Origin of the sequence: Microbacterium sp. 11MF (assembly GCF_000383475.1) — a bacterium.
Taxonomy (GTDB): domain Bacteria; phylum Actinomycetota; class Actinomycetes; order Actinomycetales; family Microbacteriaceae; genus Microbacterium; species Microbacterium aquilitoris.
On the sequence record NZ_KB911459.1, the window covers coordinates 314,127 to 424,177 of the forward strand.

The window sequence follows — 110,051 nt, forward strand, 5'->3', positions numbered from 1 at the left end:
GGCGCCGCCACCCACCCCGACCTCACCCTGCGCGACCGCGCGACGACCGCCCTCCGCCCCTGACCTCGACCACGTCCCTCTGACGCCCTCCTCCCGTGTTCTCGCAGGTGCAGGAAGGGCGCGCCTCGTAGAATGCTGCGGATATGTCTCCCGTTCTCGACTGCCGTGACGCCGACCAGCTGCTGCCCGCTCTCCGCCAGGCACGGCAAGCGATCGGCCGCGGCGAACTCATCGTGATGCCGACCGACACCGTCTACGGTGTGGCCGCGGACGCTTTCAACGCGTCGGCGGTGGCTCGCCTTCTCGCCGCGAAGGGTCGCGGGCGGCAGTCGCCGCCCCCCGTCCTCGTCTCGGGACCCGACACGATGCGCGCCCTCGTGGCCGAGGTCCCCGAACCCGTCGAGCGTCTCGTCGAGCGTTTCTGGCCGGGCGGGCTCACGATCGTGCTCCCGGCTCAGCCGTCGCTCCGGTGGGACCTGGGCGAGACGCGCGGCACCGTCGCGGTGCGCATGCCGAACGACCGTTTCGCCCTCGAGCTCCTCGAGGAGACCGGCCCGCTCGCGGTGTCGAGCGCGAACCTGACGGGCAAGCCCGCCGCGCTCGGGATCGACTCGGCCGTGCAGATGCTCCGCGACAGCGTCTCGGTGTACCTCGACGGCGGCCTCGTCGAGACCGGCGTCGCCTCGACGATCATCGATGCGACCGGCCTCGTCGGTCGCGACCGACGCTCGGTGACGGTCCTCCGCGACGGCGCCGTCTCGCGCCAGGACCTCCGCGACGTCCTCGGCGACCTCCTCGAGCCCGATCCGATCGACCCCGAAGAATCCGACGCCGCGTGAGGGACTACCTGCTCGCGTTCGTCATCACCGGCGCCCTCACCTTCGTCTTCTCGTGGGTCGTGTGGCGCGTGGCGATGAGATTCGGGCTCCACCCGGCGATCCGCGAGCGGGACGTGCACAAGACCCCCACGCCGCGGCTGGGAGGCGTGGCGATGTTCATCGGGATGCTCGGCTTCTTCGTCCTGTCCTCGCAGCTCCCCGCCTTCGCGATCGTCTGGCAGGAGCCGTCGATGGTGTGGTCGCTCCTCGGGGCCGCCGCGCTCATGGTCGTGGTGGGTGTCGCCGACGACCTCTGGGACCTCGACTGGATGATCAAGCTCGGCGCCCAGTTCGTCGCCGCCTGGATCGTCGTGTTCCTCGGCGGCATCCAGATCTTCTATCTGCCCTTCGGCCAGCAGGTCGTCGTGTCGAGCTGGGTGAGCATCAGCCTGTCGATCCTCCTGATCGTGATCGTCATGAACGCGGTCAACTTCATCGACGGTCTCGACGGCCTCGTCGCCGGTGTCTGCCTCATCGCCAACGCGGTGTTCTTCGCCTACTCCGCCATGCTCGTGCGCGATTTCGACAACAGCGAGCAGAGCAACACGGGTGTGTTCATCGCCATCGTGCTGCTCGGCATGTGCGCGGGCTTCCTGCCGTTCAACTGGAATCCGGCGCGGATGTTCATGGGGGATGCCGGTGCGCTCCTGCTCGGGCTCATGATGGCGTCGTCCGCGATCGTCGTGACGGGCAATCTGCCGCCGAACCTGCTGAGCGACAACGACCTCTTCGGCCGCTCGCAGCTGCTCGGTGCTTTCATCCCCGTCATCCTCCCCGTGGTCATCGTGCTGCTCCCGCTCGTCGACTTCGGTCTCGCCGTCGTCCGCCGCATGGCGCAGGGCAAGTCCCCGTTCTCGCCCGACCGCAAGCACCTCCATCACCGGATGCTCGACATGGGGCACACCGACCGCAACGCCGTCTTCGTGTTCTACGCATGGACCGCGGTCGTCTCCCTCTCCGTCCTCCTGATGTACATCGGCACGACGAAGGGGTGGCCGGGGCGGTACTGGCCCGGTGTCGCGTTCCTGATCATCGGATGCGTCGCGTGCGTCCTCGTCACCCTTCCCCCCGCGCGCCCTGCCCGTCCGGTCGCGCCCGAGCGAAAGGCCCTCTCATGAGCGCCCTGTCCTCCACCCGCATGCTCCGCACCGCTCTGGTGTGGTCGGGCATCGTCACCCTGGTCCTCGCCGTCGTCGGGGGAGTCGTGGGTCTGCTCGTGGCCGGCGTCTCGGGACTGTCGAGCGCGCTCGTGGCGGTCCTCATGGCGGCCGTGTTCCTCGCCTTCACGATCGTCTCGATCCTCATCGCCAACCGCTTCTACGGCGACCCGCTGTTCGTCCCGATCTTCTTCGGGTCGGTCATGGGCGGATGGATCCTGAAGTTCGTCGTCTTCCTCGTGGTGCTCTTCGTCCTCCGCGACCAGCCCTGGCTCACGCCGATGGTGTTCCTCATCTCCCTGATCGTGAGCATCATCGCCTCGCTCGTCGTCGACGTCGTCGTCATGATGCGCATGCGGATGCCGGCAGTCAGTGACACGACGCTGCCCACCGCCGCAGAGGTCGAGGCCGCAGAGGTGGAGGCGGGGGAGCGTCGGCACGGGGACACCAGCACCCCAGAGGCCTGATAGGCTGTTTCCGAGCCCGCCTGAACCCCGACGGGAACGCCTGCGGAGTCAGCTCACCGACCATCGTCGCCCGATCGATAGATCGACGCCCCGAAGCTGGAGCCAGCGCTGTTTACTCAAGCTGCGACCCTGATCGCTACTGCCGCCGAAGACGCCCCTGACGAGTTCCATGGACCGTCGATCTCGGAGTTCTTCCCCGATGCGGTCTTCTCGATCGGCCCCCTCGTCGTCAACCGGATCCACCTCATCCAGATCCTCGCGACGATCGCCATCGTCCTGATCTTCTGGCTCGGCACCCGCCGCATGACGGTCGTCCCCGGCCGCTTCCAGAGCGTCGTCGAGATGGGCCTGGACTTCGTCCGGGTCAACATCGCCGAAGACCTGCTCGGCAAGAAGGACGGACGCCGGTTCCTGCCGATCCTCACCACGATCTTCTTCATGGTGCTGTTCATGAACATCACGGGTGTCATCCCGTTCCTGAACATCGCAGGCTCGTCGATCGTCGCAGTGCCCCTCCTCCTCGCGCTCGTCGCGTACGTGACCTTCATCTACGCCGGTATCAAGGCGAGCCCCGGGAACTTCTTCCGCAACTCGCTGATGCCTCCCGGGCTGCCCTGGTTCCTCTACATCCTGATCATCCCGCTCGAGTTCCTCTCGACGTTCATCATCCGGCCCGTCACGCTGACGCTCCGACTGCTGATGAACATGATCGTCGGGCACCTCATGCTCGTCCTGTTCTTCGCAGCGACGCAGTTCTTCCTCATCACCCTGGGCGGCTGGTTCTCGGCGCTCGCGGCCGGAACGCTCGCGTTCGGGTTCGCCTTCACGATCTTCGAGATCTTCGTCGCCTTCCTCCAGGCATACGTCTTCGCCATCCTCACCGCGGTCTACATCCAGCTCGCGGTGGCAGAAGAGCACTAAGCGGTCCGGCGCACGCCGAGCCATCCAACCGAAAGGAAACACCTCCGTGGACGCAACTACGGTTCTCGCCGCCCTCGAGGGCAACGTCGCGACGATGGGTTACGGCCTCGCCGCCATCGGCCCCGCCATCGGTGTGGGCATCGTCGTCGGCAAGACGATCGAGGGCGTGGCCCGTCAGCCCGAGCTGGCCGGTCGCCTGCAGGTCCTGATGTTCATCGGTATCGCCTTCACCGAGGCGCTCGCCTTCATCGGCATCGCGACCTACTTCATCTTCCAGTAAACCGCGACTCAGATCACTAAGGAGACAGGATGCTGAACGCTCTTGTCGCGTACGCAGCCGAAGAGGGCGGGTCTCACAACCCGCTGATCCCGGCTTGGTACGACATCATCTGGTCCGGGGTCTGCTTCGTCGTGATCCTGTTCGTCTTCTGGCGGGTCGCCCTCCCGAAGATGCAGGTCCTGCTCGACCAGCGCGCCGCTGCCATCGAGGGCAACATCGCGAAGGCCGACGAGGCTCAGCGCAAGGCGGAAGCCGCCCTCGAGGAGTACACGGCCCAGCTGGCCGAGGCTCGCAAGGAGGCCGGCGAGATCCGCGAGACCGCCCGCGAGGACGGTAAGAAGATCGTCGCCGAGGCCAAGGACAACGCGTCGGTCGAGGCCGCACGCCTGACCTCCGCCGCGCACCACCAGATCGAGGCCGAGCGCCAGACCGCGCTCGTCTCGCTGCGGAGCGAAGTGGGCACCCTCGCCCTCGACCTCGCCGGTGGTGTCATCGGCGAGACGCTGTCCGACGACGCCAAGGCCAAGGCCGTGGTCGACCGCTTCCTGGCCGACCTCGAATCCTCCGAGAAGGCAGCGAAGTAATGGGCAGCGCGACCACTCAAGCCCTCGCGGCGACGACGTCGGCCCTCACGGCCGCGCCGGGCGTCGACCTCGGTGTCGCCCGCGAGCTCTTCGCCGCGGTGCGCACCCTGGCCGGCTCGTCGCAGCTGAGCGGCGCGCTCTCGGATGCCTCGGTGCCCGCCGAAGCTCGACGTGCGCTCGTCTCGCGCGTCTTCGGCGGGTACTCGGCTGCGACCGGGTCGGTCCTCGACGCGGCCGTCGCCGAGCGCTGGTCGTCGTCGGCGGACCTGATCTCGGGGATCGAGGAGGCCGGCGTCCGCGCCGCCGCCATGGCCGAGCCGCAGGTCGACGTCGAGGCCGAGCTCTTCTCCGTGGCGCGTACGATCGCCGCCAACCCCGAGCTCGAGCTCGCGCTGGGCAGCCGGCTCGGTGACGCATCCGCCAAGGGCGCGCTCATCGAGACCCTGCTGAACGGCCGCGCCGCCGCATCGACGGTTGCGATCGTGTCGTCTCTCGTCCAGGTACCGCGGGAACGACGGGTCCGCTCGATGCTCAGCCGTGCGCTGCGTGTCGTCGCCGACCAGCGCGGACGCGCCGTCGCCACCGTCTTCGCGGCCGCGGAGCTCACCGACGAGCAGACGTCCCGCCTCCAGCGCACCCTCGCGGTGCGCTACGGCACCGAGGTCTCGCTGAACGTCGTCCTCGACCCCACGGTCGTCGGCGGTGTCCGCATCGAGATCGGCGACGACGTGATCGACTCCACCGTCTCGTCCCGACTGGGCGACCTCCGCCAGCGTCTGGCGGGCTGACTCTTCCCGCTCCACCGAGGAGCGGACCCGGCAGGCCAGGTGCCCGCCACAAGACCTCACTAAGAAGGAAGACCATGGCAGAACTGTCCATCAGCCCCGACGTCATCCGTGACGCGCTGAAAGACTTCGTCGCCGCCTACGAGCCCACCGGGGCAGCGGCGACCGAGGTCGGCACCGTCGTCGACGCCGCGGACGGCATCGCCCACGTCGAGGGCCTGCCCGGCGTGATGGCGAACGAGCTCGTGCGCTTCGAGAACGGCGTCGAGGGCCTCGCGCAGAACCTCGACGAGCACGAGATCGGTGTCGTCGTCCTCGGTGACTTCTCGGGCATCGAAGCCGGCCAGAAGGTCACCCGCTCCGGCGAGGTCCTCTCGGTCGGTGTCGGCGAGGGCTACCTCGGCCGCGTCGTCGACCCGCTCGGCAACCCGATCGACGGTCTCGGCGAGATCGCCACGACCGGCCGCCGCGCCCTCGAGCTGCAGGCGCCCGGCGTCATGCAGCGCAAGTCGGTCCACGAGCCGATGCAGACCGGCATCAAGGCCATCGACGCGATGATCCCCGTCGGCCGCGGTCAGCGCCAGCTGATCATCGGCGACCGCCAGACCGGCAAGACGGCCATCGCGATCGACACGATCATCAACCAGAAGGCCAACTGGGAGTCGGGCGACGTCACGAAGCAGGTCCGCTGCATCTACGTCGCGATCGGCCAGAAGGGCTCGACCATCGCTTCGGTGAAGGGCGCCCTCGAGGACGCCGGTGCCATGGAGTACACGACGATCGTCGCGGCCCCGGCATCCGACCCCGCCGGCTTCAAGTACCTCGCTCCCTACACCGGCTCGGCCATCGGTCAGCACTGGATGTACGAGGGCAAGCACGTCCTGATCATCTTCGACGACCTGTCGAAGCAGGCCGAGGCCTACCGCGCCGTGTCGCTGCTCCTGCGTCGTCCGCCGGGCCGTGAGGCGTACCCCGGTGACGTCTTCTACCTGCACTCGCGTCTGCTCGAGCGTTGCGCGAAGCTGTCCGACGAGCTCGGTGCCGGTTCGATGACGGGTCTGCCCATCATCGAGACCAAGGCCAACGACGTCTCGGCTTACATCCCGACCAACGTGATCTCGATCACCGACGGCCAGATCTTCCTGCAGTCCGACCTCTTCAACGCCAACCAGCGTCCCGCGGTCGACGTGGGTATCTCGGTCTCGCGTGTCGGTGGCGACGCCCAGGTGAAGTCGATCAAGAAGGTCTCGGGAACGCTCAAGCTCGAGCTCGCCCAGTACCGCTCGCTCGAGGCCTTCGCGATGTTCGCATCCGACCTCGACGCCGCGTCGCGTCGACAGCTGGCTCGTGGTGCACGTCTGACGGAGCTCCTGAAGCAGCCGCAGTACTCGCCGTACCCCGTCGAGGAGCAGGTCGTCTCGATCTGGGCCGGAACGAACGGCAAGCTCGACACGATCGAGGTGGAGGACGTCCTCCGTTTCGAGCGCGAACTGCTCGACCACCTGAAGCGGAACACGTCGATCCTCGACACCCTGCGCGACTCGAACGTCCTGGACGACAACACCGCCGGCGAGCTCGAGAAGGCCGTAGACGCCTTCGTCCTCGAGTTCCAGGGCGGCAAGGGTCAGGCACTCGGCACGCCGGGTCACGAAGAGGTCGCTGCTGCGGACGTCGATGACGTGAACCAGGAGAAGATCGTCAAGGGCCGCCGCGGCTGACGCCGACGGGAGACTCATAACCTATGGGCGCACAACTCAGGGTCTACAAGCAGAAGATCTCTTCTGCTCAGACGACCAAGAAGATCACGAAGGCGATGGAACTCATCGCGGCTTCGCGCATCCAGAAGGCGATGGCTCGCGTCCGCGCGTCCAACCCCTTCGCGCGGGCCGTCACGCGTGCCGTCTCCGCCGTGTCGACGCACTCCAACGTGCAGCACCCGCTGACCACCGAGCGGGAGCAGATCCGTCGTTCCGCCGTCGTCGTCTTCGGTTCCGACCGCGGCCTCGCCGGCGCGTTCAACTCGCAGGTCATCCGCGAGGCTCTGCAGCTCGGCGAGCTGCTGCGCAGCCAGAGTGTCGAGCCGGTCTACTTCCTGGTGGGCCGCAAGCCGGTCGGATTCTTCCAGTTCCGTCGCATCGCGACGGCGGGGGAGTGGATCGGTGACACCGACACCCCGGCGTTCTCGACGGCCGAGGAGATCGCGGCGGCACTGATCGCCGCGTACGAGCTCGGCGGCGGCGAGGGCGGCGTGGATGAGATCAACCTCGTCTACAACCGCTTCGTCAGCATGATGACGCAGACGCCGGAGACGGTCCGTCTGCTGCCCCTCGAGGTCGTCGAGGCGGAGGACACGGCATCGAGCCAGGTCTACCCGCTCTACGAGTTCGAACCGGATGCCGAGACGGTGCTCGACGCGCTGCTGCCGGTGTACGTGCAGAGCCGCGTGTTCAACGCGCTCCTGCAGTCGTCCGCCGCGAAGCAGGCCGCCACGCAGAAGGCGATGAAGTCCGCCAGCGACAACGCCGACAAGCTCATCACCGACTACACCCGCCTGCGCAACAACGCGCGTCAGGCGGAGATCACGCAGCAGATCGCCGAGATCGTCGGCGGCGCCGACGCGCTGGCGTCGGGCAAATAGACCACACGAAAGAAGAGAAGCCATGAGCCTCACCGCTGAGAAGACGGAGACCCCCGTCGTCGGCCGCGTCGCGCGCGTCACCGGCCCGGTCGTCGACATCGAGTTCCCGCACGACTCGATCCCCGAGATCTACAACGCTCTGAAGACCACGATCGTGATCGGCGACCAGTCGACCGAGATCACCCTCGAGGTCGCCCAGCACCTGGGCGACGACCTCGTCCGCGCCATCTCGCTGAAGCCGACCGACGGCATGGTCCGCGGCCAGGAGGTGCGCAACACCGGCGGTCCCATCACGGTCCCCGTCGGCGACGTCACCAAGGGCAAGGTCTTCAACGTCACGGGTGACGTCCTGAACGCCGCACCGGGCGAGACCATCGAGGTCACCGAGCGCTGGGGCATCCACCGCCAGGCGCCGAACTTCGACCAGCTCGAGTCCAAGACCGAGATGTTCGAGACCGGCATCAAGAGCATCGACCTGCTCACCCCGTACGTGCAGGGTGGAAAGATCGGTCTGTTCGGTGGCGCCGGTGTCGGCAAGACCGTCCTCATCCAGGAGATGATCCAGCGCGTCGCGCAGGACCACGGTGGTGTGTCGGTGTTCGCCGGTGTCGGTGAGCGCACCCGTGAGGGCAACGACCTCATCGCCGAGATGGAAGAGGCGGGTGTCTTCGACAAGACCGCCCTCGTCTTCGGCCAGATGGACGAGCCGCCGGGGACGCGCCTCCGTGTCGCCCTGTCGGCGCTGACGATGGCGGAGTACTTCCGCGATGTCCAGAAGCAGGACGTGCTCCTCTTCATCGACAACATCTTCCGCTTCACGCAGGCCGGTTCCGAGGTCTCCACGCTGCTGGGCCGCATGCCCTCCGCCGTGGGTTACCAGCCGAACCTCGCCGACGAGATGGGCGTGCTCCAGGAGCGCATCACCTCGACGCGTGGTCACTCGATCACCTCGCTGCAGGCGATCTACGTCCCCGCCGACGACTACACCGACCCGGCTCCGGCGACCACGTTCGCGCACCTCGACGCGACCACCGAGCTCTCGCGTGAGATCGCATCGAAGGGTCTGTACCCCGCGATCGACCCGCTGACCTCGACGAGCCGCATCCTCGACCCGCGCTACATCGGTGAGGATCACTACCGTGTGGCCACGTCGGTGAAGCAGATCCTTCAGAAGAACAAGGAACTGCAGGAGATCATCGCGATCCTCGGTGTCGACGAGCTCTCCGAAGAGGACAAGATCGTCGTGTCGCGCGCACGCCGCATCCAGCAGTTCCTCTCGCAGAACACCTACATGGCCAAGAAGTTCACCGGCGTCGAGGGCTCCACGGTCCCGATCAAGGAGACCATCGAGTCGTTCGACGCGATCGTCAAGGGTGACTTCGACCACGTGGCCGAGCAGGCCTTCTTCAACGTCGGTGGCATCGGCGACGTCGAAGAGAAGTGGGCTCAGATCCAGAAGGAGAACGGCTGACATGGCGCTGACCGTCACCCTCGTCTCCGCTGAGGCGGAGGTCTGGCACGGCGAGGCGAGCCTCGTCGTGGCCAAGACGGTCGAGGGCGAGATCGGCTTCATGGCCGGTCACGAGCCCGTGCTCGCGATCCTCGCCGAAGGACAGGTCCGCGTCACGCAGTCGAACGGCGAGAAGATCGTCGCGACGGCGGAGGACGGTTTCCTCTCGATGGAGAACGACGAGCTCACCATCGTGGCCGGGAACGCAGCCCTGCAGTCCTGACACCCCTTTCACGCAGCGCCGCCCGGTTCGCCGGGCGGCGCTGCGCTTTTCCCTGGAGGTCGCGTCGTGCTGATCCTGCTCCCGCCGTCCGAGACGAAGCGCCCCGGCGGCGACGGACCGCCGTGGCATGCGGACGCTCTCTCGTTCCCGGGCCTCCGCGCCGAACGCGATCGGGTGGTCGATGCGCTCGTCGCGCTGAGTGACGACGAGGACACCGCGGCCCGGGTGCTCAAGTTGTCCGCCCGGCAGCGGGGGGAGATCGCCGTGAACGCCGCGCTCCGGACCTCGCCCACGGTCCCCGCCGCGGACCGGTACACCGGCGTGCTGTTCGACGCCCTCGACGCGTCGACCCTGGATGATGCGGCCCGGGAGTGGCTGCGGAGCCGTGTCGCGATCCACTCGGCGCCCTTCGGCGTCGTGGGGGCACTCGACCCGCTTCCCGCTTACCGGCTGGGTGCCGGCATCCGCCTCCCCGGTCTGCCGTCGATGAGGTCGGTGTGGGCGGATGCCGTCGGTGCCGCGATCGCGGCTACGGCGCCGTCGTTCGTGCTCGACCTGCGGTCGGAGGCGTACGTGACGCTGGGGCCCGTGCCGGCGGAGATCCCGCAGGCCTATGTGCGGGTCGTCTCCGAGGGGCCCGACGGCGCTGTCCGCGCGCTCAACCATTTCAACAAGCACGCGAAGGGGGAGCTGGTCCGCCGCCTCGCCTCGACCCGGCCCCACACCACGGATCCGGCCGGGCTCATGCGATGGGCGCAGGACGAGGGGATCGTCCTGCGCCCATCGGGGGCCGGAGAGCTGGAGCTCGTCGTGCCTACCGTTACGAGATGAGGCGGAGCGTGACCGGGTAGCGGTAGTTTCCGCCGGCGTTGACGCGCACCCCGCCGAGGATCGAGAACACGATGTTCACGACCCACAGGGCGACGGGGAGAAGTCCGATCAGCAGGCCGATGACCGGGATCCAGCCGAGCACGAGCGTGAGGATCCAGGCCGCGACCATCGCGATCGTGAACGTGATCTGCCAGTTGAGCGCTTCTTTGCCTTCGGCGTTCGTCCGGGGTCCCCGGTCCTTGAAGATCAGCCAGATGACGAGGGCGGGAACGAATCCGATGACGCCGCCGAAGTGCGCGAAGGATGCCCACTGCTTGTCCTGGTCGGGCGGAAGCGGACCCGAGGGCGCCGGCTGGGCGTAGGGCTGCGACGGAGGTTGCTGCCCGTAGGGCTGCTGCGGTGGCGGTGAGTAGGGCTGCTGCGGCGGTGCCGGGTGGTCGTTGGGCGCCTGCCCGGGGGGCGGCGTCGGACCGCCAGCGGGAGGAGTGGGCCCGCCGTTCTGCGGGGGATTCGGATCTGACATCGCTGTGTCCTCCTGTCGGGGTCGCCGCGGGCGCGGCGTCCGGCGCGCGTGCGCCGGTTCAGCGAAACCGTAGTGCCCTCCACCAGTGCAGGGCAACGGCTTGTGCCGCGAGATGACGGGGGTGGTGTCCACTAGAGTGTGAAGACGCTGCACCGATCAGGAAAGAAGGCGGAGCGTGCCCGAAGTCGTCACCTCATCCCGCGTCGTCACCACCGGCACGGGTTCCGTCGAGGTGCGCTGGGCCGAGGTCACCCACCAGGGCCGGCGACGCGAGAACAACCAGGACGCCGTCCTCTCCGCGTTCCCCCTCTTCGTCGTCGCAGACGGCATGGGCGGTCACATCGGCGGCGAGATCGCGAGCTCTCGGACCGTCGAGCGACTGTCGGCCGCGGTCGATCGTGGAACCGTCTCTCCCGAAGTGATCGAGGACGCCCTCGAGCGCGCGGTCGATGACATCGCGTCGCATTCCGAGACGACGGACGACGGCACCGGCACGACCGTGACCGGCGTCTACCTCGACCTCACGGGTGACGAGCCGACCTGGGTGACTCTCAACATCGGCGACTCGCGCGTGTATCTCCTCCGCGACGGCGCCCTCGCTCAGGTGACGACCGACCACTCGGTGGTCCAGGAACTCATCGCCGCAGGTCGCCTCAGCCCCGAAGAGGCCGAGAACCACCCCTACGGGAACGTCATCACCCGCGCCGTGGGACCCAGCGACGGTGTCGTGCCCGACTACGTCCGTCTCGAGGTTGTCGACGGCGATCGCTTCGTCGTCTGCAGCGACGGGCTGACCAAAGAACTCACCGACTACGGCATCCTCCACTTCCTTCTGCAGCACCACGATCCGGCCGCCGCAGTCGACGCGATGCTCGAAGCCGCGCTCGAGAACGGCGGCCGCGACAACGTCTCGATCATCGTCGTGGGTGCGCGGTTCCTCTCGGCGGACGACGACACCGCGACCGTCGAGATCTCCTCCCCGGTCGCCTCCTGACGGATTCGTCCACAGGCCGTCGTCTCCCGCGTCTGCGGGTGGTGTCGTCTGACGAGAGTGGATGCGTGTCCACTCTCGCTCCCGATGACCCGCTGACCCTCCCGCGTCGACCCGCGCCGACACCGCGTCCGCCGCTTCCCCTGATGACCGCCGTCGTGCCGGTCATCGGCGCGGTCGTCCTCTGGGCGGTGACGGGATCGGCCTACGCCCTCCTGTTCGCAGCGCTCGGACCCCTGATCGCGGTGGCCTCGGTCGCGGACGCCGCGCGCACGTCGAGGCGGACCGCGAAGAAGGATGCCGCAGCCCTCAGGCGCGAGCTCGCGCAGGCCGAGGTCGAGGTGGCCCGCAGACACGAGGACGAACGCGAGCAGCGGTGGGCGACGCATCCGGACGTTCAACGGTTCCTCGCGAGGCCCGAATCGATCTGGCGCTCCGTGGCCGAACGCGAGGCCATGCTGGTCGTCGGGTCCGGTGATGACGCCAGCGCTCTCCGCGTCACGGGCGGCGACGGTGATGACGCGGCGACCGCGCTGCGTCGCAGCGCCGGCGTCCTCAGCGACGTCCCCGTGCCGATCCCCCTGACGACCGGGGTCGCCGTCATCGGACCGCCCCGACTGGCGGCGGCCGTGACGCGCGCCCTCGCCCTGCAGATCCTCCTGTGCCTGGCTCCCGGTCGGGTGCGGCTGGGCGACGGCGGGCCGGCGTGGACGGATGCCGCTCCCCACCGCGCCGCGGTGGTGGGACCCCTCCTCCAGATTCTGGAAGAGGGAGGTCTGGTGGGCGGCGATGTCGACGTCCCGCTCGTCGTCGTCCCCGAAGGCGCCCCGCCGCCCCCGCGGTGCGGGGCGGTCCTCAGGCTCACCGGTCCCACGACGGCACGCCTCGACCTCGACGGTCGATCCCGCGACGTGACCGTCGAGGTCGTGTCGGAGCACCAGGCGGCACGGGCGGCGGAGCTGCTGTCCGAGCGGGCGACCCGAGCACTGGGGAACACGGTCGACCTGCCGATCACGCTCCGCGACGCGATGCGCAGCGCCCCCGCGGCGGGGCCGGGGTCGCTTCCCGCAGCCTTCGCCGCGGCCGGCGGTGCCGTGTTCCCGATCGACCTGGTCCATGACGGTCCGCACGCCGTCGTCATCGGGATGACCGGAGCGGGCAAGAGCGAGCTCCTCACATCGTGGGTGGTGTCGTTGTGCGCCGCGCACACGGCTTCGCAGGTGGGGCTCCTCCTCGTCGACTTCAAGGGAGGGAGGACGTTCGACCATCTCGCGTCGCTGCCGCACGTGACGGGGGTCCTGACCGACCTCGACGAGCCGACGACCGTCCGCGCGATCGAGAGCCTCCGCGCCGAGGTGAGGTATCGGGAGCGGACCCTCGCCGCGCGAGGCGCCCGCGACATCGACGAAGCGGGCGCCTCGCTCGGCCGCCTCGTGATCGTCGTCGACGAATACGCGGCGCTCGTCGCTGCGCATCCCGTCCTCCACGATGTGTTCGGCGACCTCGCCGCGCGCGGCCGGGCGCTCGGCATCCATCTGATCCTCGCGGCGCAGCGGGCGAACGGTGTCTTCCGGGATGCGGTCCTCGCCAACGCGCCGCTCCGCATCGCGCTCCGGGTGGCTGACACATCCGACTCGCGCGCCGTGCTGGGCGTCGACGACGCCTGCCGACTCTCCGGGCGGCCCGAGGCGCGCGGCACCGCACTCGTCCGCCGCAGCCGCGACACGGCGCCGCAGGCGGTCCGGGTAGCCTTGTGCGACGGCGCAGTCATCGCCGAGACGGTCGAGAGCCGTCGTGGTGACCGTGCGCGGCGCCCGTGGCTTCCCGCGCTCCCCGAGCGGATTCCGCTGTCGCCGTCGCCGGGCCGGGACGGGGTGCTGCTCGGCGTCGCCGACGAGCCCGAGCAGCAGCGCCAGCGCGAGGTCATCTGGGAGGATCCCGCCCTGGTGGTCATCGGCGGCCCCGGCAGCGGCAGGACCGGCGTTCTGCGCGCCGTCGCCGCGCAGTCGACCGTGCGGGTGGTGCCGCCGGACCCCGAGGGAGCGTGGGACACCCTCACCGGTATCGAGGGGATGCCGGCCGGCACGACGCTCCTCGTCGACGATCTCGACGTGGTGCTGTCGGCCCTGCCGGGGGAGTACGGCGCCGTCGCGGCGGAGGCACTGGAGAGCGCGCTGCGCGCGGCCCGGGCCCGCGGCATCCGGATCGTGCTGACGACGCAGCGCGTCGGCGGCGGCGTGGGGCGGATCCTCGAGCTCGTGCCTCGGCGGCTCATCCTGGCAACGGCATCCCGCGCCGACCATGTCGCGGCGGGAGGGGAATCGGCCGACTTCGTCGTGGACCCGCCACCCGGACGCGGAAGGCTCGGTCGCACGCTCGTCCAGGTGGTGGATGCCGGTGAGCTGCCGTTGCACGGGCCCAGCGAGGGTCCGCCGGTGTGGCAGCCCGGCCGGCGTCCCGCAGCGGTGGTGGTGCCCGCGGGGCCACGATCGCGTCGGTTGACGGAGGCGTGGGAGCGGATGGGGATCCGGGTCGATTCGGTCGACGGCGAGGCTCGCCTGGCCCGCGGCGGTGTCGTGATCGGATCACCGGACGCCTGGCTCGCACAGTGGCGCCTGCTCGCGGCAGCGCGTGCCGACGGCGACCTCGTCATCGATGCCGCGTGCGCCGCCGAGTACCGGTCGCTCGTCGGTACGCGTGACCTGCCGCCGTTCGCCGTCCCGGGGGCGTCGCGGGCCTGGGTGCACTCTCCCGACCGGCCCGTGCGCCGAGTGCTGCTCGCCGGTGAGGGGGAGGGGGCCGGCTGACAGGGCTCAGACGGTGGGTCGGATGACCCCGACATCGCGGCCGCCGCCGGTCACCGTCAGCGGCAGATCGCCCAGGGTGCGGGCGACGTCGGCCGCCTGCAACGCCCCCGCCCGCACGAGCAAGGTGAGGGCGGTGACGACACCCGCCCGGTTGCTCCCGTCGAGGATCTTCAGGACGACCGTGGTGCCGTCGGGGGCGACCATCGCCATGACCCCTTCGGCACCGTGCTTGGCGAACACGCCGAGCCGCTCGGTCACGATCGAGTCCGGCAGCCCGGGACCCTGGATCACCCACGGGTGCTCGCGGACGGCGCGCACCAGCATGCCGGCGCTCCGGTGCAGGGCGAAGGGCGAGCGCTCCGAAGACGCCCCGATGCGATGGATCGCGCGCGCCAGTGCGGCGAGCGTCATCGCGTGCACCGGGGCGCCGCATCCGTCCACCGCCGTCGCCGTGATCTTCGTGCCGGTGAGGCGCTCGACCACCTCGCGCGTGTGGACCTGCAGCGGATGCTGCGGCTCGAGGTACGTGGCCATGTCCCACCCGTTCGCGTGGCAGGCCAACAGCATCGCCGCGTGCTTTCCCGAGCAGTTCATCCGTACGCGCTGCGGGCCGATGAGCTCTCGGGTCATCTCGTCGCGCGCTGCCGCATCCCCGGGCCAGGCCGGCGGGCACAGGAGCGCGTCCTCGCCGACGCCGGCGGCGTTCAGGATGTCCGTCACGAGCGCGACGTGACGGTCTGTCCCCGAGTGGCTGGCCGTGGCCACGGCGAGATGAGCGCCTTCGAGCGCGGCTCCGGCCGAGACGCTCGCCAACGCCTGCATCGGCTTGAGGGACGAGCGGGGGAGGATCGGCGCCTCCACCGCGCCCAGTGTCGACACGACGACGCCGTCCGGATCCAGCACGATCGCCGATCCCGCGTGACGGGATTCCACGAATCCGCTGCGTTCGACGACGGCGAGTTCGACGGCATCCGTCACAGCGAAGGTCTCAGGCACCCGCCCAGCCTACCCAGCGGGCTCGGGGCCACCGCCGTCCGAAGGTGCGAGACTGACGGTGTGCGCGACGAACACCACTACCGAGTGAGCACCCTGTGGACCGGGGACCGAGGCACCGGCACGAGCGGGTACCGCGACTACGACCGGGCCGTCACCCTCCGCGTCGAGGGGAAGCCCGACCTCCTGGGCTCGAGCGACAGGCCGTTCCGCGGGGACCCGACGCGCTGGAACCCCGAGGACCTCCTGCTCGCGGCGCTGTCGGAGTGCCACCTGCTCTCGTACCTGCACGCGTGCGTGACGGCGGGCGTCGTGGTCACGTCCTACGAGGACGACGCGTCCGGGACGATGGTGCTCGACGGGAAGGGCGGGGGAGCGTTCCGCGAGGTGACACTGCACCCGCGAGTCACGGTCGCCGAACCCGCCATGATCCCGGCGGCGGAGGCGGCGCACCGGCAGGCACGCGAATGGTGCTTCATCGCGAATTCCGTGAACTTCCCCGTGCATCACGAGGCGACGGTGACTGCTGCCGCACCTCACGAGTCCTGACCCGGCTGCGCCGAGGGGTCCCGCTCAGCGTCGCTCGTGCGGGAGCACCTGTTTGAGCCGCTCGACCGGGTTCTGCGCGGGGACCTCGTTGTACGCTCCGGCCAGCTCCTGACCGGAGAGCGCGTGGATCGCGGTCATGATGTCGTCCGTCGCCTGACGGCGGGCGCGACCGGAGGACGCCGCGCCGTGGTGCGAGAGGTCGATGGGTTCGCCGTACCGGATGGTGACCCGGGGGGACAGGCGCGGCCACTTGGCGCCGACGGGCATCGCCGCGTTCGTGCCGACGATGCCGACGGGCACGACGGGGGCGCCCGTCTCGAGAGCGAGGAAGGCGACGCCGGTGCGGCCCTTGTACAGACGCCCGTCCAGTGACCGCGTCCCCTCGGGGTAGAGCGCGATGGCCTTCCCGGACTGGAGGATGCGGCGCTGCTGATCGAGCGCATCGAGGGCGGCCTGGCCGGCACCGCGCTGAACGGGCGTCGCGCCGAGGGCGCGGAAGAACCGGTTGCTGAACCAGCCCTTCAGGCCGGTGCCGTCGAAGTAGCTCGACTTGGCGAGGAAGTACACGGGGCGCGGCGCGAACAACGGGAGCACGAAAGAGTCGATGAAGCTCAGGTGATTGCTGGCCAGGATGATGGGACCCGTGCGCGGGATGTTCCCGACACCCTCGATCCGCGGCCGGTAGATGAGTCGAGCCAGGGGACCGAAACCCCAGCGGACCAGGTAGTAGAGGGCCCCGGCGCGCGCGAGTTCATCGACAGATGACTCGGCAGAGGGCTCGGGGGGAGTCTGCGCTTCGGTCACCAGAAGAGGGTACTGCCAAACCCATACGCGTCCGGACATGACGGAGCAGCAGGTCGCGGCCGGATTCGGCGCCCGACTCACACCCCGGACAAAAGATCATGGGGGAGTATGGACGGACACCCCGTATCTCTGTGAGGTTCTTTCGTGCGTCTTCGTCCCATCGCCGCCCTTTCCGCCGCTGCCGTGGCCGTCCTCCTGCTGGCCGGGTGCGCATCCGGCCAGGGCACCGCGCAGCCCACCGGAACGGCAGCTGCCGATCTCTGCGCCGCGCAAGCCAAGCCGGGCAAGGCTTCCGATTCCGTCAAGGTCGACGGCGAGGTCGGCAAGCCGTCCAAGGCGACGTTCGAGAAGCCGCTCGAGCCCAAGGCGCTGCAGGTGAGCGTCCTGGACGAGGGCACGGGCGACGCCGTGAAGCCGGGCGACTTCGTCTCGTATGCGATGACGGCCTACAACGCCAAGACGGGCGAAGAGCTCGCGACGGTCGGCTACAAGCCGGGCGAGTTCCTGCCTTCGCAGCTGTCGGCCGCAACTGTCCTCGGACAGGTCTTCGGGTGCGGCAAGATCGGCGAGCGCGTCGTCGCCGCCTTCCCCGCGAGCGACACCGCCCAGTCCGAGGTCTACGTCCTCGACCTCCTCGGCACCGTGCCGACCGCAGCGTGGGGCGAGCCCCAGGCCGAACCCGCGGGACTCCCGAAGGTGAAGCTCGCCGACAACGGCGCCCCGACCATCACGATCCCCGAAGGCCAGGACCCGCCCACTGCGACGGAGGTCGCGACCCTGAAGAAGGGCGACGGCTACAAGGTCCAGCAGGGCGACTACACGCTCATCCAGTACACGGGCGTGCGCTGGTCGGACGGCAAGACGTTCGACTCCACCTGGGAGAAGAACACTCCGGCGACCCTCACCACGACCCAGGTCGTCAAGGGCTTCCAGAAGGCGCTCGAGGGTCAGACCGTCGGATCGCAGGTGCTCGTCGTCATCCCGCCCGCCGAGGGATACGGCGAGGGCAAGATCAACGAGGCCGACCTGAAGGGCGAGACGCTGGTCTTCGTCGTCGACATCCTCGGAGCGCAGTCGGCGACCGCCGGCGCCGCAACCGAATGACCCCGCGGCGGGCGCTTCGGCGCCCGCCGGTAGGGTGAAGGCCATGCGACGCATCCTGATCCTGGGCTCGACCGGTTCGATCGGGACGCAGGCGCTCGACGTCATCCGCGCGAACCGCGACCGGTTCGAAGTCGTCGGCCTCGCCGCGGGTCGTGACCGCGACGGGATGCAGGCGCAGGCCGACGAGTTCGGGGTCACCGAGACCGCGCTCGGCGCGGTCGACGCCGAACGCCTGGTACGCAGCGTCGAGGCCGACGTGGTCATCAACGGCATCACGGGTTCCGTCGGTCTCGGTCCGACCCTCGCGGCCCTCGAATCCGGAGCGTTCCTCGCCCTCGCCAACAAGGAGTCGCTCATCGTGGGCGGGCCGCTCGTGACGAAGCTCGCGGCACCGGGCCAGATCGTCCCCGTCGACTCCGAGCACTCCGCCATCGCGCAGTGCCTGCGGGCGGGGGATGCGGCCGAGGTGCGACGTCTCGTCCTCACCGCGTCGGGCGGCCCCTTCCGTGGTCGCTCCCGCGACCGGTTGCAGGACGTCACACCGCGCGAAGCGCTCGCTCACCCGACGTGGGACATGGGCCGCGTCGTCACGACGAACTCCGCGACCCTCGTAAACAAGGGACTCGAGGTCATCGAGGCGCACCTGCTCTTCGGCATCCCGTACGACCGGATCGACGTCACGGTCCACCCGCAGTCCATCGTCCACTCGATGGTCGAGTTCGTCGACGGGTCGACGATCGTCCAGGCGTCCCCGCCCGACATGCGTCTGCCGATCTCGCTGTCGCTCGACTGGCCGCACCGGGTCGCCGGGGTCGGGGAGCCGCTGGACTGGACGACCGCGTCGACCTGGACGTTCGAGCCGCTCGACGAGGATGCCTTCCCGAGCGTCGCGCTCGCCAAGCAGGTCGGTGTGGCCGGCGACACGTATCCGGCCGTGTTCAACGCCGCGAACGAGCAGGCCGTCGACGCCTTCCACGAGGGCGCCCTGCCGTTCCTCGGGATCGTGGAGACCGTCGCGCGGGTCGTCGACGCGCACGAGCGCCCGAGCGAACTGACTCGGGAGTCGCTCGCCGCCGCCGAGCGGTGGGCCCGCGACACGGCGGACCGGCTCATCGCCGCGCGCTGAGCCGCGTCAGTCGGGGACGGGCCAGCCGCCGCGACGCAGCGCGTCCTGCGCGGCTCCGACCGCGTCGAACGGGGTGCGGATGCCGGCGATCTCGCGATAGTGCTGGTGGCCGGGTCCTGCCCAGAGGATCGCGTCGCCGTCTCCCGCGAGCGAGATTGCGGCGGCGATCGCGTCCTCGGGCGGGGTGACCTCGTGGATGACCGCATCGGGCCGCGACGCGCGGGCACCGTCGATCAGTGCGCGACGGATCGTCGCCGGATCCTCGGAGCGGGGATGCTGGTCGGTGACGACGAGGATGTCGCTCCCGAGCGCCGCGGCCGCGCCCATGTCGGCGCGCTTGGTCGTGTCGCGATCGCCGTTCGCGCCGCACACCATGATCACGCGCCCGGGTGTGACGCGTCGCACAGCGTCGAGGGTCTTGGCGAACGCGTCGGGGGAGTGGCCGAAGTCGAGGTACAGCGCCGGCCCCCGGTCGCCCGACAGGCGCTGGATGCGGCCGGGCAGGTGGGCGTCGATGCGCTCCCCGTCGATGAGGTCGACGAGTGCGGACCACTGCCACCCCGCCTCGAGCAGCATCACGATCGCGAGTCCCGCGTTCGAGGCCATGTGCGGGCCGATGACGGGGACGGTCGTCGTGAGCCGGCCGGCAGGTCCCGCGAGCGTGAACGTCGTGCCCGTGGGGGTCTCCGACACGATCTCGACCCTCCAGTCGGCGGAGACCGACGGATCCTCCGCAATCGCCGGCGTGACGACCGTCGTCACCGGGATGTCCGCGGTCGCCGCGATCTCGACGCCCGATGGCTGATCGACGCAGATCACGGCCCGCCGCGCGCGTGCGGGCGTGAAGAGGGCGGCCTTGGCGGCGAGGTACTCGGCCATGTCGCGGTAGTCGTCGAGGTGATCGTGCGACAGGTTGGTGAATCCGGCCACATCGAAGTGCAGCCCGTCCACACGGTGACGGGTGAGGGCCTGGGCGCTCACCTCGACGAGGATCGCGTCGACGTTCCGCTCGCGCATGAGCCCGATGAGGGCGTGCATCTCGGATGCCTCGGGGGTCGTCAGCCGCGACGGGATCACCTCGCCGGCGATGTGCCGCTCGGCCGTCGAGGAGAGCCCCGTCACGACGCCGAGCCCCTGGAGCATGCCCTCCATGAGGTGGGTCACGCTGGTCTTGCCGTTGGTGCCGGTGACGGCAAGGAGCGGGGGGAGAGCGGCATCCGCTCCCGTCCCGTAGACGAGGGCGGACAGGTCGCCGAGGACCGCCCGCGGGTCGTCGACCACCAGGACGGGGACGTCCGCGCCGGCGAGCAGGGCGGCACCGTCGGCATCCGTCACGACGGCGACGGCGCCCTTCGCGATCGCGTCGGGCGCGAACTCGGCGCCGTGGCGGTGGACTCCGCGGACGGCGACGAACAGCTCGCCGGCGCGGAGGTCGGCCGTGGCGAGGGTCACTCCGCGGGCGAAGACACCGTCGAGGTCGTCCCGTGCCGCGATGCCCAGGTGGGCTGCGACGTCGACGAGGGGCACGGTCGGGGGATCCGACGGCCGGAGGACGGGTGGCAAAGCGGAGGGGTTCTGCATGGTCCCTCCATCATCGCACCCGGCCTCCGACCGGCTCGGGTCCGGACGCGCGTCAGGCCCGGCGGCGGTTGAGGATCGCCACGACGAGTGCGGCGGCGCCCAGGATGAGCGCACCACCGCCGAGCCACGTCGCGATCGGTTCGGTGGAGGTCTCGGCCGCCGCGGGAGCCGCGGCCGCGTGCTCGTCGTGGTCGCCGTCGTCGTCGTGGTCCGACGCGGTCGCCGCCGACGCGGGCGCGACCGCCACGACCGGGGCGGGCGACTCGAGCGTCTCGGGGTCCTCGCCGTCCTTCGCGATCTGGTTCCAGTCGGTCTGCCCGGTCACGCACTTCTGCGTCACGGGGAAGGCGATGTCGGTGCCGCCGACCTTCGACGAGAAGAGCGCGTCGAAGGACGCCGAGGCCGCGAAGCCGTCTTCGATCGGGGTGACCGCGGTGTAGGTCAGCTGGGTGGGCACGTTGTTCTGCCCGAGGACGCGGCTGACCTTCCACACGCCGTCGACGACGGGCGTGACGTTGTCGACGCCCTCGGGGATGTCGAAGACGAGCGCGGAGGTCGCCGCGCCGTCGCAGCCGTGGCTGAACGAGAACTCCAGCCGCGACGTCGCGCCGGCGGCGGCATCGTCGGAGTGGACGTGGACGTGAGCGGATGCCGCCAGCGGAGCGGCGAGCACGAGGGCGCCGCCAAGGGCGAGGCCGGTGAGGGTGAGCGCCGAACGGCGCGCGGGACGAAGGGTCATGAGCGAGGTCTCCCTGAAAGGTGCGGACTGGTGTCCGCGGGTGGATGGTGAGCGTCGTGCCGCTGCGGGAGCGGCCGGCTCAGCGGGGAGGGCCGCGGCGGGAGAGGTCGGCGAGGAGCAGTCGCGGGCGCAGGCGCTCCGGAAGGGCGGCGGCCACGGCTGATGCGACCGGGGCGAGCGGGAGAGGGGGCAGGACGGCGGGTCGCAGGAGGGAGCGGATGCCGCGGGCCACGGCGCGCAGCATCCGCTCGCCGTGACAGACCGCCAAGGCGGTGAGGATCGCCGCCGCGACGTGACCGGCGAGCATCGACCCGTCCGGGGTCATGGCGGAACCGGCGACCGGTCCGAGGGCGAGGAGGTCGTGGTGGTGGCCCGTGAGCGCGCCCGCGCTGGGGGCGGTGTCGCCGACGAGCGCGAACGCGCCGTGGAGGAGCGCCTGCGCGGCGGCGACAGCGAGACCGGTGCGGAGGGCGGACGGGCGCGAGCCGACGATCACGAGGGCGACGGGCCAGGCGAGCAGCGTGACGGTGAGCACGAGCCACGCGGCCGGTGGGGTCCCCCCGCCGAGGGTGTGGGCGGTGGCCGCCGAGAGCGTCGCGACCGCCGAAGCCCCGCCTGCGCGGACGACCCGCACGCGGCGCGAGTCGAGGAGGCGGGGGATCACCCTCCCAGCCTAGATCGGCCGGGTGACGGCGGCGGCGAGCCAGGTCATCGCCCGTTCATAGCGTGCACGGGTAGCGTGTGGGCTCGTGACCGTTCTCGCATTCATCATCGGCGTCGTCGTGCTGGTGGTCGGGCTCGCCGTATCCATCGCCCTGCACGAGGTCGGCCACCTCGCCCCCGCCAAGGCGTTCGGCGTCCGCGTCGGCCAGTACATGATCGGCTTCGGTCCGACCGTCTTCTCGCGCCGGGTCGGCGAGACCGAGTACGGCTTCAAGCTCCTGCCGCTCGGCGGCTACATCTCGATGGCGGGCATGTACCCGCCCTCGGAGGCCGCCGAGAAGGCCGCGGCGGAGGGGCGTCCGCCGCGCCGTCGTCGGCTGTTCGAGACGATGATCCAGGACGCCCGCAGTGTCAACGACGAGACGCTGCAGGGCGACGGCGCCGAGCGCGCCTTCTACCGCCTGCCGGTCTACAAGCGGGTCATCATCATGCTCGGCGGCCCGGCGATGAACCTCATCCTGGCGATCATCCTGTTCGCCATCATGTTCTCCGGGATCGGGGTGCAGACCGCCACGACCACGATCGCCTCCGTCAACGAGTGCGTCCTCCCTGCCGGCACGTCCCAGACGTCGTGCACCGCGGGTGATCCCGCCTCGCCGGCGGCCGCTGCCGGCATCCGCCCGGGAGACGTCATCGTGTCGGTCGACGGGACTGCCGTCGACACCTTCGCCGAGGCATCCGTCATCATCCAGAAGACGCCGGATGCCACCATCCCGATCGTCGTGGAACGGGGCGGCGCGCGGGAGACGCTGCAGGTCACGCCCGTCCTCGCGACGCGCGAGGTCGCGGCAGCCGACGGGACCACGAAGACCGCCGAGGTCGGATTCGTCGGGATGTCGGCCACGGTCGGCTTCGTGCCGCAGCCGATCTGGGAGGGCCCGCAGGCCGCCCTCGAGCAGACCGCACGCGTCGTCGGGATCATCTGGCAGCTGCCCGCGCGGGTTTACCAGACCGCGGTCGACACGTTCACGGGCGCGGGCCGTGACCCGAACGGCCCGCTGTCGGTTGTCGGTGCGGGCCGTCTCGCGGGAGAGGTCGCGGCCACCGAGGCGCCGATCCTCAACCGTGTCTCGGGCATGCTCGCCCTGCTGGGCTCGCTGAACATCGCCCTGTTCGTCTTCAACCTGGTGCCGCTCCTGCCGCTCGACGGCGGACACATCGTGGTCGCCCTGTGGGACGGCCTCAAGCGCGTCTGGTCGCGGCTGACGGGTCGGCGTGCCCCGCGACCGGTCGACGCGACCAAGCTGGTGCCGGTCACCTACATCGTGGTGATCGCGCTGGTCCTCATGGGCGGGACGCTGATCCTGGCCGACATCGTCAACCCGGTGCAGCTCTTCGGCTGAGCCGGGCGGTCACGCCGCCGTCGTGCCGAGCGCGTGGGCGACGAGACGCTCGAGCGTGATGAGCCCGTCGCGGGACAGGATCGATTCGAGGTGCCCCTGCACCGACGCGTACGCCGGCCCGCGCAGCGCGTACACGTCGCCCGTGACGGGATCGGCGGCGATCTCGGTCGCGCCCACGTGGTCGATGCCGGGGGCGACGCGCGCGGTGAAGGTGTTGTAGAAGCCGATGGATGCCGCGGCTCCGAACACGTCGACCGTCTTCTGCAGTCCCTGGTGAGGGCTGGCCAGCGGAGCCAGGTCGAGCCCCAGACGGTCGGCGAGCACCTGATGGCTGAGGCACACGGCGAGGAGCGGCGCTCCGGCGTCGAGGCGCGCGGCGACGTCCTCGCGGATGCGGGCGATCCGCTCGCTGTCGATGTCGCGGGGGTCTCCGGGCCCGGGCCCGGAGACGACGAGGTCCGCGGCGGCGACGGCGTCACGGGATGCCTCGGACCAGTGCGCGATCGTCACGTCGACACCGAGGTGGCGCAGCTGGTGGGCGAGCATCGTGGTGAAGCGGTCCTCGGCATCCACCACCAGGGCCCGCGTCCCCGCGAACGGCCCGCGTGCGGGCTCGCCCTGCGGGTTGAGCCAGAAAGCAGCCAGGCGCGCGTTGCGCGAGGAGAGGAGCTCGGCGATCACCGGATCGTCGCCGAGCGGGCGCGATGCGGCGGGGGCGTCCTCATCGGCGGGGGCCGCGACGACGTCGCGCGGGATCGCACCGATCGCACCGAGGACGCCGGCGGCCTTTCCGTGCGTCTCGCCGACCTCGCCGTGCGGGTCGGAGTGCCGCACGAGCGTCGCGCCGACAGGGACGCGCAGGCGGCCGTCGACGACGTAGGCGGTGCGGATCAGGATGGGGGCGTCGAGGTCGTGCCCTCCGTCGGCGCGCGGCGTGAAGAGTGCCGCGACACCGGAGTAGTACCCGCGCGGGCTCTGCTCGTGCCGGGCGATGACGGTGCACGCGTTCTGCATGGGGGAGCCGGTGACCGTGGGGGCGAACATCGTCTCGCGGAGGATGTCGCGCGGGTCCATCGTGCTCGTACCGCGCAGCATGTACTCGGTGTGCGTGAGACGCGACATCTCCTTGAGGTGCGGCCCCGTGATGCGGCCGCCGTCGCTGCAGACGGCCGACATCATCTTCAGTTCCTCGTCGACCACCATGAACAGCTCCTCCGTCTCCTTCGTGGAGGAGAGGAACTCGGTGAGGGTCTCGGCCGTGGCCCCGCCCGCCGGGTGGCGGAAGGTCCCCGAGATCGGGTTCATCGTGACGACGCCGTCCTGGGCGCTGACGTGGGCTTCGGGGCTCGCGCCCACGGCGAGGTGGCCGGGCGTCGAGACGAGGAAGGTCCAGTAGGCGCCGCGCTCGTGCTCCAGGAGCGCACGGAACCAGGTCAGCCCGGCCGTGAGCGGGTCGCCGCCGACGCCGGCGACGTAGTCGCGGCGGATGACGAAGTTGGCGCCTTCGCCGCGACCGATCTCGTCGGCGATGACGCGGCGGACGATGTCGGCGTAGGCCTCGTCGTCGATGTCGAACCCGGCATCCTCGAGGGGGATGCGATCCGTCGGCAGCTGCGCGAGAGCATCGGCCAGCGGAAGCGCGTGACGCTCGCCGACGACGAGGCACCGCAACGGTGCGGCATCGTCGTGGCAGGCGAAGCCGCGCTCGACGACCTGGCGGAAGGGGACGAGCGCGAGGACCTCGCGCGCCGCACCGGTCGCATCGGTGAGGGGGATGTCGGCGAGGAGGGCGACGTCGACCACGTCGCCCGTGAGGACCTCGACGGTCTCGCCGTCGCGGGCGAGAAGGGCGAAGGGGATGCCGCGGGCGGCCAGGTCGGCGAGGAGGATCGGGGCGTTACCGGACATGGGGTTCTTCCGTTCGGGGCGGTCGCCGGTGAAACGAGAAACGACCGCCGGGCTCTCAGCTCAGGCGGTCGTCGGGATGCTCGCAGCGTCCGCCTCAGGCGGAGCGCCACCACGTGCGGTTCACGAACATGGGGTGAACCTACCACAGGCGGCTTTGGCGGCATCCTGGGGGTCTCCTTCCGTGCCGAGCGGTCTCCGGCGGCTTAGGCTGGAGACGTGCCAGCTGTCAACATCGGGATGCCCCGCGTGCCGGAGGTCCTCGCGCCTCGTCGCAAGAGCCGTCAGATCAGGGTCGGCAAGGTCCTCGTCGGTGGCGACGCGCCCGTCAGCGTCCAGTCCATGACGACGACGCCCACGACCAACATCAACGCGACCCTCCAGCAGATCGCCGAGCTCACGGCGTCCGGTTGCGAGATCGTCCGCGTCGCCGTGCCGCACCAGGCCGACGCCGACGCGCTGAAGATCATCGCGATGAAGAGCCAGATCCCCGTGATCGCCGACATCCACTTCCAGCCGCGCTACATCTACACCGCCATCGACGCCGGTTGCGGCGCCGTGCGCGTGAACCCCGGCAACATCCGCGAGTTCGACGGCAACGTCGGCCAGATCGCCGCCGCGGCCAAGGCCGCCGGCGTCTCGCTCCGGATCGGCGTCAACGCCGGGTCGCTCGACAAGCGGATCCTCGACAAGTACGGCAAGGCGACGGCGGAAGCCCTCGTCGAGAGCGCCGTGTGGGAGGCATCCCTCTTCGAGGAGCACGACTTCCACGACTTCAAGATCTCGGTCAAGCACAACGACCCCGTCGTCATGGTGAAGGCCTACCGGATGCTCGCGGAGCGGGGCGACTGGCCCCTGCACCTCGGCGTCACCGAGGCCGGCCCCGCCTTCCAGGGAACGATCAAGAGCGCGACGGCGTTCGGCATCCTGCTCGGCGAGGGCATCGGCGACACGATCCGCGTCTCGCTGTCGGCGCCGCCCGCCGAAGAGGTCAAGGTCGGCCACCAGATCCTGCAGTCGCTGAACCTCCGCGAGCGCAAGCTCGAGATCGTCTCGTGCCCGTCCTGCGGACGCGCCCAGGTCGACGTCTACACGCTCGCCGACAACGTCACCGAGGGTCTCAAGGACATGACGGTGCCATTGCGCGTGGCGGTCATGGGCTGCGTCGTCAACGGTCCCGGTGAGGCGCGCGACGCCGACCTCGGCGTTGCCTCGGGCAACGGCAAGGGCCAGATCTTCGTCAAGGGCGAAGTCGTCAAGACCGTCCCCGAGGAGGACATCGTCGCGACCCTCATCGCCGAGGCCAACCGTCTCGCCGACGAGATGGGTCCGGACGCGCCGCTCGGGACCGCGCAGGTCGTCACCTCCTGACACGACACGGATGCCGAGGGCCGGGCCCCCGGCATCCGCTTCTCGTCAGCTCCAGAGGGAGTGGTACGCGTTGATCGCGGGTTGCCCGCCGAGGTGCGCGTACAGGACCGTCGAGTCCTTCGGGATGTCGCCGCTCTGGACGAGGTCGATGAGTCCGGCGAGCGACTTGCCCTCGTAGACCGGGTCGGTGATCATCGCTTCGAGCTGCGCGCCGAGCGCCATCGCCGACATCGTGGAGTCGACCGGGATGCCGTACAGGTCGCCCGCCCAGCCCTCCAGCACCTGGATCTCGTCGTCGCGCAGGTCGCGGCCGAGCTCGATCAGCTCCGCCGTGTTCCGGGCGATGCGCGCAACCTGATCGAGCGTCTTCTGCAGCGTGGCGGACGCATCGATCCCGATGACGCGCCGCTTCACGCCGGTCAGCTCTTCGAGCGCGGCGAAGCCGGCGATCATGCCCGCGTGGGTGGACCCCGTCACGGTGCAGACGACGATCGTGTCGAAGAAGACGCCGAACTGCTTCTCCTGCTCGGCGACCTCGAACGCCCAGTTCGCGAACCCGAGACCGCCCAGACGGTGCTCGGACGCACCGGCGGGGATCGGGTAGGGGGTGCCACCGGCATCCTCCACCTCCTGCAGGGCCTGCTTCCACGAATCGCGGATGCCGATGTCGAAGCCGGCGTCGTCGAGGCGGGAGTCCGCGCCCATCATGCGGGAGAGCAGGATGTTGCCGACCTTGTCGTTCACCGGCTCGTCCCACGGGACCCACTTCTCCTGCACGAGCCGTGCCTTGAGGCCGAGGTGGGCGGCCACGGCCGCGACCTGGCGGGTGTGGTTCGACTGGTAGCCGCCGATCGACACGATCGTGTCGGCACCGCTCGCGACCACGTCCGGGACGATGTACTCGAGCTTGCGCGTCTTGTTCCCGCCGAAGGCCAGCCCGCTCGAGACGTCTTCGCGTTTGGCCCAGACCTGCGCGCCGCCGAGGTGCTGGGTCAACCGCTTCAGCGGGTGGATGGGGCTCGGCCCGAAGGTGAGCGGATGCCGGGGGAACTGGTCGAGGATCATGCGGGCTCCTGGGGGGTGGTGTCGGTCAGCAGGTCGAGCCAGAGGCCTTCGGCGACGGATGCCGCGGCCTGGGCGTCACGGGCGGCGCAGTGCCGGATGAGCTCGGCGTGGCGCGCCGCCGAGGCATCCGCGTCATCCGACGAGAAGCGCAGACGCTCGGCGCGCTCGAGCACCGGACCGTAGAGGGCCAGCACGGTGCGGACGGCCTCGTTGCCGGCCCGATCGACGGCGACCGCGTGGAAGTCGTGATCGGCGCGCAGGGCTGCGGCGGTGTCCCCGGCGGCGTGGGCGGCCACGAACGCCTCGTTGGCCCGCCGCATCCGGTCGATGTCGTCGTCGGTGAGGAGCGGTGTCGACTCGACGACAGCGATGCGGTGCATCGAGGCGACGACCGAGGCGGCATCGCGTTCGGCGCGCCCGTCGATCGGCGCGACGATCGTGGAGCGACCGGGCTGAGCGAGGACGAGACCCGAGCGGGCGAGGTCGAGGAGCGCCTCGCGGACCGGGGTGCGTGAGACCCCGAGCCACGCGGACAGTTCCGCATCGCGCAGCTGCTCGCCGGGGGCGAGCGTGCCGTCGACGATCGCGTCACGCAGCTTGGCGCGGACGTCATCGCGGAGGAGACCGCGGGGAGGGAGGGAGGTGGCGGGGACCGGCATGCAATATATTGCACACGAGGAGCCCGGCTCGTGCAAATCGACGCGCCGCGGTCAGACGGCGACGAACTCGCTCTTCCCCCGGGCGACGTCCGTGGCGACGAGGCGGACGCGGACCACGTCGCCGGGCTGTGCGTCCACGTCGGCGACGACGGTCTCGAGCGGCGGCAGGGTGAGCGCCACGCGCGCCCCGCCTTCCCGCTGCCGCAGGACGACGGCGTCGAACTCCTCGCCCTCGCGACCCGTGAGGACTGCTGCGGCGACGCGCTCGATGGCCGCAGCATCCACCTGGGATGCGATGCGCGCGGACCCCTCCATCGTCTCGGGGAGGTCGGTCAACGAGGATCGCACGTCATCCGGAACGGGCCGACCGTTGGCGAGGGCATCGCAGACGAGGAGCGCCCAGCGGTCGACGAGCCGTCGCAGCGGCGCGGTGACGTGCGCGTACGGCGCGGCGATCGCGGCCTGCGTCGTCAGCTCGGGGAGGTCACCGTCGAAGGCCGCGTATCCGGCGCCGCGGAACAGAGCGGCGGCGTGCTCTCGGACCGCACGCCCCACGGGCGTCCGAGGCAGGTCGCGGAGGTAGTCGCCGTACGGCACGGCCTCCCGCCACGGCAGGCCGAAGCCGATCGTCTGCGCCCGGAAGGCCGCGACGTCGTCGTCGGATGCCGGGGGCATCGTGCGGATGATGCCCACCCCGCCGCTGATCATGATCTCAGCGGCGGCCATGCCGGTCAGGAGTGACACCTGCGCGTTGGCGTCTTCGAGGGGCACGCCCTCGTCGGCCTCGAGTGCGTATCCCTGCGGCGTCGTCACGACGCGGATCTCGGGGAGGCTGAGGCTCGCTCCGCCCCGCTCGATCTCCCGGCGGGCGCGTTCCTCGCCGAACCAGACGAGGTGTCGGATCGAATCGGGCGCGTCGCCCTTCTCGAGCGCGGCCTGCGCATCGATGTAGGACCATTGGGCGCGGGAGCGGACGACCGCGCGGGTCAGCGACGTCGAGGTGGGGCGGGCTCCGGCATCCAGCTCGAAGCGCCACACGTAGGAGCGGCGGTCGCGGTCCGGCAGGAGTGAGGCGGCATCCTCACTGAGGACGGCGGGGTGCAGCGGGATCCTCCCGTCGGGTGCGTAGATCGTCTGGCCGCGACGGCGGGCCTCCGCGTCGACCGCCCCGCCCAGGGTCACGAAGGCGGGGACGTCGGCGATGGCGTAGTGCAGGATGCCGCCGCCGTCGGCGGTCCGCTCGAGGTGCAGCGCCTGGTCGAGGTCGGTCGAACCCTCCGGATCGATCGTGAGGAACGGGATGCCGCGGAGGTCCGCCAGCCCTGCGGCCGCAGGATCGACGGGGACGGTGCGGGCGGCGTGTTCGGCCTCGGCTTGCACGTCTGCGGGGAAGTCCGCGGGGAGGTCGAACTCGACGCGGAGGGCCGCGAGCGCGTCGCGGAGGTCCGACTGGGCGGGGGAGACGAGACGCGCGCGACGGATGGGCACGCCGTCAGTGTAGGACGGCCGGTCAGCGGACTCGTCGGTCCTGTCCAGGCGCTCCATAACGCGGGCGCATACCGTCGGCGGCATGAGCAAGCTCTCCCGACTGATCGGCATGGCCACGAAAGCGCTCGACGCGAAACCCGGTGGCACCGGGCCGTCGGGCTCGCCGAGTTCTTCCCGCACGGGCGACTGGCGCGGGATCGTCCGCTCGGCCGCCGATGCGTTGACGGGCGACGGGCGGGCTCCTGCACCCGCCACCCCCGCTGCCGGCGCACCGGCAGCGACGCCGGGCCCTTCGTCGGCGTCGCTCACGCCTCCGCCCGCATCCCGCGGGCAGGCATCCGCCCACCCGGCTACGGACGCCGATCGTCGGGCGATCGCTCGCTACGACTACCTCATGCAGACCGCCGATCCCGCGCAGATCGAGCAGATCCACCAGGAGGCCTTCGCGAGGCTGACTCCCGATCAGCGCGCGCAGGTCCAGGCGCGGATGGTGGCGGAACTGCCGACCCACGAACGACCCCGCTCCGCGGCTCCGGCCGATCTCGCCCGCGCGGCGGCGCGCGGAGAGGCCTCACGGCCGGGGCTGATGACCGGGTTGCTGTCGCGGGCGAGCCGCGGCGGGGGCGCATCCCGCGTCGCCGGCGGCGCCGCCCTGGGTGCCGGTGTCGGGATCCTCGGCGCGGTCGCCGGCGGAGCCATCGTGACGTCCGTCGCCGGCCCGCTTCTGGCCCAGGCTGCGGGCATGGGCGTGGACTTCGACGCGCTCGCCCAGGGCCTCGACGTCGATGCGCTCGCCGAGGGCGCCGTCAGCGGTGTCGGCGAGCAGATCGCGGGCGTCGGCGATCAGGTCGCGGGGTTCGGGGAGAACCTCGGCGGGTTCGATCTGCCGGGCCTCGGTGACCTGTTCGGCCGCTGAGGTCGCCCTCTCACGACGGATCGACCTGTCGCGACAGATCGACCTGTTACGACAGATCGCCGCCGGCGATGCTGAGATCCGCGTCGGCGTCGAGGCAGACGCGGACGGCGATCTCGACGGCGTCCACGATCTGCTCGAACGGCAGGGCTGACGCGCCGACGGGACCCGTACCGGCGGCCCACGGAACGTGGACGAACCCGGCGCGCGTCGGCGTCCCGGCGGTCGCATGCAGCGCGGCGTACATCGTCGCGTTGCAGACGAACGTGCCCGCCGAGTGCGACACGGTGGACGGGATGCCGGCGGCACCGAGGGCCGCACTGATCGCCTTCACCGGGAGCGTGGCGAAGTAGGCGGCCGGCCCGCCCTCCACCACCGCGGCGTCCTGCGGTCGATGTCCGGCGTTGTCGGGGATGCGGGCGTCGGCGAGGTTCACCGCGATCCGCTCCGGGGTGACGGCGGTGCGGCCGCCGGCGAGACCCGTGGCGACGACGATGTCGGGTCGGTGCTCGTCGAGGAGCACCGCGAGCCGCGCGATCGCACCGTCGAACGTGACGGGCAGCACCTCGGTGACGAGGCGCGAAGGCCCGGTCCACCGCTCGCCGACGGCGCGGACGGCGTCGCCCGAGGGATTGGTGCCGTCACCCGCGAAGGGCTCGAATCCGGTCAGCAGCACAGGAGGCATCCCTCCAGGCTAAGCCGCTTGCCGCCACGCGCGACGGCTCCGCGCACCTAGACTTGACGCTCGTGGTCACTCGTCTCTCGACATACTTCCTCCGCACGCTCCGCGAAGACCCGGCCGACGCCGAGGTCACCAGCCACCGCCTGCTGGTGCGCGCCGGCTACATCCGCCGCGCCGCACCCGGCATCTTCACGTGGCTGCCGCTGGGTCTGCGCGTGAAGGCGAAGCTCGAGCAGATCATCCGCGAGGAGATGGGGAACGCGGGAGCGTTCGAGGTGCACTTCCCGGCGCTCCTGCCGCGCGACCCCTACGAGGAGTCCGGGCGCTGGACCTCCTACGGCGACGGCATCTTCCGTCTGCAGGACCGCAAGGGCGCCGACTACCTGCTCGCGCCGACGCACGAGGAGATGTTCACCCTCCTCGTGAAGGACCTGTATTCGTCGTACAAGGACCTGCCGCTGACGATCTACCAGATCCAGGACAAGTACCGGGATGAGGCGCGCCCCCGCGCGGGCCTGCTGCGCGGTCGCGAGTTCACGATGAAGGACGCCTACTCGTTCGACTACACCGACGCGGGCCAGGACGTCTCGTACCAGTCGCAGCGCGACGCGTACGAGCGCATCTTCACGCGTCTGAACATGGAGTACGTCATCGTCGCGGCCGACAACGGCCTCATGGGCGGTGCGCGCAGCGAGGAGTTCCTCCACCCGATCGCCGTCGGCGAGGACACCTTCGTCCGCTCGGCCGGCGGGTACGCCGCGAACGTCGAGGCGTTCACGACCGTCGTCCCCGAGAACCTGCCGATCCCGGGCGGTGCCCCCGTCGTCTTCGACTCGCCCGGCACGCCGACGATCGAGACCCTCGTCACCCACAGCAACGCGCACCTCGACGCGCCCGCGCCCGGCATCGCCGGCCCCGCGACCGAGGGTGCGACGCAGTGGACCGCTGCGCACACGCTCAAGAACGTCGTGCTCGCCCTGACGCACCTCGACGGCACCCGCGAACTCGTCGTCGTCGGGCTCCCCGGCGACCGCGACATCGACGACAAGCGCGCCGAGGTCGCCTTCGCGCCCGCAGACGTCGAGGCCGCCACCGAGGCGGACTTCGCGAAGCACCCCGGTCTCGTGAAGGGCTACATCGGACCGTGGTCGCCGAACGGTGCGGTCCTCGGTGAGGAATCGGCCACCGGCATCCGCTACCTCGTCGACCCCCGCGTCGTCGAGGGCACCGCGTGGGTGACGGGAGCCAACGAGCACGAGAAGCACGCGCACTCGGTCGTTTACGGCCGCGACTTCACCGCCGACGGCGTCGTCGACGTCTCGGACGTCCGCGCCGGCGACCCCGCCCCCGACGGCTCCGGCCCGGTCGAGCTCGCCCGCGGCATGGAGATCGGTCACGTCTTCCAGCTGGGCCGCTTCTTCGCCGACAAGCTCGGGCTGAAGGTCCTCGACGAGAACGGCAAGCTCGTCACCGTCACGATGGGCTCGTACGGCATCGGCGTGACGCGCATCCTCGCGATCCTCGCCGAGCTCAACAACGACGACCGCGGGCTCATGTGGCCCGAGTCGATCGCGCCGTTCGACGTTCACGTCGTCGCCACGGGGCGGGATGCCGCAGCCTTCGACCTCGCCGAGAAGCTCGCCGCCGGCCTCGAGTCGGCGGGGCGCGACGTCCTCCTCGACGACCGGCCCAAGGTCTCGCCCGGCGTCAAGTTCGGCGACGCCGAACTCGTGGGCGTCCCGTGGATCCTCATCGTCGGCCGCGGCGCAGCCGAGGGGCAGGTCGAGCTCTGGGACCGCCGCTCGGGCGAGCGCACCACTCTCGCCGCCGCGGAGGCCGTCGCCGCACTCACCGCCTGAGCGGCGGCATCCGTCACCGGCGGAAACCCCGCCGTTCACCCGTCGGATGCCGGATCGTGACAGCCTGGAGGCATGTCGCCGAGTTCCACCACCTCCCTCGACGGTGACGTCACCGACGCCATCCGTACGCTCCTGTCCGATGCGGGTGTCGAGGAGGATGCCGACCTCGTCGCGCGGATCCTCGTCACGGGCGTGGGGCTCGGCGTCGACGGCACGGACCGGCTCGATCTGAAGATCGCGTCGGCCGCGTTGTCGGAGATGCGCTCGGCGTTCTCGCTCTTCGCGCCGTACCGCACGTCGCCGAAGGTGACCATCTTCGGATCGGCGCGGACCCGGCCGAACGATCCGCTCTACCGCGCGGCCGCCGACATCGCACGCGCGCTGGCCGACCGCGGCTGGATGGTCGTGACGGGGGCGGGACCGGGCATCATGCAGGCCGCCGCCGAGGGGGCGGGGCCCGATCACTCCCTCGGCGTCTCGATCCGGCTGCCGTTCGAGGAGAAGCCGAACGCGGTCATCGCCGAAGCCGACCGCGTCGTCGCCATGAAGTACTTCTTCACCCGCAAGCTCATGCTGGTCAAGGAATCCCGCGGGTTCGTCTGCGTCCCGGGCGGGTTCGGCACGCTCGACGAACTCTTCGAGCTGCTGACGCTGCAGCAGACCGGCAAGGCCGAGCCCACCCCGATCGTCCTCCTCGACGCTCCGGGCGGCTCGTTCTGGCAAGGGCTCGAGCGCTTCGCCGAAGACCACCTCATCCCGTCCGGCGTCATCTCACCCGACGACCTGGACCGCGTCCTGGTGACGGACTCGGTGGCGGCGGCGGAGGCCGAGATCACTGGTTTCTGGCGGAACTACGACTCGCTCCGCTGGATCGGGTCGCGACTCGTGCTGCGCCTGTGCGCCGAGCCGACGGATGCCGAGGTGGCAGACCTGTCCGCACATTTCGCGCACCTGCTCACCGGTGGCCGCATCGAGCGCACGGCGCCCCTTCGGCGTGAGCGGCAAGACGCCGATCGCCTCGACCTCCCGCGATTGCTCATGGACTTCGATCGGCACCGCGTCGGCGAGCTCCACCACCTCATCCGCGCCGTCAACGCGCTCGAATCCGCGCCGCCGGCCACCCCGCCGATCGAACCGCACGCCGTATCGTGAGCGCATGAGCCGGACGCCGGGGCCCCACCGCCGGGCACGGCTGTCTGCGCTCTCGACGCTCGTCGCCGCGCTGATCGCCTTCGGGGGTGCGGCGTCGGGCTGTTCCGCTCCGTCACCCGGGCCGCCACCAGGGCCGGCGCCGAGCTCGTCAGACCCGGGCATCCAGGTCTGGATCCACCAGCAGCGCGGCGACGAGCAGCGCCGCCGGGCGTCCGTGCGCGTCGAGAACGATTCGCCGCAGGCGCTCGAGATCTCCGGCATCCGCCTCATCGACGATCGGCTGAGCGGAGTCGTTGTCGTGGAGGGCGGACGGGTCGCCGCGGGGGAGTCGTTCGATTTCCCCCTCACCCTGCCCGCATCGACCTGCGACGGAGGCGCGCCGGAGCGTCGCTGGGAGCTCGACCTCGCCGACGGTGCCGACCGAACCGGCATCCTGACCGACGCCCTCGGATTCCTCGACGGCCTGAACGATCGGGACTGCCTCGAGAAGGCGCTGGCGGGGTCGCTGCGCGTGTCGTGGGGCGACGCGGTGCTCCCGGCATCCGGTCTCGGCATTCTCCCTCTGGAGATCACGCCGACGGGCACCGGGGGCGACGCGCGCGTGGTCGCGGTGCAGTCCACGCCCCTTCTGCAGTTCGGAAGCCGGCTGACACGATTCGCCGTCCCCGACGGCTCGGCGCTCGTCGAGGTCCCGATCGAGCCGCAGCGCTGCGACCCCCACGTCGTCCAAGAGGACAAACGCGGCACGGTCTTCGCCCTCGACGTCGAGGTCGACGGCAGGAGCGGTGTCGTCGACCTGCCCGTCTCCGACGAGGAGCGGGGGCGGATTCTCAGCTGGGTCGCCGAACGGTGCGACTTCGGCGGGTGAGTCAGAGCTTCGCGTAGCGGGCGCGGAGGAAGCTGAAGGCGGCGTAGACCACAAGGCCGAACCCGATGAGGAAGACGAGGAACGGGCCGAGCATCTGCTCGAGGAGTGCCTCGATGGCGGCGTCGAACCCGCCCGCCGCGGCCGCCTCCTGCTTCACGGCCGCGACGATCAGCAGCACGCCGACGATCGCGACGGACAGGCCCTTGCCGAGGTAGCCGACGACGCCGGTGGCGGTGACGGCGATCCCCATGCGACCCCGCGGGATGCGGACCTGCTTGTCGAACGAGCGCCTCACCCCGATCGAGGCGAACACGAGGCCGCCGATGCCGAGCCCGAGGCCCGCCGCCGCCACGACGAACACCCCACCGGGGGTCTCGAGCAGCCAGTGCGCGACTTGCTGTGCACTCCGGTCGCCGTCGAGGCGGGCGCCGAGGGCGACCGTGACGGCGATGGTCGCGAGCGCGAGATAGACCACGGCCTGCCCGGCCGCCGACGATCGCCGTCCCCAGGCGGCCGCATCCGTCCCCTTCGCGAGGAAGGCGCCCAGCACCTGGAACAGGCCCAGCGCGGCGAGCAGCAGGGCGAGCAGCCAGACGAGCGCCAGGCCGAGCGGGGCGTCGAGGATGGCGCGGAACACACCCGCCTGATCGGACTCGCCGCGCCCGCCGAAGGAGATGACGACGACGATCACGCCGAAGAGCAGGTGGACGACGCCGTTGGCCGCGTAGCCGCCTCGCGCCAGTCCCCGTGCGATGGGGGAGCGGCGCACGCTCTGCGCAGCGTCCTCCACGGCATCGGTCATCCCTCGATCTTCTCAGGTCGCCCCACTGCGGATCGGGTAACGTTGACGGGATGCCGCGAAGCACCGGAACACCGGGTGCGAGCGGCGCCGTGTTGAGCAACTGAAAAAGGGAGGCACCTATGGACATCGACCTGGGGCTGCTGCGGACCGTCGAACGCGAGCGGGAGATTCCGTTCGAGGAACTGATCCGGATCATCGAGCAGGCCATCCTGACCGCTTACGCGAAGCACACGTCTCCCGACGGTGAACTCCCCGACGGCGCCCGCGCCCACCTCGACCGCAAGAGCGGACACGTCGCCGTGTACATCCCGCTGCGCGATGAGGACGACGTCATCATCGGCGAAGAGGAGTCGACGCCCGACGACTTCGGCCGCATCGCCGCCTTCGCCGCGAAGCAGGTCATCAGCCAGCGCCTCCGCGACATCGCCGACGACGCCGTGCTCGGCGAGTTCAAGGGCAAGGAAGGCGACATCGTCGCCGGCGTCGTCCAGCAGGGGCCGAACCCCCGCATGGTGCACGTCGACCTCGGCACGATCGAGGCGATCCTGCCCCCCGAGGAGCAGGTGCCGGGCGAGAGCTACGCGCACGGCTCGCGCCTGCGCGTCTACGTGACGTCGGTCTCGAAGGGCATGAAGGGTCCCCAGATCACCGTCTCCCGCACGCATCCGGGGCTCGTGCGCAAGCTCTTCGCCCTCGAGGTACCCGAGATCGCCTCGGGCGTCGTCGAGATCATCTCGCTCGCCCGCGAAGCCGGCCACCGCACCAAGATCGCGGTCAAGGCCAACGACCCGGCCGTCAACGCGAAGGGCGCCTGCATCGGCGAACTCGGCCGCCGCGTGCGCGCCGTCACCGAGGAGCTCGGCGGCGAGAAGATCGACATCGTCGACTACGACGAGACCCTGCCGAAGTTCGTCGCGAACGCGCTGTCGCCCGCGAAGGTGACCTCGAGCTTCGTGCTCGACCAGGCCACCAAGGCCGTGCGCGCGCTCGTCCCCGACTACCAGCTCTCCCTCGCGATCGGCAAGGAAGGTCAGAACGCCCGGCTCGCGGCGAAATTGACCGGCGCGAAGATCGACATCCAGCCCGACAGCATTCTCGACGAGTCCTGACGCGGTAGGATGGAAGCTGTTCGAACGTGCGTGGGATGCCGCGCGCGTGCCCCCCGGTCCTCGTTGCTCCGCATCGTGGCCAGGGACGGTGCCCTCGTCATCGACGAGAAGGCCGTCCTCCCGGGTCGGGGCGCGTGGGTGCATGACACGGACAGATGCGTGAGCACCGCACTCAAGCGGCGCGCATTCGGACGCGCACTACGGGCATCCACTCCGCTGGACACAGCGGAGCTGGATGCGCGGACCACCAGAGAATCCCTCCAGCGAAACGGCTGAACGGCTATGGACACAAAGTGAACGGCTCGAAATGAGACCCGTCCGCGAATGACGGTCCGCCCTGTCCGGGGCGGGCCCCAGACAGGAGAATTGTGGCAAAACCACGCGTGCACGAGATCGCTTCCGAGCTCGGCGTCGACAGTAAAGTCGCCCTCGCGAAGCTGAAGGAGCTCGGCGAATTCGTCAAGAGCCCTTCGTCCACCATCGAGCCCCCCGTGGCTCGCAAGCTCCGCGCCGCCCTCGAGGCGGAAGGCGTGAAGGCACCCGCCACCGCGCCCGCGAAGCCCGCCGCCAAGGCACCGGCATCCGGCGCAACGCCCGGACCGCGCCCGTCGGCACCCAAGCCCGCTCCGGCTCCGGAGCCGGCAGCACCCGCAGCTCCCGCCGAGCCGGCGGCTGAGAAGCCCGCTCCGGCCGCGGCCGAGTCCGGCGCTCCGACACCGGGCGCCGCTACTCCCGCAGCAACCCCCGGCAAGCCGGGCGCACAGCCGCCCCGTCCGGGTGGTGCGCCGCGCCCCGGCAACAACCCCTTCGCCAGCTCGCAGGGCATGGGCCAGCGTCCCGCCGGCCCGCGTCCGGGTAACAACCCGTTCGCATCCGCTCAGGGCATGGGTCAGCGACCCAACCCGGGCAACATCCCGCGTCCCCAGGCTCCGCGTCCCGGTGCCCCTCGCCCCGGCGCCCCGCGTCCCGGCGGTGCGGGTCGTCCCGGTGGCGGCGGTCGACCCGGCGCACCCTTCCAGCAGCGTCCCGGCGGCCCCGGTCGTCCCGGCGGCGCCGGTGGCTTCGGCGCCGCGCGTCCGGGTGCTCCCGCCGGCGGTTTCGCCGGTCGTCCCGGCGGCGGTGGCGGTCGTGGCCGTGGTCCCGGCGGCGGTACCGCAGGTGCCTTCGGTAAGGGTGGTGGCAAGTCCAAGCAGCGTAAGTCGCGTCGGGCGAAGCGGCAGGAATTCGAGATGCGGTCGGCGCCGGTCGTCGGCGGCGTCAACGTCTCCAAGGGCAACGGCGAGATCATCCGCCTGCGTCGCGGTGCGTCGATCTCGGACTTCGCCGACAAGCTCGAGGCCCTGCGCGGGTACAACGTCCAGCCCGGCACCCTGGTGACGATCCTCTTCAACCTCGGCGAGATGGCCACGGCCACCGAGTCGCTGGATGAGGCGACGTTCGAGATCCTCGGTGAGGAGCTCGGCTACAAGATCCAGATGGTGTCTCCCGAGGACGAGGACAAAGAGCTTCTCGAGGGCTTCGGTCTCGACCTCGAGGCCGAGCTGGAGGCGGAGAGCGAGGATGACCTCGAGATCCGTCCTCCCGTGGTCACCGTCATGGGCCACGTCGACCACGGTAAGACGCGACTGCTCGACGCGATCCGTCAGACCAACGTCGTCGCCGGTGAGGCGGGTGGCATCACCCAGCACATCGGTGCCTACCAGGTCTGGACCGAGCACGAGGGCATCGAGCGTGCGATCACCTTCATCGACACCCCGGGTCACGAGGCGTTCACCGCCATGCGTGCCCGTGGTGCGCAGGTGACCGACCTCGCGATCCTCGTGGTCGCGGCCGACGACGGCATCATGCCGCAGACGGTCGAGGCGCTGAACCACGCTCAGGCGGCGAACGTCCCGATCGTGGTCGCGGTCAACAAGGTCGACAAGCCCGACGCGAACCCCGCGAAGGTCCGACAGCAGCTCACCGAGTACGGCCTGGTCGCCGAGGAGTACGGCGGCGACGTCATGTTCGTCGACGTCTCGGCTCGTCAGGGCACCAACATCCAGGCACTGCTGGATGCCGTCCTCCTCACCGCCGACGCGGGTCTGGACCTCACGGCCAACCCGAACAAGGCGGCGCGCGGTGTCGCGATCGAAGCGAAGCTCGACAAGGGTCGCGGTTCGGTCGCCACGGTGCTGATCCAGTCCGGAACGCTCCACGTCGGCGACGCGATCGTCGCAGGCACGGCCTACGGCCGTGTCCGCGCCATGATCGACGAGAACGGCGATGCGGTGGACGAGGCCTACCCATCGCGTCCCGTGCAGGTGCAGGGTCTGAACTCCGTGCCCCGCGCCGGTGACGTGTTCATCGTCACCGAAGAGGACCGCATGGCCCGCCAGATCGCTGAGAAGCGTGAAGCGGTCGAGCGCAACGCCCAGCTGGCCAAGGCCCGCAAGCGCATCTCGCTCGAGGACTTCACCCGTGCTCTCGAAGAGGGCAAGGTCGAGTCGCTCAACCTCATCATCAAGGGTGACGTCTCGGGTGCCGTGGAGGCCCTCGAGGAGTCGCTCCTCAAGATCGAGGTCGACGACAGCGTCCAGCTGCGCATCATCCACCGCGGTGTGGGTGCCGTCACCGAGTCGGACATCAACCTGGCGACGATCGACAACGCGATCGTCATCGGCTTCAACGTCCGCCCCGACACGAAGGCCCGCGAGCGTGCCGCCCGCGAGGGTGTGGACGTCCGGTTCTACTCGGTCATCTACAACGCGATCGACGACGTCGAGCAGTCCCTCCAGGGCATGCTCAAGCCGGAGTTCGAAGAGGTCCAGTCGGGTGTCGCCGAGATCCGCGAGGTGTTCCGCTCCTCGAAGTTCGGCAACATCGCCGGTGTCATCGTCCGCTCGGGAACGATCACGCGAAACGCCAAGGCGCGGGTCATCCGCGACGGCGTCGTGCTCGCCGACGGTCTGGCCATCGAGTCGCTGCGCCGCTTCAAGGACGACGTCACCGAGGTCCGTACGGACTTCGAGGCCGGTATCGGTCTCGGCAAGTACAACGACATCCAGATCGGTGACGAGATCGAGACGACCGAAATGGTGGAGAAGCCGCGCGGCTGATCCTCAGGTTGCTACGGACTCGGATGTCCGTCCTCGGCAAGAGCGGGGCCCCTGCCCCGATTGCCTCGGACGGACATCCGAGTCCTCCGCAGTTTCCGGCCCGCCGTATCGCGGGCCGGGTAGAGAAGGAGAAGGACATGGCCGGAGAACGGCAGGCACGGCTGGCGGACCGCATCCGCGTGCTCATCGCGGAGCGCCTCGAGAAGGGGCTGCGCGACCCGCGGCTCGGATTCGTCACGATCACCGACGTCCGTGTGACGGGTGACCTGCAGCACGCGTCCGTCTTCTACACGGTCTACGGCGACGACGACGCGCGCACCGACTCGGCCGCTGCCCTCAAGGCGGCGACGGGGATGCTGCGCAGCGAGGTCGGGCGTCAGCTCGGCACGCGTCTGACCCCGACCCTCGAGTTCATCCTCGATGCGCTCCCCGAGAATGCGGGTCACATCGAGGAGCTCCTGCGCGAGGCGCGTGAGCGCGACGCACAGGTGGCGGGGATCGCGGCATCCGGCTCGTACGCCGGTGACGAGGACCCGTACGTGAAGCCCCGCGAAGAGGGCGACGAGGACTGAGACGTCCTCTCTTGCCGCGCGCTAGCGCGGCAGGTGCAGCATCCCGTCGACGGCCTCGACCAGGCCGTCGACGATGAGTGAGTCGATGGCCCGGTCCCGCTGCTGCGGGTCGGGCCATTCGGCGATCACGGCGGCGGCGGGCGCGACGTGGCCGTCGGCATCCCGGAGCACCGTCAGGACCGCTCCGCGAGCCTGACGGTCGCTGCCCTCGTAGCGCGCCTGCTTGCGACGATCGTCGCCCGTGTCGGGGTATCCGGCGGCGCGCCAGGCGCAGAGGTCGGCGAGGGGGCACGCCTCGCATCGCGGTGTGCGTGCCGTGCAGACGACGGCGCCGAGCTCCATCGCGGCCGCGTTGACGACCGCGGCGTCGCCGTCGTCCTCGGGCAGGATCGCGGCCATCGCGGCAAGGTCCGCCTTCGCGGGAGGTCTCGGCTGCGAGCGTCCCTCGACGGCGCGCGCGAGGACGCGACGGGTGTTCGTGTCGACGACGGGATGCCGGTCCCCGAACGCGAACACTGCCACCGCCCGGGCGGTGTAGTCGCCGATCCCGGTGAGCGCGAGCAGGGCATCGACGTCCCGGGGGACCATCCCGTCGTGCCGGTCGCGGATCTCCGTCGCCGCGCGGTGCAGCCAGAGGGCGCGGCGGGGGTAGCCGAGGTTCGCCCAGAGGCGGACGGCGTCGGCCGGGGGAGCGGCGGCGAGGTCGGCCGGTGTCGGCCAGCGCGAGAGCCACTCCTCGAGGCGGGGGATGACCCGGGCGACGGGCGTCTGCTGGAGCATGAACTCGCTCACGAGCGTGCCCCAGGCACCGAACCCCTCGCGTCGCCACGGCAGGTCCCGGGCGTTGTCGCGGTACCACGCGATCAGCGGCGGGGCGAGGTCGGGCACCGCTCCAGCCTAGGCTGGAAGCCATGCACCAGAGTCAGGGGAGCGGCGGGATCCTCCTCGTCGACAAGCCCGGCGGCGTCACCAGCCACGACATCGTGGCGCGCGCCCGCCGCGCGCTGAACACGCGCAAGATCGGCCACGCCGGCACCCTCGACCCCATGGCCACGGGCCTGCTCGTCCTCGGGATCGGTCACTCCACGCGCCTTCTGACCTACGTCGTCGGGCTCGACAAGACCTACGAAGCCACCATCCGCCTCGGCGTCACGACGGACTCCGATGACGCCGACGGCGTCGAGACCTCGACGACGGATGCCGGTGGCGTCACCGATGAGGCGATCCACCGCGGCATCCGCTCACTGACGGGACCCATGGCGCAGGTGCCGAGCACGGTGTCGGCGATCAAGGTCGGCGGGCGCCGCGCCTACGACCTGGCGCGCGCGGGGGAGCAGGTCGAGCTGAAGGCCCGCGACGTCGTGGTCAGCCGGTTCGAGGTGCGGGAGATCCGCCGCGGTGACGGCGTCATCGACGTCGACGTCGTCGTCGACTGCTCGAGCGGCACCTACATCCGCGCGCTCGCGCGGGACCTCGGCGCGGACCTCGGCGTCGGCGGCCACCTGACCGCGCTCCGCCGCACGCGCGTCGGCCCGTTCGACGTCGCCGAAGCCGTCGTGGAGCTGACTCCCGAGGTGCCGCTGGAGGATGCCGCCGAGGTCGCGGCATCCCTTCTCGGCGCCTTCCCGGTCACGGCCGACGAGGCGCGCGACCTGCGCCACGGCAAGCGCCTGCTGGGCGCTGCGGACCGCCTGACGGGCGAGAATCCGGCGGCGATCGATCCCGACGGTGTGCTCGTCGGGATCGTCGGACGGCGCGGGGTCGATGTGAAGAGCCTCATGAACATGCCCGAGGAGCAGCCGTGATCGCGTGGTTCACCGTCGTCCTCATCGCCGTCGCCTGCATCGCCGGCCTCCTGTGCACGGTGCTGGGGCTCGCAGGCCGACGCCCGAGCGATCTGTCGGTCGGCACGCAGGCGCTCATCCTCGTCCTCCTGGTCGTCCAGGTCGTGATCTCGATCATCGCGCCGTTCGTGGGCAACCCGCCGTCGGGCGATCTGCTGGAGTTCTGGGTGTACCTCGTCTCGGCGGTCCTGATCCCGCCGGCCGCGGTGATCTGGGCCCTCATCGAGCGCAGCCGCTGGAGCACCGTCATCATGGGTGTCGCCGCCTTCGCGATCGCGATCATGGTGTGGCGGATGAACGTCATCTGGACGATCCAGGTCGCCTGAGCCCCGCCGCCTCCGACGGCGAGGCAGGCTTGCCGCGGCCGTAGGATTGACATGCCATGCCTGAGACCGCGCCGACCCCGCCCGCTCCGTCGGCCGCATCCTCATCCCCGCGTCGGATGACCGGTGTCGGCCGTGTCCTCGTCGTCGTCTACGCGATCATGGCCTTGGGCGCGACGGGACGCTCGTTCGTCCAGATCGTCCGGGAGTTCGATGACGCCCCCGTCGCGTACTCGCTCTCGGCGCTGTCGGCCCTCGTCTACATCCTGGCGACCCTCGCCCTCATCTTCAGCGCATCGGAGCGGTGGTACCGCGTCGCCTGGGCGGCCATCGTGTTCGAGCTCGTCGGCGTCCTCGTCGTCGGCACGCTGTCGCTGACCCACCCCGAGCTCTTCAACCACCCGACGGTCTGGTCCGGCTACGGCGTCGGGTACGTGCTGATCCCGCTCGTGCTGCCGTTCCTGGGCCTCTGGTGGCTCATCGCGCACCGCCGCGGACGGACGACGGGCGGCGCGGCGTGATCGTCTTCCGCGACCCCGCCGAGATCCCCGCGGGGTTCGGCCCGAGCGTCGTCGCGATCGGCAAGTTCGACGGCGTGCACTCCGGCCACCGCGCGGTGATCGACCGTGCCCGGGTGACGGCGACGGATGCCGGGGCCCGCGTCGTCGCGGTGACCTTCGACCGCAACCCCCTGAGCCTGCTACGCCCGGAGCTCTGCCCCGAGGCCCTCGTGAGCGTCGACCAGAAGATCGCCCTGCTCCGCGACGCGGGGGTCGACGCGGTGCTCGTCCTCCGCTTCGATGAGGCGCTCGCGGCCCTCGCGCCCGAGACGTTCGCCGAGCGGATCCTCGTCGATGCGCTCGGTGCCGTCTGCGTCATGGTGGGCGCGGACTTCCGCTTCGGTCGCGGGGGAGCCGGTACGCCGGAGTTCCTCGTCGACTTCGGCCGCGGGCACGGCTTCACCGTGGACATCGTCGGCGACGTGCAGGGTGGTGGACGTCGCGTCTCGTCGACGTGGGTGCGCGAGCTGCTCGCCGCGGGCCAGGTCGAGGACGCCGCGCGGCTGCTCGGCCGCCCGCACGCGGTCCGGGCCGAGGTCGTGCACGGGCTGAAGCGCGGCCGCGAGCTCGGCTACCCGACAGCGAACCTCGCGACCGACGCCGAGGGCTTCATCCCCGCCGACGGCGTGTACGCCGGCTGGCTCGTCGACGAGGGGACGGATGCCGGCGGTTACGCCCCCGCGACCCGTTACGCCGCGGCCATCTCGATCGGCACGAACCCCACGTTCGATGACGTCCCCGTCCGCCAGGTCGAGGCGTACGTCCTCGACGAGACCGGCCTCGACCTCTACGGGCACATCGTCCAGGTGCAGTTCGTCGCCCGTGTGCGCGGCATGGTGGCCTTCGAGGGCATCGACAAGTTGATCGCTCAGATGGATGCCGACGTCACCGACGTCCGTGACGCGCTGCGGTCCGGCGGGTGACGAACCGACGCTGACGGACCGACTCAGTACGAGGAGTCGTCGACGGCGCCGGTGGCTGCGGCCCCGGCATCCACTCGACGTGCTTCACCGAGGATGACGGCGCTGCCGCTGGTGCCCAGGCGCGAGGCGCCGGCGTCGATCATGGCGAGCGCGTCGGCGTAGCTGCGGACACCGCCGGATGCCTTCACCTCGACGCCCGCGCCGACGGTGCGCCGCATGAGTTCGACGTGGGGGACCGTCGCGCCGCCGCCGGCGAAGCCCGTGGAGGTCTTGACGAAGTGCGCGCCTCCCGCTTCGGTGAGGCGGCTGCCGCGCTCGATCTGCTCGTCGTCGAGCAGTGCCGTCTCGAGGATGACCTTGGTGACGCGACCGCCGGCCGCCTCGACGACCGCGCGGATGTCGCTGACGACGACGTCGTCGAACCCGGAGCGGAGGGCGGCGATGTTGACGACCATGTCGACCTCGGCGGCGCCGTCGGCGATGGCCTGACGGGTCTCGGCGACCTTCGCGACCGTCGACGTCGTGCCGTGCGGGAAGCCGATGACCGTGCCGACCGCGACACCGGTGCCGGCGAGGCGCTCGACGGCGTGGGGGATGTCGCTTGGGCGCACGCAGACGCTGAAGACGCCCCACTCGGCCGCGATGTCGAGCTCCGCGTCGACGTCGGCCCGGGTCAGCTCGGGCTTCAGGATCGCGTGGTCGATGGTGGCGGCGAGTTCACGTTCGGTGGGCATGGTTCCCAGCGTACGCGCCCAGCCGCGAGGCGACGTTTGGGGTCGCGAGGACACGCTAGACTGGGGGAGAAGGATCCTTCCGTCGCCGCAGCTCGCAGAAGCGAGTGCCCGCAGCCGGGGGATCCGGGGACCATATCGCACCGCGACTGCACCGTCGCGGTCCCGTAAGACCGTCGTCATCGACGGCCACCGCCGGCACCGCCGGTGTCACGCTCAGGAGGAGCATGCCGACCACGGCAGCCACCGCCCCCAAGACCGCCGCTCGGCGTCGCCGGGGATCGTCGTCGCGTCGAGACGACGAAGCACCCCTCATCCCGATCCTCGCCCGCAAGGTACGCGAGGTCGAAGCCAAGGCGCAGCGCGGAAAGCTGGGGCCGACCAATCGGGTCAAGTTCCAGGTGATCGCCTTCCTCGTCCGCGAGGAGCGCGCCCGCGTCAAGGCCGCGACCGACATCGCTGACGGCGCCCGCGCCGAGCTGCTCAAGCGGCTCGACGGCGTCGCGACGATCCTCGCCAAGACCGCGGCGCGCGACACCTCGCTCATCCAGCTGCTCGAGGTCGACCAGGCGACGTCGCCGGTCGCCCGTCGCATGCGTCGCGACTGGCTCATCGAGTCGGGCGCCGACCTGCCCGAGGACGAGCTGATCATCACCGATGCGAAGCCCGCGCAGACCCCCGTCGTGCCCGAGGGTGTCGCCGACCGTCAGGTCGTGCCGCCGCAGGTCGAGGCGCGCAAGGAGTCGAACCCGTTCCTGTCCCCGGACGCCGCGCTCCGCGCCGTCGCACCCACACCGCGTCGCCGACTCGACGGCTGGGAGCTCATGGGCCCGCTGTACAAGGCCTTCGAGACGGGTGCCGGCGGCGGCGCCGCGTCGATGGATCTGCCTCCGGTGCCCGAGTTCGACCGCCTCTCGCCCAAGGGCCTCGAGGTCATGCAGCACCAGTCGCGGTTCCTCGAAGCCGTGCGCTCCGGACACCGCAGCTTCCTGCTCGCCGACGAGCCGGGTCTCGGCAAGACGGCGCAGTCGGTGCTCGCGGCATCCGTCGCCGACGCCTACCCGCTCCTGGTCGTCGTCCCCAACGTCGTGAAGATGAACTGGGCACGCGAGGTCGAGCGGTGGACGCCGCAGCGACGCGCGACCGTCATCCAGGGCGACGGCGAGACGATGGACGCCTTCGCCGACGTCTTCATCGTCAACTACGAGATTCTCGACCGTCACCTCGCCTGGCTGAGCTCGATCGGGCTGCAGGGCATGGTCGTCGACGAGGCCCACTTCATCAAGAACCTGACCTCGCAGCGGTCCCGGAACGTGCTCGCCCTCGGGTCGCGGATCCGCGAGCAGGTGCGCGACCCGCTCCTGCTGGCGCTGACGGGTACGCCCCTCATCAACGACGTCGAGGACTTCGACGCCATCTGGCGTTTCCTCGGCTGGACGAACGGTGAGAAGCCGGGCCCCGAGCTCATGGCGCGCCTCGACGAGACCGGCCTGACCCCGGCCGACAAGGCGTTCTACCCCGAGGCGCGCTCCGCCGTGATCTCGATGGGGATCGTCCGACGCAAGAAGAAGGACGTCGCCGCCGACCTGCCCGACAAGCTCGTCGCCGACCTCCCCGTCGAGCTCGACGATGAATACGGCCGGTCGATCCGTGCCGCCGAGCGCGAGCTCGGCGATCGTCTGGCGGCGAAGTACCGCCGGATCATCGAGGCCCGCGGCGACCGCGTTCTCCGCGGCGAGGCCGACGAGGACATCGTGCGACTCGTCGCCCACGGTGAGCTCGAAGAGGCCAAGGCCGCCGGCAGCGGCTCCGAGAACGTCTTCACGATGGTCCGCCGCATCGGTCAGGCCAAGGCGCACCTCGCCGCGGACTACGCCGTGCAGCTGCAGCGCTCGGTCGGCAAGGTGGTCTTCTTCGCGAAGCACATCGACGTGATGGATGCCGCCGAGGCGCACTTCGCGTCGGCGGGGCTCCGCACCGTCTCGATCCGCGGCGACCAGACGACCCCCGTCCGCCAGCAGGCCATCGATGCCTTCAACGGCGAGCCGGACGTCGCGATCGCGGTGTGCTCGCTGACGGCCGCCGGTGTCGGCCTCAACCTGCAGGCCGCCTCGAACGTGGTCCTCGCCGAGCTCAGCTGGACCGCGGCCGAGCAGACGCAGGCGATCGACCGCGTGCATCGCATCGGCCAGGGCGAGCCGGTCACCGCGTGGCGCATCATTGCGGCGCACACGATCGACACGAAGATCGCCGAGCTCATCGACAGCAAACAGGGGCTCGCTCAGCGCGCCCTCGACGGCGACGCGGTCGACCCGACCTCGAGCGACTCCGTGCAGCTGTCGGCGCTGATGCACCTCCTGCGGCAGGCCCTCGGCGCGGCCTGAGGTCGCTCCGCTGGCAGGGGATGCCGCCGCGACGCTAGTGTCGTGGAGGCAGCGTCGCCCCCAGCACCAACCCGATATCACCCAAAGGACCACCCATGAAGATCGGTATCCTCACGAGCGGCGGCGACTGTCCCGGACTGAACGCCGTCATCCGGGGCATCGTGCTGAAGGGCACGACGACCTACGACATCGAGTTCGTGGGCATCCGCGACGGGTGGCGCGGCGTGGTCGACGGTGACTTCTTCCCCCTGACCCGTCACGAGGTGAAGGGGCTGTCGAAGGTCGGCGGCACGATCCTCGGGACGAGCCGCACCAACCCCTACGAGGGGCCGCGCGGCGGCGCCGAGAACATCTCCAAGACGATGTACGGGCACCGTCTCGACGGCATCGTCGCGATCGGCGGCGAGGGAACGCTCGCCGCGGCGGACCGCTTGCACAAGGACGGGATCAACGTCCTCGGCGTGCCGAAGACGATCGACAACGACCTGCACGCCACCGACTACTCCTTCGGTTTCGACACCGCCGTGAACATCGCCACCGAGGCAATGGACCGGCTGCGGACCACGGGCGACTCCCACCAGCGCTGCATGGTCGCCGAGGTCATGGGGCGCCACGTCGGCTGGATCGCCCTGCACTCGGGTATCGCGGCGGGCGCCCATGTCATCTGCATCCCCGAGCAGCCCATGTCGATCGACGACATCGCCGAGCAGGTGACCAAGGCCCACGACCGCGGCCGCGCGCCGCTGGTCGTCGTCTCGGAGGGCTTCAAGCTCACGGGCATGGACGAGGCCTTCAGTGACAAGGGTCTCGACGCGTTCAACCGCCCGCGTCTCGGCGGCATCAGCGAGATCCTCGCGCCCGAGATCGAACGGATCACGGGCATCGAGACCCGCTCGACCGTCCTCGGTCACATCCAGCGCGGCGGATCGCCGTCGGGCTTCGACCGCGTCCTCGCCACCAGACTGGGCCTGCACGCCGCCGACGCGATCGTCGACGGCGCATGGGGTCAGATGGTCGCGATGCAGGGCACCGAGATCGTGCGCGTCCCCTTCGCCGAGGCCCTCGGATCTCTCCACACGGTCCCGCCGCACCGCTACGAAGAAGCCGCCGCGCTGTTCGGCTGAGCCGATCGGCGTGACGACTGCGACTCCCTCAGCCCCGGCATCCGTCTCTCCCGCCCTTCTGGGGGCGGTGTCGGTCGGTGTGCTCACCGCCGTCCAGGCCCGCATCAACGGGCAGCTCGGGGTGCGCCTCGAGCACGCGATGGCCGCCGCCGTCGTCTCGTTCGCGAGCGGACTGCTCCTGATCGCGCTCATCAGCGTGCTGACGCCCGCGGGCAGGCGCGGCGCCGCCGCCCTGGCCCGCGGCATCCGGGATCACACGATCCCCTGGTGGATGCTGGTGGGCGGCGCGGCCGGTGCGTTCACTGTCGGGACGCAGAGCTTCGCGGTCGGCATCGTCGGCGTCTCGCTGTTCACCGTCGGCATCGTGGCCGGACAGACGGTGGGCGGCTTGGTCTTCGACCGGATCGGCTTCGGCCCGGGAGGCGTCGTGGCCGTCACAGTACCGCGCCTGGTCGGCGGGGTGCTCGCGCTCGGTGCGGTGGCCGTCATGCTGATCGCCGGGGACGGACTGGCCGGGGTACCGGTGTGGATGGTGATCCTGCCGGTCTTCGTGGGTGTCGGCCTCGCGTGGCAGCAGGCCACCAACGGCAGGCTGCGCGCCCGCGTGGGTACGCCCCTGACAGCGACGCTCGTCAACTTCGTCGTCGGCACCGTCATCCTCACGGTACTGGCGGTCATCGTTACCCTCGTAGGCGGACCACCCGCAACGCCCCCGGGTGAGCCGTGGCTCTACCTCGGGGGCGTCCTGGGTGTGACATACATCGTCATGTCGGCCGCGATCGTGGCGCGGACCGGTGTCCTGCTGTTCGGCCTGGCGGCCGTCTCGGGCCAGCTCGTCGCCTCGCTGGTCCTCGACGCCCTCTGGCCTGCGCCCGCCGGGCCCGGTCTCCTCGTCGAGGCGATCACGGTCGTGATCGGTCTCGCGTCGGTGTCGGTCGCAGCGTTCTGGCGCGTGCGGCGCTGAGCGCCGCGACGGATCAGGCCCCGTCGCCCTTCGGGGTGAACGACAGCGACAGCGAGTTCATGCAGTAGCGGTCACCGGTCGGCGTGCCGAAACCGTCGGGGAACACGTGCCCCAGGTGCGATCCGCAGTTGGCGCAGCGGACCTCGGTGCGCACCATGCCGTGGCTGTTGTCCTCGATGAGTTCGACCGCCTCGGGGCGCACGGACTCGTAGAAGCTCGGCCACCCGCAGTGCGAGTCGAACTTCGTGCCGCTCTGGAACAGCTCCGACCCGCACGCGGCACAGGTGTAGAACCCGGCCCGCTCCTCGTCGAGGAGTTCGCCGGTCCAGGCGCGCTCCGTGCCGGCCTGGCGCAGGACGGCGTACTGCTCGGGCGTCAGCTCCTCACGCCACTGCTCGTCGGTCTTCTCCACGCGATAGCTCATGTGTTCTTCCTTCCCTCGTCCTATTCAACCGGACGAACCGCCCGGATGTTCCGCAGTGTCGCCCGATGACGGTCGTACGGTGGGGGAGTGCCCCTCTCCGACCGCGACCGAGCCGTCCTCGACTTCGAGGCGCGGTGGCACCGGCATTCCGGCGCCAAGGAGGAAGCGCTCCGAGCGGAGCTCTCGTTGACGCCCGCGCGGTACTACCAGCTCCTCGGACGCATCCTCGAGTCCGCGGATGCCGTGGCCCACGATCCGGTCCTGGTGCACCGCCTCCGCCGTCTCCACGCCGACCAGGAGCGCGAGCGCCGCAGCCGCGCCAGGATCCTCCCTGCCTCCGCCCGATAGGATCCTCGGGTGCCGTCTCCGACATCCCCGCCTGAGCAAGAGCAGCCCGACCCGACGGCCCTCTCCGCCTCGACGGGTCGTCCCGCCGCCACCGACCGTTTCGACGACGTCTCCCCGAACGTGTCGCGAGTTGGCGCCCACCGCGCCGAGAACCCCCGACTCCGGATCGGGCTCATCGTCTTCTGGTCCGCCGTCGCGACCGTCGCGATCGTCGCCGCGGGTGTCTTCGGCACGCTGCTCTCGACGGGACGCCTCTCCTTCGGGCCGGCGGCCGGGCCGAGCGGCACCTCCCAGGTCGTCGCTCCCAAGGTCGACACCTCGTACCAGGTCCTCGTGCTGAATGCGACGGCCGAGACGGGGCTGGGTGCCCGGATCCGCGATCAGGTCATCGCGGCGGGCTGGGCCGACGCCGACGTCGAGGTGAGCAACGCGAGCTCCACCGACTTCCCGACGACCACCGTCTATTACGCGCGACCCGCGGACGAAGCGGCTGCCCGCGGACTGGCGGACGCGATCGGCGGCGCCGAGGTGTCGCTCGACGACACGTATCAGGTCGTCGCGCCGCCCGAGACGACGGCGGCGGACGGCGCGAGTCGGCCCCAGTTGGTCGTCGTGGTCGGCCTCGATTTCGGCAGCGAATGACGGAGCACACGTCGCCCTCCCGGCGGCGTGTTTCGACGCCGTAAACACTTCGGTTCGGGGGTGTCAACAAAGCCCCGAACGGCGTCTGCGAGCGCGGAGCCGTGGCTAGCATTTCGATGTCCCACAGCTTCAGGAGATTCGCATGACCCAGGGAACCGTCAAGTGGTTCAACGCCGAGAAGGGCTTCGGCTTCATCACCCTCGGTGACGGACAGGACGTCTTCGTCCACTACTCCAACATCGACATGTCGGGCTTCCGGGTCCTCGAGGAGGGGCAGGCCGTCGAGTTCACCGTCGGCACCGGGCAGAAGGGCCCGCAAGCCGAGTCCGTCCGCGTCGTCGCCTGACGCCTGTCAGGTCTCGTATCGGCTCAGGAAGCGTCCGCTCAGCTCGGGCGGATTCAGCTCTCGGGCGGAGCGGTTCTCGATGGCCTCCGTCTCGTCGCTGTCGGTGACGGAGACGAAGAGGGTGATCCCGGCAAGCGCTTCTGCGCGCTCGGCCCGCAGGTGCGCGAGGGCGGCGATCAGGGCATCGATGTGTTCCTCGAACCAGCCGTCGGTGTCGTCCGACGAGTCCTTGAGCAGCCGGGAGATCGGCGAGAAGTGCTCCCAGCCCGCCAGCTCGTCGCGCCACTCGGCGGTGTCCCACCGCAGGTAGGCGTCGTACCCGGGGGAGGCGAGGTCGCCGGCGGCATCCGCTTGCGACCTCTTCGACTCGTAGTGCTCGACGGTGGTGATGCAGAGCCCCGCGCTCATCGCGCCGTCGTCCGTGGTCAGGGCGACCGCGTACACCCGCTCGCCGGTGAGGGTCTCGATCGTCTCGTCGAAGGCGGCGACAGTGGCTTCCCGCAGCGCTCGACGCGCGTCGTCACGGTTCACGGAACGATCTCCTCTCGTAGGGCTGGACCCGTTCGACACCCCGGGCATCGGGCGCCGTCGCAGGCATCGGCGCGGCGCCGACCACGGTAGCGCGGGTCGCGGCCGCGCGGCTTGCACTCCCTATGGTCGAGTGCCAGAATGATTTAGCACTCACTCATCCTGAGTGCCAGAACGATCCCGCTCCCAGTCCCTGGGGGCACGGTACTGAACCTCACGTCCGGGAGGGACGACACACTTATGGCAAAGATCATCGCTTTCGACGAAGAGGCCCGCCGCGGCCTCGAGCGCGGCCTCAACACCCTGGCCGACGCCGTCAAGGTGACGCTCGGCCCCCGTGGCCGCAACGTCGTGCTCGAGAAGAAGTGGGGCGCCCCCACGATCACGAACGACGGCGTGTCGATCGCCAAGGAGATCGAGCTCGACGACCCGTACGAGAAGATCGGCGCGGAGCTCGTCAAGGAGGTCGCCAAGAAGACCGACGACGTCGCCGGTGACGGTACGACGACCGCTACGGTCCTCGCCCAGGCGCTCGTGCGTGAAGGTCTGCGCAACGTCGCAGCCGGCGCCGACCCCATCTCGCTCAAGAAGGGCATCGAGAAGGCCGTCAAGGCTCTCTCCGACGAGCTGCTCGCCGGGGCGAAGGAGATCGAGACCAAGGACCAGATCGCGGCGACGGCATCCATCTCGGCTGCCGACCCCGAGATCGGCGCCCTGATCGCCGAGGCCATCGACAAGGTGGGCAAGGAAGGCGTCGTCACCGTCGAGGAGTCCAACACCTTCGGCACCGAGCTCGAGCTCACCGAGGGCATGCGCTTCGACAAGGGCTACATCAACCCCTACTTCGTCACCGACGCCGACCGTCAGGAAGCCGTCTTCGAGGACCCCTACATCCTCATCGCGAACCAGAAGATCTCGAACATCAAGGACCTTCTGCCCGTCGTCGACAAGGTGATCCAGGACGGCAAGGAGCTCCTCATCATCGCCGAGGACGTCGAGGGCGAGGCTCTCGCGACGCTCGTGCTCAACAAGATCCGCGGCATCTTCAAGTCGGCTGCCGTCAAGGCTCCCGGCTTCGGCGACCGCCGCAAGGCCCAGCTGCAGGACATCGCGATCCTCACGGGTGGCCAGGTCATCACCGAGGAGGTCGGTCTCAAGCTCGAGAACGCCACCCTCGACCTGCTCGGCCGCGCGCGCAAGGTCATCATCACCAAGGACGAGACCACCATCGTCGAGGGTGCCGGTGACGCAGCGCAGATCGAGGGTCGCGTGACCCAGATCCGCCGCGAGATCGACAACACCGACAGCGACTACGACCGCGAGAAGCTCCAGGAGCGCCTCGCGAAGCTCGCCGGTGGCGTCGCCGTCATCAAGGCCGGAGCCGCGACCGAGGTCGAGCTCAAGGAGCGCAAGCACCGCATCGAGGACGCCGTCCGCAACGCGAAGGCAGCCGTCGAGGAGGGCATCGTCCCCGGTGGTGGCGTCGCGCTCATCCAGGCCGGCGAGAAGGCGTTCGCAAAGCTCGAGCTCGTCGGTGACGAGGCGACGGGTGCGAACATCGTCAAGGTCGCCATCCAGGCTCCGCTGAAGCAGATCGCCCTCAACGCCGGCCTCGAGCCGGGTGTCGTCTCGAACAAGGTCGCCGAGCTCCCCGCGGGCCAGGGCCTCAACGCGGCGACCGGCGAGTACGTCGACATGTTCGCCGCCGGCATCATCGACCCGGCCAAGGTCACCCGCTCGGCGCTGCAGAACGCGGCGTCCATCGCCGGCCTGTTCCTCACCACCGAGGTCGTCGTGGCCGACAAGCCCGAGAAGGCGGCGGCTCCGGCCGGCGACCCGACCGGCGGCATGGACTTCTGATCCAGCGCTGACAGCCAGCACGAAGGGCCCCTCCTCCGGGAGGGGCCCTTCGTCGTTCGCGGACGCGTCAGCGGAACATACCTGCGGCGGCCATCTCGGTCTGCGCGTACTGCTGGCCGACGGTGGCGAGCGCGGTGCTGATGTCGCCGAGGGCGGCATCCAGTTCCCGCTGTGCGGCGCGCCAGCGCTCGACCACGCCCTGGAAGGCGACCGACGCGCTGCCCGTCCACGAACCCTGCAGCTGGGTCAGATGACCGAGCATGGCGGCGGTCTCGGACTGCACACGGTCGCCCGTGGCGCGGATCGTGGTGGTGGCGGCGAGGACGGCGTCGCTGTCGACGGTGAAGGCGGTCATGACGGTTCCTTTCGAATGGGATGCCGCCACGCTAAAGACCCGCGCCGGGGCCTTCGCGCATCCTCGCCGCCTGGGGAGAGGGATCCGTCCCGTCGTGCGCTGGGGAGGAGGCTGTTCAGCTCTCGCTGCGCGGTGTCCGCGGGAGCGGCTGCGTCGCGACGTCGAGAGCCGCCCCGGCGGTCGCTCGATCCGTCGCGAGCGGGAGTGACACCGTGAACGTCGCGCCGCCGCCGGCGGTGTCGGTGACCTCGATCGTGCCCTGCAGCGTCGCGACGATGGAGGCGACGATCGACAGACCGAGGCCGGAACCGCCCGTCTCGCGCGTGCGCGAGGAGTCGGCGCGCCAGAAGCGCTGGAAGATCTTGCTGCGGATCTGCTCGGGGACGCCCTCGCCGTGGTCGGCGACAGAGATCCAGCCGCGTCCGGTCTCGAGGTCCGCCCCCACGGAGAGTTCGATCGGCGATCCTGCCGGGGTGTACCGGCGGGCGTTGCCGAGGAGGTTGGCGACGACCTGGCGGATGCGGTTCTCGTCACCGAGGACGATCGGCACGACCGGCTGCGGCAGGTGCAGCAGGATGGGCTCGGTCGCCTGATCGGGGGACGCGGCATCCGCTCGATTCCGACGGCGCAGGAGCCGGCCGGCTCCCGCGATGGCGCCGCCTCGCCGCTTGGGCGAGGGGTCCTGCGCGGGGAAGACCGCCATCGGGACCGGGGAGGTCGAGGTCTGGCCGAGGAACGAGACGTCGCGATCGGGGGATGCCGCGCGCGCGTCGAGTGCGGCATCGCGGGCGATCGGGCGCAGGTCGACAGGCACGACGGCGACGTCGCGCTGTTCGTCGAGCCGTGCGAGGGCGAGGAGGTCCTCGACGAGGGCGCCCATGCGGATCGCCTCCTTCTCGATGCGCTCCATCGCCTGCGCCGTCTGCTCCGGATCCTGGATGGCGCCCATCCGGTACAGCTCGGCGTAGCCGCGGACGGTCACGAGCGGTGTGCGGAGTTCGTGGCTCGCGTCGCCGATGAACCGCCGCATCCGATCGACCGTCGAGTCCCGTTCGCCCAGTGCCTCGTCGATCCGCTCGAGCATGACGTTGATCGCGGTCTTGAGGCGGCCGACCTCGGTGCCCGGCGCGATGTCGCTCATGCGCTGGCTGAAATCGCCCTGCGCGATGGTCATGGCGGTGGACTCGACCTGGCCGAGGCCGCGGAACGCCAGGGTCACCAGTCCGCGGGTCAGGATCGCGCTGCAGACGATCGTGAAGAGGGCGAGGGCCGTGTAGATGCCGATGTAGTTGGCGACCGTCCGGTTCACGTCGTTGAGCGGCAGGGCGACCAGCTGCGTGTAGTACTCCCGTGAGCCCGGGATCGGGAGGGTGTCGACACTGGCGCGGTAGCGCACGGTCCCGTCGGCCGACGGCAGATCGAAGGGCGCCGTTCCGTCGAGCACCGTCTGGTCGAGCGAGAACGTCTCGGGGAAGGCGGGCGGCGAGAGGGTGTCGTCACCGCCCGCCACGGCCAGACGCTCGCCTTTGCCCTTGCCGCTGTACACCGCGACCGAGAAGTCGGTCGGCGCCGCGGCGATCGGGGTGAAGGTGGCTTCGCCGTCGTCGAGCGTGACGTTCATGAGGTTGCTCGCGACGTCGGTCGTGACCGTCTGGGTCAGCGACTGATCGACGGCGCCGAGCTGGGCGTTCCGCAGGAAGATCATGGTGCCGACGCCGGCGGCGATCATTCCGAATGCCAGGATGCTCACCGTCACGCCGGTGACTTTCGTGCGCAGGCTGAGACCGCGCCACCAATGGGTGACGCGGTCCTGCGATGCCGTCGGGCCCAGGGGGCGCCTCCGTTCAGGCGGTGCGGTCGGCCTTCAGCATGTATCCGAAGCCGCGCTTGGTCTGGATGAGCGGCTCGGAGGAGTGCGGATCGATCTTGCGGCGGAGGTAGGAGATGTAACTCTCGACGATGCCGGCGTCGCCGTTGAAGTCGTACTCCCACACGTGGTCGAGGATCTGCGCCTTGCTGAGCACCCGGTTGGGGTTGAGCATCAGGTACCGCAGGAGCTTGAACTCGGTGGGCGAGAGGTCGATCGAGACATCGCCGACCTGGACGTCGTGGGTGTCCTGGTCCATCGTGATCTCGCCGGCCTTGATGATCGAGTCCTCGTCGGCCTGCATCGTCCGGCGGAGGATGGCCTGGATGCGAGCGACGATCTCGTCGAGGCTGAACGGCTTGGTGACGTAGTCGTCGCCGCCGACGTTGAGGCCCTCGATCTTGTCCTCGGTGGCATCCTTCGCCGTGAGGAAGAGGATGGGGGCCGTGTAGCCCGCACCGCGCAGCCGCTTGGTCACGCTGAACCCGTTCATGTCGGGCAGCATGACGTCGAGGATGATCAGGTCGGGTTCTTCTTCGAGGACGGCCGAGATGGTCTGGGCGCCGTTCGCGACGGCACGGACCTGGTATCCGGCGAACCGGAGACTGGTGACCAGCAGGTCCCGGATGTTCGGCTCGTCGTCCACGACGAGGATGCGCGCAGCGGTCATGAGCCCATACTGGCACCGGAATCCATCGGTTTGCTGGACATTCCGTTCCCGGGTCGCTCCGGAGTACGATCCCCGCGCGCGGTGAGACAGGATGGAACGGTGACCGTCCCGCATTCCGCCCCCGTTCCGCCCCGACCCGCGCCGACACTGCCGGCCGACGTCACCGGTCCGGGTGCCGCCTTCCATCGGCTGGTGTTCGCACGGCAGCGCCGCGGGTGGTGGACGCCGCTGGCGACCGGTGCCATGGGCGTCGTCCTCTACCTCGTCGTAAGCACCGTCATCGGTCTCGTCTTCGGCCTGGTCGTCCTCGCCACCGATCCCTCCGTCGACATCTTTGCGCTGACGGACCGGCTCCTCACGATCGACGTCAGCGACCCGATCGGACTCGCCATCATCCTGCTGTCGCTCGCGGTGATGTGGCCGATCTACCTGCTGTCGTCCTTCGTCGTGAACGGTCGACGGGTCGGCTACATCTCCTCGGTCGCCGGAAGGCTCCGATGGAAGTGGCTCCTTCTGTGCATGGGTGCCGCGGTGGTCGTCTACATCGTGATCTCGGCCCTGTCCTTCCTGCTCCCGGCAGAGGAGGGGGGCGGCAACGTCGTCGCGCCCGCGGACAACCCGGCGTTCGTGGCATCCCTTCTCGTCGTCCTCCTGCTGGTGCCCTTCCAGGCGGCCGCGGAGGAGTACATCTTCCGCGGGTACCTCATGCAGACGGTCGGGCGGTGGTTGAAGCACCCCGCATGGGCGATCCTGCTCCCCGTCCCGCTGTTCGTGCTGGGGCACATCTACGACTGGGCCGGGCAGGCGAGCGTGGCGGTGTTCGCGATCGCCGCCGGCTGGCTGACCTGGCGGACCGGTGGGCTCGAAGCGGCGATCGCCCTGCACATCGTGAACAACCTCGCCGCCTTCGGGTTCTCGGTCTTCGGGCTCAGCGATGCGGCGGCGACCGACACGAGCATCGTCAGCCTGGTGTCCTCCGCCGTGATGATCGCCGCATTCGTCGGTGTCGTCGAGTGGCTGTGGCGCCGCGGTGACGGGCGCCGCACCGTGCGCCTCACGCCGCCGCCGGAGCCGGTGCACGTTCCCGCCGCCTACGCATACCCGCCGGTGTACGGCCAGCCGCCGGTGTACGGTCAGCCGCCGGTGTACGGCCAGCCGCCGGTGTACGGCCAGCCGCCGGTGTACGGCCAGCCGCCGGTGTACGGGCAGGCTCCGGTCTACGGGCAGCCGCCCGTCGATCCGACACCGACGCCCGCGCCGTACGACGGTCCGCCTTTGCAGCCACATCAGGCGCCGCGGTGGGGCGAGTACGCGCCCGCTCCCGACACGACCCCGACGCCCGACTCCCCGTCACCGTCCGACGGTGGCTCCGGGTCGATGGGATCGGATGCCGGGGGCACCGGCGGATCGGACGGCGGCTCGTCCGGATCGTCCTCGTCCGACTGACGCTCGCTGACGCTCGTCAGGCGGCGAGCAGGTTATCCGCGTCGAGGATCGTGTAGCTGTAGCCCTGCTCGGCGAGGAACCGCTGGCGGTTCTGCGCGAAGTCCTGGTCGACGGTGTCGCGTGCGATGAGCGTGTAGAAGCTCGCCTTGTGCCCGTTGGACTTCGGGCGGAGCAGACGGCCGAGGCGCTGCGCCTCCTCCTGTCGCGACCCGAACGATCCCGAGACCTGGATCGCGACCGACGCGTCGGGCAGGTCGATCGAGAAGTTGGCGACCTTCGAGACGACGAGCACGGGGATGCGTGCGTGCCGGAACTCGTCGAACAGCACCTCGCGCTCATCGACGGGAGTGGACCCCGTGATCTTCGGTGCGCCGAGCTCTTCGGCGAGGATGTCGATCTGGTCGAGGTACTGGCCGATCACGAGGATCTGCTCGCCCTCGTGCTTGGCGACCAGGTCGCGGACGACGTCGATCTTCGCGTGCGCGGTCGCCGCGAGGCGGTAGCGCTCGTCGTCCGCCGACGCCGCGTACTCGAGCCGGTCGGATGCCGGCAGGTCGATGCGCACCTCGTAGCAGACGGCGGGGGAGATGAAGCCCTGCGCCTCGATCTCCTTCCACGGGGCGTCGAAACGCTTGGGGCCGATGAGGCTGAAGACATCGCCCTCACGGCCGTCCTCACGCACGAGGGTCGCCGTGAGGCCGAGGCGGCGCCGCGCCTGCAGGTCGGCGGTCAGCTTGAACACCGGTGCGGGCAGCAGATGCACCTCGTCGTACACGATGAGGCCCCAGTCGAGCGCGTCGAGGAGAGCGAGGTGCGCGTACTCGCCTTTCCGCTTCGCCGTGAGGATCTGGTAGGTCGCGATCGTGACCGGCTTGACCTCCTTGGACTGACCGGAGTATTCGCCGATCTCCTCGGGGGTGAGCGAGGTGCGCTTGAGCAGTTCGTCTCGCCACTGGCGCGCGCTGACGGTGTTCGTCACGAGGATGAGGGTCGTCGTCTTCGTGTCGGCCATGGCCGCCGCGCCGACGAGGGTCTTGCCCGCGCCGCAGGGGAGGACCACGACGCCGGAGCCGCCCTCGCTGAAGATGTCGACGGCCTTCCGCTGATACGGGCGGAGCGACCACCCGTCCTCGTGCAGCTCGATCTCGTGGGGGGTGCCCGGGGTGAAGCCGGCGTGGTCCTCGGCGGGCCAGCCGATCTTCAGCAGTTCCTGCTTGATCTGACCGCGCGCCCACGCGTCGATGACGTACGTATCGGGTGTCGGGTGGGCGATGAGCAGGGGCTGGATGCGGCGGTTCCGCGCGATCTCGGCGAGCACCGGCTTGTCGGTGGAGCGGAGGATCAGCGTCCCCTCGTCATCGCGCTCGATGATCAGTCGGCCGTAGCGGCCGACGGTCTCGCGGATGTCGATCGAGACCGACGGCGGGACGGGGAACTTCGCCCAGCGTTCGAGGGTGGCGAGCATGTCCTCCGCGTCGTGCCCGGCGGCGCGGGCGTTCCACAGCCCGAGCCGCGTCACGCGGTAGGTGTGGATGTGCTCGGGGGCGCGCTCCAGCTCGGCGAAGATCGCGAGTTCGTGTCGCGCGTTCTCCGCGTCGGGATGCGCCACTTCGAGCAGCACGGTTCGGTCGCTCTGGACGATGAGGGGGCCGTCAGCCATAACGGGCAAGTCTACCGGCCCCGCCGGTCACACCGGCCGGACGCTGACGATGCTCGACAGCGGCAGCGTCCGCTCGACGTCGGCGGCGCGGTCGCGACCGCGCAGGCGACCACCGCCGAGACCCGCGGCCTCCAGGGTGACGTCCCGGCTCGACCCGTCGGGCATGCGGACCGTGATCTCGATCGTCGCGCGGTTGCGGACGGCCTGGTCGAGCTCGCGTTCGAGCCAGGCGGCATCCGCGTCGTCGGAGAGGCTGGCGCGCAGGGTCTCGATCAGCGGGCGGTATCGATCGGATGCCGTCGGTTCCGGTGCCGCGCTCTCGGCGACCTCGTGGCGGCCCGGAGCCCGCGGGGCACCGTCGGCATCCACCGCCAGAACGGGGTAGCGCGCGTCGGAGAGCATCCAGAAGGTCGTGTCGGCGCTCGTGCGGGTGACGAGGTCGTCGCCGTCGGTCACGAGTCCGAGGGGGCGCAGCGCCTGATCGACGTTGATGGCGTCGAGCAGGTCGCGGTCGCCCGAGACCCGGGTGTATCCGAGACGGTCGACGCCGACCCGCAGGGTGCCGTGTCGGGCGGCCGCACGCTCGATCTCGTAGGCGAGCGGCTGGGGCACGCCGGTGAGCGACAGTTCGGTGAGGAACGCCGTGAGGGATGCCGAGGTCTCGCCGCCCGCGAAGGCCGCGCCGATCGTGTCGGCGGTGAAGCGGTAGGTCGCCGCCTGCGCGCGGGACTCGCGGCGGGCGGTAGTCCGCAGGCGCTGGTCGAGCTGGGGTTCGAGGGGGCCGGGGGCGATGGCCGTCAGGTCGTTCTGCAGGTAGACCTTGTCCACCTCGTGCGGCAGCAGGGAGCGGAGCGCGGCGATATCGGCGTCCTCCCCGGCCGCGAGGCCCGCGGCCCACTGCGGCGTCGTGCCCGCCGGGGTGAGCACGGCCCACTGCGTGAGCATCGCGGCGAGGCGGCGGACGCGATCGGGCCAGGCCGGATCGAACGGGTACGCACCGGGCCACTGCGACGGGTCGCGCCATCCGCCCGAGGCGTCCCGCAGCGCGGCGGGCAGCCGGTCGCGCAGGCGACGGGCGACCTCGATCCACCGCTCCACGGTGCGGATGCCGAGCCACGCCGTTCCCGACTCGGTGACGCTCCAGTTGCGTTCCGACCCCGCAAGCAGGCCGGACTCGGCGGCGATCGCGACGAGGGTGTCGGCTGCGTCGGAGGTCGCCGCCGCTCCCGCCTCGACCAGTCGTCGCCGGTCACCGGCTCCGAGGGCACCGGAGCCGATGCGGCCGAGCGGGGTGCGGGTGGCCACGTGGAGGATGTCGGCGAGCGAGGCCACGGCGTCGAAAGCGCGCTCTGCACTCGCGGCATCCGATTCGGGCCCGCCCTCGAAGATCACCGGCGACTCGACGGGTGAGGCTCCGCCGAGGGCCGCAGCCACGGCGGCGTAGGGCCGGCCCTCCTCGTCGGCGAGGGCGCGTGAGACCAGACCGGCGCGAAGACCGGGGGTCACGGCCGCATCGGCGTCGACGGCGTCACGGAGCGCGGCCGCCTCGAGGTCGGAGACGTCGGCGAGAGCCCGGCTCAGCTGCGCGGGGTCGAGCAGCGCGTCGGCCGCGTCGAAGAAGTCGGTCCACGACGTGTTCGGGGCGATGCGGCGGGCATCGAACACCGCGGCGAGGGCATCCGGATCGAGCGTCGCGAGGCGGGTCGCGAGGGCACGAGCATCGGAAGCTGTCACGTCAACGGCCCTTGTTGGCCCGTCCCCGTCGCACGAAGGTCATGATCAGCAACGCGAGCAGCAGTGCGAAGGCGACCGGCGGCGCGACGTAGACGATGAGGCTCACCACCGGCCAGATGCCCGAGGCGAAGTCGGCCTGCTCCAGTCCACCCGGACCCGACGCGATGATGATCGAGAAGAAGCAGACGACCGAGAGCACCAACAGACCCAGGGACATGAACGCCAGGATGCGGTCTATGCGACGGACGGGAAGGTCGCCGGCCGGGGGCGGAGTGCTCATCCGATCAGAGTAGCGGCTCGCCGCGGTGGCTTAGGGTGGTGGGTGGGGCTGAGACGGTCCCACTTTTCCATGCCCGCACGCGGGCTCGAGCAGCGAGGTTCGACACATGCCCACCGGCAAGGTCAGGTTCTACGACGAGGCGAAGGGATTCGGCTTCATCACCGGCGACGACGGTCAGGACGTCTTCCTGCACGCGACCGCGCTCCCCGCCGACACCACGACGATGAAGCCCGGCACCCGGCTCGAGTACGGCGTCGCCGACGGCCGCCGTGGTCTGCAGGCGCTCGCCGTTCGGGTGCTCGATGCCCCTCTCAGCCTCAGCAAGCGCAACCGCAAGCCCGCCGACGACATGGCTGTCATCATCGAGGACCTCGTGAAGCTCCTCGACGGCATCGGCGGCGATCTGCGCCATGGGCGGTACCCGAGCGGCGCGCACGGCAAGAAGGTCGCCGCTGTGCTCCGCAAGGTCGCTGATGACCTCGATGCCTGAATCGACCGAACCGGCAGAACCGGACACCGCGTCCGTCGAGTCGGCTGACACCCCTGTCGAGCAGACGGAGGCGTCCGCCCCCACCGACCCGCGCCTGTTCGAGGCGCACGACCTCGCGCGCGCGGCGCTTCTCGAGGTGACTCCCGAGGCGACCGTGGGTGATGCCGCGGGGTATCAGCTCGAAGACGGGGGTGTCGTCTCGCTCCGTTTCGCGAACCGGATGGCTGGTTACCCCGGCTGGTTCTGGACGGTGAGCGTCGCCGTCGTCGATGGATCCGACCCGACCGTCCTCGAGGTGGAGCTGATGCCCGGCGACGGCGCGCTGCTCGCTCCCGAGTGGTTGCCGTGGGCCGAGCGGCTCGCGGAGTACCAGGCGGCTCAGGCCGCGTCGGGCGAGGACACGTCCGACGAGGACGACGACGATGACGTGGACGACGACGACGAAGACGCCGACGAGGATGACGCCGACGGCGAGGACCTCGATGCCGGCGACTTCGAGAGCGACGGTTCTCCGATCCTTCACGCCGGCGACGTCGACGGCGTCGACATCGACGAGCTCGACGAGTCGGAAGACGACGACGAGTCCGACGAGGACGACGACGAGTCCGACGAGGACGAATCCGACGACGATGACGATGACGATGACGACGAGAACGATGACGACGAGAATGCGGAGGTGCTGCGCGAGTACTGACGCGCGGCATCCGCTCTCACATGAACGCGGCCCCGGGGATCACTCCTCGGGGCCGCGTTCGTCGTGCGGGGTCAGTCGGCGAGGTGCTCGACCGTGTAGTCGATGGCGCGGATGAGCTGACGGACGTCATCGGGCTCGATCGAGACGAACGTCGCGACGCGCAGTTGGTTGCGACCGAGCTTGCGGTACGGCTCGGTGTCGACGATGCCGTTCGCGCGGAGGCTCTTCGCGACGGCGGCCGCGTCGACCGAATCGTCGAAGTCGATCGTGACGACGACGGGGGAGCGGTCGGCCGGGTCGGCGACGAACGGGGTCGCGAAGGACGCGGCATCCGCCCACTCGTACAGGGCGCCCGAGGACTTCGCCGTCCGGGCGCCCGCCCAGGCGAGGCCGCCGTTGCCGTTGATCCACTGCAGCTGGCTGTCGAGCAGCTGCAGTGTCGCGATGGCGGGGGTGTTGAGCGTCTGCTGCAGGCGCGAGTTGTCGAGCGCGTTCTTCAGGCTCAGGAACTCGGGGATGTACCGACCGGATGCCGCGACACGCTCGATCCGCTCGATGGCGGCCGGCGACACCGCGGCGTACCAGAGGCCGCCGTCGGAGCCGAGGTTCTTCTGAGGCGCGAAGTAGTAGACGTCGGCCTCGGCGATGTCGATGTCGATGCCGCCGGCGGCGCTCGTCGCGTCGATCACGGTGAGGGCGCCCGGGTCGCCGTGGACGCGCGAGATCGCCGTCGCGACACCCGTGGAGGTCTCGTTGTGGGCCCAGGCGTAGACGTCGACGCCGTCGACGGCTTCGGGCTTCGCGCTCGTGCCGGGCTCGGCGCGGCGCACATCGGGGGCCTCGAGCCAGGGGGCGGCGGCGGCCGCGGCGAACTTGCCGCCGAACTCGCCGAACACGAGGTTCTGCGCCCGCTTCTCGATGAGCCCGAAGGCCGCGGCGTCCCAGAATGCAGTCGATCCGCCGTTGCCGAGGATGATCTCGTACCCCTCGGGAAGGCGGAACAGCTCGGCGAGACCGGAGCGGGTGCGGCCGACGAGGTCCTTCACGGGAGCCTGGCGGTGCGAGGTGCCGAAGAGCGATGCCCCCTGGGTGACGAGCGCCTCGAGCTGCTCGGCACGGACCTTGGACGGGCCGCAGCCGAATCGTCCGTCGACGGGCAGGATCTCGCGGGGAAGGGTCACAGTCGCCATGGCGAGAAGTCTAAGGCGCAGGCCCCGACGGCTCCGGTTCCATGACGCTCCGCGACCGGATGCCGGATAGGCTGGGAAGGCACTGTCTCCCGCGCGAAAAGGCCTTCATGACCGACCTCATCGACACCACCGAGATGTATCTGCGCACCATCCTCGAACTCGAGGAAGAGGGCATCACGCCCCTTCGTGCGCGCATCTCCGAGCGCCTCGGCCACTCCGGCCCCACGGTGTCGCAGACGATCGGCCGTATGGAGCGCGACGGTCTCGTCGTCGTCTCGGAGGATCGCAAGCTCGAGCTGACCGACCCGGGCCGGCAGAAGGCCGTCGACGTCATGCGCAAGCACCGTCTCGCCGAGCGCCTGCTGTCGGATGTCATCGGCCTCGACTGGGCGTACGTCCATGAAGAGGCGTGCCGCTGGGAGCACGTCATGAGCGAGCTCGTCGAGCGTCGGCTCATCGAACTCCTCGACCACCCGACCGAATCCCCGTACGGCAACCCCATCCCGGGCCTCGACCAGCTGGGCGACATTCCGGCCAACGCGTTCGACAACGGCGTGGTCGGCCTCGTGCGTCGGCTGAACGACGCCGGCGGGCCGGTGACGGGCAGCATCCGTCGTCTGGCGGAGCCGATGCAGGTCGATCCCGAGCTCCTGACGCAGCTGCGCGACGCGGGTGTCGTCCCCGGGCGCACCGGCTCGTTCCGCTTCAACGAGGGGTACGTCCTCGTCGAGATGGACGGTGTCGACGAGGCGCTCGAGCTCCCCGTCGAGGTCGCCTCACACATCTTCATCGTCGACGCGCGCGAGATCTGAGCCGTCGTCGCGGCCCCGCACGCAAGAGCGGGAGCGTGACTTATTCGTTACCTTCCGGTAGCCTCGGAGGGTCCATAGGCGAGAAGCCCGCCACGGACCGCCTCGCGAGTTGCCTCTCCGGCTCGTCATTCGCCTGGTGTCCCCTACATCCGTGCCCGACACGGAGTGCCGACGAGCCAGCATCCTCACCCGCGGATGCGGAGGCGCTGGAGGACAGCTTGGCTGAAGAGTTCCACCCGTCGAACGAGATTTCTGAGGCATCGACGGCCCCCCGCAAAGGTCGCTTGAGCAAACGTGTCGCCGCCACGGCGCCCGCCACCCGCTCGACGTCCCCGCGCCCTCACCCCGTCCGCAGCTTCCTGACCGTCGCCGCCGTCGCCGGCATGGTCGCGACCGTCGCGATCCCGGCGTTCGCCGCCGCCGATCGGGGCGACGTCGCCGAAGCGCGCACGCTGCAGCAGGTCTCCGCCGACGATGCACAGTCGCTCGTCGTCGCATCCGAAGGCAGCCCCGAGACCCTCGCGCGCGGCGGGTACTCCGCCACGACTCCCGAGGAGATCGAGGCAGCGAAGGCGAAGGAGGCCGCAGAGAAGGCCGCCAAGGCCGCCCTCGCAGCCCGACTCGCGTCAGCCTCCTCATCGTCATCGTCGTCGCGCAGCTCGTCGAGCTTCTCGTCCTCGGTTCCGCTCGTGTCGCCGGGGTCGGGCACGGTCCGCCGTCCGCTCGCGCACTTCGACAACTTCGGCACGCCCTACGCGGGCCACAAGGGCACCGACTACATGGTCGGCCGCGGCGAGCCGATCTACGCCGTCGCCGACGGCACCGTCGTCGCATCGTCCGAGTCCGGACCGGGCTGGGGCGTGTACGTCAAGATCGCCCACAACATCGGCGGTGTGCGGGTCACCTCGCTCTACGCGCACATGGACTGGGGCACACGCCGCGTCTCCGTCGGCGACAAGGTCACGGTCGGCCAGCTCATCGGCCAGGTCGGTTCCACCGGCCGCGCCAACGGCACCCACCTCCACCTCGAGATCCGCATCAACAACGGGTACACGAACGCCGAGTCCTGGCTGCAGGCCAACGCCGGCTGACGAGACACACAGTCATCGTTCTGCTGTTGTTCGCCCTGGGGCATCCCGGCGTGTAATACCCTGACCCCGACGCTCGTTCGAGCCGAGGGGAGCCGTATGGACATCCAACCCCGCATTCGCAACCGGAATGCGCTAGGTCGGCATGTGCTGCGGCATCGTGTGCACGATTGCCACGACGTCGGTCGTGCGAATAAGGCGCTGTCTTCATGACGGCGCCTTTTTTCGTACCCGCACCCCTCTCGACCCGCACCGCGTCGACGAAACGGAAGGCCCTGAAGCCGTCAGGGCCGTTCGAGAGGACACCCCTATGCGCACCCTGGTGCTGAACGCAGGTTACGAACCCCTGGCCGTCATCTCGTTCAAACGAGCCCTCGTGCTCGTCATGACCGAGAAAGCCACCATCATCGAACGCGTCGAAGAGGACCCCGTCTGGGGGACCCGCGACGTGTACGACCGTCCGGCCGTCATCGTGCTGACGCGCTATGTGCGGATCCCGGCCGGCCGGCGGGTCCCGGTCACCCGCCGTGGCGTGCTGCGTCGCGATGGTCACCGGTGCGCGTACTGCGGCAAGAGCGCCTCGACGATCGATCACGTGCTGCCGCGGTCGCGCGGCGGAGCCGACTCGTGGGAGAACCTCGTCGCGGCGTGCCTGCGCTGCAACAACGTCAAGGGCGACCGCACCCCGCAGGAGATGAACTGGGAGCTGCGATGGATGCCGCAGCCCCCGCGCGGAGCCGGCTGGCGCGTCCGTGGCACCGAGCGCGCCGATCCGGCATGGGAGCCGTACCTGGCGCTCGCGGCGTAGCGCCCAGGTCAGACGCCGGATTCGACCCAGGCGTAGGGCAGGAACTTGCCGTCGATCGTGATGACGACGCGGTCCCCGTCGGGGTGTGCGACGCGGTCGAGAGAGATGCTGCAGTTGATCGCGCTCATGATGCCGTCGCCGAAACGGTCGTGGATGAGGGCTTTGAGCGCGGGCCCGTAGACCTGCACGAGTTCGTGGAAGCGGTAGATCGTCGGGTCGGTAGAGAGATCTGCCTCGGCGGCGCGGTTCGGCTGGCGGGTGAGGGCGTCGACGAGCGCGGCGTCGAGTCCGAGGGCGTCGCCGAGGCGATCCGCTTCGGCCGGGGGGAGGGCGTGCATCCCGAGAACGGCCGCGGCGGTCCACACCGGCGGACGGCCGATGAGCTCGCTCACCGCGTCCCACGAGAGTCCGCTCTTGCGTCGCACCTCGTCGATGGCGGCACCGGCGGCCTGCTTGCTGATGATCTGGGGGAGCGTCATGACGTGTCCTCTCGTCGGTTCGTTCCATCGGACCAGTCCCGGAGCGTGAGGCGGCAGGAAGAACGCGCACGGATGCCGTCGTTGTGCGCACGTGTGACACGGTCGAAACGCGCGCGACGCGCCAGGGCAAACCTCGGTGCCTAGCGTGGGCCCATGGCGGCGATCGAGCGGTGGATGCAGGCGGTGGTGGATGCCGTCCCGCAGCCGCTGTGGGTCATCGGACCCGGTGGCGCCGTCGCCCACCTGAACGAGGCCGCCGGGCGGTTGCTCGGATACTCCGATCCCCGCCGGGTCGTGGGAGGTCCGAGCCACGAGGTGCTGCACGGGCATCGCGCAGACGGCTCCGCCTACCCCGTGCACGAGTGCCCGATCGTCCACGCGGCGGATCACGGCGGTGACCCGCGGGGCAACGAGGTGTTCGTCACCCGCGCGGGACGGCCGCTCGACGTCGCGTGGCGGGTGGCGGAACTGCCCCTGCCCGAGCATCGACTGCTGTCGTTCGAGCCGCAGGCGCAGGTTCCGGCGATGCGCGGGGTGCCGTCGGCATCCGCTCTGCGTGCGCAGATCGCCGCGCGGCACCGCGACCCGGAGTTCTGCGTCGACGTGCTCGCGCGGGATGCGCACGTGTCCGTGCGGACGGCGCAGGCCGTGCTGGGGCGCGAGGGGGAGAGCCCTGCGGCGCTGATCCGCGAGTACCGGCTCGGGAGCGCGCAGGGGCTGCTCCGCGACGGGATGCCGGTGGCCGCCGCGGCGTACAGTGCCGGCTTCCGCGATCCGGACACCTTCGCGCGCGCGTTCCGGCGCCGGTTCGGTGTAGCGCCGGGAGCGTTCGCCCGCGACGCGGGCTGAGCCCCGGGCCCGTGCGCACGGGCGCGGGCGATGTCGGAACCCGTGCGTATCTTCGACGTAGACGGCTTGAGTCGTTCGAACAAAGCTTCTACCATGTCGAGGTGAGATCCATCGTGCGCGACACCGCTACCGCCCAAGAGGTGCAGCGGCTGCGCGCGCAGATGGCTCAAATCCAGGGGCGCAAGCTCGAGGCGCCGCCCCTTCCCACCCATCCTGCCCTGGCCGAACTGCTGCCGGGCGGGGGGCTGCGGCCGGGATCGTCGTATTCGATCGGCGGCTCGATGTCGTTGCTGTTCGGCCTGTTGGCGCAGCCGTCGCAGACCGGCAGCTGGTGCGGGGTGGTCGGGATGCCGGGGTTCGGCGCCGAAGCGGCCGAGAAGGCGGGTGTCGACCTGTCGCACCTCGTGCTGATCCCCGAGCCGGGTCCGCGCTGGCTTGCCGTAACGGCGACGATCGCCGACGTGCTGCCGGTTGTCGCGGTGCGGCCGCCGACTCGGGCGAAGGATGCCGAGATCTCGCGGCTCGCGGCGCGCATGCGCGAGCGCGGCGTGGTGCTGCTCGTGCAGGGGCCGTGGCCGCAGACCGAGGCGATGATCGATGTGACGGATGCCCGGTGGTCGGGCCTCGGCGACGGCTACGGCGTGCTGTCGGATCGGGAGCTGACCGTGACGGTCACGAGCCGGCGCTTTCCGGTGCCGAGGTCGTCGCGGATGCTGCTGCCCGCCCCCAACGGGGCGATCGCGGTGCGCGAGCAGCCCATCGCCCCGGTGGTCGACCTGCCGATGCGGGCGGTGAGCTGATGGATCCCGCACTCGTCGACACCGGCATCGAGCCGGTCCGGAGCCTCGTCGTGTGGGTGCCGGACTGGCCGGTCGTCGCGCTGGCCCGCGAAGGACTCGCCGAGGCCGAGGGGCCGATCGCCGTCTTCGCGAAGGGGATGGTCGCCGCGACCTCTCCGGCTGCGCGGGCGGACGGGGTGCGACGGGGGATGCGGCGCCGCGACGCGCAGGCGCGATGCCCGCAGCTCCAGGTCGTCGACGCCGACGACGCGCGCGACCACCGCACGTTCGCCCCGCTCATCGCCCGGCTCGAGGAGATCGCCCCCGGTGTGCAGCTGCGCGAGCCGGGGCTGTGCGCCCTGCGCGTGAAGGGCCCCGCGCGGTTCTACGGCGGCGAGGCGGGTGCGGCGACAGCGCTCACCGGCGCGCTCGCCGAGCTCGGCGTGAACGATGTGCGCGCGGGGGTGGGGGATGGTCCGTTCACGGCGGAGCAGGCCGCCCGCACCACCGGCCCGGACGCCCCGATGCGGATCGTGCCGCCGGGGGCGGCGGCCGCGTTCCTCGCGCCGCTGCCGGTGACGGCGCTCGAGGACGAGTCGGTCGCGAGCCTGTTCGCGCGTCTCGGCATCCACACCCTCGGTCAGCTCGCCGCGCTGCCGCCCGCGCGGCTCGTCGAACGGCTCGGACCCCGCGGGGCGCGGTTGCACGCGCTCGCGTCGGGGCTCGACTCGCAGCCCGTGCAGCCGCGCACGCCGCCGCCTGAGCTCGAGCGCGAGGTCGGCTTCGAGCCACCGCTCGAGATCGCCGACCAGGTGGCGTTCGGCATCCGGCTCGCCGCGGAGCAGTTCATCTCGGGGCTCGGCGCCGTCGACCTCGTCTGCACCGAGCTGCGCGTTGCGCTGACCGGGGATCGCGGCGACCACAGTGAGCGGGTGTGGCTGCATCCCGGCGCGTTCGACGCGGCCGCCGTCGTAGACCGGGTGCGGTGGCAGCTCACGGAGCGCGGGCTCAAGAGCGCGGTCGCGAAGGTGCGGATTGCGCCCGAGAAGGTGGACGCGGCATCCCATCACGTGACAGGGCTGTTCGGTTCTGGGCCGGAGGAACGCGTGCACTCAGCGCTCTCGCGCGTGCAGGCGATGCTCGGACACACCGGCGTCGTGACGCCGCAGGTCGGCGGCGGGCGGTGGCTCGCCGAACGGCAGGTGCTCGTGCCGTGGGGGGACCGCGCCGTCATCGCCGAGCGGGCGCGGCCGTGGCCGGGGAGCCTGCCCGACCCGCTGCCGGCGACCGTCTTCCCCGAGCCGGTCCCGGTCGCCGTCATCGATCGCGACGACGACATGGTCGCCGTCGACGGCCGCGGCGAGCTGACGGCCGAGCCGATCGCGCTGATCCTGCCGGGAGCGCCGGACGCATCGGGGGCGCGGAGGCCCCGGCATCCGCGTCGCATCGCCTCGTGGGCAGGACCCTGGCCCGTCATGGAGCGGGGGTGGGATGCCGCGCGCACCCGTCGCGCGCACCGGTTCCAGGTGGTCGACGAGGCCGAGACCGCGTGGCTGCTGGTGTGCGAGGAGGGCGTCTGGCACGCCGAGGGCAGGTACGACTGATGGGGTGGGGCAACAACCCGTCGGTCTCGTGGTCGGAGATGGAACGGATCCTCAGCGACCGGCGGCGACCCGAGGGGGCACCGGCGGGGACCGACGGCGGCGACAGTCCGGCGTGGTCGCACAAGCGCGGAAAATACCGCACACCCGAGATCGAGCGGCCGCTCGACGCGGTGCCGTACGCCGAACTGCACGCACACTCATCGTTCTCGTTCCTCGACGGGGCCTCCTCACCCGAGGATCTCGTCGAAGAGGCGGAGCGCCTGGGCCTGCACGCCCTCGCGATCACCGACCACGACGGGTTCTACGGCATCGTCCGCTTCGCCGAGGCGGCCGAGCACCTGCAGCTGCAGACCGTCTTCGGGGCGGAGCTGTCGCTGGGGCTGCCCGGTCCGCAGAACGGCGAGCCCGACCCGCACGGACGGCACCTGCTCGTGCTCGCCCGCGGCGAGGAGGGGTACCACCGGCTCGCCGCAGCGATCACGCACGCGCAGCTGTCGGGTGGCGAGAAGGGGCGCCCGGTCTACGACCTGCACGACCTCGCCGATCGGGCCGGCGGGCACTGGCAGGTGTTGACCGGATGCCGCAAGGGCGCCGTCCGGCAGGCGCTCGCCGTCGACGGGCCGGCCGCCGCGGCGTACGAGCTCGACCGGCTCGTCGACCTATTCGGGCCCGAGCGGGTCGACGTCGAACTCATCGATCAGGGCGCACCGACGGATTCGCGCGACAACGACGTGCTCGCCGCGCTCGCCGCCGAGCGGGGGCTTCCGGTCGTCGCATCGAACAACGTGCACTACGCCGTGCCCGAGAAGGTGCACCTCGCGGCGGCGGTCGCGGCGGTGCGGGCGAACCGCGGGCTCGACGAGCTCGACGGGTGGCTGCCGTCGCACGCCAGCGCGCACCTGCGGTCGGGGGCCGAGATGGCGCGGCGGTTCCGGCGGTACCCGGGTGCGATCGAGCGCACCGTCGCCCTCGCTGACGAGCTCGCGTTCCCGCTGCGACGGGCCAAGCCCGCGCTGCCGAAGATGCAGGTGCCCGAGGGGCACACGCCGATGACGTGGCTCCGGCACCTGGTGTGGGAGGCCGTGCCTCGCAAGTACCCGGATGCCACCGACGCGAACCGTGCGCGCATCGAGAAGGAGCTCGGCGTCATCGAGCAGAAGGACTTCCCGGGGTACTTCCTCATCGTGCATGGCATCGTGCAAGAAGCGCGGCGCCGCGGCATCCTGTGTCAGGGGCGGGGATCCGCCGCGAACAGTGCCGTCTGCTATCTGCTCGACATCACGGCGATCGACTCGATCTTCTACGACCTGCCGTTCGAGCGGTTCCTCTCGGCCCTCCGCGATGAAGAGCCCGACATCGACGTCGACTTCGACTCGGACCGGCGCGAGGAGATCATCCAGTGGGTCTACGAGACCTACGGACGGGAGCGAGCGGCGCAGGTCGCGAACGTCATCCAGTACCGGCCGAAGAACGCGATCCGCGACATGGCGAAGGCGCTCGGGCATTCGCCGGGGCAGCAGGATGCCTGGTCGAAGCAGGTCGAGCGCTGGGGTGCGATGCTCGACACCCCGGGCGACCACGACATCCCCGATCGGGTGATCGCGTACGCGGGTGAGCTGTTGAAAGCGCCTCGGCACCTCGGCATCCACTCGGGCGGGATGGTGCTGACCGATCGTCCGGTCGGCGAGGTCGTGCCGATCGAGCACGCGCGCATGGAGAACCGCACCGTCATCCAGTGGGACAAGGACGACGCGGCATGGATGGGGCTCGTGAAGTTCGACCTGCTGGGGCTCGGGATGCTCGCCGCCCTCCAGTACTGCTTCGACATGATCGAGGCCGCGACGGGGGAGCGGTGGAGTCTCGATGCGATGCCGAAGGAGGAAGCGGCGGTCTACGACATGCTGTGCCGCGCCGATTCGATCGGGGTGTTCCAGGTCGAATCCCGCGCGCAGATGGGGCTCCTGCCCCGTTTGCAGCCGCGGAAGTTCTACGACCTCGTGGTCGAGATCGCCCTCATCCGGCCGGGGCCGATCCAGGGCGGCGCGGTGCATCCGTTCGTGCGTCGCAAGCTCGGCGACGAGAAGGTCACCTACGCGCACCCGAAGCTGAAGCCGGTGCTGGAGCGGACCCTCGGCATCCCGGTGTTCCAGGAGCAGCTCATGCAGATGGGCATGGCGATCGGCGATCTGTCAGGGGAGGATGCCGACCTGCTGCGCCGCGCGATGGGCTCGAAGCGCGGGATCGAGCGGATCGATTCGCTGAAGAAGAAGCTGTACGAGGGGATGGAACGGAACGGCCTGACGGGTAAAGCCGCCGACGACATCTACGTGAAGATCCAGGCGTTCGCGAACTTCGGCTTCGCCGAGAGCCATTCGCTGTCGTTCGGGCTGCTCGTGTACGCGTCGTCGTGGCTGAAGCTGCACTACCCGGCGGCGTTCCTCGCTGCGCTCCTACGTGCGCAGCCGATGGGGTTCTACTCGCCCGCGACGCTGACCGCCGACGCGCGACGGCACGGGGTCGAGGTGCGCCGGCCCGACCTGCACGCGTCGGGGGTCGAGGCGGGGCTCGAGCCGGTGTCGCCTCGCGAGGAGATGTCGGTTCCCGAGGAGGGTTTGCGGGGTTTCGCTCCTCGGGACGCGTCATCTCCTCGGTTCTCGACGGGGGCGGATGCCGGGGCTCGGGAGGCCGGGGGCGGGGGCGCCGGGCGCGGCGCTGCCGCGGGGATCGGCCGTCGCGAGGACGTTTCGGGCGGGATTCCTCCTCGGGAGCGCAGATCTCCTCTCGGGAGCCGGGATGCCGGGAGCCGGGATGCCGGGAGTCGGGATGCCGGGAGCCGGGATGCCGGCAGCCGGGATGCCGGATCGGGGCCAGCCACTGCCGAGCCCGGGGCTGGACACCGTCGCGCCCCGACGGGCCGGGACTCGTGCACCGACCGCATCCAGCCGCCCGTGCCGGAGTTCGACCGGTCGCTGCCTGACGAATCGGCGGCGCATCGGCGCGACGGGAACTTCGCGGTGCGGCTGGGGCTCGCCTCGGTCACGGGTATCGGGGTGCCGCTGGCGACGAAGATCGTGGCGGAGCGGGAGGCATCCGGTCCGTACCGGGACCTGCGCGACCTCGTGCGGCGCACCGGCGCGACGGCGGCGCAGCTCGAGGCGCTGTCGACGGCGGGCGCGTTCGAGAGCCTCGGGATCACGCGGCGCGAGGGCATCTGGTTGGCGGGGGATGCCGCGCAGGACCGGCAGGAGTTCCTCGAGGGATCGCTGGTGTCGGTGCAGCCGCCGCTTTTCCCCGACCAGTCGAGTTACGACGTGCTCGCCGCCGACCTGTGGGCGACGGGGGTGTCGGCCGACGACCACCCGCTGACGCACTACCGCTCGCAGCTCGACGCGCGCGGGGTGATCACCTCGCGCGGCATGCGCGAGCATGAGATCGGTCGGCGCATCGAGGTCGCAGGGTTGGTGACGCACCGGCAGCGGCCGGCGACGGCATCCGGGATCACCTTCCTGAACCTCGAAGACGAGCACGGCGTCATGAACGTGATCTGCTCGGTCGGGGTGTGGAACAGATACCGGCGCATCCTGCGCGACAGTCCCGCCCTCATCGCGCGCGGCATGCTCGAGCGCTCGCCCGAGGGTGTGACGAACCTCGTCGCTGACGGGTTCGAGGACCTGCGAGTGGGAGTGACGCACCGGTCGAGGGACTTCCAGTGACCTGCCTAGGCCGTGCGCGCGTCGGCAGTCGCGCAGTCGTCGAGGCCGAGCGTGACAAGCGACGGGCTGTCTGATCACTCCCTGCTGCGGGAGACCTGCCACGTCGGGAACGGATCCTCGAAGGTCGCCCATGCCGACGGTCCCGCCGCGAGCTCGTCGTCGGTGAGCGCGGTGTCGTCGAGGGCGGCGCGAAGCGCGCGGTGGTGCAGATCCAGGCCGATGAAGGCGATGTCCTCGCCGACGGCGAGGAGCCCCTCAGCCTCCGGCATCCCGTCGTCCACCTGGACGGGCGAGAAGGCGATCATCGACCCGATGTGATCCCACTGCGCGATGACGTTCGAGCGGGTCGCGAAGCGGCAGAACCCCGCCGAGCGGATGACGGAGCCGAACTCCCCGCTCTCGATCCGTTCGTCGAGCAGAGTGTTCAGGCGTCCAGGATGCAGCGGGCGGACGTTCTCGTACCGCAGGGCGCTGATCCGCGGGTCGGTCATGTGCGGCGCGAACTCCCCGTTCAGCAGCTGCACCCATCCGGGCGCGTCCTGGTGGGAGCGAATCGGGATCGGTGCGACGGGCAGCAGATCGACGGCCGGCTGATGCAGACGCAGTCGCGCGGACGGGGCGAGGTGGCTGACCAGCGCCATCGTGATCGAGAGGTCCGGAGTCGACAGTCCCGACCAATTCACGAGCATGATCGTCGACGCGTACTCGAGCTGCTGCACCGCGAGCAGGGCGTGAGCCGTGTAGCGGGTGCGCGGCATCCCGCTGTCGTCGACCTCGGAAGATCCCGCGTAGGTCTCGCGTCGGAGGTCGTCGAGGAGGTGGGGCGCATCGACGACGCACACGACGCCGCGCAGGCGCAGCCCGCTGCCGCGCTCGGCGAGCGTCCCGATGACGTCGAGAATCGAGGCATCCGACGGGAACTCGGCCACGACACCGCTCCCGACGTCGAGCCACGGCAGAAAGGCTGCTGCGCTCGACGCCGGGTCCTGCGGGGCGAGTCGGGATGCCGCGAGGAGGGGCCTCGACGTCGCCTGGCTCAATCGCGCCGCGTAGCGCGCCCGCTCGGGACCGCATGCTCCCATCACGGCGATCACGTCCGTCTCGATCATCCGACACCTCATTCCATCCCGGCGTGTGTAGCCTTGATGATAACCGTTCTCAATTAGGAGTGTGTCATGAAGGTCCGAGCGTCCCTGAAGTCCCTGAAGAAGCAACCCGGCGCGCAGGTCGTCCGCCGACGCGGGCGGGTGTTCGTCATCAACAAGCTCAACCCGCGGTTCAAGGGCCGCCAAGGCTGACGCCGGCCCGGCGTGCTGGGCCGGCGTCGCCTGGTACTGACCCGCTGATCTCGGGGCCGCGCCTTACCCCGCCGCGGCGCGCCGCCGCTGCACCGCATCCACGATCACGTCGACCACGACGAACGCGGCGAGGGTCCAGCCGACGAGCGGCAACGCGAGTCCGAGCAGCACGCCGCCCGCGACCACAGCCGTGACACCCCACCACGGGGCACCGTCGAGCACGCCGCGGCGCGGCGGCATTCCGACCCGTGCGGTCTTGGTGGGTCGCCGCTTGACCCACATGACGTAGCCGAGCACGACCATGCCGGCGATCGAGAGGGCGAGCAGGAACATGACGATCTGGTTCGCGAGTCCGAACATGACGCCCATGTGGATCGCGACGCCCCACGAGGCGAGCTTGGCCGGCAGCGAGAAGTCGGCGAAGTCGACACGGTCGACGGTCTGCAGCGTCGTGCCGTCGATCGCGACGGCATCGAGATGGCCGGGGAAGCCGCGGTCGATCTCCTGCACCTTCCACGCCTGATCGGCCGCGGCGGGCGGCGTGATCTGCACCATCCCCGTATCGATGTTGACCTTGCGGGCCGCCGCGAGCACGTCGTCGAACGTGTTCGGGTCGACGGTGAGTGCAGCGGATGCCGCGCCGTGCCCCGCGTGCTCATCCCCGCCGCCGGCCGCTCCGCCGAGGCTCGTCGACACGGCGGGCGTGGTCCAGTCGAGCGCGGCGCGCAGGTTCGTGACGTTCTGTCCGCCGTAGGTCGACCACGTGATCCCCGTCGCAGAGAGGAACACCGCGCCGAGCGCGATCCAGATTCCGAGCGAGGTGTGCCAACTGAAGAAGCGTCGGTACCCGGTGTAGGCGCGCGCCGGCCGGACGAAGTCCTTCTTCGTGCGCGCCGTGCGGATGCGGATGACCCACATGATGACGCCGGCGACGACGACGATGCCGAGCCACGATGCGGCGAGCTCGCTGTACAGGCGGCCCGGGTCGCCGAGCCCGAGGCTGCGGTGGATGTTGCTGATCGCGGTGCGCAGCGGCAGCGATCCGCTCGTGCCGTAAACGGTCTCGTCCCCGCGGACCTCACCGGTGCCGGGGTCGACGAACACGGCACGCGACTCGCTCTCTCCGAGGCCGTCCTGCGAGAACATGACGCGCGTCGTATCGCCCGGCTCGGGAGCCGGCCGGACGGCAGAGAGCGTCGCAGCGTCGCCGACGTGCGCTTCGGCGATCTCCACCTGCTGGCCGAGGCTGATCTGAGTGTCGGTGACCGGCGCATGCAGTTGCCGCGCGTACACGGCCTGCTCGATCGTCGGGGACAGGGCGTAGAGGGCGCCGCTGAGCGCGGCGACGAGGATGAACGGTCCGACGAGGATGCCGGCGTAGAAGTGCAGACGCACGAGGAAGGCGCCGAACCAGCCCGGTCGTCGGGCGGGTCGGGCGGTGGCGGGTGGGGTGGGCAGGGTGGCGGTCATGATCGCTTTCGAGAAGAGGGGTGCGGCAAGAGGGCGCGCCGATGACACGGCGCGGCGCACCGCGGCATCCCTCGTCGAGAGCGGACCGGCGGCGCGCGTCAGATCGCGAGCACGCTAGGGGGACCGCGGCCGGCCGCGACACGGACGGCGACCGATCGCAGCACCGGGACGTCGCTGGAGGCGGGTGCCGGAGTCGGACGGTCGACGGCTTCGAGAGCGAGGACGGCGGTGAGGATGCGGCGGCGCACCCACCGGGCGATCTCGGCCGCGACGGCGAGCAGGCGCTGCGCCGCGCGCTCGCCGCGGTGCAGCAGCGCGACCGTGAGGACGGCGGCGAGGCCGTGCATGACCCACATGAGCGGGTCGGCGCAGATGGCCGCGGCGGTGCCCCCGGCATCCGTCATCAGGGGCATCCCGTGCCGGTGCGGCGTCGCCGACGGGGTGATCGTGCCGAGCACGAAGAGGATGTGGAACAGCAGCTGGCTGCCGGTGACCGCGAGCGCCAGGCGGGGGAGCGACAGGCGCCGCCCGGCGAGGGCCGTGCAGACGAAGAGCGACAGGGCGAAGGGGACGGCGATGCCGAGCCAGCCGGGGACCTGTCCGCCGCCGGCGACGTGCGAGAGCAGTGCCGCCCAGGTGGCGACGGATGCCGCGAGTGCACCGCGAGCGACGCGGGAGACTCGGGACGAACGCACGGCTCCATTGTGGCAGGGGCAGGCGTCCTTGCGGTGTCGGCGGCGCTGCGCAAGCCCTGGGGAGAAGCCGAGGGGCGCGATTAGCGTGAGAGGACTTTCACCGGTCGGAGGGCATCATGACGAACCAGGCGCAGCGGAACGACGCGGTCCAGCGTAAGCAGATGGGCTCAGGCGCGTTCATCGCGATCTTCATGAGCCTCGTGTTCCTCGTCGTCGCGGCGGGTTTCGCGATCCTCGGGGTGCTGTTCATCACGAACCCGATGCCGGTCGTCGTGCTCGGCGTGCTGATGCTGATCGGCGCCGTTGCGGTGCTGCTTCTGTCGGGTACGTGCATCGCGGCGTCGGTCCAGGCACTGCGGGCGCCGGCGAAGGCGAAGCAGCGCGTCGAGCGCCTGGCCTGACGCGCAGAGAGCGACGTGCCATGATCGTCGCATGCTGGCGGAGATCCTCGAGGTGCTCGGCGACGCGCTCGTGGCCGTCGGCGATGCTCGGCGTGGTCCGCGGTACGTGCACAGCCGCATCCGGCTCACACAGGGCGAGATTGCGGGTCTGTCGCAGCGGGAGGACGTGGGCGGGGAGGCGGCGATCGACCATCGCACGATCGCCATCAACGACGTGACCCTCACGGGCGTCGCTCTCGCCCCGCGGCCGCTTCGCGTGTCGTACCTCGACGACGTTCAGCAGCGCGCTCAGGTGGTCCGCATCGAGTTCGACGGCGGCGCCGCCGAGTGGACCATCCCCGAGTCGACCAACCTCCGGAAGCTGCAGAAGCGCATCGGCGCCTCGTTCTGAGACGCGGGATGCGCCCCCACACGCACGAAAGCCCCGGACCGCGCGGGTCCGAGGCTTTCGAGAAGCGTCTGTGTCAGACGGCCTGCGCGAGTGCGAAACCGACCGATCCGTCCTCTTCGACGCGTGCGTCGAGGATCCGGTCGTCGAGCGCGACGCTCGCCGTCGGTGCGACGAACACGCGGGCTCCGTCGCTCTCGACGATCGTGTCGCCGTCCGCGGGAGCGGGAGCGAGGGACAGGGCGTACCCGTTCTGCGGGTCTGCGGCCTCGGCGATCCGGAGTCCACCGGTCTCGGTGGGGATCTGGGTGGCGAGGCTCTTGACGGCGGTGCTGGCGTTCTCGGTGAGAGTGAGCATGATGCTCCCTTCCGTGGATTGCGGGCGTGAGCGGGCAACGATGCCGAGAATCGGATGCCGCCGCAACCGCTGACACACCATCACCGCGCACTCACACGGCTTACGGAGGTTCGCACATCATCCCCGCGGCGTACCCGGATCATCACGCGGGCCGATTCGCCCGTGAGGCCGCGCGGCTTGACTCGAGTCATGACCCACACTCGTCTCCGTCTCGCTGCCGCCGCCGGCCTCGTCGCCCCTCTGCTCGTGCTCGCGCTCGCCGCCTGCAACCCGATGGACGCCCTCGCGAAGGTGCACTCCGAGGAGTTCGCCGATCGCGCCGCCGCCGCGGAGGGGTGGGTCGGCGTCGAGATGCCCGCGTGGATCCCCGCCGACGCGACATCCGTGAAGAACACCGCGACGACCGACGAGACGAACGCCGTCATCGCGGTCGAGGGGGGAGAACTCGAGGACTGCGCCGAGATGGACCGCCGTGGTCTGCCTTTCGACAGCCGCTACGGCAGCCTCGGTGAGCCGCTGCCGGCGACCGTGTTCGCCTGCGGACCGTATGAGGTCGTGCGGACCGACTTCGGCTGGCTGGGCTGGTTCACCGCGACCGAGAAGGGGCAGACGCCCGCCGATGCGTGAGCGTCAGCTCGCCCGCATCCGCTCCCGCAGGTCGGTCGCGTCGGATGCCGGGGAGCGTCCGTACGCGGAGCGGTAGTCGCGCGAGAAGTGCGATGCGCTGACGTACCCGACGGCGGCGCCGGCCTGCGCGGCGGTGTCGCCGTCGGTGATCAGCAGGCGTCGTGCCTCGCCGAGGCGCAGCCGCTTGAGGTACCGCATGGGCGTGAGGCCGGTGAGTTCGCGGAAGCGACGGCTCACCGTGGTCGGGCTGGCGCCGACGGATGCCGCGATCGCGTCGAGCGTCCACGGCTCGGCCAGCCGGCGGGTCAGTGTCGTGATCGCCGCGGTGACGATGTCGGCGTTCGCGTGGGTCGCCGCGGCGAGCACGCGCGCAGCCTGGTCGCTCTGCAGGAGGCGGACGATGAGCTCGCGGTTTAGAAGCTGCGCGAGGACGCCGGCTTCGGCGGGGGCGTCGAGGAGCGCGAGCATCCGATCGACGACGTCGGCGATCTCCGCCGTCATGGTGCCGAGCCGCTCTGGCGCTTCGGGCACGGCGGGCAGCGGTAATTGTCCGGCGATCTCAGCGACAACGGCGGGGTCGATCCGCCAGTTGACGGAGACGAAGTCGCCCTCAGGCCCGGTCTCGGTCACACGGGCGAACAGGGGCAGGTCGACGGGCGTGATGAGGAAGCGCCCGGGACCCCATTCCTCACCCGCCGCGGAGTCGTCGCCCGAGACCTTGCGCCCCGTGAGGACGACCGAAATGCACGGCTTGTACCGCACGAACATCGTCGGGCTTGGAGCGGTCGTGCGACCCAGGATCAGCCCGAGCGACTCGGCCGCGGCGACGCGGTCGATGTGCCGCCGCACGCGGTCCGCGGCGCGGTCGAGGCTCGTCCGGGTCCGCTCGTCCATGTGCCCATTGAAGCGGATGCCGGGCCTCCCGGCTCGGGCAGGGTCGCCGTGACCGGGAACCGGCAAGCATCCGACCGGATCAGGCAACCTGGTCGGGCGCCGGTCCGTCACGGTGGAGGAATGACCACGAACCTCCTCACCCTTCCTCGCGACCAGCGCCTCGCCGGTCGCACCGCCATCGTCACCGGATCCTCGAGCGGCATCGGCGAGGCGATCGCGCATGTGCTCGCCGCGTCGGGCGCGCACGTCGTCGTCCACGGTCGCGACGTCGGTCGTGCCGAAGCCGTGGCCGCGGCCATCGCGGACGGCGGGGGCGCGGCATCCGTCGTCACGGGCGACCTGGCCGACAGTCCCGCCGCCGCGCGGGCGTTCGCGGCGCAGGCGACCGAGGCGTTGGGCGGCCGTGTCGACGTGCTCGTGAACAATGCGGGGATCTTCCCGATCGGTCCGACGCCGGATCTGTCGGACGACGACGTGGCCGCACTCCTCGCGACGAACGTGCGCGTGCCGCACGACCTGGTGGGCGCGCTCGCTCCCGGGATGGTCGCGCAGGGGTCGGGCGTCATCGTGAACATCACCTCGTGGATGGCGCACATCGGCACGCCCAATGTCGGTTTGTATCCGGCGACGAAGGCGGCGCTCGAGCATCTGACGCAGGCGTGGGCGGCGGAGTTCGGGCCCCGCGGCGTGCGGGTCAATGCCGTCGCGCCGGGCGCGATCCTGACCCCCGGCAACGCGGCGGCGCTCGAGATCCTGAAGATGATGACGGCGGTCTCGCCGGCGGGGGAGCCGGGGCGGCCGATCGACATCGCGCACGCCGTGCGCTTTCTCGCGTCGGACGAGTCCGCGTACGTGCACGGTCAGGTGGTCAGCATCGACGGCGGGATCGTGGCGGCGCGGGTGGGGTGATCGGCGGTGCGGTCGTCGGCGGCCCGCCGCGGGTGAGATGGTTGTCCTGTCGACGAGACGGAGGACACCGTGGCACGCAAGACGACTCTGGTGGCGGGTGCGCTGGCGATCGCGGCGCTGATGCTGGCGGGGTGCGCTCCCGAGCCGTCCCCGACGCCGACGATCTCATCGCCGTCGCCGAGTGCGTCGTCGCCGAGCCCGACGGTTCCCAGCCCGACGCCGAGCGGTACACCGACGCCGGGGACCCCGAGTCCGGGCGTCTCGCCGACGACGCCGCCGGCCGGTCCGCCCGCGACGCGTCCCGTCGAACCCCCGAACGGCACCGATCCCGATGGCGATCCGGATGCCGCGGGCATGACCGCAGGCCAGGCCGGGACGCTGTGCGCCAAGGAGCACCGCACGGGTCAGAGCGCGGGTGACACGCAGATCGGCCAGCCGACCGTGTACGAGCGGTCCGTCTCGCCGCACTGGTATGTCACGATCCTCGCCGAGAACGAGTTCGGCCAGTACTACCAGGAGTGCGTGCTCGGCGGGCCCGAGAGCAACCCGGAGTGGTCGCTGACGCAGGGCACGCCGAAGGATCAGATGACGAAGGCGCACATCCAGCAGATGCGCACGCAGAACGAAGAGTTCGACGCCGACCACTGACGGCCGGATACGGTGAGGCATGGCCATCACCGTTTTCCCGCCGCGCGACTTCGCCCTCGACGGGCAGCGATGCCGCGTCCACGTCTACGACGTCGTGACCGGCACCGACCGGGTCATCTTCGAGACCGATGAGGTCCTGCTCGAGGCGCCGAACTGGGCGCCGGAAGGATTGCTGCTGAACGGCGGCGGGCTGCTGTGGTCCATCGACGCGGATGCCGGCGGTGCTGACTTCGTCGAAGTGCCGTTCACCGGCATCCCGCCCATCAACAACGATCACGTGCTGGTGCCGAAGTCGGGCGACATCCTGTTGTCCGCGAATGACGGACAGATCTACCGGGCACCCCGGACCGGCGGTGAGGGCGTGCGGATCACGAATCCGGACGACCCGTTCATGCACTTCCTGCACGGGGTGAGCCCGGATGGCGCGTGGATCGCGTACACGGCGCTCTCGATCGAGGACGGCGAGGTGCTGTCGGCCGACCTGCGGACCGCGCGGATCGACGGGTCGGAGGATGTGCCGTTGACGACGGGTCAGGTCGCCGACGGCAGCGAGTGGTCGCCGGGCGGATCGTGGATCTACCTGAACACCGAGGAGTTCTCTCAGACGCCGGGGCATGCGCAGATCGCGCGGATGCGGCGCGACCGTTCGGGTCTCGAGCAGCTGACGTTCGACGACCGGGTGAACTGGTTTCCGCACCCGTCGCCGGCGGGCCGCGACGCCGTCTACATCAGCTTCCCGCCCGGAACGAACGGGCACCCGGCGGATGTCGAGGTCGAGCTGCGCCTCGTGCGGAACGGGCACTGGCACCACCCCGAGACCGTGGCTACGGTGTTCGGCGGTCAGGGCACGATCAACGTGAACAGCTGGACGTCCGACGGGTCGCGGTTCGCGTACGTGGATTATCCGGTGGGTGCTTGATAGGCAAGTAGTAGCTTGCCTATACTCGCGGCATGAGCGACGTCTACAAGGCTCTCGCCGACGAGACGCGTCGGACGATCCTCGACGACCTCGCCGAGCGCGATGGGCAGACGCTGTTCGAGCTGTGCGTGCGGCTGGCCGATCGCGGCGTGACGCATTCGCGGCAGGCGGTGTCGCAGCATCTGGCGGTCCTCGAAGAGGCGGGCCTCGTGCACAGTGAGCGTCGCGGCAAGTTCAAGTTCCACACCATCGACACCCGGCCGCTCGCTCAGATCTCGGAGCGCTGGCCCCTTCCCGCAGGAGAGTCATGAAGATCCAGACCGTGAGCGTGTTCGTCGACGACCAGCAGCGCGCGCTCGAGTTCTACACCGAGAAGCTCGGCTTCGCCGTGGCCGCCGACGTCCCGATGGGGGAGTTCCGGTGGCTGACGGTCGTCGACCCCGCGGAGCCCGAGGGCACCCAGCTGTCGCTCGAGCCGAAGGCCCACCCCGCCGTCCCGCCATTCACCGACGCGCTGCTCGAGGACGGCATCCCGTTCTTCGTGCTGGGCGTCGACGACGTGCAGGCCGAGTACGAGCGGCTGCAAGGGCTAGGCGTGGAGTTCACGCAGCCGCCGATCGACCACGGACCGGTGACCACCGCGGTGCTGAGCGATACGGTCGGGAACCTGCTGCAGATCACGGCCTTCGCCTGAGTCAGAACGCGATCGCCGCGAAGCGCTCGCCGATGAGGCGGTGCGCCTCGGGGCTCGGATGCAGCCGATCGGGGAGCGGGTGGGTGGCGGCATCCGCTTCGCCGTAGAGGGCGAGGCCGTCGACGAGGTGCAGGTTCGGGTCGTTCCTGCGGGAGTAGACCTCGCCGAGGGCGTCGCGGATGACTTCGAGGGTGAGGCGTCCGCCGGCGGTGTCGCCCGGAGCTCCGGCGGCGCCGAAGAGCAGCGTGCCGGTGGCGAAGGACTCGGGGTCGATGGTGCCGGGGCCGGGGGTGTTCTCGTGGATGCCGCACCAGATCGGTGTGATGAGGTGCAGCGGGGTGTCGGGATGGCCGTCGCGGATCGTGTCGAGGAAGCCGTGCACCGCGGGGACGAACGCCCGCAGCCGCATCGCGTCGGCGTTCACGACGTTGATGCCGAGGGCGACGCTGATGACGTCTGCGGGGGTGTCGCGGATGACGCGCGCCATGAACGGGTCGACCTGGGCGCTGCCGCCGACGCCGAGGCTCCGCAGCTCGAGTCCGGCGCGGCGGGCGGCGAGTGAGACCCAGGTCGAGCTCGGCTGCGTCGCGTTCGAGCCCTGGCTGATCGAGCTGCCGTGGTGCACCCAGCGCGGGCGTTCGGTCGGGTCGGGGGAGGCAGGGGCGTCGGCGCGCAGCGCGATGAGCTCGATCGTCTCGTTGTGCGGCAGCCAGAGCTCGACGAGCTTGTCGCGCGGGGCGAGTCCGTCGATCGTGATGCGCTGCACCGGTCCTTCGACGAGCTGACGGATGCCGGTGGCCGGATCGGTGTCGACGGTGTCGCCGCCGTCGAGCTCGATGCTGTCGTGCAGGGCGCCGTCGATGCGGACGTCGACGCGTCCGCGCGGGCGGGAGAGTCCGCGCAGGGTGGCGCGGGTCGAGTGCAGGTCGAGGTCGAGGCGGGATGCCGCGGTGCGCACCGCGATGCGTGCGCCGGCGGGTTGCGCCTCGACGCCGAGCAGTTGCGGCTCGGGGTACTGGGTGCGCACCCATGCGGGCAGGCGGTGCAGCCGCAGGCCGCGGCTCGTGGGTTCGAGCTCGGCGAGTCCGCGGACGGTCGTGGTGTCGAGGGTGATGTCGATCATGCGGGGTCCTTGGGGGTCCAGGTGCGGAGGGCGCGGTCGAGGGCGTCGAGGGCGCGGTTCCACGAGGCGTCGGTGGTCTCGTCGCGGTGGGCGAACGAGTCGGCGGCTTCGAGGGCGAGATAGCCGGCGATGGTGGCGCTCGCGAAGCGGACCGCGTGCACGGTCTCGCTCGCGGGAAGGGCGTAGTCGCCCAGCGAGCCGACGACGAGCGCCGAGATGCGGGATGCCGCCGGCCCGGTGATCTCGTTGTGCTCGACCGGCTGCGAGATCATCGCCCAGCGGGCCGGGTGCGCGAAGGCGTAGGCGCGTTGTGCGTCCGCGAGGTCGCGGAGGGTGGGGGACTCGCCGATGGTGTCGGCGAGCTCGGTGAAGACGGCGGCCTGGACGGCGCTGCGGAGCGCGGCGAGGTCGCGGACGTGCGCGTAGAGGCTGGCGGTCTGCACGCCGACGCGTCGGGCGAGCGCCGACATCGAGAGCGCGCCCGGTCCGCCGGCGTCGATGAGGTCGAGCGCCGCCCTGGTGAGGGCGTCGGGGGAGAGGTTCGCGCGGGGCACGAGGAGTTAACCTACACCCTTTAGGTTTTCAGTCGATAGCGTGTGAGGGTGATCGGCGCATGGGAACCTCTGACGGACGACGAGAACGATCGCGCGTGGGACGAGTTCGACGCGCGATTCCGTTTCGTCCCAACAGGCGGCGAGGCGCGACCCGCGATCGAGGACCCGGATCCGTCAATCACCTTCGATCTCGGGCCGCTACGGGCCGCGGGAGCCCCCGGACTTTTTCGCGCCTCCTGGGACGCAGTGGAGGCGAGCGCGAGGCGCTCCTTCCTCAGCGCCTTCGGTGACGACGTGACGTTGCTCATCCTGGACTGGCAGCACGTCGGATATCGGCTCCGCCCTGCCGAGGATGTTCCGCCGCCGGTCGCTCCCGATGGGTTCCCCCTCCTGCCCTCTGTGCTCCCCGACGGGGACTACTACATTCACGCGACCCCCGATCTGAACGAAGGCACGTTCGGTCATCCGTGGGAGCGCTCGTTGTGTGTTTTCGGCCCGCAGATGGTTCGCACCCTGGGGGCAGAGTTGCGCTCGTGGCTTCCGGTTCTCCGCGAGCGAATCGACGCGTGACCGATCACTCAGCTCAGCCCGTACTTCCGCAACCCCTCGAGCAGCGCGCGGAACTCGCGGATGCCCTCGGGCGTCGCCCGGACGATGGTGTGGGCGACCCGGCCGGCGCGTTCCTTTCTGACCTGCACGAGTCCGCGGTCGGCGAGGAAGCCGACGCTCCGGGAGATGTCGGGGATGCTCAGCTCGGTGAACTCGACGAGCGCCGGGTAGTCGGCTTCTTCGACCTGGCAGAGGAAGCCCAGCACCTTGAACCGGGGGACGACGAGGAGTTCCCGTTCGTTCACCTCCGGCGTCACCGCCGCACGCCTCGCATGAGGGCGACGAGGATCGCGAACAGGGCGACCGGCACCGCCGGCGCGAGCCAGGTGAGGGCGGCCGGGTGCGGCGCGAACTGGAAGAGGTTCCAGCCCGTCACGATGGTGACGACGGCGACGAACACGGCGGCGGGTTGGGTGATGCGGGGGAGGCGCGGCTGATTCCGCCGCCCGGTGCGCAGGGCCGTGAAGGTGACCGTGACGAGCGCGGCGAAGGCGACGAGGATGAGTGCCGCGGCCGATCCCGTGGCGGCGCCGACCCCGCCGACGTAGGCGACGAGCGGCATCCCGATCAGCAGGGTGAGGTCGGATGCCGACCAGCGCCACCGGGGCGCTGCGGGGATGTCGGCGGGTGTCGCGTAGCGGTGATCGTCCACGGTTCCTCCTCCCCATCCACGGTAGGTAGTCACTTGCAGATGTGCAACTAAGCGACGGATCAAGGAGTGATGGAATCAGTTCGCGAAGAACATCCGGCATGCCGCGCCTGCCACAGGCAACTCGTCCGCCGGTTGGGTGTGGGGGGGGCGCCGGCGTACTAGCGGTCCTGATGGCCGGTGTCGGCCTGGCAGTCCGCCGCCGACGTTCACCGGCCACCGCCCTCACGCGCTGAGCGGATCCGCTCCGGTCAGGTGGTGCCCGGCTTCCACGGGAACGGGTTGTAGATGAAGTTCGTCTCGAGGGTGAAGTCGGCCTGGCGCATTCCGCTGTAGACGAGGTTGTACAAGTCCTGCGGTGGCGTGCCTACGTAGTTGTTGGGGAACGCCTCGGACAGGTACGCGTCGCGGACGACGTCGAGGTAGCCGGCCGCGGCATCCTCATCGCCCCGGTCGAACGCGGCCTTCGCGGCCTGGACGTTCGCGAACTCGAAGTAAGCCCAGATCCGGTTGGCCGTCGTGACCTCAGCCCAGTTCGGTCCGTCTTCGGGGCGGTCGTAGTAGCCGGGGTCGGCGGGGAAGGAGTACCCCTGGGGGAGCGGGAAGGGGAATGCCGTCGCCGCATCGCGGTAGTACTCGAGGATGCCGTCGAGGTCGCGGTGCAGCATGTGGTGCGGGTTCGCCTGCATATAGGTGTCGGCGTATTCCTGAGGCGACACCGGTTCGGACGGCAGACCTTCCCAGCCGGAGAGGTTCGAGGTGGATGCGCCACTCGTGTCAGCGGGCTGCGCCGCCGCGGAGGACTTCTCGCTCGTCGCGGTGATCTCCATGGCGGTGCACCCACTGAGTGCACCGCTGAGTAGAAGCGTCGTCGCGGCGAGGGCGGTGGTCGTCGAGGCACGGCGCATGGGGTGAGTTTCGCAGAGGAGCCGAGCCAGCGCTACGCCCGATGAGATGAAAAGACGACCCGGCCCGCGTGCGAGCATGGCCGCATGAACGAGGACGACGAGTTCCCGCGGCTGCACGGCCATGCGATCGACCCGACTGTTCTGGCCGAGGAAGGTGAGCCCTTCGACGACCTGGTCACGCGGCACGGAGGCGATCCGCTCCCGGTCCCGCAGCCGAGCCGCTGGCGGGTGCTGAGGCAGCGCGGTGATGCGGTGGAGATCGGGGCGCCGGTCGACGCCGACCGGCGGCTGTGGCAGCTCGCGTCGGTGCGGCCGGGGGAGGAGGTCTGGCTGCTCGAGAAGCCGGAGCCCCTGTGCGCGCGCTACGCGGAACGCCGTCGTGGTGGCCGGCCGTGGCGCGGCCAGACGCGGGACCGGACGGCTACGCGATCGACATCGTGAACACCGGTGAGGTCCGGTGGGAGCCGGATGGTGATTCGTTCGACGTGGTCGGCACGGTGGCGGCGGTGGGCGACGCCTCGGTCTACATCGGCTGGGCGACGATGGGAGGCATGCGCGGCGTGCCGCTCGATCCGGGCGAGTATGCGCGCGTGCCCGTGCGCATCGAGGAGTCCGCCTGGGCAAAGCTGGCACCCGGCGAGCATGAACTGCACGCGCTGCTGGTGCCGTTGAGGGTGAAGAGCGAGCCGCTGCGGATCGGCGTCGCCCCGCAGACGATCCGCGTCGCTCAAATGTCGAACCGCTCGCGGGATAGTGGACGGCGCCTGCGGGCGATGGCGGACGATCTTCGCCGGCAGCGGGCGATTCAGGATGCCGTGCCCCGCCTCGCCGACATCGTCGCCGCCATCGACGGCACGACGGCGGAAGAGGATGCGGTCTCGGCGATCGAAGAGTTGCTCGGCGTGGACTCGGTCGCTGCCGAGGCGGTGTTTGCGGCATCCGTCAGCGATCTGCATCCCTCGTCGGCGGAGCGTCGGCGGGAGCGGATCGCGCACACCGAGCGGAGTCTCGAACGTGAGAGCTCCGGCGATGTCCGCCACACGGGGGAGGCGTGATGTCGTGCTCGCGGCTTAGCGTCGAGTCACGAGGAAGGAGCACGTGATGACCGAGCAGAAGAATGAGACCCCGGTCGCGGTCTGGTATTTCATCGGGGCGACCTTCGCCGGCGCCCTGCCGAACGTGTTGTTCCGCGACCTGGATGTGTGGGTCCGCGTGCTGTTCGTCGTTGTGGCGGTGTTGCTGCTGTTCGCCGGGTTCGTGCAGTTGCGGCGGGAGACCGGGTGGGGCAAGAAGCCCACTGGTGAGGATCCGTCCTCACCCCCAGGACCGTCGAACGACGCCTGAGCGCGTCCGTCAGGCGCCGGTCTGCGGGAGGCGCGACTTTTTGAACTGGCCGAGGGCCAGCAGCAGAAGGATGACGGCGGCGCAGGCGAGCCAGCCGGGCCAGCTCAGCGGCGATGCCGCGAGCGGCTGCAGGTCGGGCGTCGAGACGAGGAACGCGAACCCCGCAGCGGCGTTGAAGGCGCCGTGGCCAAGGACGGCGGGCCACACGTTGCCGGACCGCAGGCGCAGCCAGCCGAGGAGGATGCCGAAGCTGAGGCATCCCATCACCATCAGGCCGACCCCGAACAGGTTGGGCTCGGCGAAGTTGTAGCCGAGCAGGATGATCGGCGCGTGCCAGAGGCCCCAGATCACGCCGATGATGAGCAGCGCCGGCCAGGTGCCGAGGGGGCGGAGTGCGGAGAGCAGCCAGCCGCGCCAGCCGAGCTCTTCGCCGAACGCCAGGAACGAGTTGATCACGGCGCCGACGGGGATGAAGGCGAGCTGGGTGATGACGAGCGCCGCCACCGGGATCTCGATGTCCGGCGTGCCGGCCGCCTCGAGCTGAGCGTCGAGGGCCGCGGCGAAGCCCGAGAAGTTCACGAGGTCGAGCTGCAGCGCGCCCGTCGCGGCGGCGATGAACGTGGCGAGCACCGGCACAACGACGGCGGTGGCGAGGCCCATGCCGAGCAGGCCGAAGAAGCGGCCGAGGGGCTTGATCGGGACGAGGGCGAGCATGCGCCAGGCCCGCCGTCCGGCTGTGCGGCGCAGGAAAAGGGTGACGATGAGCGCGGCGACGGCCGGCGTGAACATCATCACCGGCAGGAGCAGAGGTGCGATGGGGGTGGCGAGGCCGTCACCCGTCCAGAGGGGGAGCGTGACGAGCCAGGCGAGTCCGCACGCGATGACCGTGAACGCGATGACGGCGATCCACGGGACGGTGGTGGTTCCGCGCGTGTCCGGAGTGGTGGGGGCGGATGCCGCGGATGTGTGGTCCGTGCTCATGGTGGGTGGCCTCCTGGTGGCGAGGTGCTTCCGCCGGTGTGGTCTTCGTGGGCGAGGGCGGTGGCACGCGATTCAGCCATCGCGCCCTCTTCGTTCCAACGTAACCGGCCGGCCGCGTTATCCGCAGGCCTCGAACACGTACGCCGGATCATCCGGCGTGACGAGATCCCGATCCCGCAGAACGACGGATGCCGGTGTCTCGGGGTCGGCGCAGACCTCGTCCCACGGGCGGGGGAGGTTGTCGGTGTATTCGATGGCGAGGACGTGATCGCCGTAGACCTCGGTGTAGGCGGAGCACTCCTCGTAGGCCGCGCACTCCTCGACGACGGCGAAGTCGAAGCCGGCGCGCGAGTGGAGGAGGGACGCATCCTCGGCGGCGTTCTTCTGCCCGGCCGCGAGTCCGACGTCGTGCGCGGTGTCGACGAGCCGGGTCGCGAGGTCGAGCGCATCGTCGCGGCTGAGGGCGCCGTCGGTGCGGGTGTACGTGTCGAGGTTGTCGAACTCGACGGCGTCGAACCCGTCCGACGCGCAGTCGCGGATCCACGACCCGACGATCTTCGCGATCTCGTCTGCCTTGCGCGTGTCGAGGATGACCTCGTCCGGCCAGTCCGGGTCGATGACCGGCTCGCCATCGTAATCGCGAAGCAGGAGGTCGTCGGGCCAGGCGTCCAGCTCGCCCGGCTGGGTCTGGAAGCCGTTGACGTAACAGACGGAGTAGAGGTCATCGACGGATGCCGCGGCCCGGTCACGCACCACGATGTCGACGCCATCCGGTGGGTCGTAGGCGCCACCGAGCTGGTAGTCGAGTCGGCCCCCGGCGGGCGGCAGCTGCGGTCCCGCGGGCGGGTCGTGCGGCTGGGGTGACTGCCCGGCGCACCCGGTGAGCAGCAAAGCCGTGGCGGGGAGCAGGAGAAGTGCGCGCCGGACGGTCATGTCGCGAACCTACCGGACGCCGGGGGATCGGTAGACTCGACGGGCCAGCCTCTGTAGCTCAACGGAAGAGCAGTTCCGTCCTAAGGAAACGGTTGGGGGTTCGAGTCCCTCCAGGGGCACCACATCTTCGCTCCACCGCCTCATACAGGGAATGAGGCACGTCATCGCGCTGCGCTGAAGACTGTGCGGGAGCGTGTCTGGTCCGTCAGCGAGCGCCCGTAAGGCGTTCCTGCTGCGAGCAACAGATTCAACAGGTCTTGCGCGCCCGGGCCGCTCCGTAGTCGGATCGCGCTTCACCCGCTCCGTGCTCTGAGTCGCTGAACGACCCGCTTTCGAGCTCTGGACCGTAGCACTCCCGACCTCGCCGGATCGAGTCGTGCGGCGTACCGTCGTCATCATGGCCGATCGAGTCGCCGACCAGGTCGCCGTGCCCGATGTGTTCGGGATGCCCTTCAAAATTGGCCACGAGATCGCATGTACCGCTTGGCCCGACCGCGCCGTCACTCCGGATGTCGCGCAGTTGCTGCCGGACCGAGCGACCCCGTGGGCGCGTCGCTGGCCCTCATGTCAGACCTTCAGGACAGAATGGGAACGTGCCTATGAACCTCGCCCTCGTCCCCGACACGGCGCAGCTCCGAAAGGCGCGCGGAGCATTTTTCACACCCGAAGCCATCGCCGAGTTTGTGACCAACTGGGCCGTCCGCAGCTCGTCCGACCTCGTCCTGGAACCATCGTGCGGTGAAGCCGCGTTCCTGACGCACGCTGTTAGCCGGATTCGCCAACTACAGACCGCGGAAGGCGTCCTCGAAATGGCCCCGCGAGTGGACGGCGTAGAGATCCACCCCGCTAGTGCAGCAGAAGCCGACCGGCTTGTGCGTGCAGCGGGTGGCGACCCGGGTATTCAGACCAGCGACTTCTTCCTCCTGGAACCGAGGCCCACCTACACGGCCGTCATCGGCAACCCGCCGTACATCAGGTACCAGGACTTCGCCGGTGAAGCCCGAGCGCGCAGTCGCGAGGCAGCCCTCCGGGCGGGCATAAACATGAGCGGTCTCGCCTCATCCTGGGCCGCGTTCACTGTGCACTCCGCGCTGATGCTTCAAAAGGGTGGGCGCCTCGGCCTGGTCATCCCCGCCGAACTGCTGAGCGTCAATTACGCCGCCGAGGTTCGCCGGTTCCTCTTCGAGAAGTTCTCGCGTGTGGACCTGGTCCTGTTCACGGAGCGCGTGTTTCCGGAGGTTCAGGAGGAGGTCGTTCTTCTCCTCGCGGACGGATACGAGGAGGGTGGTACGAAGCACGCCTCCATCTACCAGGCGCAGAACGCAGCCGGGCTGTCGGAGACCCTCGCCGCTACAACTTGGACTCCGTCGGACCCTTCGGAAAAGTGGACGCCGTCACTGCTCTCACCTGCTGCTTTGAGCGTCTACAGCACGCTGCTTCACGGAGGCGACTTTACGACGCTCGAAACATGGGGCGACACAACGCTCGGCATGGTGACCGGCAACAACAAGTACTTCTCCCTCTCCCCGCAGAAGGTCGCAGACCTTGGCCTTGACGCCTCCGATCTCATCAAACTCAGCCCTCCCGGCAGCAGCCACCTTCGCGGCCTCGCATTCGGCACCGAGGCTTGGAAGGCGCTCGGACTGAAGGGTTCGGCCACCTACCTCTTTCGCCCGGGCGACGACCCGAGCGACGCTGCCCGCGGGTATATCGCCGCGGGTGAGGCGACGAGCGTGCACACCGCGTACAAGTGTCGAGTGCGCAAGACGTGGTGGCAGGTGCCGCTGGTGAAGCCCGCCGACCTCTTCCTCACGTATATGAACGCCGACACTCCGCGCATCACGACGAACGAGGCAAGGGCGCTGCACCTGAACTCGGTGCACGGCATATACCTCCAGCCGGAGCACCGCAGCCTCGGCCGCAAGTTGCTGCCAGTCGCGGCTCTCACGTCGATGACGCTCGTCGGCGCCGAGACAGTGGGACGTTCGTACGGTGGCGGCATGCTGAAAATAGAGCCCCGTGAGGCTGACCGACTCCCCGTTCCCTCCCCGGCCGTCGTCGAAGCGGCAACGGACGCACTCATCGCGATTCGTCCGCAACTCGCGACACGCCTGCGATACGGTCGGCTCGTTGAGGCAGCGACGCTCGTCGATGACGTGCTCCTCGTAGGGGAACTGGGTATGAAGCGAAGTGATGTGAAGGCGCTCCGTGACGCGCACGCCGAGCTGTCGGCTCGACGCACCGCTCGGAGTCAGCGTGTCGAGGCTTGAGGACCGCCTATTAGCTGCCATTGCCGCTATCGGCGTCAAACCAGCCGACACCGATACGCAATCGAACAAGAAGAATTGGAACCAGCGGCTCTCAGACGGGCTTGCCCTCGCGATTGCCGCTGAGCTACGCGACCGGGGAATGAGCGGAGCTCTACCCGCTGGGCCCGGGCAGCTCGGGCTGTCGGGCGCTGAGCGAAGACTTGCGGGCGGAATCGGCGCGAAGAAGGTCGACGTCTCCTGGTCGACAGAAGAAAGTGGGTTGATCTTTGCGGTCAGCGTGAAGACCATCATGTTCCGGGATAAGGCGACCCGGAATTACCAGAAGAATCTCACCAATCGCCGCGGAGATCTTCTGGTGGAGTCTGTGACTCTTCACCGGCGCTTCCCATACTCGGTACTCACAGCGTTCTTGTTCTTTGACGTGGGAGCCGAGCATGATGGGACCGGACGCCGAAAGAGTACGTTTGAGAACGCCTTCCCCAGGTTGCGACTATTCACCAGACGTCCCGACCCCAGCGGCCGCGAGGAACAATTCGAGCGCTTCTACGTGCTACTCCTCGACTCCAACAGCTTTCAGCCCTCGCTGCGAGCTTTCGAGGTGCACGATAGAGAAAACGAGGTGGACCTTGATGCGGCACTCGATGATGTTGTGGAGCTCGTCGGCGAGCGGAACTTCGATCTGTATGACGGCACCGACGGTGTCATCAGGAGGACCTGACTAGTTCGGTGTGTGCGTCGCCTCAAATGGTCGGCGGTTCCGGTGCAAGGGCCGGAGGACCCTGTCGAACTTGCGATGAATGCACGGTTTTGAGTCCATCTTGCGTGTCGCAGGGTCCGTAGAGAATTACGCACGCAGAGGGATTGAGGGAGTTGGCTCTCGGCTCCCCTGGCCACGACCGCCACTGTTCACGCAACCGATCTGGTCGGTGGTGATGACGATGTCGACAGAGCTTCATATCCCCCACTTCGTCAGCAACTCGTTGGCGAAGTCGCGCGCGGCGTCGCCATTCTTCTCTACCCACAACTGAGCAAGGCACGCGAGTGTATGTGGTCGCCCATAGCGCTCGCCGAGCAAGTTCACCCAATCGTGCGCGTCCTCCGACTCGAGGGTGTCGAGAAACCGCCCAAGGTCTGCAGGGTCTGCTCCCAACCGTTCCGCGAGCAAACCGCGGTCGCCATCGAGACTCATGAACAGATCGTCGGGGTCGTCAGTTGTTGGCAGGAATTGCACTGGCCACTTGCCCTTCGCACCGAATCGCGCGCGCTGGTCTCCGTCCGGCGCGACGGCAAAGTAGATCTCGGGCAGTGGCGGCTTCGGGAGATGGCGAACTATGTCTCCGAGGTACCCCTCACCGTTGCCCCATACGACAGCTGTCCTTCTACCCATCGAAGGTGAGTAGGAATGAAGCATTGCGCGTGCCAGATACCAGGCCGACTCGTCCTCGCAAAAGACAATGCGATCTACGGAAGCTCGCGTCAGGAGGTGGTCAGCTACCGCCGAATCACTTGCAGCGGTCTGCACTTGAGTGTGCCCCTGCTTATCGGTTTGAAGCAGAACGAACGCTTCCTGCTCGACCGCGCTCGCGATTAGCTCCTCGGAATGCGACGCGACCACCATCGTCCAGCGGCGTTGTAGGCAAAGACCGATGAGTCGATTCAACAAACCTTCGACTCCAACGGGTGGAAGGTAAGCATCTGGTTCATCGAGGAGCAAAGTGAGACCAGGCTCGCGGTACTGTTCGAGAATCCAGAACAGCATGTGCACAGAGTACTCGCCAAGGCCCATGTCTAGCGACGTGTAAGCCCGGTCTCGGTACGTCGTTCGAAAGTAGGGGACGAGAGGCTGCGTCCCTGACCACTTGAATCTCTCGGCCGCGCTAGGGTCATTCGGCTCGATTTCAAGTGAGAACCACTGGACTTCTTGGTAGCGGCGCCCGATAATCCGCCGGAGATCATCCCGACGCGTCGCGTCGGGACCGTCGGGGTCAAACTCCTCCGTCATCTCATCGATGTCGTCGCGGGAGCGAAGCACGATCATGGCCTGCTCGCAGAGGTGATGCAGGTCAATGTAGAGCGCGCTGGGTCCAAGGTCGGCCGCGATCTTGCGGAGGACGCGCGACTTCCCCGAACCGTTCTTGCCTCCGATCACGAGGCAGGGCTGGTCTATGACCAGTTCAACTTCGTTCTCCAAGAGGACAGACTGAGGCGCCCGATCGTAGGCAGCGAGCAACTCTCCCCAAAGGAGCTCTTCCTTTGCCCGCCTCACCGCTCGGACACATCCCGGATCGGCTCGCCCCACCGCACCTCATCGAGATACTCGGAGAGGTCCGCCTGGGTAGAGGTGTCCGAATCGGTCCGAAGCGATTCCAGGAACCTCGATGACTGCTTCCTTTGCCGAGTACCAAAGGTGTGCTCGGAAAATAGGTGCACGGCTGCGTCGCGTATGACCACTGACGACACGTCGGTCACCCGGTACGAAGCGCGGTCGTCGTACATCAGCACAACTTCATCGAACCGCGCGCTGGTTCCCGTGTTTGCGCCGCCCTGCCGCAGACGAAGGCGGGTCTCTTCGAACGAATGGAGGAGACCGGGGGGAAGCTCACCGGTGGTGTCGGGGGCCCAGTAAGCGTAGATCAGCCAGGTCTGTAGCGTTCCCTTATTGAACTTGATTCGAGTGTCTCCGGTGTCGATCTGAGCAAGCAACGTGGCGCCGGCGCGCCGCACTCCGTCGAGCGTGGCGTCCTCAAACGCCTCGCCACGGTAAAAGGCCTCCACGGTGTTGTTGTTGATGTGGCTACGCAGGGAGTTGCGCTGAATCGCGACGCATACGCGCGCGATGATGTCGTCGTACGCAAGGCGTTTGTTGGAGAAGCCGATGGTTTCCTGCGACAGCAACCCGTGTTCGATCATGTCATCGACGAGATTTCGCACTTGGTCACGCGCTGGGCCGTGCAGTGCGTTGCGCTTCTCAGAGGGCGTGAGGTTATACGACTGGTTGAGCCTAAAGAAGAGCTCGTTCGGTTCCTGGGGTTTGAAGTCGCGCAGTGTGACAACTGACAACGCGAATCGCATGAACGCACGCTGACGGGCTTCGGGCATCTCCGAGTAGCGCAATCCGTGCAGGTCCGCGATGTCGGCGTCGATGGGAGGGATGGTTCCGTCAACGACGAACTCATCCTTCACGAAGTCGCGGATGGCGACGAGTCGCTGCTGGCCGTCCAGCAGGATCTCGTCCCCGTTCTCCTCCACAACGATGTGCACGGCCGGGACGAACCAATTGCGCAGGATGGTGTCCACGAGCCGTTGCCGTCGTGGACCATTCCAGATCTCGCCACGCTGAAAATCGGGCTGCAGGTCCAGCTGTCCCCTACGAATCCTGCTGAGGATCGTCTCGATCTCGAGGTCAGACTTCTCCGCTCTCAAGCGCATCTCCTTGTCGGTCGCGCCGGCCATGGCGGTGGGGCGCCTCATTGGAGAATAGGGGACCGCCGCACGACTTCCGCCAAACCGCGCCGACCGCGACCCGTGAGACTCCGCGCACGCTCAGCTCGCAAGTTCATTCAAGTCGAACATGGGCGTGTCATAGGGCGAAGGGCTCGGTGCCAAGGGTGGAAGGAAACCGCATCTGCGCCATGAGAGATCCTGAAAGAATCCATGCGCGTCCTCGTCGAAAAGCACGGCGATACGCGCCACTAGCTCGACCGAGCCGCGGACGTCCCCGAGAGCACCAAACGTAGGGCGAAGAATTTGCCAGTCCGCTTCGAGCGGGGTGCCTTCCGAAAACTGCGCTTCAAAATGTACGACCGCGGCGAGGTCGTGCTCCCCTACGTAGACACCGCCCGGTCCAGACCGCGACGTGATGCGAATGGCCGCATCGGCCCATTCGATTCCGACAAGGTCAACCTCGAACGGCCGGTGCGCCAGATCAAGATCCTGTGCTTCCGGTTCTAACGAATCCCGCTATCCCAGTCATGGAGCATTCTGTTCACCTCCTCGTCACGCGCTTCCTGCAACAGGTCGTCAAGGCTCTCCGCGCGCCATCCGAGATTGGCGATGAGCCACTTCGCCAAGTCACGCGCCAGCTCCACCGTTCCGGGCAGGACCGCAATCTCGGCGGCGCGCACATCGCTCAAACCGTCATCGCGATTGCTGAACGCTCGGTCGGCTGAAACCAGGACGACGTCGATGCCTTCCGAAGCCAACTCGACGGTGCTCGTCCAGACCAGGGAGTCGCGATAACCGCCGCCCTTGTCGTCGAACGGTGGAACCCGGTTCGTCGCACGGTGAACGAGTTCAGCGTGAGTCGCGCGGGGCCACGGGAGAGTCCGAAATCCGAGCACGAAGTCAAGTCGTGACCTCACGTACTCGCGGTAGTCGAACTCAGTAGGTTGGACGGGGAGGTTGCCGAGCCCAAGCCGCCTCCACTTTGCCTTCAACTTCTCGGAGTCGCTCAGAGCCTCCTCGACCTGACGACCGTGGTGGGCGACCAGCTCTTCGATAGCGACGACTGGTGTGCACACGTTCAATTGGCCCGTCGAGATGGCGAAGGCCAGCAGATGTGAACAAATACTATCCAGCCGGAAATCCCGCATCAGCTCGGTCGTATTTAGCACCAGAGTTTTCAAGACGGCTCAGCTCCGCTCCGCTCGCTCTAATCAGGCTCCACAACGCGACGTCGAGTGCTCGGGATCGAGAAGCGACGGCACGCCATCATCGTCTTAGAGCAATCTCCGGCGACTACGACACGAAAGCGGTGAACTTCGCCCGCAACCACGATCGCCGCCTCGACATACGGTCCGCTTGGGCCGAACGCCCGTCGGATCCGGCCGCGATGAAGTTCCGACGGCCTCAGTGAGTGCGACGCTGGATGACGCGAGTGCCGGGATCCGGGGGCGGAGCGCCCGGCGGCTTCGCGCCCGGACCCCCCGATGGTTGGCAGCGCAGTCATGTCAACTTCCGACTAGCATTCGACTGAAAGTCATCAGCCGCGAGAAGCCAAACACCTACGCCTCAATCGGCCCAGCACGGCCGACAGCCCCTGCCTCAAGGCTCCGCAAGCGCCCCTCACGGCGCGAACGAGCCTGTATGAGTACGCCTTCCGTAGACGAAAGCAACATCCGCATGCCTGCATCGGCCCACAAGACTCCACTGCCAACCTATGCGGAAATACGCACCTTTTACGATTCGTGGCGGTTCGAGCCTCACCCGGTCCCAATGGGATGGAAGCAGCATCGCGGCTATGCATTCGAGCACATATTGAACTCGCTGTTCACGCTCGAAGGTCTTCGCCCGCGAACCAACTATCGCCCTGCCGGAGAGGAGATTGATGGATCGCTAATTGTTGATCACCGTATCTATCTTCTCGAAGCCAAGTGGTGGGGCGCAGCGCTCCCCGCGTCAGCGCTGTACGCGTTTAAAGGAAAGATCGACGGAAAGCTCGCCGGAACGCTCGGGATCGTCATTTCACAATCCGGGTTCGCGGATGATGCGGTCGACGCACTCGTCTCCGGGAAGGGCGTGAACATGATCCTGTTCGATTCTTCGGATCTCGAAACGATCCTGAGCGAACAAATGAGTTTCGCAGACGCCCTCCGCCAGAAACTCAGATACGCCGCCGAATTCGGCCAGCCGTTCTCACCGCTTCGCGCAAACGCAGCACCGTCCGCGACCTCAACCCCCGACCACGAGACCGCTCAACGCCCGGCATCGGCGCCTGTCAACGTGATCGTCGAGGGCCCAGCGGACGAAGCCGGCTTGCGAGAGTTGCTGAATACTCTCTCGCCCCGAGTGTCGGCACGGACGGCGATCTGGCCTGCGCGAGGAGTGTCGAACCTCATCCCTTTGAGTCTCTCGCTGGCGCAGAAGGGTGTCTCGGACGTAGACATCTTCGTTGACTCCGGTCTCCTCGAGCCGAGTGTCGTTGAGGAAATAGCAACTGGCGCGCGAGATTCGGGAGCGAATCTGATTACGTTCGCCCCGTCATTCATCGATGTTCTCGAACGAGCATGCGAAACCGACTACTACAACCTCGTACCGGCGACCGGGATACCGGCAAAGCACGCGCGCCGAATGGCACAGCACACCAATAGCGAGTTGCTCTGGGAAGCGAGCCCCGAACTTCATGGATGGTGGCTGCAGCGAACTGCCAACCTCACCGAGCGGCCGGAGGACTCAGCGTAGGCCGCCGATCGTCTGCTTCGTGACGGACTTGTCGAAACATAGACGCTGTCGGCCACGGCACGCGGTCGCGAGATCGCTCAGCGCTCCAGACACTCGCGGCCGATGGATGCCAATGCCCGCTACTCGCATCTGGATCTGATGTCCGCGCTCCGCGCGGCGGGGGAGCACCGTCGGCACCGTGACTACTAGTGTTGCCGCGCAGATCGGCCCGAGTCCGGCAGCGGAAAATGCACGCCGAAAGATGGTTTCGCACCACGTTTCTGGCCTGCGATCTGGGCACGCGGTCATGCCTCGGCCGTAAACGATCGTTGCCGGCAGGTGCCCGGTTGAGATGAATCTCAGATTGGGCGCGACTGTAGGGATGGCGCTCGCACGTCGGAGTCGCGCGGCGTAACGTGACATCCGTGGATCCGTTCGACGATGCACAGCAGCCTCGGTGCCCGGTGTGCGGGACCGTGTTGCAGACCGCAAGGCGTGGCTTCATGTGCCGCGCATGCAATCTCACCTTTGTCGACGCGATCGCAGTAGCGGAAGGGTCTGCCGCACGGATAGGTGACATCTGAGTTGGGTTGCCCGGGAGGGCGCCCTGGAAGGATGTCATTGTGCCCAAGCCTTATCCGAGTGAGTTCCGCGATGATGTTGTGCGCGTCGCCAGGGGTCGCGAGCCTGGCGTGACCATCGAGCAGATTGCGACCGATTTCGGTGTCCACCCGATGACCCTCACGAAGTGGTTGCGGCGCGCTGCGGTCGAGGAGGGCGCGAAGCCGGGCGTGACGCGATCCGAAGGCGCCGAGCTGCGCGAGGCGCGGAAGCGGATCCGGTTGCTGCAGGAGGTCGAGGTGCTGCGGCGTGCGGCAGCATATCTGTCGCAGGCGAAATTCCAAGCCGCCCCAGCCGTCACGTGGACGCATCCAGGGGTGCTCGATGCATCGCGAGATCTCGAGCGCCGCGCTACGCGTTCTCGGGGTTTGAGAAGCTTCCCGCCCTGCTCGTGCCGCCCCTCAATCGGACGTTGCAACTATACGGATCCACGTTTCCAAGGCCGGTGCCCAAGGCGCTCTACGGAGCATGAGGACGGGAGTCCGACCGCTCTGTCTAGACGCCGGGATATCCAACTCGGGTGGCGATGCCGTTCCATTCGTCGATCTTTTCGACGAGCATGTTGCTTAATTCTCGCGCCGTGGTCGAGTGCAGGTAGTGCTTGACGCCGTGGATCGTCACCTCGATGCACTCGTCCTCGTCATCGTCGGTCAGCTGCACACCGACGTGACCGTAGGGCCAGTTCTGGGGAACCTCGGGCTCGTGAGTCTCGGTCACCACATTGCCGCTCCGTTCCCGCTTGAGGCGGCTCGCCTTGCCCATGCTCGTTCCTCATCCCCGCATTGCGTCGGTTGCTGGCGGCGCTCGTCAGTTCGGTCCAGGTCCGAGTTTGGTTGCCCTCGAAGCCGCATCTGCACCTTTGCCGATGGTATCTACGATCTGATTCAGCTGTTCATTAGTGGGGCCAGCATGCTTCGCAGCATCGCGGCTGCTGAAGCGAGACAGCGTGTTCTTGATGAACACTGTGTCTCCGAGCACGCGACGGACCTCGCTGCGCTCAGCGTCGTCTGCACCGGCGTAAAACGGCTCGAGGGCCGCCAGCGCCAACTTCACGTCCTCGGCGCTGTCGGCCTCCCGGAAGTGCCGGCGCGCCTCAATCGTGAGGAATGATCCGACGCCGGCAAGGGCAAGGACTAGTGCGCCGCGGAGGACGCCGTCTCCTACGGTCAGCGTCAAATCCTTGTCGATGGCGATCCAGAGAATCCAGCCGCCGACCAAGACGGCGAGAGCGAAGAACACGAAGGACGCCCAGCGCAGACTGTGGGCGTTCCACCGCTCTCGCTTCGCACGCCCCGCCCAGTCGGCGGCGGTGAGGTGACCGGCTGCCTGCTCCACCAGACGTCGTCCCGTCAGCGCAGCGGCTGAGAGCAACTGGACGTGAGCCGCCATCTCGGAGTCGAGCTCGATGTCCCGAGCATCGCGGTCCTGTTTCCACGTCGCGAGGTCGGCTTCCCATTCTCGACGGAGTTGTTCGTCAGCAGTGCTGACGACCTGGGCGATCGTAGCCGCGTCTGCGGTGAGCCTCTCGTGCTGACCATCTATCTTCTTGGTGAGCACGGCGAGCTCCGCGGTCTTGGCCTTCACCTCGTCGTTGAGCGCCGACACGGATGCGCGAAGTTCGTCGAGCTCCAGCTGGCGAGCGGCAACGGCGGTGTCGAGAGCAGCGACGTACGACTCATTGATCTGACGCGGTGGCGGGCCCGGTAGGTCACGCACCCTCGTGCGCAGGTCGTTCATGTAGGACTGCTGCGACCACGACCGGAACGACTGTTCGTCTGTAGCTAGCTGATTCAGGTTGTCGCGGATCACGTTGAGAACGTCGTCGTAGAGCGTCGGTTGTGGGTTGGACTTCGACTTCGCGGCAGCCTCCAGCATGGTGAGGACCTCGCGGCGGTCGTCCTCGAGTGGCTGCTGGGAGTACTTGACCGTGTCCAGCGCTCCGAGCTTTAGGTCGATCAGCCCCCACACCTCGTGCTGTCTATACCGCTCGATCTGCGTCTGTGCCATGAATGGAATCTATCGGCGATCACTGACGCTGCTACTGCGACGTGCGCGAGCTAGCTCCCGGGCGCGATCTTGCACTCGCTGATGGCGATCGCACGTGCGATCGCTGTACGCCTCGTACCCGGATCGGGCAGTGCCCGCAGAGGGGTCGGCGCCCTCGCCGACGTGCACGACTGGTCGCGCTACCGGGAGGATCCGATCGGGCGCCTCACCAGCACGGTCCGCTGGGTCATCACGCTCACCTACGGGGCGACGACGCAGCCCAATGCCGAGACGGCCCGCGTCGGGCGCTTCCACTGCCGCGTGCTGTGGAACCGGAATGCCGACTTGGTCAAGCTTGGCTGAGATGCGGCATCCGTTAGCCTGACATTCACACGGCGCGACGAGCAGGGGAGGCGAGCATGATCCACGACTTCTTGCATGTCGTCCTCGAGGTCCTTGGACTGCTTGTCGCCGTCGACCCGTCGGCGACCGGCTCGGCTCTCACCGTCGCTCTCCTCGCGCTCGCCGTCCTCACGCTCGCGCTTCTCGCGACCACCGTGAACGCCGCGGGGCGCGGAGCGGCACCGCATCCCACCCGTCGCATCGAACTCACCGCGCCGCTCGCACAGAGCGATCCCGATGCGCCCGGACACATCCGCCGTCGCGGGCCCAGTCAGGTGACTGCGGCCGCGTAGCGTCGAACCGTCCGGGCACTGCGTGCCCCGGCATCCGTTCGCGGCCGATCAGCCGACCCTGATCGCTCCGACGAACGGAACCCCGTGGACATCACCACCCTGCCTGTCATCTCCACCCTGCTCGACCTCACCTCCCGCGGCCTCATCGGCCTGACCTCGCTCCTCACCCCGTGGACGGGAGCGTTCGCGGGCGCGCTCGCCATCGTGCTCGTGACCCTGGCGGTGCGGGCGGCGCTCATCCCCGCTGGCATCGCCCAAGCCAGAGCCGACAAAGCGCGCATCCGCCTCGCGCCGCGCCTGCGTGAACTCCAGACCCGCTACCGAAGCGACCGGGAACGCCTGCAGCGCGAAACCATGGAGCTCTACCGCTCCGAGAACGTGTCGCCGTTCGCCAGCTGTCTGCCGATCCTCATCCAGGCGCCGATCGTCGGCCTGCTGTACTCCGTGTTCATCCACCCGAACCTCGCCGGGCACACCAACGAGCTGCTGTCGCAAACCCTGCTCGGCGTTCCGCTCGGCACGAGCCTGTTTCACGCCGTCTTGACCGGAACCGCCGGTGTCGCGACCTGGCTCGTAATCGGATGCCTCGTGCTCGCGATCGCGGCGGTGGGGGAGATCACGCGGCGGGCGTTTCGGATCACGCCGGTGGAGGGGGTGCCGGGTGTTCCGGTGGCGATGCTCGGAGCGCTGCAGTTCATGACCGCGGTGGTGGCGGTGTTCGTGCCGCTCGCGGCGGGGATCTACCTGCTGACGACGGTCACGTGGACGCTGGGGCAGCGGTTGGTGCTCAGACGGGTCTTCGGATGACGCGCACCCAAACCGGCGCAGACTCCCGGCCCTACTCGGACGACCAGCCCGCCGCGATGCGGGTGCATTCCGCTCGCTTCGCGGCGAGGTCGACGAGGTCCCGTTCGAAAGCCGCGACCTTCGGGTCGAGGTGATCGTCCGCGGTCCGGTGCCTCGCCAAAAGGTCGAGATTGGCTCGCGCCGTGTGGTTCGTGCCCTCGAGCGCCGCCCGCAGAGCCTCCACCGCGACGCGCAGATCCGCCTCGACGTGCGGGTTGCCGATGTCGGCCAGCAGCCTGACCTCCTCGAGGAGGGATGCCGCGACCCGGCCGACGTCCAGTGCCGACGCGACGGCGACGACCGTCGCGTCCCGAACCGCCCGCTCGCGGTCGGGACCCTGGTCCATCGCGAGAGCCGCACCGAAAGCCGCGGACCGGACGCCGTCTTCCTCGGCGGCATCCAGCGCCAGGCGCCGCGTGCGGCTCAATCGTTGCTCGGCCTGTCGAGCCTCGGGGTCATCGTCGGTGTATGCCGCCACCATTCCCAGCAACCCTGCGGCGATGCCCGTCATCACGCCGCAGGCGGCTCCACCACCCGGTGCCCCCTTCGCCTGCGCGAGACGGTCCACCCATTCCGCGACCGGCGTCTCCGCGGGGTCGATGTCATCGCTGGCCATGCGACGACGCTACCCGTGCGGCTCCCGGTGACGAAGCCGGGGGAGGGGCCGGCGAGCATACGTCCGCGGTCGCCCACTGCAACCCTTCGAGGCGAAAAGACACCGTGATCTACCGTGACATCATGACCCGCCCTCTGCCCTTCGACGTCACGCCCTGGGGCATCGGCCTAAGCGGCGTCGATGTCGACCGCCTGCCGCACCGCGAGTCCGTCTTCGCCCTCTCCAACGGGCACATCGGGTGGCGCGGGCTGCTCGACGAGGGGGAGCCCCACGGCGTTCCGGGCAGCTACCTCAACGGCGTCTTCGAAGAGCATCCGATGCCCTACGCCGAAGGCGGCTACGGGTACCCCGAGTCGGGGCAGAGCGTCATCAACGTGCCGAACGGACAGGTCATCCGCCTCACCGTCGACGACGAACCCCTCGACATCCGCGAGGGCACCCTCCACCACCACGAACAGCACCTCGATTTCCGCGCCGGCACCCTCGAACGCACGCTCACCTGGACCTCGCCCGCAGGCAGCACCGTCCGCATCCGCTCGACCCGCATCGTCTCGCTCGCCCACCGCTCCGTCGCGGCTGTCCGGTACGAGGTCGAAGCCGTCGACGATCCGATCACGATCACCCTCCAGTCCGAGCTCGTCGCGAACGAACCCCTGCCGGAGCCGCACCCCGACCCGCGCGTGCAGGACATCCTCGAGACCCCGCTCCGCAGCGCGGGGAGCTTCGTCTTCGACAGCGCTGCGACCCTCGTCCACGAAACCCGCAACAGCGGGATCGGCGTCGCCGTCAGCATGGACCACCTCGTGTCTGGCGCGACCGCCGAGGTGCGCACCGCGGCATCCGACGACCTCGCCCGCACCACCATCCGCGCCCGCCTCGCACCCGGCGAACGGCTCGAGGTCGTCAAGATCGTCGGGCATGCCTGGGCCTCCGGGATCTCGGCGCCCGGCCTTCGCGACCGCGCCGAAGCCGCCGTCGCCGACGCGATGCGGGACGGCTGGACCGGCCTCCTCGCCGCGCAGCGCGAACGGCTCGACGACTTCTGGACCTGCGCCGACGTCCGCGTCGACGGGCAGCCCCGCCTGCAGCAGGCGGTGCGGTTCGCGCTGTTCTCGGTGTTCCAGGCCGCGGCGCGCGCCGAGCAGCGCTCCGTTCCCGGCAAGGGACTGACCGGCGCCGGGTACGCCGGCCACACGTTCTGGGACTTCGAGGCCTACGTTCTGCCCGTCCTCACGGCGACCGCACCGGATGCCGCGAGGGAAGCCCTCCGCTGGCGCCACGCCACCCTCGACCACGCCCGCGACCGCGCGCGCCAGCTGCACCTGCAGGGTGCGGCGTTCGCGTGGCGGACCATCGACGGACGCGAGTCATCGGGATACTGGCCCGCCAGCACCGCCGCGTTCCACATCAACGCCGACATCGCCGCCGCCGTCGTCCATTACGTGCGCGCGACCGGCGACGTCGACTTCGAACGCGAGGCAGGCCTAGAAATCCTCGTCGAGACCGCCCGGCTCTGGCAGTCGCTCGGCCGCACCGACGCCGACGGTCGCTTCCACATCGACGGCGTCACCGGCCCCGACGAGTACACCGCCCTGTACGACGACAACGTCTTCACCAACCTGATGGCCCGCGCGAACCTCGACGCCGCCGCGGATGCCGCGCGCCGGCATCCGGATCTCGCTCGCACTTTCGGGGTCGACGACGGCGAGATCGGCGGGTGGGTGCGCACCGCCGCCGCCATGCACGTGCCGTATGACGAGGAACGCGGCGTGCACCCGCAGGCGGCGCGATTCACAGAACTTGAACGATGGGACTTCGAGACCGACACCCCCGGCGACGAGCTGCTGCAGGAGCGGTACCCGTACGTGCAGCTCTACCGCAAGCAGGTGCTCAAGCAGGCCGACCTCGTGCTCGCCCTGTTCTTCTGCACCGACGCGTTCACGGTAGACGAGAAGGCGCGGGCATTCCGCTACTACGAGGCGTTGACCGTGCGGGACTCGTCACTGTCGGCGGCGATCCAGGCGGTGGTCGCCGCCGAGGTCGGGCACCTCGGGCTCGCGGCCGACTACCTCGCCGAAGCCGCGACGATCGACCTCGACGACCTGCACGGAAAAGCCGAGGACGGCCTGCATATCGCGTCGTTCGGCGGCATCTGGACGGCGCTCGTCGCCGGCTTCGGCGGCATGCGCGACACGGCCGATGGGCTGCGGTTCGCCCCGCGGCTGCCGGAGCAGCTGACCGGTCTCGCGTTCGGCATCCGCTGGCAGGGCCGTACCTTGCATCTCGAGATCGCACCGGATGCCACGACCTACCGTGTCAGCGCCGGTGAGCCGATGTCGATCCGGCACTTCGGCGAGCCGGTGGAGCTGACGTCCGGTGCGGACGTGACGATGCCGACGCCGGCGCTGCCGGACCCGGGGGAGCGCCCGACCCAGCCGAAGGGCCGCGAGCCGCGGCCGTTCGCTGAGGCGCTCGCGGAGTGATGCGCGGACTCCGCGCGGCGTGGGCCGTCCCCACATGGTCACGCCGCGCGGCATCCGCCAAGATCGTCGCGATGTGCATGCCATCCCCCAGAAGACACGCCGCGATAATCGGGATTGTCGAACGCTGTCAGCGTAGGGAAGCGCGCTGGGCGGTCGCGATGGGGAGAACTGCCCATCGATCAGATCGGACCAGAAACGTCGCCCCGCTAGCCTGAGCGCGTGCCCTTCGCGCTCGCGCTCACCGTCATCCTCACCCTGCTTGCGATCTTCCAGATCACGCTCGCACTCGGTGCCCCGCTGGGTAGATTCGCGTGGGGAGGTCAGCACCGCGCACTGCCGCTGCGACTCCGTATCGGCAGCCTCGTGTCGGTCGTCATCTACGCGCTGATCGCCGTCCTCGCCTGGGATCGCGTCCGCGCCATCGACGTCCTTCCCGGCGTCGTCGCCCAGGTCGGCATGTGGGTCGTCTTCGCGTACTTCGTGCTCGGCACCCTCATGAACGCCCTGTCCCGCAGCAAGCCGGAACGGTTAACGATGGTGCTCGTCACGATCGTGCTCGCCGTGCTCTCGTTCCTCATCGCCGTGGGGTACGGGGAGGTCGCGATGGCGGCCCGCGTCTAGCGCCGCACCGCCCCATGCCTCCGCGGCGGTGGCAGGCTGGAACCGTGACGTCCTCCGCCCCTCCGCGTGTCGCACGGCTCCGCGCCCGGCTGCTCACCGCCCTCGCCGGTGACCCGACCGGAATGGCGCCGTATGTCCGCGCGCTCGCCGAGGGCGACGACACCGGCTACTTCGTCGAGAACGGCCCCGCGTGGACCGTTCACGCCGGTATGGGCACCCTGGTCGCCGGCATCCGCGCCCTTCTCCTTCAGGCCCTGCACCCTGGCGCCCTCGCCGGCGTGCACGACTGGTCGCGCTACCGCGACGACCCGATCGGGCGCCTCACCGGCACCGTCCGCTGGGTCATCGCGCTCACCTACGGGTCGGCGACGCAAGCGGATGCCGAGACGGCGCGCGTCGGGCGCTTCCACCAGCGCGTGCAGGGCGAGTACGTCGCCGGTAACGGTTCCGCGCGGACGTACACCGCCGAGGCCACCGACCTCGTGCGCTGGGTGCACCTCGCCTTCACTGACGCGTTCCTGCGCAGCCACGAGGCGTACGGCGGGTCGATCCCCGGCGGCCCCGACGCGTACGTCGCCGACTGGGCGACCGCCGGACGCCTCATGCGCGTGCCCGATCCGCCGCTCACCGAGGCCGCGCTGCGCGCCGAGATCGACGGCTTCCTCGACCGCGGCGAGCTGCGTCGCGACGAGCGCGTCGACGACGTCGTGCGGTTCCTCAAGAAGCCCCCGTTCACCGGGATGATGGGCGTCGCCTACCGCGTGCTGTTCGCGGCGGCGGTCGCGACCTTCCCGCCGCGCATCCGACGGATGCTGGGCCTCCGCCGCTCGTGGCTCCCGGTGAAGACGGCGACCCGCCTCATCCTGCGCGTCACCGAACGCGCGCTGGGTTCCGGGCCTCGCGCGCAGGACATGGCGCGACTGCGGTTGCGGCGGCTGGAGGGCTAACGCGCGCCCCGGCCACACTGCACACCCATCGTCAAGAGCCGCCGCCGACATAGCGAAGGGTGTGACACTCGCCTCATGCGAACAATCGTCATCACCGGCGCCAGCGACGGTATCGGAGCCGCGGCATCCCGTCAGCTCGTCTCGAAGGGCCACCGCGTCATCCTCGTCGGACGCTCACCCGAAAAGACCCGGGCGGTCGCGAATGAGGTCGGGATGCCCCACCACCTCGCCGACTTCTCCGACCTGGCACAGGTGCGTCGCCTCGCGGACGAACTGCTCGCCGCTTACCCGCGCATCGACGTGCTCGCCAACAACGCCGGCGGCATATTCGGTCCCCGCAAGCTCACCACCGACGGGTTCGAGCAGACGTTCCAGGTGAACCACCTCGGCCCGTTCCTGCTGACCAACCTGCTGCACGATCGGCTGGTCGAGAGCGAGGCATCCATCATCCAGACCGCCAGCGCCGCGGCCCGCATCTTCTCGCGGTTCGACATCGCCGACCTCAACGGTGCACGCCGCTACTCCGGACGCGTCGCCTACGGCAACGCCAAGCTGTCGAACATCCTCTTCACCCGCGAACTTCAGCGCCGGTGGGGGAGCGAGGGCATCTCGGCCGGAGCGTTCCACCCCGGCGTCGTCGCGACCGGCTTCGCGGGCAACCTGACCGGACCGTTCCGGTTCATGTACCACAACCCCCTCGCCAAGCGACTGCTGACGACGACCGACGAGGGCGGCAAGCGCCTCGTGTTCCTCGCCGACGGAAAGCCCGGCACCGACTGGCTCCCCGGCGCCTACTACGAGAACGACCGCGTCACGAAGACGCACAAGCTCGCCACCGACGAGCAACTCGCCCGCGAGCTGTGGGACCGCAGCGTCGAGATGGTGAAGCTCGGCTGAGGAGGGATGCCGCGATGCCGCAGTACGCCGTCCTGATCTACACCGACGACTCCGCGCACGCGCTCGACGCATCGGACGAGCATCTCGCCGAGCCCAACGCCCACGGTGACGAACTCGCCCAGTCGGGAGCACTGCGGGCCGCCTACGCGTTCACGCCGCGCGAGCTCGCCCGCTCCGTGCGGGCCGACGGGGTGACCGACGGGCCGTTCGTCGACTCGGCGCAAATCGTCGCGGGTGTCTACGTCATCGAGGCGGACGACGAGGATGCGGCACTCGCCATCGCGGCGACCAATCCCGCCATCCGCGGCGCCGGCGGTGTCGAGGTCAGGCTCATCCACAGCCGCACCTGAAACCGTAGGCGAGCGCGGCGTGACCCACCCCAGGGCCACGCCGCGGCATCCGTCAGCTCTGGATGAACGCCAGGATGTCGGGGTTGAGCACGTCGGCATGCGTCGTCAGCATGCCGTGCGGGTAGCTCTCGTAGATCTTCAGCGTCGAGTTCTGCAGCATCTCGGCCTGCTGTAGCGCCGCGGCCTTGTACGGCACCACCTGGTCGTCGTCGCCCTGGATCACGAACACGGGAACGGTGATCGCCGCGAGGTCCTCGCGCTGATCCGTCTCGCTGAACGCCTTGATGCCCTCGTAGTGCGCGAGCGCGCTGCCCGTCATGCCCTGCCGCCACCAGTTGTCGATCACCGGCTGCGACGGCGTGACGCCGTCGCGGTTGAAGCCGTAGAACGGACCGGATGCCACGGCCTCGAAGAACTCGGCACGGTTCGCCGCGAGCGCCTCGCGGAACCCGTCGAACACTGACAGGGGAGTGCCCTCGGTGTTCCAGTCGGTCTGCAGCATCAGCGGCGGCACGGCCGCGACCAGCACCGCCTTCGCC

At 69.6% G+C, this 110,051-nt stretch carries 117 protein-coding genes, 1 tRNA gene and 1 pseudogene (2 of these 119 cut by a window edge); 75 read left to right on the top strand and 44 right to left on the bottom strand.

All coding sequences use genetic code 11. The features are described from left to right. The 13 genes from prmC to H286_RS0101530 all read left to right on the top strand — a co-directional run. Window positions 1-63 carry the end of a peptide chain release factor N(5)-glutamine methyltransferase gene (gene prmC, locus H286_RS0101465; protein ID WP_020096823.1) on the top strand. The gene continues 828 nt to the left of window position 1, outside the view, so 63 of the gene's 891 nt are visible here — the last part of the coding sequence; its start codon lies off the left edge, out of view; it ends in the stop codon at window positions 61-63. An 80-nt stretch (window positions 64-143) separates the two neighbouring features. Continuing rightward, on the top strand, window positions 144-839 hold the full coding sequence (locus tag H286_RS0101470) for an L-threonylcarbamoyladenylate synthase (protein ID WP_020096824.1): 696 nt from the start codon (window positions 144-146) through the stop codon (window positions 837-839). Continuing rightward, window positions 836-1,996 carry an MraY family glycosyltransferase gene (locus H286_RS0101475; protein ID WP_020096825.1) on the top strand — a complete coding sequence of 387 codons (1,161 nt, stop codon included), beginning with the start codon at window positions 836-838 and terminating at the stop codon, window positions 1,994-1,996. Before H286_RS0101470 ends, H286_RS0101475 begins: the two co-directional genes overlap by 4 nt. Next, window positions 1,993-2,502 (top strand): hypothetical protein, encoded by a 510-nt coding sequence (locus H286_RS0101480; RefSeq protein ID WP_020096826.1) that lies wholly within the window; start codon window positions 1,993-1,995, stop codon window positions 2,500-2,502. Before H286_RS0101475 ends, H286_RS0101480 begins: the two co-directional genes overlap by 4 nt. Window positions 2,503-2,631: 129 nt before the next feature. Next, on the top strand, window positions 2,632-3,423 hold the full coding sequence (atpB, locus tag H286_RS14375; protein WP_223247006.1) for a F0F1 ATP synthase subunit A: 792 nt from the start codon (window positions 2,632-2,634) through the stop codon (window positions 3,421-3,423). A 46-nt stretch (window positions 3,424-3,469) separates the two neighbouring features. Further along, a complete protein-coding gene (atpE, locus tag H286_RS0101495) occupies window positions 3,470-3,703 on the top strand; it encodes an ATP synthase F0 subunit C (protein WP_018188628.1) in 234 nt (77 codons plus the stop codon). Window positions 3,704-3,732: 29 nt separating this feature from the next. Further along, on the top strand, window positions 3,733-4,287 hold the full coding sequence (locus tag H286_RS0101500; protein WP_018188627.1) for a F0F1 ATP synthase subunit B: 555 nt from the start codon (window positions 3,733-3,735) through the stop codon (window positions 4,285-4,287). After that, window positions 4,287-5,075, top strand: coding sequence for a F0F1 ATP synthase subunit delta (locus H286_RS0101505; protein WP_020096827.1), 789 nt, complete (start codon window positions 4,287-4,289; stop codon window positions 5,073-5,075). Before H286_RS0101500 ends, H286_RS0101505 begins: the two co-directional genes overlap by 1 nt. A gap of 74 nt (window positions 5,076-5,149) precedes the next feature. Next, window positions 5,150-6,790 carry a F0F1 ATP synthase subunit alpha gene (atpA, locus tag H286_RS0101510; protein WP_018188625.1) on the top strand — a complete coding sequence of 547 codons (1,641 nt, stop codon included), beginning with the start codon at window positions 5,150-5,152 and terminating at the stop codon, window positions 6,788-6,790. A gap of 23 nt (window positions 6,791-6,813) precedes the next feature. Further along, window positions 6,814-7,710 carry a F0F1 ATP synthase subunit gamma gene (locus H286_RS0101515; RefSeq protein WP_018188624.1) on the top strand — a complete coding sequence of 299 codons (897 nt, stop codon included), beginning with the start codon at window positions 6,814-6,816 and terminating at the stop codon, window positions 7,708-7,710. 22 nt (window positions 7,711-7,732) lie between these two features. Beyond that, entirely contained in the window at window positions 7,733-9,181 is a 1,449-nt protein-coding gene (gene atpD, locus H286_RS0101520; RefSeq protein WP_018188623.1) for a F0F1 ATP synthase subunit beta, read from the top strand. 1 nt (window position 9,182) lies between these two features. Then, on the top strand, window positions 9,183-9,443 hold the full coding sequence (locus tag H286_RS0101525; RefSeq protein WP_020096828.1) for a F0F1 ATP synthase subunit epsilon: 261 nt from the start codon (window positions 9,183-9,185) through the stop codon (window positions 9,441-9,443). 66 nt (window positions 9,444-9,509) lie between these two features. Continuing rightward, a complete protein-coding gene (locus H286_RS0101530) occupies window positions 9,510-10,274 on the top strand; it encodes a YaaA family protein (protein ID WP_020096829.1) in 765 nt (254 codons plus the stop codon). On the opposite strand, the gene H286_RS0101535 is transcribed toward H286_RS0101530, so the two are convergent. After that, window positions 10,264-10,797, bottom strand: coding sequence for a DUF4870 domain-containing protein (locus H286_RS0101535; RefSeq protein WP_020096830.1), 534 nt, complete (start codon window positions 10,795-10,797; stop codon window positions 10,264-10,266). The two genes, H286_RS0101530 and H286_RS0101535, sit on opposite strands and share 11 nt — an antisense overlap. Before the next feature lie 175 nt (window positions 10,798-10,972). On the opposite strand from H286_RS0101535, the gene H286_RS0101540 reads away from it, so the two are divergent. Next, window positions 10,973-11,791 carry a PP2C family protein-serine/threonine phosphatase gene (locus H286_RS0101540; RefSeq protein ID WP_018188619.1) on the top strand — a complete coding sequence of 273 codons (819 nt, stop codon included), beginning with the start codon at window positions 10,973-10,975 and terminating at the stop codon, window positions 11,789-11,791. A gap of 65 nt (window positions 11,792-11,856) precedes the next feature. Continuing rightward, window positions 11,857-14,595 carry an FtsK/SpoIIIE domain-containing protein gene (locus H286_RS0101545; RefSeq protein WP_028497353.1) on the top strand — a complete coding sequence of 913 codons (2,739 nt, stop codon included), beginning with the start codon at window positions 11,857-11,859 and terminating at the stop codon, window positions 14,593-14,595. 6 nt (window positions 14,596-14,601) lie between these two features. Here the strand turns inward: H286_RS0101545 and H286_RS0101550 are convergent, their stop codons facing one another. Continuing rightward, window positions 14,602-15,591 (bottom strand): asparaginase, encoded by a 990-nt coding sequence (locus tag H286_RS0101550; RefSeq protein WP_020096832.1) that lies wholly within the window; start codon window positions 15,589-15,591, stop codon window positions 14,602-14,604. Between the two features lie 60 nt (window positions 15,592-15,651). Between H286_RS0101550 and H286_RS0101555 the strand changes: the two genes are divergently transcribed. Then, the gene (locus tag H286_RS0101555; RefSeq protein WP_028497354.1) at window positions 15,652-16,137 is read left to right on the top strand and encodes an OsmC family protein; all 486 of its coding nucleotides are present in this window, start codon (window positions 15,652-15,654) and stop codon (window positions 16,135-16,137) included. A gap of 24 nt (window positions 16,138-16,161) precedes the next feature. On the opposite strand, the gene H286_RS0101560 is transcribed toward H286_RS0101555, so the two are convergent. Beyond that, the gene (locus H286_RS0101560; protein ID WP_018188616.1) at window positions 16,162-16,941 is read right to left on the bottom strand and encodes a lysophospholipid acyltransferase family protein; all 780 of its coding nucleotides are present in this window, start codon (window positions 16,939-16,941) and stop codon (window positions 16,162-16,164) included. 144 nt (window positions 16,942-17,085) lie between these two features. On the opposite strand from H286_RS0101560, the gene H286_RS0101565 reads away from it, so the two are divergent. Both H286_RS0101565 and dxr read left to right on the top strand, forming a co-directional pair. After that, window positions 17,086-18,045: an FKBP-type peptidyl-prolyl cis-trans isomerase gene (locus H286_RS0101565; protein ID WP_018188615.1), complete on the top strand. Its 960-nt coding sequence runs from the start codon at window positions 17,086-17,088 to the stop codon at window positions 18,043-18,045. Between the two features lie 43 nt (window positions 18,046-18,088). Then, window positions 18,089-19,171, top strand: a complete 1,083-nt coding sequence (gene dxr, locus H286_RS0101570) for a 1-deoxy-D-xylulose-5-phosphate reductoisomerase (protein WP_020096834.1) — start codon at window positions 18,089-18,091, stop codon at window positions 19,169-19,171. 6 nt (window positions 19,172-19,177) lie between these two features. On the opposite strand, the gene H286_RS0101575 is transcribed toward dxr, so the two are convergent. The 3 genes from H286_RS0101575 to H286_RS0101585 form a co-directional block, all read right to left on the bottom strand. Continuing rightward, on the bottom strand, window positions 19,178-20,752 hold the full coding sequence (locus H286_RS0101575; RefSeq protein ID WP_020665410.1) for a Mur ligase family protein: 1,575 nt from the start codon (window positions 20,750-20,752) through the stop codon (window positions 19,178-19,180). Window positions 20,753-20,804: 52 nt separating this feature from the next. After that, complete coding sequence (locus tag H286_RS0101580) at window positions 20,805-21,491, bottom strand: DUF1775 domain-containing protein (RefSeq protein ID WP_020096836.1); 687 nt, start codon at window positions 21,489-21,491, stop codon at window positions 20,805-20,807. Between the two features lie 79 nt (window positions 21,492-21,570). Then, entirely contained in the window at window positions 21,571-22,155 is a 585-nt protein-coding gene (locus H286_RS0101585; RefSeq protein WP_020096837.1) for a hypothetical protein, read from the bottom strand. An 85-nt stretch (window positions 22,156-22,240) separates the two neighbouring features. Between H286_RS0101585 and H286_RS0101590 the strand changes: the two genes are divergently transcribed. Beyond that, window positions 22,241-23,557: a M50 family metallopeptidase gene (locus H286_RS0101590; RefSeq protein ID WP_020096838.1), complete on the top strand. Its 1,317-nt coding sequence runs from the start codon at window positions 22,241-22,243 to the stop codon at window positions 23,555-23,557. 9 nt (window positions 23,558-23,566) lie between these two features. Here H286_RS0101590 and H286_RS0101595 read toward each other — a convergent pair whose 3' ends face one another. Further along, window positions 23,567-25,465: a chorismate-binding protein gene (locus tag H286_RS0101595; RefSeq protein ID WP_020096839.1), complete on the bottom strand. Its 1,899-nt coding sequence runs from the start codon at window positions 25,463-25,465 to the stop codon at window positions 23,567-23,569. Window positions 25,466-25,702: 237 nt separating this feature from the next. On the opposite strand from H286_RS0101595, the gene ispG reads away from it, so the two are divergent. Then, entirely contained in the window at window positions 25,703-26,833 is a 1,131-nt protein-coding gene (gene ispG, locus H286_RS0101600) for a flavodoxin-dependent (E)-4-hydroxy-3-methylbut-2-enyl-diphosphate synthase (protein ID WP_018188608.1), read from the top strand. 45 nt (window positions 26,834-26,878) lie between these two features. Here ispG and H286_RS0101605 read toward each other — a convergent pair whose 3' ends face one another. From H286_RS0101605 to H286_RS0101615, 3 genes are read right to left on the bottom strand one after another with little or no spacing between them, the layout of a single operon-like run. Beyond that, on the bottom strand, window positions 26,879-27,898 hold the full coding sequence (locus H286_RS0101605; RefSeq protein WP_020096840.1) for a 1-aminocyclopropane-1-carboxylate deaminase: 1,020 nt from the start codon (window positions 27,896-27,898) through the stop codon (window positions 26,879-26,881). Then, complete coding sequence (locus H286_RS0101610) at window positions 27,895-28,557, bottom strand: GntR family transcriptional regulator (protein ID WP_018188606.1); 663 nt, start codon at window positions 28,555-28,557, stop codon at window positions 27,895-27,897. Before H286_RS0101610 ends, H286_RS0101605 begins: the two co-directional genes overlap by 4 nt. A gap of 51 nt (window positions 28,558-28,608) precedes the next feature. Beyond that, window positions 28,609-30,045, bottom strand: coding sequence for an RNB domain-containing ribonuclease (locus H286_RS0101615; RefSeq protein ID WP_231370867.1), 1,437 nt, complete (start codon window positions 30,043-30,045; stop codon window positions 28,609-28,611). A gap of 82 nt (window positions 30,046-30,127) precedes the next feature. Here H286_RS0101615 and H286_RS0101620 point away from each other — a divergent pair, with 82 nt between their 5' ends. After that, window positions 30,128-30,961 (top strand): hypothetical protein, encoded by an 834-nt coding sequence (locus H286_RS0101620; protein ID WP_020096842.1) that lies wholly within the window; start codon window positions 30,128-30,130, stop codon window positions 30,959-30,961. Between the two features lie 46 nt (window positions 30,962-31,007). On the opposite strand, the gene pcp is transcribed toward H286_RS0101620, so the two are convergent. Further along, a complete protein-coding gene (gene pcp / locus H286_RS0101625) occupies window positions 31,008-31,643 on the bottom strand; it encodes a pyroglutamyl-peptidase I (RefSeq protein WP_028497355.1) in 636 nt (211 codons plus the stop codon). Window positions 31,644-31,705: 62 nt separating this feature from the next. On the opposite strand from pcp, the gene H286_RS0101630 reads away from it, so the two are divergent. The 3 genes from H286_RS0101630 (at window position 31,706) to H286_RS0101640 (ending at window position 35,519) form a co-directional block, all read left to right on the top strand. Next, window positions 31,706-33,499: a proline--tRNA ligase gene (locus H286_RS0101630; RefSeq protein WP_020096844.1), complete on the top strand. Its 1,794-nt coding sequence runs from the start codon at window positions 31,706-31,708 to the stop codon at window positions 33,497-33,499. A 72-nt stretch (window positions 33,500-33,571) separates the two neighbouring features. Beyond that, window positions 33,572-34,651 (top strand): TIGR00730 family Rossman fold protein, encoded by a 1,080-nt coding sequence (locus H286_RS0101635; RefSeq protein ID WP_020096845.1) that lies wholly within the window; start codon window positions 33,572-33,574, stop codon window positions 34,649-34,651. Between the two features lie 4 nt (window positions 34,652-34,655). Next, window positions 34,656-35,519, top strand: a complete 864-nt coding sequence (locus H286_RS0101640) for a hypothetical protein (RefSeq protein WP_231370868.1) — start codon at window positions 34,656-34,658, stop codon at window positions 35,517-35,519. Between the two features lies 1 nt (window position 35,520). On the opposite strand, the gene H286_RS0101645 is transcribed toward H286_RS0101640, so the two are convergent. Beyond that, window positions 35,521-36,321: a DUF1206 domain-containing protein gene (locus H286_RS0101645; RefSeq protein ID WP_020096847.1), complete on the bottom strand. Its 801-nt coding sequence runs from the start codon at window positions 36,319-36,321 to the stop codon at window positions 35,521-35,523. Between the two features lie 119 nt (window positions 36,322-36,440). Between H286_RS0101645 and nusA the strand changes: the two genes are divergently transcribed. The 4 genes from nusA (at window position 36,441) to rbfA (ending at window position 41,100) form a co-directional block, all read left to right on the top strand. Then, a complete protein-coding gene (gene nusA, locus H286_RS0101650; protein WP_018188598.1) occupies window positions 36,441-37,430 on the top strand; it encodes a transcription termination factor NusA in 990 nt (329 codons plus the stop codon). A gap of 9 nt (window positions 37,431-37,439) precedes the next feature. Continuing rightward, a complete protein-coding gene (locus H286_RS14745) occupies window positions 37,440-37,706 on the top strand; it encodes a YlxR family protein (RefSeq protein ID WP_081630818.1) in 267 nt (88 codons plus the stop codon). Window positions 37,707-37,798: 92 nt separating this feature from the next. Continuing rightward, window positions 37,799-40,528, top strand: coding sequence for a translation initiation factor IF-2 (gene infB / locus H286_RS0101655; protein ID WP_028497356.1), 2,730 nt, complete (start codon window positions 37,799-37,801; stop codon window positions 40,526-40,528). 137 nt (window positions 40,529-40,665) lie between these two features. Next, a complete protein-coding gene (rbfA, locus tag H286_RS0101660; protein ID WP_018188596.1) occupies window positions 40,666-41,100 on the top strand; it encodes a 30S ribosome-binding factor RbfA in 435 nt (144 codons plus the stop codon). A gap of 21 nt (window positions 41,101-41,121) precedes the next feature. Here the strand turns inward: rbfA and H286_RS0101665 are convergent, their stop codons facing one another. After that, window positions 41,122-41,988: an adenine glycosylase gene (locus tag H286_RS0101665; RefSeq protein WP_020096849.1), complete on the bottom strand. Its 867-nt coding sequence runs from the start codon at window positions 41,986-41,988 to the stop codon at window positions 41,122-41,124. Between the two features lie 23 nt (window positions 41,989-42,011). Here H286_RS0101665 and truB point away from each other — a divergent pair, with 23 nt between their 5' ends. Genes truB through H286_RS0101685 form a run of 4 tightly spaced genes read left to right on the top strand, consistent with a single transcriptional unit; the run spans window position 42,012 to window position 44,750 of the window. Beyond that, on the top strand, window positions 42,012-42,905 hold the full coding sequence (truB, locus tag H286_RS0101670; protein WP_020096850.1) for a tRNA pseudouridine(55) synthase TruB: 894 nt from the start codon (window positions 42,012-42,014) through the stop codon (window positions 42,903-42,905). Continuing rightward, on the top strand, window positions 42,902-43,270 hold the full coding sequence (locus tag H286_RS0101675) for a hypothetical protein (protein ID WP_018188593.1): 369 nt from the start codon (window positions 42,902-42,904) through the stop codon (window positions 43,268-43,270). The genes truB and H286_RS0101675 overlap by 4 nt, the downstream gene beginning before the upstream one ends. A gap of 56 nt (window positions 43,271-43,326) precedes the next feature. Further along, on the top strand, window positions 43,327-43,788 hold the full coding sequence (locus tag H286_RS0101680) for a hypothetical protein (protein ID WP_020096851.1): 462 nt from the start codon (window positions 43,327-43,329) through the stop codon (window positions 43,786-43,788). Then, window positions 43,785-44,750, top strand: coding sequence for a bifunctional riboflavin kinase/FAD synthetase (locus H286_RS0101685; protein WP_020665411.1), 966 nt, complete (start codon window positions 43,785-43,787; stop codon window positions 44,748-44,750). Before H286_RS0101680 ends, H286_RS0101685 begins: the two co-directional genes overlap by 4 nt. Before the next feature lie 23 nt (window positions 44,751-44,773). Here the strand turns inward: H286_RS0101685 and deoC are convergent, their stop codons facing one another. Beyond that, the gene (deoC, locus tag H286_RS0101690; RefSeq protein WP_020096853.1) at window positions 44,774-45,484 is read right to left on the bottom strand and encodes a deoxyribose-phosphate aldolase; all 711 of its coding nucleotides are present in this window, start codon (window positions 45,482-45,484) and stop codon (window positions 44,774-44,776) included. A gap of 224 nt (window positions 45,485-45,708) precedes the next feature. Between deoC and H286_RS0101695 the strand changes: the two genes are divergently transcribed. The 3 genes from H286_RS0101695 to H286_RS0101705 all read left to right on the top strand — a co-directional run bounded on the left by H286_RS0101695 (window position 45,709) and on the right by H286_RS0101705 (window position 49,953). Next, a complete protein-coding gene (locus H286_RS0101695) occupies window positions 45,709-47,865 on the top strand; it encodes a DEAD/DEAH box helicase (protein WP_020096854.1) in 2,157 nt (718 codons plus the stop codon). A gap of 95 nt (window positions 47,866-47,960) precedes the next feature. Then, the gene (locus H286_RS0101700; protein WP_018188588.1) at window positions 47,961-48,989 is read left to right on the top strand and encodes a 6-phosphofructokinase; all 1,029 of its coding nucleotides are present in this window, start codon (window positions 47,961-47,963) and stop codon (window positions 48,987-48,989) included. 10 nt (window positions 48,990-48,999) lie between these two features. Further along, a complete protein-coding gene (locus tag H286_RS0101705) occupies window positions 49,000-49,953 on the top strand; it encodes a DMT family transporter (RefSeq protein WP_018188587.1) in 954 nt (317 codons plus the stop codon). A 13-nt stretch (window positions 49,954-49,966) separates the two neighbouring features. Here the strand turns inward: H286_RS0101705 and msrB are convergent, their stop codons facing one another. Next, window positions 49,967-50,377, bottom strand: a complete 411-nt coding sequence (msrB, locus tag H286_RS0101710; protein ID WP_018188586.1) for a peptide-methionine (R)-S-oxide reductase MsrB — start codon at window positions 50,375-50,377, stop codon at window positions 49,967-49,969. Window positions 50,378-50,464: 87 nt separating this feature from the next. On the opposite strand from msrB, the gene H286_RS0101715 reads away from it, so the two are divergent. From H286_RS0101715 to H286_RS0101725, 3 genes are all read left to right on the top strand, one after another. Then, window positions 50,465-50,725, top strand: a complete 261-nt coding sequence (locus H286_RS0101715; RefSeq protein ID WP_020096855.1) for a DUF3263 domain-containing protein — start codon at window positions 50,465-50,467, stop codon at window positions 50,723-50,725. A 9-nt stretch (window positions 50,726-50,734) separates the two neighbouring features. Next, the gene (locus H286_RS0101720) at window positions 50,735-51,367 is read left to right on the top strand and encodes a LytR C-terminal domain-containing protein (RefSeq protein WP_020096856.1); all 633 of its coding nucleotides are present in this window, start codon (window positions 50,735-50,737) and stop codon (window positions 51,365-51,367) included. 142 nt (window positions 51,368-51,509) lie between these two features. Next, on the top strand, window positions 51,510-51,713 hold the full coding sequence (locus H286_RS0101725) for a cold-shock protein (protein ID WP_018188583.1): 204 nt from the start codon (window positions 51,510-51,512) through the stop codon (window positions 51,711-51,713). Window positions 51,714-51,719: 6 nt separating this feature from the next. Here H286_RS0101725 and H286_RS0101730 read toward each other — a convergent pair whose 3' ends face one another. After that, entirely contained in the window at window positions 51,720-52,244 is a 525-nt protein-coding gene (locus tag H286_RS0101730; RefSeq protein ID WP_020096857.1) for a DUF4303 domain-containing protein, read from the bottom strand. 237 nt (window positions 52,245-52,481) lie between these two features. Between H286_RS0101730 and groL the strand changes: the two genes are divergently transcribed. Beyond that, on the top strand, window positions 52,482-54,101 hold the full coding sequence (groL, locus tag H286_RS0101735) for a chaperonin GroEL (protein WP_018188581.1): 1,620 nt from the start codon (window positions 52,482-52,484) through the stop codon (window positions 54,099-54,101). A 67-nt stretch (window positions 54,102-54,168) separates the two neighbouring features. Here groL and H286_RS0101740 read toward each other — a convergent pair whose 3' ends face one another. From H286_RS0101740 to H286_RS0101750, 3 genes are all read right to left on the bottom strand, one after another. Next, complete coding sequence (locus H286_RS0101740) at window positions 54,169-54,456, bottom strand: WXG100 family type VII secretion target (protein ID WP_018188580.1); 288 nt, start codon at window positions 54,454-54,456, stop codon at window positions 54,169-54,171. A gap of 115 nt (window positions 54,457-54,571) precedes the next feature. Then, on the bottom strand, window positions 54,572-56,212 hold the full coding sequence (locus H286_RS0101745) for a sensor histidine kinase (protein WP_020096858.1): 1,641 nt from the start codon (window positions 56,210-56,212) through the stop codon (window positions 54,572-54,574). Window positions 56,213-56,300: 88 nt separating this feature from the next. Continuing rightward, the gene (locus tag H286_RS0101750) at window positions 56,301-56,993 is read right to left on the bottom strand and encodes a response regulator transcription factor (RefSeq protein ID WP_018188578.1); all 693 of its coding nucleotides are present in this window, start codon (window positions 56,991-56,993) and stop codon (window positions 56,301-56,303) included. A gap of 99 nt (window positions 56,994-57,092) precedes the next feature. Between H286_RS0101750 and H286_RS0101755 the strand changes: the two genes are divergently transcribed. Further along, a complete protein-coding gene (locus H286_RS0101755) occupies window positions 57,093-58,439 on the top strand; it encodes a CPBP family intramembrane glutamic endopeptidase (RefSeq protein WP_020096859.1) in 1,347 nt (448 codons plus the stop codon). Window positions 58,440-58,455: 16 nt separating this feature from the next. On the opposite strand, the gene H286_RS0101760 is transcribed toward H286_RS0101755, so the two are convergent. The 3 genes from H286_RS0101760 to H286_RS0101770 are packed head-to-tail and all read right to left on the bottom strand — an operon-like array spanning window position 58,456 to window position 62,113. Further along, window positions 58,456-60,099 carry a DNA repair helicase XPB gene (locus H286_RS0101760; protein WP_018188576.1) on the bottom strand — a complete coding sequence of 548 codons (1,644 nt, stop codon included), beginning with the start codon at window positions 60,097-60,099 and terminating at the stop codon, window positions 58,456-58,458. Between the two features lie 27 nt (window positions 60,100-60,126). Further along, window positions 60,127-61,833, bottom strand: coding sequence for a helicase-associated domain-containing protein (locus tag H286_RS0101765; protein ID WP_020096860.1), 1,707 nt, complete (start codon window positions 61,831-61,833; stop codon window positions 60,127-60,129). Between the two features lies 1 nt (window position 61,834). Continuing rightward, a complete protein-coding gene (locus H286_RS0101770) occupies window positions 61,835-62,113 on the bottom strand; it encodes a hypothetical protein (protein ID WP_018188574.1) in 279 nt (92 codons plus the stop codon). A gap of 106 nt (window positions 62,114-62,219) precedes the next feature. Between H286_RS0101770 and H286_RS0101775 the strand changes: the two genes are divergently transcribed. Both H286_RS0101775 and H286_RS0101780 read left to right on the top strand, forming a co-directional pair. Beyond that, on the top strand, window positions 62,220-62,603 hold the full coding sequence (locus tag H286_RS0101775; protein ID WP_020096861.1) for a cold-shock protein: 384 nt from the start codon (window positions 62,220-62,222) through the stop codon (window positions 62,601-62,603). Further along, window positions 62,596-63,297: a DUF3027 domain-containing protein gene (locus tag H286_RS0101780; RefSeq protein ID WP_020096862.1), complete on the top strand. Its 702-nt coding sequence runs from the start codon at window positions 62,596-62,598 to the stop codon at window positions 63,295-63,297. Before H286_RS0101775 ends, H286_RS0101780 begins: the two co-directional genes overlap by 8 nt. A gap of 71 nt (window positions 63,298-63,368) precedes the next feature. Here the strand turns inward: H286_RS0101780 and serC are convergent, their stop codons facing one another. Further along, window positions 63,369-64,487 carry a phosphoserine transaminase gene (gene serC, locus H286_RS0101785; protein WP_020096863.1) on the bottom strand — a complete coding sequence of 373 codons (1,119 nt, stop codon included), beginning with the start codon at window positions 64,485-64,487 and terminating at the stop codon, window positions 63,369-63,371. Between the two features lie 107 nt (window positions 64,488-64,594). Here serC and H286_RS0101790 point away from each other — a divergent pair, with 107 nt between their 5' ends. The 3 genes from H286_RS0101790 to H286_RS0101800 all read left to right on the top strand — a co-directional run bounded on the left by H286_RS0101790 (window position 64,595) and on the right by H286_RS0101800 (window position 67,195). Next, on the top strand, window positions 64,595-65,299 hold the full coding sequence (locus tag H286_RS0101790; RefSeq protein ID WP_020096864.1) for a metal-dependent transcriptional regulator: 705 nt from the start codon (window positions 64,595-64,597) through the stop codon (window positions 65,297-65,299). Between the two features lie 284 nt (window positions 65,300-65,583). Continuing rightward, window positions 65,584-66,390 carry a M23 family metallopeptidase gene (locus tag H286_RS0101795; protein WP_020096865.1) on the top strand — a complete coding sequence of 269 codons (807 nt, stop codon included), beginning with the start codon at window positions 65,584-65,586 and terminating at the stop codon, window positions 66,388-66,390. A gap of 307 nt (window positions 66,391-66,697) precedes the next feature. Then, window positions 66,698-67,195, top strand: a complete 498-nt coding sequence (locus H286_RS0101800; RefSeq protein WP_018188568.1) for an HNH endonuclease — start codon at window positions 66,698-66,700, stop codon at window positions 67,193-67,195. An 8-nt stretch (window positions 67,196-67,203) separates the two neighbouring features. Here the strand turns inward: H286_RS0101800 and cynS are convergent, their stop codons facing one another. Continuing rightward, the gene (cynS, locus tag H286_RS0101805) at window positions 67,204-67,674 is read right to left on the bottom strand and encodes a cyanase (protein ID WP_020096866.1); all 471 of its coding nucleotides are present in this window, start codon (window positions 67,672-67,674) and stop codon (window positions 67,204-67,206) included. Window positions 67,675-67,827: 153 nt separating this feature from the next. Between cynS and H286_RS0101810 the strand changes: the two genes are divergently transcribed. The 4 genes from H286_RS0101810 (at window position 67,828) to H286_RS0101825 (ending at window position 74,619) form a co-directional block, all read left to right on the top strand. Next, window positions 67,828-68,523, top strand: coding sequence for a helix-turn-helix transcriptional regulator (locus H286_RS0101810; RefSeq protein ID WP_020096867.1), 696 nt, complete (start codon window positions 67,828-67,830; stop codon window positions 68,521-68,523). A 113-nt stretch (window positions 68,524-68,636) separates the two neighbouring features. Beyond that, a complete protein-coding gene (locus H286_RS0101815) occupies window positions 68,637-69,323 on the top strand; it encodes a hypothetical protein (RefSeq protein WP_020096868.1) in 687 nt (228 codons plus the stop codon). Next, on the top strand, window positions 69,323-70,906 hold the full coding sequence (locus tag H286_RS0101820; protein WP_020096869.1) for a DNA polymerase Y family protein: 1,584 nt from the start codon (window positions 69,323-69,325) through the stop codon (window positions 70,904-70,906). Before H286_RS0101815 ends, H286_RS0101820 begins: the two co-directional genes overlap by 1 nt. Further along, on the top strand, window positions 70,906-74,619 hold the full coding sequence (locus tag H286_RS0101825) for an error-prone DNA polymerase (protein WP_020096870.1): 3,714 nt from the start codon (window positions 70,906-70,908) through the stop codon (window positions 74,617-74,619). Before H286_RS0101820 ends, H286_RS0101825 begins: the two co-directional genes overlap by 1 nt. Window positions 74,620-74,693: 74 nt before the next feature. On the opposite strand, the gene H286_RS0101830 is transcribed toward H286_RS0101825, so the two are convergent. Further along, window positions 74,694-75,728: a GTP-binding protein gene (locus H286_RS0101830; protein WP_020096871.1), complete on the bottom strand. Its 1,035-nt coding sequence runs from the start codon at window positions 75,726-75,728 to the stop codon at window positions 74,694-74,696. Window positions 75,729-75,794: 66 nt separating this feature from the next. On the opposite strand from H286_RS0101830, the gene ykgO reads away from it, so the two are divergent. After that, on the top strand, window positions 75,795-75,917 hold the full coding sequence (gene ykgO, locus H286_RS0101835; RefSeq protein WP_018188560.1) for a type B 50S ribosomal protein L36: 123 nt from the start codon (window positions 75,795-75,797) through the stop codon (window positions 75,915-75,917). A 63-nt stretch (window positions 75,918-75,980) separates the two neighbouring features. On the opposite strand, the gene H286_RS0101840 is transcribed toward ykgO, so the two are convergent. Together H286_RS0101840 and H286_RS0101845 are read right to left on the bottom strand one after the other, a co-directional pair. Next, a complete protein-coding gene (locus H286_RS0101840) occupies window positions 75,981-77,387 on the bottom strand; it encodes a PepSY-associated TM helix domain-containing protein (protein WP_442852491.1) in 1,407 nt (468 codons plus the stop codon). A 98-nt stretch (window positions 77,388-77,485) separates the two neighbouring features. After that, window positions 77,486-78,082 (bottom strand): hypothetical protein, encoded by a 597-nt coding sequence (locus H286_RS0101845; protein ID WP_020096873.1) that lies wholly within the window; start codon window positions 78,080-78,082, stop codon window positions 77,486-77,488. 116 nt (window positions 78,083-78,198) lie between these two features. Here H286_RS0101845 and H286_RS0101850 point away from each other — a divergent pair, with 116 nt between their 5' ends. After that, a complete protein-coding gene (locus H286_RS0101850) occupies window positions 78,199-78,483 on the top strand; it encodes a hypothetical protein (protein WP_020096874.1) in 285 nt (94 codons plus the stop codon). A gap of 31 nt (window positions 78,484-78,514) precedes the next feature. Then, complete coding sequence (locus H286_RS0101855; RefSeq protein WP_020096875.1) at window positions 78,515-78,874, top strand: hypothetical protein; 360 nt, start codon at window positions 78,515-78,517, stop codon at window positions 78,872-78,874. Between the two features lie 73 nt (window positions 78,875-78,947). On the opposite strand, the gene H286_RS0101860 is transcribed toward H286_RS0101855, so the two are convergent. Further along, complete coding sequence (locus H286_RS0101860) at window positions 78,948-79,229, bottom strand: HesB/IscA family protein (RefSeq protein ID WP_020096876.1); 282 nt, start codon at window positions 79,227-79,229, stop codon at window positions 78,948-78,950. A gap of 189 nt (window positions 79,230-79,418) precedes the next feature. Here H286_RS0101860 and H286_RS0101865 point away from each other — a divergent pair, with 189 nt between their 5' ends. Then, window positions 79,419-79,856 (top strand): hypothetical protein, encoded by a 438-nt coding sequence (locus H286_RS0101865; protein WP_020096877.1) that lies wholly within the window; start codon window positions 79,419-79,421, stop codon window positions 79,854-79,856. Between the two features lie 3 nt (window positions 79,857-79,859). Here H286_RS0101865 and H286_RS0101870 read toward each other — a convergent pair whose 3' ends face one another. Next, window positions 79,860-80,750 (bottom strand): AraC family transcriptional regulator, encoded by an 891-nt coding sequence (locus tag H286_RS0101870; RefSeq protein ID WP_020096878.1) that lies wholly within the window; start codon window positions 80,748-80,750, stop codon window positions 79,860-79,862. A 120-nt stretch (window positions 80,751-80,870) separates the two neighbouring features. Here H286_RS0101870 and H286_RS0101875 point away from each other — a divergent pair, with 120 nt between their 5' ends. Beyond that, on the top strand, window positions 80,871-81,659 hold the full coding sequence (locus H286_RS0101875) for an SDR family NAD(P)-dependent oxidoreductase (RefSeq protein ID WP_020096879.1): 789 nt from the start codon (window positions 80,871-80,873) through the stop codon (window positions 81,657-81,659). Here H286_RS0101875 and H286_RS0101880 read toward each other — a convergent pair. Continuing rightward, window positions 81,611-82,015, bottom strand: a complete 405-nt coding sequence (locus H286_RS0101880; RefSeq protein ID WP_155900278.1) for a hypothetical protein — start codon at window positions 82,013-82,015, stop codon at window positions 81,611-81,613. The two genes, H286_RS0101875 and H286_RS0101880, sit on opposite strands and share 49 nt — an antisense overlap. Here H286_RS0101880 and H286_RS0101885 point away from each other — a divergent pair. The 4 genes from H286_RS0101885 to H286_RS0101900 are packed head-to-tail and all read left to right on the top strand — an operon-like array spanning window position 82,014 to window position 83,920. Beyond that, window positions 82,014-82,307, top strand: coding sequence for a hypothetical protein (locus H286_RS0101885; RefSeq protein WP_020096881.1), 294 nt, complete (start codon window positions 82,014-82,016; stop codon window positions 82,305-82,307). The genes H286_RS0101880 and H286_RS0101885 overlap by 2 nt on opposite strands. Before the next feature lie 19 nt (window positions 82,308-82,326). Then, window positions 82,327-83,226 carry a TolB family protein gene (locus H286_RS0101890; protein ID WP_020096882.1) on the top strand — a complete coding sequence of 300 codons (900 nt, stop codon included), beginning with the start codon at window positions 82,327-82,329 and terminating at the stop codon, window positions 83,224-83,226. Between the two features lie 32 nt (window positions 83,227-83,258). Then, window positions 83,259-83,537, top strand: coding sequence for an ArsR/SmtB family transcription factor (locus H286_RS0101895; RefSeq protein WP_020096883.1), 279 nt, complete (start codon window positions 83,259-83,261; stop codon window positions 83,535-83,537). Continuing rightward, complete coding sequence (locus H286_RS0101900; protein WP_020096884.1) at window positions 83,534-83,920, top strand: VOC family protein; 387 nt, start codon at window positions 83,534-83,536, stop codon at window positions 83,918-83,920. Before H286_RS0101895 ends, H286_RS0101900 begins: the two co-directional genes overlap by 4 nt. 1 nt (window position 83,921) lies before the next feature. Here the strand turns inward: H286_RS0101900 and H286_RS0101905 are convergent, their stop codons facing one another. Next, a complete protein-coding gene (locus H286_RS0101905; protein ID WP_020096885.1) occupies window positions 83,922-85,043 on the bottom strand; it encodes a GDSL-type esterase/lipase family protein in 1,122 nt (373 codons plus the stop codon). After that, a complete protein-coding gene (locus H286_RS15195; protein ID WP_020096886.1) occupies window positions 85,040-85,597 on the bottom strand; it encodes a TetR/AcrR family transcriptional regulator in 558 nt (185 codons plus the stop codon). The genes H286_RS0101905 and H286_RS15195 overlap by 4 nt, the downstream gene beginning before the upstream one ends. 48 nt (window positions 85,598-85,645) lie before the next feature. Between H286_RS15195 and H286_RS0101915 the strand changes: the two genes are divergently transcribed. After that, window positions 85,646-86,167 (top strand): DUF2716 domain-containing protein, encoded by a 522-nt coding sequence (locus tag H286_RS0101915; protein ID WP_051090659.1) that lies wholly within the window; start codon window positions 85,646-85,648, stop codon window positions 86,165-86,167. An 8-nt stretch (window positions 86,168-86,175) separates the two neighbouring features. Here the strand turns inward: H286_RS0101915 and H286_RS15105 are convergent, their stop codons facing one another. The 3 genes from H286_RS15105 to H286_RS0101930 all read right to left on the bottom strand — a co-directional run bounded on the left by H286_RS15105 (window position 86,176) and on the right by H286_RS0101930 (window position 87,763). After that, the gene (locus H286_RS15105; protein WP_020096888.1) at window positions 86,176-86,463 is read right to left on the bottom strand and encodes a transcriptional regulator; all 288 of its coding nucleotides are present in this window, start codon (window positions 86,461-86,463) and stop codon (window positions 86,176-86,178) included. After that, window positions 86,460-86,858, bottom strand: coding sequence for a hypothetical protein (locus H286_RS15110; RefSeq protein ID WP_020096889.1), 399 nt, complete (start codon window positions 86,856-86,858; stop codon window positions 86,460-86,462). The genes H286_RS15105 and H286_RS15110 overlap by 4 nt, the downstream gene beginning before the upstream one ends. A 248-nt stretch (window positions 86,859-87,106) precedes the next feature. Continuing rightward, entirely contained in the window at window positions 87,107-87,763 is a 657-nt protein-coding gene (locus H286_RS0101930) for a hypothetical protein (RefSeq protein WP_020096890.1), read from the bottom strand. Between the two features lie 84 nt (window positions 87,764-87,847). Between H286_RS0101930 and H286_RS0101935 the strand changes: the two genes are divergently transcribed. The 3 genes from H286_RS0101935 to H286_RS0101945 are packed head-to-tail and all read left to right on the top strand — an operon-like array spanning window position 87,848 to window position 89,107. Beyond that, window positions 87,848-88,204 (top strand): hypothetical protein, encoded by a 357-nt coding sequence (locus H286_RS0101935; protein ID WP_020096891.1) that lies wholly within the window; start codon window positions 87,848-87,850, stop codon window positions 88,202-88,204. Next, window positions 88,156-88,818: a hypothetical protein gene (locus tag H286_RS0101940; protein ID WP_020096892.1), complete on the top strand. Its 663-nt coding sequence runs from the start codon at window positions 88,156-88,158 to the stop codon at window positions 88,816-88,818. The genes H286_RS0101935 and H286_RS0101940 overlap by 49 nt, the downstream gene beginning before the upstream one ends. 46 nt (window positions 88,819-88,864) lie before the next feature. Next, on the top strand, window positions 88,865-89,107 hold the full coding sequence (locus H286_RS0101945) for a hypothetical protein (protein ID WP_020096893.1): 243 nt from the start codon (window positions 88,865-88,867) through the stop codon (window positions 89,105-89,107). A 9-nt stretch (window positions 89,108-89,116) separates the two neighbouring features. Here H286_RS0101945 and H286_RS0101950 read toward each other — a convergent pair whose 3' ends face one another. Both H286_RS0101950 and H286_RS0101955 read right to left on the bottom strand, forming a co-directional pair. Next, entirely contained in the window at window positions 89,117-90,088 is a 972-nt protein-coding gene (locus tag H286_RS0101950) for a CPBP family intramembrane glutamic endopeptidase (RefSeq protein WP_020096894.1), read from the bottom strand. A gap of 117 nt (window positions 90,089-90,205) precedes the next feature. Further along, entirely contained in the window at window positions 90,206-91,021 is an 816-nt protein-coding gene (locus H286_RS0101955) for an endo alpha-1,4 polygalactosaminidase (protein ID WP_020096895.1), read from the bottom strand. A gap of 47 nt (window positions 91,022-91,068) precedes the next feature. Here H286_RS0101955 and H286_RS0101960 point away from each other — a divergent pair. The 3 genes from H286_RS0101960 to H286_RS0101970 all read left to right on the top strand — a co-directional run bounded on the left by H286_RS0101960 (window position 91,069) and on the right by H286_RS0101970 (window position 94,009). Then, window positions 91,069-91,143, top strand: a tRNA-Arg gene (locus H286_RS0101960). A gap of 477 nt (window positions 91,144-91,620) precedes the next feature. Further along, a complete protein-coding gene (locus H286_RS0101965) occupies window positions 91,621-93,291 on the top strand; it encodes an N-6 DNA methylase (protein ID WP_020096896.1) in 1,671 nt (556 codons plus the stop codon). Continuing rightward, on the top strand, window positions 93,278-94,009 hold the full coding sequence (locus H286_RS0101970) for a hypothetical protein (RefSeq protein WP_196800614.1): 732 nt from the start codon (window positions 93,278-93,280) through the stop codon (window positions 94,007-94,009). The genes H286_RS0101965 and H286_RS0101970 overlap by 14 nt, the downstream gene beginning before the upstream one ends. A 234-nt stretch (window positions 94,010-94,243) precedes the next feature. Here H286_RS0101970 and H286_RS0101975 read toward each other — a convergent pair whose 3' ends face one another. The 3 genes from H286_RS0101975 to H286_RS0101990 form a co-directional block, all read right to left on the bottom strand. Further along, the gene (locus tag H286_RS0101975; protein ID WP_155900280.1) at window positions 94,244-95,482 is read right to left on the bottom strand and encodes a hypothetical protein; all 1,239 of its coding nucleotides are present in this window, start codon (window positions 95,480-95,482) and stop codon (window positions 94,244-94,246) included. A 71-nt stretch (window positions 95,483-95,553) separates the two neighbouring features. Further along, a complete protein-coding gene (locus tag H286_RS0101980; protein WP_028497358.1) occupies window positions 95,554-96,744 on the bottom strand; it encodes a DUF262 domain-containing protein in 1,191 nt (396 codons plus the stop codon). Window positions 96,745-97,238: 494 nt separating this feature from the next. Further along, window positions 97,239-97,904, bottom strand: a complete 666-nt coding sequence (locus H286_RS0101990) for a PIN domain-containing protein (RefSeq protein WP_020096901.1) — start codon at window positions 97,902-97,904, stop codon at window positions 97,239-97,241. A 472-nt stretch (window positions 97,905-98,376) separates the two neighbouring features. On the opposite strand from H286_RS0101990, the gene H286_RS14750 reads away from it, so the two are divergent. After that, window positions 98,377-99,471 carry a restriction endonuclease gene (locus tag H286_RS14750; RefSeq protein ID WP_081630820.1) on the top strand — a complete coding sequence of 365 codons (1,095 nt, stop codon included), beginning with the start codon at window positions 98,377-98,379 and terminating at the stop codon, window positions 99,469-99,471. Window positions 99,472-100,073: 602 nt separating this feature from the next. Continuing rightward, window positions 100,074-100,289, top strand: a pseudogene (locus tag H286_RS15250) (transposase); the annotation flags it as partial. A gap of 277 nt (window positions 100,290-100,566) precedes the next feature. Here H286_RS15250 and H286_RS14995 read toward each other — a convergent pair. Together H286_RS14995 and H286_RS0102000 are read right to left on the bottom strand one after the other, a co-directional pair. Next, window positions 100,567-100,788, bottom strand: coding sequence for a hypothetical protein (locus H286_RS14995; protein ID WP_196800632.1), 222 nt, complete (start codon window positions 100,786-100,788; stop codon window positions 100,567-100,569). Between the two features lie 90 nt (window positions 100,789-100,878). Beyond that, complete coding sequence (locus tag H286_RS0102000) at window positions 100,879-102,078, bottom strand: hypothetical protein (RefSeq protein WP_020096903.1); 1,200 nt, start codon at window positions 102,076-102,078, stop codon at window positions 100,879-100,881. Between the two features lie 81 nt (window positions 102,079-102,159). On the opposite strand from H286_RS0102000, the gene H286_RS15115 reads away from it, so the two are divergent. From H286_RS15115 to H286_RS0102015, 3 genes are all read left to right on the top strand, one after another. Further along, on the top strand, window positions 102,160-102,420 hold the full coding sequence (locus tag H286_RS15115; RefSeq protein ID WP_020096904.1) for an oxygenase MpaB family protein: 261 nt from the start codon (window positions 102,160-102,162) through the stop codon (window positions 102,418-102,420). A gap of 56 nt (window positions 102,421-102,476) precedes the next feature. Continuing rightward, window positions 102,477-102,752 carry a DUF6412 domain-containing protein gene (locus tag H286_RS0102010; protein WP_020096905.1) on the top strand — a complete coding sequence of 92 codons (276 nt, stop codon included), beginning with the start codon at window positions 102,477-102,479 and terminating at the stop codon, window positions 102,750-102,752. A gap of 84 nt (window positions 102,753-102,836) precedes the next feature. After that, window positions 102,837-103,559, top strand: a complete 723-nt coding sequence (locus tag H286_RS0102015) for a YidC/Oxa1 family membrane protein insertase (RefSeq protein WP_020096906.1) — start codon at window positions 102,837-102,839, stop codon at window positions 103,557-103,559. Between the two features lie 31 nt (window positions 103,560-103,590). Here H286_RS0102015 and H286_RS0102020 read toward each other — a convergent pair whose 3' ends face one another. After that, window positions 103,591-104,214 carry a cyclodeaminase/cyclohydrolase family protein gene (locus H286_RS0102020; protein WP_020096907.1) on the bottom strand — a complete coding sequence of 208 codons (624 nt, stop codon included), beginning with the start codon at window positions 104,212-104,214 and terminating at the stop codon, window positions 103,591-103,593. Between the two features lie 122 nt (window positions 104,215-104,336). Between H286_RS0102020 and H286_RS0102025 the strand changes: the two genes are divergently transcribed. The 5 genes from H286_RS0102025 (at window position 104,337) to H286_RS0102045 (ending at window position 109,512) form a co-directional block, all read left to right on the top strand. Continuing rightward, window positions 104,337-106,697: a glycoside hydrolase family 65 protein gene (locus H286_RS0102025; protein ID WP_036324070.1), complete on the top strand. Its 2,361-nt coding sequence runs from the start codon at window positions 104,337-104,339 to the stop codon at window positions 106,695-106,697. Between the two features lie 219 nt (window positions 106,698-106,916). Beyond that, window positions 106,917-107,318, top strand: a complete 402-nt coding sequence (locus tag H286_RS0102030) for a hypothetical protein (RefSeq protein ID WP_020096909.1) — start codon at window positions 106,917-106,919, stop codon at window positions 107,316-107,318. A gap of 44 nt (window positions 107,319-107,362) precedes the next feature. Further along, window positions 107,363-108,265, top strand: a complete 903-nt coding sequence (locus H286_RS0102035; protein WP_020096910.1) for an oxygenase MpaB family protein — start codon at window positions 107,363-107,365, stop codon at window positions 108,263-108,265. Between the two features lie 75 nt (window positions 108,266-108,340). After that, complete coding sequence (locus tag H286_RS0102040; RefSeq protein ID WP_020096911.1) at window positions 108,341-109,162, top strand: SDR family NAD(P)-dependent oxidoreductase; 822 nt, start codon at window positions 108,341-108,343, stop codon at window positions 109,160-109,162. 14 nt (window positions 109,163-109,176) lie between these two features. Further along, window positions 109,177-109,512 carry a YciI family protein gene (locus H286_RS0102045; RefSeq protein WP_020096912.1) on the top strand — a complete coding sequence of 112 codons (336 nt, stop codon included), beginning with the start codon at window positions 109,177-109,179 and terminating at the stop codon, window positions 109,510-109,512. A gap of 52 nt (window positions 109,513-109,564) precedes the next feature. Here the strand turns inward: H286_RS0102045 and H286_RS0102050 are convergent, their stop codons facing one another. Further along, window positions 109,565-110,051: the 3' portion of an alpha/beta fold hydrolase gene (locus H286_RS0102050; protein WP_020096913.1), read on the bottom strand. The gene runs 350 nt beyond the window's last position; 487 of the gene's 837 nt are visible here — the last part of the coding sequence; its start codon lies off the right edge, out of view — the gene reads right to left on this strand; the stop codon is at window positions 109,565-109,567.

Excerpts from the sequence above, each read along its gene's own strand:
- H286_RS0101885 (WP_020096881.1), top strand. The coding sequence starts at position 82,014 with ATGACCGCAGGCCAGGCCGGGACGCTGTGCGCCAAGGAGCACCGCACG.
- H286_RS0101890 (WP_020096882.1), top strand. The coding sequence starts at position 82,327 with ATGGCCATCACCGTTTTCCCGCCGCGCGACTTCGCCCTCGACGGGCAG.
- H286_RS0101605 (WP_020096840.1), bottom strand. The coding sequence starts at position 27,898 with ATGATCCTCGACCAGTTCCCCCGGCATCCGCTCACCTTCGGGCCGAGC.
- cynS (WP_020096866.1), bottom strand. The coding sequence starts at position 67,674 with ATGACGCTCCCCCAGATCATCAGCAAGCAGGCCGCCGGTGCCGCCATC.
- H286_RS0101575 (WP_020665410.1), bottom strand. The coding sequence starts at position 20,752 with ATGCAGAACCCCTCCGCTTTGCCACCCGTCCTCCGGCCGTCGGATCCC.
- H286_RS0101950 (WP_020096894.1), bottom strand. The coding sequence starts at position 90,088 with ATGAGCACGGACCACACATCCGCGGCATCCGCCCCCACCACTCCGGAC.
- H286_RS0101480 (WP_020096826.1), top strand. The coding sequence starts at position 1,993 with ATGAGCGCCCTGTCCTCCACCCGCATGCTCCGCACCGCTCTGGTGTGG.
- H286_RS0101830 (WP_020096871.1), bottom strand. The coding sequence starts at position 75,728 with ATGATCGAGACGGACGTGATCGCCGTGATGGGAGCATGCGGTCCCGAG.
- pcp (WP_028497355.1), bottom strand. The coding sequence starts at position 31,643 with ATGCCTCCTGTGCTGCTGACCGGATTCGAGCCCTTCGCGGGTGACGGC.
- H286_RS0101740 (WP_018188580.1), bottom strand. The coding sequence starts at position 54,456 with ATGACCGCCTTCACCGTCGACAGCGACGCCGTCCTCGCCGCCACCACC.
- H286_RS0101880 (WP_155900278.1), bottom strand. The coding sequence starts at position 82,015 with ATGCCCGCGGCATCCGGATCGCCATCGGGATCGGTGCCGTTCGGGGGT.
- H286_RS0101870 (WP_020096878.1), bottom strand. The coding sequence starts at position 80,750 with ATGGACGAGCGGACCCGGACGAGCCTCGACCGCGCCGCGGACCGCGTG.
- H286_RS0101700 (WP_018188588.1), top strand. The coding sequence starts at position 47,961 with ATGAAGATCGGTATCCTCACGAGCGGCGGCGACTGTCCCGGACTGAAC.
- H286_RS0102040 (WP_020096911.1), top strand. The coding sequence starts at position 108,341 with ATGCGAACAATCGTCATCACCGGCGCCAGCGACGGTATCGGAGCCGCG.
- dxr (WP_020096834.1), top strand. The coding sequence starts at position 18,089 with ATGCGACGCATCCTGATCCTGGGCTCGACCGGTTCGATCGGGACGCAG.
- H286_RS0102020 (WP_020096907.1), bottom strand. The coding sequence starts at position 104,214 with ATGGCCAGCGATGACATCGACCCCGCGGAGACGCCGGTCGCGGAATGG.
- H286_RS0101790 (WP_020096864.1), top strand. The coding sequence starts at position 64,595 with ATGACCGACCTCATCGACACCACCGAGATGTATCTGCGCACCATCCTC.
- H286_RS0101515 (WP_018188624.1), top strand. The coding sequence starts at position 6,814 with ATGGGCGCACAACTCAGGGTCTACAAGCAGAAGATCTCTTCTGCTCAG.
- H286_RS0101825 (WP_020096870.1), top strand. The coding sequence starts at position 70,906 with ATGGGGTGGGGCAACAACCCGTCGGTCTCGTGGTCGGAGATGGAACGG.
- H286_RS0101505 (WP_020096827.1), top strand. The coding sequence starts at position 4,287 with ATGGGCAGCGCGACCACTCAAGCCCTCGCGGCGACGACGTCGGCCCTC.
- groL (WP_018188581.1), top strand. The coding sequence starts at position 52,482 with ATGGCAAAGATCATCGCTTTCGACGAAGAGGCCCGCCGCGGCCTCGAG.
- H286_RS0101895 (WP_020096883.1), top strand. The coding sequence starts at position 83,259 with ATGAGCGACGTCTACAAGGCTCTCGCCGACGAGACGCGTCGGACGATC.
- H286_RS0101820 (WP_020096869.1), top strand. The coding sequence starts at position 69,323 with ATGGATCCCGCACTCGTCGACACCGGCATCGAGCCGGTCCGGAGCCTC.
- H286_RS0101900 (WP_020096884.1), top strand. The coding sequence starts at position 83,534 with ATGAAGATCCAGACCGTGAGCGTGTTCGTCGACGACCAGCAGCGCGCG.
- deoC (WP_020096853.1), bottom strand. The coding sequence starts at position 45,484 with ATGCCCACCGAACGTGAACTCGCCGCCACCATCGACCACGCGATCCTG.
- H286_RS14745 (WP_081630818.1), top strand. The coding sequence starts at position 37,440 with ATGGAAGCTGTTCGAACGTGCGTGGGATGCCGCGCGCGTGCCCCCCGG.
- H286_RS0102045 (WP_020096912.1), top strand. The coding sequence starts at position 109,177 with ATGCCGCAGTACGCCGTCCTGATCTACACCGACGACTCCGCGCACGCG.
- H286_RS0101750 (WP_018188578.1), bottom strand. The coding sequence starts at position 56,993 with ATGACCGCTGCGCGCATCCTCGTCGTGGACGACGAGCCGAACATCCGG.
- ispG (WP_018188608.1), top strand. The coding sequence starts at position 25,703 with ATGCCCCGCGTGCCGGAGGTCCTCGCGCCTCGTCGCAAGAGCCGTCAG.
- H286_RS0101965 (WP_020096896.1), top strand. The coding sequence starts at position 91,621 with ATGAACCTCGCCCTCGTCCCCGACACGGCGCAGCTCCGAAAGGCGCGC.
- H286_RS0101695 (WP_020096854.1), top strand. The coding sequence starts at position 45,709 with ATGCCGACCACGGCAGCCACCGCCCCCAAGACCGCCGCTCGGCGTCGC.
- H286_RS14750 (WP_081630820.1), top strand. The coding sequence starts at position 98,377 with ATGAGTACGCCTTCCGTAGACGAAAGCAACATCCGCATGCCTGCATCG.
- H286_RS0101860 (WP_020096876.1), bottom strand. The coding sequence starts at position 79,229 with ATGCTCACTCTCACCGAGAACGCCAGCACCGCCGTCAAGAGCCTCGCC.
- H286_RS0101980 (WP_028497358.1), bottom strand. The coding sequence starts at position 96,744 with ATGGCCGGCGCGACCGACAAGGAGATGCGCTTGAGAGCGGAGAAGTCT.
- H286_RS0101760 (WP_018188576.1), bottom strand. The coding sequence starts at position 60,099 with ATGGCTGACGGCCCCCTCATCGTCCAGAGCGACCGAACCGTGCTGCTC.
- rbfA (WP_018188596.1), top strand. The coding sequence starts at position 40,666 with ATGGCCGGAGAACGGCAGGCACGGCTGGCGGACCGCATCCGCGTGCTC.
- H286_RS0101935 (WP_020096891.1), top strand. The coding sequence starts at position 87,848 with ATGAACGAGGACGACGAGTTCCCGCGGCTGCACGGCCATGCGATCGAC.
- H286_RS0101610 (WP_018188606.1), bottom strand. The coding sequence starts at position 28,557 with ATGCCGGTCCCCGCCACCTCCCTCCCTCCCCGCGGTCTCCTCCGCGAT.
- H286_RS0102025 (WP_036324070.1), top strand. The coding sequence starts at position 104,337 with ATGACCCGCCCTCTGCCCTTCGACGTCACGCCCTGGGGCATCGGCCTA.
- msrB (WP_018188586.1), bottom strand. The coding sequence starts at position 50,377 with ATGAGCTATCGCGTGGAGAAGACCGACGAGCAGTGGCGTGAGGAGCTG.
- H286_RS0101645 (WP_020096847.1), bottom strand. The coding sequence starts at position 36,321 with ATGACCGATGCCGTGGAGGACGCTGCGCAGAGCGTGCGCCGCTCCCCC.
- H286_RS0101945 (WP_020096893.1), top strand. The coding sequence starts at position 88,865 with ATGACCGAGCAGAAGAATGAGACCCCGGTCGCGGTCTGGTATTTCATC.
- truB (WP_020096850.1), top strand. The coding sequence starts at position 42,012 with ATGCACCAGAGTCAGGGGAGCGGCGGGATCCTCCTCGTCGACAAGCCC.
- H286_RS0101955 (WP_020096895.1), bottom strand. The coding sequence starts at position 91,021 with ATGACCGTCCGGCGCGCACTTCTCCTGCTCCCCGCCACGGCTTTGCTG.
- H286_RS0101635 (WP_020096845.1), top strand. The coding sequence starts at position 33,572 with ATGTCGCCGAGTTCCACCACCTCCCTCGACGGTGACGTCACCGACGCC.
- H286_RS0101810 (WP_020096867.1), top strand. The coding sequence starts at position 67,828 with ATGGCGGCGATCGAGCGGTGGATGCAGGCGGTGGTGGATGCCGTCCCG.
- H286_RS0102000 (WP_020096903.1), bottom strand. The coding sequence starts at position 102,078 with ATGGCACAGACGCAGATCGAGCGGTATAGACAGCACGAGGTGTGGGGG.
- H286_RS0101725 (WP_018188583.1), top strand. The coding sequence starts at position 51,510 with ATGACCCAGGGAACCGTCAAGTGGTTCAACGCCGAGAAGGGCTTCGGC.
- H286_RS0101470 (WP_020096824.1), top strand. The coding sequence starts at position 144 with ATGTCTCCCGTTCTCGACTGCCGTGACGCCGACCAGCTGCTGCCCGCT.
- H286_RS0101680 (WP_020096851.1), top strand. The coding sequence starts at position 43,327 with ATGCCTGAGACCGCGCCGACCCCGCCCGCTCCGTCGGCCGCATCCTCA.
- H286_RS0101875 (WP_020096879.1), top strand. The coding sequence starts at position 80,871 with ATGACCACGAACCTCCTCACCCTTCCTCGCGACCAGCGCCTCGCCGGT.
- atpD (WP_018188623.1), top strand. The coding sequence starts at position 7,733 with ATGAGCCTCACCGCTGAGAAGACGGAGACCCCCGTCGTCGGCCGCGTC.
- atpA (WP_018188625.1), top strand. The coding sequence starts at position 5,150 with ATGGCAGAACTGTCCATCAGCCCCGACGTCATCCGTGACGCGCTGAAA.
- H286_RS0101770 (WP_018188574.1), bottom strand. The coding sequence starts at position 62,113 with ATGAGCACTCCGCCCCCGGCCGGCGACCTTCCCGTCCGTCGCATAGAC.
- H286_RS0101855 (WP_020096875.1), top strand. The coding sequence starts at position 78,515 with ATGCTGGCGGAGATCCTCGAGGTGCTCGGCGACGCGCTCGTGGCCGTC.
- H286_RS0101780 (WP_020096862.1), top strand. The coding sequence starts at position 62,596 with ATGCCTGAATCGACCGAACCGGCAGAACCGGACACCGCGTCCGTCGAG.
- nusA (WP_018188598.1), top strand. The coding sequence starts at position 36,441 with ATGGACATCGACCTGGGGCTGCTGCGGACCGTCGAACGCGAGCGGGAG.
- H286_RS0101865 (WP_020096877.1), top strand. The coding sequence starts at position 79,419 with ATGACCCACACTCGTCTCCGTCTCGCTGCCGCCGCCGGCCTCGTCGCC.
- H286_RS0101800 (WP_018188568.1), top strand. The coding sequence starts at position 66,698 with ATGCGCACCCTGGTGCTGAACGCAGGTTACGAACCCCTGGCCGTCATC.
- H286_RS0101930 (WP_020096890.1), bottom strand. The coding sequence starts at position 87,763 with ATGCGCCGTGCCTCGACGACCACCGCCCTCGCCGCGACGACGCTTCTA.
- H286_RS0101905 (WP_020096885.1), bottom strand. The coding sequence starts at position 85,043 with ATGATCGACATCACCCTCGACACCACGACCGTCCGCGGACTCGCCGAG.
- H286_RS0101580 (WP_020096836.1), bottom strand. The coding sequence starts at position 21,491 with ATGACCCTTCGTCCCGCGCGCCGTTCGGCGCTCACCCTCACCGGCCTC.
- H286_RS0101525 (WP_020096828.1), top strand. The coding sequence starts at position 9,183 with ATGGCGCTGACCGTCACCCTCGTCTCCGCTGAGGCGGAGGTCTGGCAC.
- H286_RS0101535 (WP_020096830.1), bottom strand. The coding sequence starts at position 10,797 with ATGTCAGATCCGAATCCCCCGCAGAACGGCGGGCCCACTCCTCCCGCT.
- H286_RS0101500 (WP_018188627.1), top strand. The coding sequence starts at position 3,733 with ATGCTGAACGCTCTTGTCGCGTACGCAGCCGAAGAGGGCGGGTCTCAC.
- serC (WP_020096863.1), bottom strand. The coding sequence starts at position 64,487 with ATGGCGACTGTGACCCTTCCCCGCGAGATCCTGCCCGTCGACGGACGA.
- H286_RS15115 (WP_020096904.1), top strand. The coding sequence starts at position 102,160 with ATGGCGATCGCACGTGCGATCGCTGTACGCCTCGTACCCGGATCGGGC.
- H286_RS0101640 (WP_231370868.1), top strand. The coding sequence starts at position 34,656 with ATGAGCCGGACGCCGGGGCCCCACCGCCGGGCACGGCTGTCTGCGCTC.
- H286_RS0101775 (WP_020096861.1), top strand. The coding sequence starts at position 62,220 with ATGCCCACCGGCAAGGTCAGGTTCTACGACGAGGCGAAGGGATTCGGC.
- ykgO (WP_018188560.1), top strand. The coding sequence starts at position 75,795 with ATGAAGGTCCGAGCGTCCCTGAAGTCCCTGAAGAAGCAACCCGGCGCG.
- H286_RS0101840 (WP_442852491.1), bottom strand. The coding sequence starts at position 77,387 with ATGACCGCCACCCTGCCCACCCCACCCGCCACCGCCCGACCCGCCCGA.
- H286_RS0102010 (WP_020096905.1), top strand. The coding sequence starts at position 102,477 with ATGATCCACGACTTCTTGCATGTCGTCCTCGAGGTCCTTGGACTGCTT.
- H286_RS0101595 (WP_020096839.1), bottom strand. The coding sequence starts at position 25,465 with ATGTCCGGTAACGCCCCGATCCTCCTCGCCGACCTGGCCGCCCGCGGC.
- H286_RS0101620 (WP_020096842.1), top strand. The coding sequence starts at position 30,128 with ATGAGCAAGCTCTCCCGACTGATCGGCATGGCCACGAAAGCGCTCGAC.
- H286_RS0101850 (WP_020096874.1), top strand. The coding sequence starts at position 78,199 with ATGACGAACCAGGCGCAGCGGAACGACGCGGTCCAGCGTAAGCAGATG.